The organism is Janthinobacterium sp. Bl 1, assembly GCF_058215535.1.
Window position 1 is genome coordinate 5,700,080 of sequence record NZ_CM177086.1, and the last position, 113,740, is coordinate 5,813,819.

Annotated in this window: 102 protein-coding genes and 1 pseudogene (2 of these 103 cut by a window edge); 40 read left to right on the plus strand and 63 right to left on the minus strand. The window is 63.8% G+C overall.

The annotated features are described in order from the left end of the window. From AC4BCN_RS25720 to AC4BCN_RS25740, 5 genes are all read right to left on the minus strand, one after another. Positions 1-1,087, minus strand: the start of a protein-coding gene (locus tag AC4BCN_RS25720; RefSeq protein WP_436479915.1) for a methyl-accepting chemotaxis protein. It extends 1,151 nt beyond the left edge of the window; only the first 1,087 of its 2,238 coding nucleotides appear in the window; it begins with the start codon at positions 1,085-1,087; the stop codon falls past the left edge of the window. After that, positions 1,087-1,704: a chemotaxis protein CheW gene (locus tag AC4BCN_RS25725; protein WP_490492064.1), complete on the minus strand. Its 618-nt coding sequence runs from the start codon at positions 1,702-1,704 to the stop codon at positions 1,087-1,089. The genes AC4BCN_RS25720 and AC4BCN_RS25725 overlap by 1 nt, the downstream gene beginning before the upstream one ends. 26 nt (positions 1,705-1,730) lie before the next feature. Continuing rightward, positions 1,731-2,096, minus strand: coding sequence for a response regulator (locus tag AC4BCN_RS25730; RefSeq protein WP_034780235.1), 366 nt, complete (start codon positions 2,094-2,096; stop codon positions 1,731-1,733). Between the two features lie 34 nt (positions 2,097-2,130). Beyond that, the gene (locus AC4BCN_RS25735) at positions 2,131-2,553 is read right to left on the minus strand and encodes a response regulator (RefSeq protein WP_128141932.1); all 423 of its coding nucleotides are present in this window, start codon (positions 2,551-2,553) and stop codon (positions 2,131-2,133) included. Between the two features lie 84 nt (positions 2,554-2,637). Then, on the minus strand, positions 2,638-2,790 hold the full coding sequence (locus AC4BCN_RS25740) for a rubredoxin (RefSeq protein ID WP_128143240.1): 153 nt from the start codon (positions 2,788-2,790) through the stop codon (positions 2,638-2,640). Between the two features lie 96 nt (positions 2,791-2,886). On the opposite strand from AC4BCN_RS25740, the gene thiD reads away from it, so the two are divergent. Beyond that, on the plus strand, positions 2,887-3,744 hold the full coding sequence (gene thiD, locus AC4BCN_RS25745; protein ID WP_139090761.1) for a bifunctional hydroxymethylpyrimidine kinase/phosphomethylpyrimidine kinase: 858 nt from the start codon (positions 2,887-2,889) through the stop codon (positions 3,742-3,744). Between the two features lie 45 nt (positions 3,745-3,789). After that, positions 3,790-5,079, plus strand: coding sequence for a glutamate-1-semialdehyde 2,1-aminomutase (gene hemL / locus AC4BCN_RS25750; RefSeq protein WP_490492065.1), 1,290 nt, complete (start codon positions 3,790-3,792; stop codon positions 5,077-5,079). A 6-nt stretch (positions 5,080-5,085) separates the two neighbouring features. On the opposite strand, the gene AC4BCN_RS25755 is transcribed toward hemL, so the two are convergent. The 9 genes from AC4BCN_RS25755 to mpl form a co-directional block, all read right to left on the minus strand. Next, entirely contained in the window at positions 5,086-5,802 is a 717-nt protein-coding gene (locus AC4BCN_RS25755; protein WP_128141929.1) for an HAD family hydrolase, read from the minus strand. A gap of 273 nt (positions 5,803-6,075) precedes the next feature. Further along, positions 6,076-7,041, minus strand: coding sequence for a magnesium/cobalt transporter CorA (corA, locus tag AC4BCN_RS25760; RefSeq protein WP_034746658.1), 966 nt, complete (start codon positions 7,039-7,041; stop codon positions 6,076-6,078). A 222-nt stretch (positions 7,042-7,263) separates the two neighbouring features. Further along, positions 7,264-7,989: a monofunctional biosynthetic peptidoglycan transglycosylase gene (gene mtgA / locus AC4BCN_RS25765; RefSeq protein ID WP_034746655.1), complete on the minus strand. Its 726-nt coding sequence runs from the start codon at positions 7,987-7,989 to the stop codon at positions 7,264-7,266. Continuing rightward, complete coding sequence (gene aroE / locus AC4BCN_RS25770) at positions 7,986-8,813, minus strand: shikimate dehydrogenase (RefSeq protein ID WP_490492066.1); 828 nt, start codon at positions 8,811-8,813, stop codon at positions 7,986-7,988. Before aroE ends, mtgA begins: the two co-directional genes overlap by 4 nt. An 11-nt stretch (positions 8,814-8,824) precedes the next feature. Beyond that, entirely contained in the window at positions 8,825-9,682 is an 858-nt protein-coding gene (locus AC4BCN_RS25775; RefSeq protein WP_034746649.1) for an energy transducer TonB family protein, read from the minus strand. 137 nt (positions 9,683-9,819) lie between these two features. After that, entirely contained in the window at positions 9,820-11,907 is a 2,088-nt protein-coding gene (locus AC4BCN_RS25780; protein ID WP_456147710.1) for a ribonuclease catalytic domain-containing protein, read from the minus strand. A gap of 2 nt (positions 11,908-11,909) precedes the next feature. Further along, the gene (locus tag AC4BCN_RS25785; protein WP_034746643.1) at positions 11,910-12,524 is read right to left on the minus strand and encodes a chorismate--pyruvate lyase family protein; all 615 of its coding nucleotides are present in this window, start codon (positions 12,522-12,524) and stop codon (positions 11,910-11,912) included. Beyond that, positions 12,521-13,105: a YqiA/YcfP family alpha/beta fold hydrolase gene (locus AC4BCN_RS25790; protein ID WP_058048308.1), complete on the minus strand. Its 585-nt coding sequence runs from the start codon at positions 13,103-13,105 to the stop codon at positions 12,521-12,523. The genes AC4BCN_RS25785 and AC4BCN_RS25790 overlap by 4 nt, the downstream gene beginning before the upstream one ends. Beyond that, positions 13,102-14,478, minus strand: a complete 1,377-nt coding sequence (mpl, locus tag AC4BCN_RS25795; protein WP_490492067.1) for a UDP-N-acetylmuramate:L-alanyl-gamma-D-glutamyl-meso-diaminopimelate ligase — start codon at positions 14,476-14,478, stop codon at positions 13,102-13,104. Before mpl ends, AC4BCN_RS25790 begins: the two co-directional genes overlap by 4 nt. A 115-nt stretch (positions 14,479-14,593) precedes the next feature. Here mpl and AC4BCN_RS25800 point away from each other — a divergent pair, with 115 nt between their 5' ends. From AC4BCN_RS25800 to AC4BCN_RS25835, 8 genes are all read left to right on the plus strand, one after another. Continuing rightward, complete coding sequence (locus AC4BCN_RS25800) at positions 14,594-15,232, plus strand: hypothetical protein (protein WP_490492068.1); 639 nt, start codon at positions 14,594-14,596, stop codon at positions 15,230-15,232. A 19-nt stretch (positions 15,233-15,251) separates the two neighbouring features. After that, positions 15,252-15,806, plus strand: coding sequence for a TlpA family protein disulfide reductase (locus tag AC4BCN_RS25805; protein WP_490492069.1), 555 nt, complete (start codon positions 15,252-15,254; stop codon positions 15,804-15,806). 82 nt (positions 15,807-15,888) lie between these two features. Beyond that, positions 15,889-16,326 carry a type II 3-dehydroquinate dehydratase gene (aroQ, locus tag AC4BCN_RS25810; RefSeq protein WP_034746628.1) on the plus strand — a complete coding sequence of 146 codons (438 nt, stop codon included), beginning with the start codon at positions 15,889-15,891 and terminating at the stop codon, positions 16,324-16,326. Between the two features lie 91 nt (positions 16,327-16,417). After that, positions 16,418-16,882: an acetyl-CoA carboxylase biotin carboxyl carrier protein gene (gene accB / locus AC4BCN_RS25815; protein WP_034746625.1), complete on the plus strand. Its 465-nt coding sequence runs from the start codon at positions 16,418-16,420 to the stop codon at positions 16,880-16,882. A gap of 101 nt (positions 16,883-16,983) precedes the next feature. Next, positions 16,984-18,399 (plus strand): acetyl-CoA carboxylase biotin carboxylase subunit, encoded by a 1,416-nt coding sequence (accC, locus tag AC4BCN_RS25820; RefSeq protein WP_034746622.1) that lies wholly within the window; start codon positions 16,984-16,986, stop codon positions 18,397-18,399. After that, on the plus strand, positions 18,396-19,340 hold the full coding sequence (gene prmA / locus AC4BCN_RS25825) for a 50S ribosomal protein L11 methyltransferase (RefSeq protein ID WP_490492070.1): 945 nt from the start codon (positions 18,396-18,398) through the stop codon (positions 19,338-19,340). Before accC ends, prmA begins: the two co-directional genes overlap by 4 nt. An 8-nt stretch (positions 19,341-19,348) precedes the next feature. After that, entirely contained in the window at positions 19,349-20,593 is a 1,245-nt protein-coding gene (locus AC4BCN_RS25830; protein WP_490492071.1) for a DUF3426 domain-containing protein, read from the plus strand. Between the two features lie 11 nt (positions 20,594-20,604). Next, positions 20,605-21,543 (plus strand): carbohydrate kinase family protein, encoded by a 939-nt coding sequence (locus AC4BCN_RS25835; RefSeq protein ID WP_490492072.1) that lies wholly within the window; start codon positions 20,605-20,607, stop codon positions 21,541-21,543. 107 nt (positions 21,544-21,650) lie between these two features. Here AC4BCN_RS25835 and AC4BCN_RS25840 read toward each other — a convergent pair whose 3' ends face one another. Further along, on the minus strand, positions 21,651-22,184 hold the full coding sequence (locus AC4BCN_RS25840) for a YggT family protein (protein WP_034780256.1): 534 nt from the start codon (positions 22,182-22,184) through the stop codon (positions 21,651-21,653). 253 nt (positions 22,185-22,437) lie between these two features. Between AC4BCN_RS25840 and AC4BCN_RS25845 the strand changes: the two genes are divergently transcribed. After that, complete coding sequence (locus AC4BCN_RS25845; protein WP_490492073.1) at positions 22,438-22,758, plus strand: hypothetical protein; 321 nt, start codon at positions 22,438-22,440, stop codon at positions 22,756-22,758. Between the two features lie 69 nt (positions 22,759-22,827). Beyond that, entirely contained in the window at positions 22,828-23,481 is a 654-nt protein-coding gene (locus AC4BCN_RS25850) for a hypothetical protein (RefSeq protein ID WP_490492074.1), read from the plus strand. A gap of 876 nt (positions 23,482-24,357) precedes the next feature. Here the strand turns inward: AC4BCN_RS25850 and AC4BCN_RS25855 are convergent. Beyond that, positions 24,358-25,278, minus strand: a complete 921-nt coding sequence (locus AC4BCN_RS25855) for a LysR family transcriptional regulator (RefSeq protein WP_490492075.1) — start codon at positions 25,276-25,278, stop codon at positions 24,358-24,360. Positions 25,279-25,400: 122 nt separating this feature from the next. Between AC4BCN_RS25855 and AC4BCN_RS25860 the strand changes: the two genes are divergently transcribed. Further along, positions 25,401-25,730, plus strand: a complete 330-nt coding sequence (locus AC4BCN_RS25860) for a nuclear transport factor 2 family protein (RefSeq protein ID WP_490492076.1) — start codon at positions 25,401-25,403, stop codon at positions 25,728-25,730. Between the two features lie 148 nt (positions 25,731-25,878). Here AC4BCN_RS25860 and AC4BCN_RS25865 read toward each other — a convergent pair whose 3' ends face one another. The 7 genes from AC4BCN_RS25865 to AC4BCN_RS25895 all read right to left on the minus strand — a co-directional run bounded on the left by AC4BCN_RS25865 (position 25,879) and on the right by AC4BCN_RS25895 (position 33,790). Continuing rightward, positions 25,879-27,030: a ribonucleotide-diphosphate reductase subunit beta gene (locus AC4BCN_RS25865; RefSeq protein ID WP_490492077.1), complete on the minus strand. Its 1,152-nt coding sequence runs from the start codon at positions 27,028-27,030 to the stop codon at positions 25,879-25,881. A gap of 224 nt (positions 27,031-27,254) precedes the next feature. Next, positions 27,255-30,206: a ribonucleoside-diphosphate reductase subunit alpha gene (locus AC4BCN_RS25870; protein WP_338679744.1), complete on the minus strand. Its 2,952-nt coding sequence runs from the start codon at positions 30,204-30,206 to the stop codon at positions 27,255-27,257. Between the two features lie 392 nt (positions 30,207-30,598). Then, the gene (ampD, locus tag AC4BCN_RS25875; protein ID WP_338682374.1) at positions 30,599-31,210 is read right to left on the minus strand and encodes a 1,6-anhydro-N-acetylmuramyl-L-alanine amidase AmpD; all 612 of its coding nucleotides are present in this window, start codon (positions 31,208-31,210) and stop codon (positions 30,599-30,601) included. Beyond that, entirely contained in the window at positions 31,188-32,276 is a 1,089-nt protein-coding gene (locus AC4BCN_RS25880; protein ID WP_338679745.1) for a sigma 54-interacting transcriptional regulator, read from the minus strand. The genes ampD and AC4BCN_RS25880 overlap by 23 nt, the downstream gene beginning before the upstream one ends. A 119-nt stretch (positions 32,277-32,395) precedes the next feature. Further along, positions 32,396-32,656: a PP0621 family protein gene (locus AC4BCN_RS25885; protein ID WP_034746591.1), complete on the minus strand. Its 261-nt coding sequence runs from the start codon at positions 32,654-32,656 to the stop codon at positions 32,396-32,398. Further along, complete coding sequence (locus AC4BCN_RS25890) at positions 32,653-33,456, minus strand: cytochrome C assembly family protein (protein ID WP_046684240.1); 804 nt, start codon at positions 33,454-33,456, stop codon at positions 32,653-32,655. The genes AC4BCN_RS25885 and AC4BCN_RS25890 overlap by 4 nt, the downstream gene beginning before the upstream one ends. Positions 33,457-33,490: 34 nt before the next feature. Beyond that, complete coding sequence (locus AC4BCN_RS25895; RefSeq protein WP_338679746.1) at positions 33,491-33,790, minus strand: hypothetical protein; 300 nt, start codon at positions 33,788-33,790, stop codon at positions 33,491-33,493. Between AC4BCN_RS25895 and AC4BCN_RS25900 the strand changes: the two genes are divergently transcribed. Beyond that, positions 33,789-34,328 carry a hypothetical protein gene (locus AC4BCN_RS25900; RefSeq protein ID WP_070301191.1) on the plus strand — a complete coding sequence of 180 codons (540 nt, stop codon included), beginning with the start codon at positions 33,789-33,791 and terminating at the stop codon, positions 34,326-34,328. The genes AC4BCN_RS25895 and AC4BCN_RS25900 overlap by 2 nt on opposite strands. Positions 34,329-34,396: 68 nt before the next feature. On the opposite strand, the gene AC4BCN_RS25905 is transcribed toward AC4BCN_RS25900, so the two are convergent. The 9 genes from AC4BCN_RS25905 to AC4BCN_RS25945 form a co-directional block, all read right to left on the minus strand. Continuing rightward, positions 34,397-35,380 (minus strand): ABC transporter substrate-binding protein, encoded by a 984-nt coding sequence (locus AC4BCN_RS25905; protein WP_034746579.1) that lies wholly within the window; start codon positions 35,378-35,380, stop codon positions 34,397-34,399. 146 nt (positions 35,381-35,526) lie between these two features. Further along, the gene (locus AC4BCN_RS25910; RefSeq protein ID WP_338679747.1) at positions 35,527-37,521 is read right to left on the minus strand and encodes a MacB family efflux pump subunit; all 1,995 of its coding nucleotides are present in this window, start codon (positions 37,519-37,521) and stop codon (positions 35,527-35,529) included. Between the two features lie 5 nt (positions 37,522-37,526). Then, positions 37,527-38,714, minus strand: a complete 1,188-nt coding sequence (locus AC4BCN_RS25915; RefSeq protein WP_338679748.1) for an efflux RND transporter periplasmic adaptor subunit — start codon at positions 38,712-38,714, stop codon at positions 37,527-37,529. Positions 38,715-38,805: 91 nt separating this feature from the next. Beyond that, positions 38,806-39,147 (minus strand): DUF3325 domain-containing protein, encoded by a 342-nt coding sequence (locus AC4BCN_RS25920; protein WP_338679749.1) that lies wholly within the window; start codon positions 39,145-39,147, stop codon positions 38,806-38,808. Beyond that, positions 39,144-40,847 carry a PepSY-associated TM helix domain-containing protein gene (locus AC4BCN_RS25925; protein ID WP_338679750.1) on the minus strand — a complete coding sequence of 568 codons (1,704 nt, stop codon included), beginning with the start codon at positions 40,845-40,847 and terminating at the stop codon, positions 39,144-39,146. The genes AC4BCN_RS25920 and AC4BCN_RS25925 overlap by 4 nt, the downstream gene beginning before the upstream one ends. Continuing rightward, the gene (locus AC4BCN_RS25930) at positions 40,844-41,125 is read right to left on the minus strand and encodes a hypothetical protein (RefSeq protein WP_080698408.1); all 282 of its coding nucleotides are present in this window, start codon (positions 41,123-41,125) and stop codon (positions 40,844-40,846) included. Before AC4BCN_RS25930 ends, AC4BCN_RS25925 begins: the two co-directional genes overlap by 4 nt. Positions 41,126-41,235: 110 nt before the next feature. After that, positions 41,236-43,434, minus strand: coding sequence for a TonB-dependent siderophore receptor (locus AC4BCN_RS25935; RefSeq protein WP_200872977.1), 2,199 nt, complete (start codon positions 43,432-43,434; stop codon positions 41,236-41,238). Between the two features lie 94 nt (positions 43,435-43,528). Further along, on the minus strand, positions 43,529-44,533 hold the full coding sequence (locus tag AC4BCN_RS25940) for a FecR domain-containing protein (RefSeq protein ID WP_338679751.1): 1,005 nt from the start codon (positions 44,531-44,533) through the stop codon (positions 43,529-43,531). After that, the gene (locus tag AC4BCN_RS25945) at positions 44,530-45,039 is read right to left on the minus strand and encodes a sigma-70 family RNA polymerase sigma factor (protein ID WP_072455039.1); all 510 of its coding nucleotides are present in this window, start codon (positions 45,037-45,039) and stop codon (positions 44,530-44,532) included. Before AC4BCN_RS25945 ends, AC4BCN_RS25940 begins: the two co-directional genes overlap by 4 nt. 239 nt (positions 45,040-45,278) lie before the next feature. Here AC4BCN_RS25945 and ffh point away from each other — a divergent pair, with 239 nt between their 5' ends. Together ffh and AC4BCN_RS25955 are read left to right on the plus strand one after the other, a co-directional pair. Continuing rightward, positions 45,279-46,646, plus strand: coding sequence for a signal recognition particle protein (gene ffh, locus AC4BCN_RS25950; protein WP_034746567.1), 1,368 nt, complete (start codon positions 45,279-45,281; stop codon positions 46,644-46,646). 344 nt (positions 46,647-46,990) lie between these two features. Then, the gene (locus AC4BCN_RS25955; protein WP_071650146.1) at positions 46,991-47,386 is read left to right on the plus strand and encodes an SWIB/MDM2 domain-containing protein; all 396 of its coding nucleotides are present in this window, start codon (positions 46,991-46,993) and stop codon (positions 47,384-47,386) included. A gap of 147 nt (positions 47,387-47,533) precedes the next feature. On the opposite strand, the gene AC4BCN_RS25960 is transcribed toward AC4BCN_RS25955, so the two are convergent. Continuing rightward, positions 47,534-48,151, minus strand: a complete 618-nt coding sequence (locus tag AC4BCN_RS25960) for a lytic transglycosylase domain-containing protein (RefSeq protein ID WP_219327924.1) — start codon at positions 48,149-48,151, stop codon at positions 47,534-47,536. Further along, entirely contained in the window at positions 48,148-49,887 is a 1,740-nt protein-coding gene (locus AC4BCN_RS25965) for a proline--tRNA ligase (RefSeq protein ID WP_219327925.1), read from the minus strand. The genes AC4BCN_RS25960 and AC4BCN_RS25965 overlap by 4 nt, the downstream gene beginning before the upstream one ends. Positions 49,888-50,091: 204 nt before the next feature. Between AC4BCN_RS25965 and AC4BCN_RS25970 the strand changes: the two genes are divergently transcribed. Next, positions 50,092-50,724, plus strand: coding sequence for an RNA pyrophosphohydrolase (locus AC4BCN_RS25970; RefSeq protein WP_034746553.1), 633 nt, complete (start codon positions 50,092-50,094; stop codon positions 50,722-50,724). A gap of 100 nt (positions 50,725-50,824) precedes the next feature. Here the strand turns inward: AC4BCN_RS25970 and mqo are convergent, their stop codons facing one another. Continuing rightward, the gene (gene mqo / locus AC4BCN_RS25975) at positions 50,825-52,423 is read right to left on the minus strand and encodes a malate dehydrogenase (quinone) (protein WP_338679755.1); all 1,599 of its coding nucleotides are present in this window, start codon (positions 52,421-52,423) and stop codon (positions 50,825-50,827) included. 441 nt (positions 52,424-52,864) lie between these two features. On the opposite strand from mqo, the gene AC4BCN_RS25980 reads away from it, so the two are divergent. The 4 genes from AC4BCN_RS25980 to AC4BCN_RS25995 are packed head-to-tail and all read left to right on the plus strand — an operon-like array spanning position 52,865 to position 55,299. Further along, a complete protein-coding gene (locus AC4BCN_RS25980) occupies positions 52,865-53,287 on the plus strand; it encodes a DUF1841 family protein (protein ID WP_338679756.1) in 423 nt (140 codons plus the stop codon). Between the two features lie 46 nt (positions 53,288-53,333). Further along, the gene (locus AC4BCN_RS25985; protein WP_338679757.1) at positions 53,334-54,452 is read left to right on the plus strand and encodes a saccharopine dehydrogenase family protein; all 1,119 of its coding nucleotides are present in this window, start codon (positions 53,334-53,336) and stop codon (positions 54,450-54,452) included. Beyond that, the gene (locus AC4BCN_RS25990; protein ID WP_338679758.1) at positions 54,449-54,919 is read left to right on the plus strand and encodes a DUF2269 family protein; all 471 of its coding nucleotides are present in this window, start codon (positions 54,449-54,451) and stop codon (positions 54,917-54,919) included. Before AC4BCN_RS25985 ends, AC4BCN_RS25990 begins: the two co-directional genes overlap by 4 nt. Then, positions 54,916-55,299 carry a DoxX-like family protein gene (locus tag AC4BCN_RS25995; RefSeq protein WP_051990782.1) on the plus strand — a complete coding sequence of 128 codons (384 nt, stop codon included), beginning with the start codon at positions 54,916-54,918 and terminating at the stop codon, positions 55,297-55,299. Before AC4BCN_RS25990 ends, AC4BCN_RS25995 begins: the two co-directional genes overlap by 4 nt. 48 nt (positions 55,300-55,347) lie before the next feature. Here AC4BCN_RS25995 and AC4BCN_RS26000 read toward each other — a convergent pair whose 3' ends face one another. From AC4BCN_RS26000 to nirK, 3 genes are read right to left on the minus strand one after another with little or no spacing between them, the layout of a single operon-like run. Then, positions 55,348-57,621, minus strand: a complete 2,274-nt coding sequence (locus AC4BCN_RS26000) for a nitric-oxide reductase large subunit (RefSeq protein WP_490492078.1) — start codon at positions 57,619-57,621, stop codon at positions 55,348-55,350. A 14-nt stretch (positions 57,622-57,635) separates the two neighbouring features. Further along, a complete protein-coding gene (gene ytfE, locus AC4BCN_RS26005) occupies positions 57,636-58,313 on the minus strand; it encodes an iron-sulfur cluster repair protein YtfE (protein WP_139090739.1) in 678 nt (225 codons plus the stop codon). Between the two features lie 26 nt (positions 58,314-58,339). Beyond that, positions 58,340-59,824 carry a copper-containing nitrite reductase gene (gene nirK / locus AC4BCN_RS26010; RefSeq protein WP_490492079.1) on the minus strand — a complete coding sequence of 495 codons (1,485 nt, stop codon included), beginning with the start codon at positions 59,822-59,824 and terminating at the stop codon, positions 58,340-58,342. Between the two features lie 150 nt (positions 59,825-59,974). Between nirK and norR the strand changes: the two genes are divergently transcribed. Continuing rightward, positions 59,975-61,531, plus strand: a complete 1,557-nt coding sequence (gene norR, locus AC4BCN_RS26015; RefSeq protein ID WP_490492080.1) for a nitric oxide reductase transcriptional regulator NorR — start codon at positions 59,975-59,977, stop codon at positions 61,529-61,531. A 14-nt stretch (positions 61,532-61,545) separates the two neighbouring features. Here norR and AC4BCN_RS26020 read toward each other — a convergent pair whose 3' ends face one another. Both AC4BCN_RS26020 and AC4BCN_RS26025 read right to left on the minus strand, forming a co-directional pair. After that, on the minus strand, positions 61,546-61,887 hold the full coding sequence (locus AC4BCN_RS26020) for a c-type cytochrome (protein WP_219327931.1): 342 nt from the start codon (positions 61,885-61,887) through the stop codon (positions 61,546-61,548). Positions 61,888-61,898: 11 nt separating this feature from the next. After that, positions 61,899-62,228 (minus strand): c-type cytochrome, encoded by a 330-nt coding sequence (locus AC4BCN_RS26025; RefSeq protein WP_034746524.1) that lies wholly within the window; start codon positions 62,226-62,228, stop codon positions 61,899-61,901. Positions 62,229-62,461: 233 nt separating this feature from the next. Between AC4BCN_RS26025 and AC4BCN_RS26030 the strand changes: the two genes are divergently transcribed. The 8 genes and pseudogenes from AC4BCN_RS26030 (at position 62,462) to AC4BCN_RS26065 (ending at position 71,926) form a co-directional block, all read left to right on the plus strand. Further along, positions 62,462-63,331, plus strand: a complete 870-nt coding sequence (locus tag AC4BCN_RS26030) for an AAA family ATPase (protein WP_219888207.1) — start codon at positions 62,462-62,464, stop codon at positions 63,329-63,331. Between the two features lie 9 nt (positions 63,332-63,340). Beyond that, positions 63,341-63,979: a GNAT family N-acetyltransferase gene (locus AC4BCN_RS26035; protein WP_139090735.1), complete on the plus strand. Its 639-nt coding sequence runs from the start codon at positions 63,341-63,343 to the stop codon at positions 63,977-63,979. After that, complete coding sequence (locus AC4BCN_RS26040; protein WP_034746518.1) at positions 63,973-65,142, plus strand: vWA domain-containing protein; 1,170 nt, start codon at positions 63,973-63,975, stop codon at positions 65,140-65,142. The genes AC4BCN_RS26035 and AC4BCN_RS26040 overlap by 7 nt, the downstream gene beginning before the upstream one ends. 313 nt (positions 65,143-65,455) lie before the next feature. Continuing rightward, positions 65,456-66,643, plus strand: coding sequence for a cation:proton antiporter (locus tag AC4BCN_RS26045; RefSeq protein WP_046684256.1), 1,188 nt, complete (start codon positions 65,456-65,458; stop codon positions 66,641-66,643). After that, complete coding sequence (locus tag AC4BCN_RS26050; RefSeq protein ID WP_034746510.1) at positions 66,644-67,774, plus strand: YbdK family carboxylate-amine ligase; 1,131 nt, start codon at positions 66,644-66,646, stop codon at positions 67,772-67,774. It begins immediately after the preceding gene. A 268-nt stretch (positions 67,775-68,042) separates the two neighbouring features. After that, positions 68,043-68,525: pseudogene (locus tag AC4BCN_RS26055) on the plus strand (sigma-70 family RNA polymerase sigma factor); the annotation flags it as partial. Positions 68,526-68,714: 189 nt separating this feature from the next. Continuing rightward, complete coding sequence (locus tag AC4BCN_RS26060) at positions 68,715-69,359, plus strand: FecR domain-containing protein (protein WP_235194167.1); 645 nt, start codon at positions 68,715-68,717, stop codon at positions 69,357-69,359. Between the two features lie 95 nt (positions 69,360-69,454). Beyond that, positions 69,455-71,926: a TonB-dependent siderophore receptor gene (locus AC4BCN_RS26065; protein WP_490492081.1), complete on the plus strand. Its 2,472-nt coding sequence runs from the start codon at positions 69,455-69,457 to the stop codon at positions 71,924-71,926. Here the strand turns inward: AC4BCN_RS26065 and AC4BCN_RS26070 are convergent, their stop codons facing one another. Together AC4BCN_RS26070 and AC4BCN_RS26075 are read right to left on the minus strand one after the other, a co-directional pair. Continuing rightward, complete coding sequence (locus tag AC4BCN_RS26070) at positions 71,927-73,006, minus strand: alginate lyase family protein (protein WP_490492082.1); 1,080 nt, start codon at positions 73,004-73,006, stop codon at positions 71,927-71,929. It abuts the gene before it with no gap. Beyond that, complete coding sequence (locus tag AC4BCN_RS26075) at positions 73,003-74,010, minus strand: gamma-glutamyl-gamma-aminobutyrate hydrolase family protein (RefSeq protein ID WP_490492083.1); 1,008 nt, start codon at positions 74,008-74,010, stop codon at positions 73,003-73,005. Before AC4BCN_RS26075 ends, AC4BCN_RS26070 begins: the two co-directional genes overlap by 4 nt. Positions 74,011-74,229: 219 nt before the next feature. Here AC4BCN_RS26075 and AC4BCN_RS26080 point away from each other — a divergent pair, with 219 nt between their 5' ends. From AC4BCN_RS26080 to AC4BCN_RS26090, 3 genes are read left to right on the plus strand one after another with little or no spacing between them, the layout of a single operon-like run. Further along, complete coding sequence (locus AC4BCN_RS26080) at positions 74,230-74,529, plus strand: hypothetical protein (protein ID WP_235194154.1); 300 nt, start codon at positions 74,230-74,232, stop codon at positions 74,527-74,529. Further along, entirely contained in the window at positions 74,526-75,563 is a 1,038-nt protein-coding gene (dapA, locus tag AC4BCN_RS26085; RefSeq protein WP_490492084.1) for a 4-hydroxy-tetrahydrodipicolinate synthase, read from the plus strand. Before AC4BCN_RS26080 ends, dapA begins: the two co-directional genes overlap by 4 nt. Further along, a complete protein-coding gene (locus AC4BCN_RS26090; protein ID WP_490492085.1) occupies positions 75,541-76,083 on the plus strand; it encodes an AAA family ATPase in 543 nt (180 codons plus the stop codon). Before dapA ends, AC4BCN_RS26090 begins: the two co-directional genes overlap by 23 nt. Positions 76,084-76,137: 54 nt before the next feature. Here the strand turns inward: AC4BCN_RS26090 and AC4BCN_RS26095 are convergent, their stop codons facing one another. The 7 genes from AC4BCN_RS26095 to kdpF all read right to left on the minus strand — a co-directional run bounded on the left by AC4BCN_RS26095 (position 76,138) and on the right by kdpF (position 85,229). Then, positions 76,138-76,887, minus strand: a complete 750-nt coding sequence (locus AC4BCN_RS26095) for a TorF family putative porin (RefSeq protein ID WP_490492086.1) — start codon at positions 76,885-76,887, stop codon at positions 76,138-76,140. A 145-nt stretch (positions 76,888-77,032) separates the two neighbouring features. Further along, positions 77,033-77,731, minus strand: coding sequence for a two-component system response regulator KdpE (kdpE, locus tag AC4BCN_RS26100; RefSeq protein WP_034746496.1), 699 nt, complete (start codon positions 77,729-77,731; stop codon positions 77,033-77,035). After that, positions 77,728-80,469 carry a DUF4118 domain-containing protein gene (locus AC4BCN_RS26105; protein WP_490492087.1) on the minus strand — a complete coding sequence of 914 codons (2,742 nt, stop codon included), beginning with the start codon at positions 80,467-80,469 and terminating at the stop codon, positions 77,728-77,730. Before AC4BCN_RS26105 ends, kdpE begins: the two co-directional genes overlap by 4 nt. 185 nt (positions 80,470-80,654) lie before the next feature. Then, positions 80,655-81,230, minus strand: coding sequence for a potassium-transporting ATPase subunit KdpC (gene kdpC / locus AC4BCN_RS26110; RefSeq protein WP_490492088.1), 576 nt, complete (start codon positions 81,228-81,230; stop codon positions 80,655-80,657). 10 nt (positions 81,231-81,240) lie between these two features. Next, positions 81,241-83,325 (minus strand): potassium-transporting ATPase subunit KdpB, encoded by a 2,085-nt coding sequence (gene kdpB / locus AC4BCN_RS26115; protein ID WP_485881519.1) that lies wholly within the window; start codon positions 83,323-83,325, stop codon positions 81,241-81,243. Between the two features lie 9 nt (positions 83,326-83,334). Next, positions 83,335-85,140, minus strand: a complete 1,806-nt coding sequence (gene kdpA, locus AC4BCN_RS26120; protein ID WP_139090724.1) for a potassium-transporting ATPase subunit KdpA — start codon at positions 85,138-85,140, stop codon at positions 83,335-83,337. Continuing rightward, the gene (gene kdpF, locus AC4BCN_RS26125; RefSeq protein ID WP_034746483.1) at positions 85,140-85,229 is read right to left on the minus strand and encodes a K(+)-transporting ATPase subunit F; all 90 of its coding nucleotides are present in this window, start codon (positions 85,227-85,229) and stop codon (positions 85,140-85,142) included. The genes kdpA and kdpF overlap by 1 nt, the downstream gene beginning before the upstream one ends. A gap of 462 nt (positions 85,230-85,691) precedes the next feature. Here kdpF and AC4BCN_RS26130 point away from each other — a divergent pair, with 462 nt between their 5' ends. From AC4BCN_RS26130 to AC4BCN_RS26150, 5 genes are all read left to right on the plus strand, one after another. Further along, entirely contained in the window at positions 85,692-87,689 is a 1,998-nt protein-coding gene (locus AC4BCN_RS26130; RefSeq protein ID WP_139090723.1) for a DNA topoisomerase IV subunit B, read from the plus strand. Beyond that, the gene (locus AC4BCN_RS26135; RefSeq protein ID WP_034746479.1) at positions 87,689-89,398 is read left to right on the plus strand and encodes a molecular chaperone HscC; all 1,710 of its coding nucleotides are present in this window, start codon (positions 87,689-87,691) and stop codon (positions 89,396-89,398) included. Before AC4BCN_RS26130 ends, AC4BCN_RS26135 begins: the two co-directional genes overlap by 1 nt. Positions 89,399-89,410: 12 nt before the next feature. After that, positions 89,411-91,210 carry a hypothetical protein gene (locus tag AC4BCN_RS26140; RefSeq protein WP_490492089.1) on the plus strand — a complete coding sequence of 600 codons (1,800 nt, stop codon included), beginning with the start codon at positions 89,411-89,413 and terminating at the stop codon, positions 91,208-91,210. Positions 91,211-91,258: 48 nt separating this feature from the next. Then, positions 91,259-93,613 carry a DNA topoisomerase IV subunit A gene (gene parC, locus AC4BCN_RS26145; RefSeq protein ID WP_139090721.1) on the plus strand — a complete coding sequence of 785 codons (2,355 nt, stop codon included), beginning with the start codon at positions 91,259-91,261 and terminating at the stop codon, positions 93,611-93,613. Positions 93,614-93,800: 187 nt separating this feature from the next. Continuing rightward, positions 93,801-93,989, plus strand: a complete 189-nt coding sequence (locus AC4BCN_RS26150; RefSeq protein ID WP_034746472.1) for a helix-turn-helix domain-containing protein — start codon at positions 93,801-93,803, stop codon at positions 93,987-93,989. On the opposite strand, the gene AC4BCN_RS26155 is transcribed toward AC4BCN_RS26150, so the two are convergent. The 13 genes from AC4BCN_RS26155 to AC4BCN_RS26215 all read right to left on the minus strand — a co-directional run bounded on the left by AC4BCN_RS26155 (position 93,986) and on the right by AC4BCN_RS26215 (position 111,714). Further along, positions 93,986-94,333, minus strand: coding sequence for a hypothetical protein (locus tag AC4BCN_RS26155; protein ID WP_034746469.1), 348 nt, complete (start codon positions 94,331-94,333; stop codon positions 93,986-93,988). The two genes, AC4BCN_RS26150 and AC4BCN_RS26155, sit on opposite strands and share 4 nt — an antisense overlap. Before the next feature lie 13 nt (positions 94,334-94,346). Beyond that, entirely contained in the window at positions 94,347-96,653 is a 2,307-nt protein-coding gene (locus AC4BCN_RS26160; RefSeq protein WP_490492090.1) for a DUF8189 domain-containing protein, read from the minus strand. A gap of 164 nt (positions 96,654-96,817) precedes the next feature. Continuing rightward, positions 96,818-97,294, minus strand: coding sequence for a hypothetical protein (locus tag AC4BCN_RS26165; protein WP_128141883.1), 477 nt, complete (start codon positions 97,292-97,294; stop codon positions 96,818-96,820). A 214-nt stretch (positions 97,295-97,508) separates the two neighbouring features. Next, on the minus strand, positions 97,509-98,726 hold the full coding sequence (locus tag AC4BCN_RS26170; protein ID WP_490492091.1) for an acetate/propionate family kinase: 1,218 nt from the start codon (positions 98,724-98,726) through the stop codon (positions 97,509-97,511). Then, a complete protein-coding gene (locus AC4BCN_RS26175; RefSeq protein ID WP_490492092.1) occupies positions 98,723-100,138 on the minus strand; it encodes a bifunctional enoyl-CoA hydratase/phosphate acetyltransferase in 1,416 nt (471 codons plus the stop codon). Before AC4BCN_RS26175 ends, AC4BCN_RS26170 begins: the two co-directional genes overlap by 4 nt. Before the next feature lie 9 nt (positions 100,139-100,147). Continuing rightward, positions 100,148-102,412 carry a DUF3141 domain-containing protein gene (locus AC4BCN_RS26180; protein WP_490492093.1) on the minus strand — a complete coding sequence of 755 codons (2,265 nt, stop codon included), beginning with the start codon at positions 102,410-102,412 and terminating at the stop codon, positions 100,148-100,150. 47 nt (positions 102,413-102,459) lie between these two features. After that, positions 102,460-103,584: an ABC transporter permease gene (locus tag AC4BCN_RS26185; protein ID WP_034746452.1), complete on the minus strand. Its 1,125-nt coding sequence runs from the start codon at positions 103,582-103,584 to the stop codon at positions 102,460-102,462. A 1-nt stretch (position 103,585) separates the two neighbouring features. Next, complete coding sequence (gene rbbA / locus AC4BCN_RS26190; RefSeq protein WP_490492094.1) at positions 103,586-106,330, minus strand: ribosome-associated ATPase/putative transporter RbbA; 2,745 nt, start codon at positions 106,328-106,330, stop codon at positions 103,586-103,588. 2 nt (positions 106,331-106,332) lie between these two features. Further along, positions 106,333-107,406: an HlyD family secretion protein gene (locus AC4BCN_RS26195; protein WP_490492095.1), complete on the minus strand. Its 1,074-nt coding sequence runs from the start codon at positions 107,404-107,406 to the stop codon at positions 106,333-106,335. 18 nt (positions 107,407-107,424) lie between these two features. Beyond that, positions 107,425-108,870: an efflux transporter outer membrane subunit gene (locus tag AC4BCN_RS26200; RefSeq protein WP_490493634.1), complete on the minus strand. Its 1,446-nt coding sequence runs from the start codon at positions 108,868-108,870 to the stop codon at positions 107,425-107,427. A gap of 10 nt (positions 108,871-108,880) precedes the next feature. Further along, the gene (fabI, locus tag AC4BCN_RS26205; protein WP_490493635.1) at positions 108,881-109,663 is read right to left on the minus strand and encodes an enoyl-ACP reductase FabI; all 783 of its coding nucleotides are present in this window, start codon (positions 109,661-109,663) and stop codon (positions 108,881-108,883) included. Next, positions 109,660-109,845: a hypothetical protein gene (locus AC4BCN_RS26210; RefSeq protein WP_139090717.1), complete on the minus strand. Its 186-nt coding sequence runs from the start codon at positions 109,843-109,845 to the stop codon at positions 109,660-109,662. The genes fabI and AC4BCN_RS26210 overlap by 4 nt, the downstream gene beginning before the upstream one ends. 426 nt (positions 109,846-110,271) lie before the next feature. Then, the gene (locus AC4BCN_RS26215; protein ID WP_490492096.1) at positions 110,272-111,714 is read right to left on the minus strand and encodes an IgA Peptidase M64; all 1,443 of its coding nucleotides are present in this window, start codon (positions 111,712-111,714) and stop codon (positions 110,272-110,274) included. A gap of 195 nt (positions 111,715-111,909) precedes the next feature. Between AC4BCN_RS26215 and AC4BCN_RS26220 the strand changes: the two genes are divergently transcribed. Further along, entirely contained in the window at positions 111,910-112,512 is a 603-nt protein-coding gene (locus AC4BCN_RS26220; RefSeq protein WP_490492097.1) for a TetR/AcrR family transcriptional regulator, read from the plus strand. Positions 112,513-112,520: 8 nt separating this feature from the next. Continuing rightward, complete coding sequence (locus AC4BCN_RS26225) at positions 112,521-113,717, plus strand: DUF418 domain-containing protein (RefSeq protein ID WP_490492098.1); 1,197 nt, start codon at positions 112,521-112,523, stop codon at positions 113,715-113,717. 8 nt (positions 113,718-113,725) lie between these two features. On the opposite strand, the gene AC4BCN_RS26230 is transcribed toward AC4BCN_RS26225, so the two are convergent. Further along, a protein-coding gene (locus tag AC4BCN_RS26230) for a cyanophycinase (protein WP_456147760.1) crosses the window boundary here: on the minus strand, positions 113,726-113,740 show its final stretch. Its footprint extends 1,239 nt past the window's final position; only the last 15 of its 1,254 coding nucleotides appear in the window; the start codon falls outside the window, past its right edge; the stop codon is at positions 113,726-113,728.

Genomic DNA, 113,740 nt, shown 5'->3' on the forward strand with positions numbered 1-113,740 from the left:
CGCCGACCATCATCCAGAAAGCGATGCCCAGGGTTTCCTGGTTCACGTGATACATCTGCTGCAGCAGGGTCAAACGCTGGCGCAGGTCTTCGTTCTCGTTGAAGATCAGCTGCTCGGCGCTTTTCGCCGAACTGAATTTGTCCAGGCGGTCGAGTATCGACGACACCAGCTTCTGGTACGTGTCGAAACTGGCTTTCAGCGCCACCATCCGGTCGCGCAGTTCGGCGTCGCGCGTGGGCGCCAGCTGCAGCGACACGCTGCCATTGAGCAGGCCTTCGACGGCGGTGCGGAAATACGTCGTGTCGCGCCCCAGCGAAAACGCCGTTTCCGAACTGATGCTGCCCGACGAGAGGAACTCGCTGGCGCTGCGGCTCATGCGCTGGCTAAGCATCATCAGGCGGCCAATGACGGCCAGGTCGCGCGCATTGCCGCCGCGCTGCACCTTCAGGGCCGCGATTTCCTCGGTCTGCGCCAGCAGCGCCGGCGACAGCGCGTTCAACTGCTGCAAGGTCTTGTCGAATTCGCCCAGCTCCGGTTTCAGGCGCAAGATGGTGCTGGCCGCGCGGTCGCTGCTGGCCCATTTTTTACGCGCGTCGGCCACCGCCGCCAGCAGGGCGGCACGCGACTCGCCGATATCGCGCCCGTGATACGTGCCGCCGCGCAGCATCAGGCGGAAATCCTGGTTCAGTTCATTGCGGCTTTCCTCGAGCTGGCGGAACGCTTCCGGATTGCCTTGCACGGCGTTCGGCGCGGCCTTGCCGATGCGCTGCGAATGCATCAGCGCATCGCTGGCCAGCTGGGTCTGCGCCGAGGCGATATTGCCGCTGCGCGTGTTCAGCCCCACGAACAGCAAGCTCGCGGCCAGGCTCAGGGCCATCACCGTCGACAGGATGCTCAATTGTTTTTGCAGCGGCAGATGGCCGATCAGCGGCAGCTTCAAGTCGCTGACCGGCGCGCTGGCCAGCGACTTGCGCCGCCCCAGCGCATCGCGCAGGCGCAGCGGCAGGTCGGCAGCCGATGCCGGCTCGCCGGGCGCGTGCTCCGCTTCGGGCATGCTGGCCGCCAGGATGGGAGAATTGGCGCCCATCAGCACATATCCTTGTGTACGGGTAGGCCGCCAAAGCCGGCATCGAGAAAGCGTTCCGATTGCGCCAGCTGCGCCAGGTCCAGGCGCAGCCACTGCTGCCCTTCGCTGTCGCGCAGCGCCTGCGCGGCCCACGATGGGAGCACACCGTGCTGCGTATCCGGCAAGGGCACCGATTGCATCGTGCGCAGCTGGCGCAAGCCCAGCACGCGCTCGACCAGCAAGGCGCAATTGAGGCCCAGACGCGGAGAAAACGTGATGATGCGGCAGTGATTGCCGGGCGCGCAAGCCGGTTCGCCCATGTAGCGGGCCAGGTCGACGACCCCCGTCAGGCGTCCGCGCATGGCCGCCAGGCCCAGGTACCAGTCCTGCGCCAGCGGCACGCCCTGGACCTGCACACCGGCGGCAATGACGATTTCACCGAGCTGCGTCAGGTCGAGCAGGCACGGGCGTCCACCGAGCATCACGCCCAGTTCCTTGCGCGCCGCCAGCGCGCCGCTGCGCGCAGCCTGTATCCGCTCGATCAATTGCAGCTGATACTGGCGCAAGCGCCCCTGCCGCGCGCCCGTCTCGAAAGATGGCATGGCGGCAGCGGCGGGCGGAAAGGCCGCTGTGGACACGCCGTGACCTGGCATCGTGTGCATGCTCAGGAAATCGCGGCGATCTTGGCCAGCAGCTCGGCTTCGACCACCGGCTTGACCAGGTAATCGCGCGCCCCCTGGCGCAAGCCCCAGATGCGGTCCGTTTCCTGGCTCTTGCTCGAACAGATAATCACCGGCACGTCCTGCAGTTCCGGATCGCGGGCGATGGCGCGCGTAATCTGGAAGCCATTCGCACCGGGCATCACCACGTCCATCAGGATCAGGTCGGGCCTGGCCTGCTTCAGCTGCGCCAGCGCGTCGGCGCCGTCCTGCGCCGTGAGGACGGCATAACCGGCACGCACCAGCATCTCGCTCAGGTAGTAGCGTTCTGTCGGCGAGTCATCGACGATCAGAATTGTGTGTATGGCCATCTGCTTCCTTGCTGCGTTGTCAATCAATAAACCACTACTCAAAATGCCCGGCCAGGTGCAGCCGCACGGCCTCCAGCAGCGCCTCGCGCGCCAGGGGCTTGACCAGGCAGGCGCTGGCGCCTGCCATGGCGCCGCGTGCGCGGTCGAACAAGCCTTCCTTCGACGACAGCATCAGCACCGGCGTGGCGTGATACGCGGCGCTGGCCTTGATCAGCGCACAGGTGCGGTAGCCGTCCAGCCGCGGCATCACGATGTCGCACACGATCAGCGCCGGCTGGCAGTCGGCGATCTTGGCCAGGGCCTCGAAGCCGTTTTCCGCCACCACCACGCGATAGCCGGCCTCGCCCAGGATCTTCGCGGCCGCGCTACGTATCGTCGCGCTGTCGTCGATGACGAGTATCGTGACGCTCGCGCACACGGCATCGGACGGCGCCTCGGGCAAGAACGATCGCGTCATGTGATTATTCGACAATTTTTCATACCATAGCACAGGCAGCCGCGATACCTGCGTGCGGCAGCGGCATCCCGTGGAGCTGATTGATTACAGCGCCACCATCTCGAAATCGTCCTTGCGCGCACCGCATTCAGGACAGGTCCAGTTCATCGGAACATCGGCCCAACGCGTACCGGGAGCGATGCCTTCGTCGGGCAAGCCGGCCGCTTCATCATAAACCCAGCCGCAAATAAGACACATCCACGTTTGGAATTGCTGCGTTGTTTCGTTGCTACTCACGTTCTGCCACCCTTCAATCAAGTAAAATGCTGAATTAGGTATCTTAATCTACCCGCCGTGCAAAACCAAACTTCTCCCCTCATATTAAGCTTCGGCGTGTCCGATCCGGTCGGCGCGATCGGCATCCAGGCCGACCTGGCCACCTTTTCAGCCTTCGGCTGCCATGGCCTGTCCGTCACCACGGGCCTGTTGATCAGCGATACGGCCCGCGTGGAAGACGTGCAGGCGGTCGACCCGGACTGGGTTTCCGACCAGGCGCGCGTGCTGCTGGAAGACATGTCCGTGGCCGCCATCAAGATCGGCGCGCTGGGCAGCGTGGAAAACGTCACGGCCATCGCCGAAATCGTCTCCGACTATCCGGACGTGCCGCTGATCCTCGATCCCTTCATTTCGGCGCTGCCGGAACAGGGCATGGACGACGAAGACATCCTGACGGCCGTGCGCCAGCTCCTGATTCCGCAAACGACCCTGCTGGTGCTCTCGCCGGTGGAACTCGAGCGCCTGGCCGAGACCTGGCGCGACGCCGATCCGGACGACACCCTGCAAAACGACGTCGACTACCTGGTGGCCCTGGGCTGCGAATACGTGCTCGTCACCGGCATGCCGGCCGACGCCAGCAAGTCCGGCACGGCCGAAGGCAAGCTGCGCGCCAATACCCTGTTCGGTGAAGACGGCGTGGTGCGCCACGACGAATGGCAGCACCTGCCCGGCATCTTCAACGGCGCCGGCAGCACCCTGTCGGCGGCCGCCACCGCCCTGCTGGCCCTGGCGGAAAACGAAGATGACGTGCCGCAGGTGGTCGTGGCGGCGCAGGAATTCACGGCCGGCGCGCTGGCCCACGCGCAGCGCCACGGCATGGGCAAGCTGGTGCCGAACCGGCTGTTCCTGCAGCAGCGCCAGCGCGGCGCACAATAAGACCAGACGACACAGACAACGATCCACTTTCAAGGCACGATTATCATGACGACGACTTCACAGAACGACATCCTGTTTGCCCGCGCACAAAAAACCACGCCAGGCGGCGTCAATTCGCCCGTGCGCGCCTTCCGCTCCGTGGGCGGCACGCCGCGCTTCATCACGCGCGCCGAAGGCCCGTATTTCTGGGACGCGGACGGCAAGCGCTATATCGACTACATCGGTTCCTGGGGCCCGGCCATCGTTGGCCACGCCCATCCGGAAGTGGTGAAAGCGGTGCAGGATGCTGCCGCGCTGGGCCTGTCGTTCGGCGCGCCGACGGAAGGCGAAGTGCTGATGGCCGAGGAAATCACGCGCCTGGTGCCGTCGATCGAGCAGGTACGCCTGGTGTCATCCGGCACGGAAGCGACCATGAGCGCCCTGCGCCTGGCGCGCGGCGCCACGGGACGCGACAAGATCGTCAAGTTCGAAGGCTGCTACCACGGCCACGCCGATTCGCTGCTGGTGAAAGCGGGCAGCGGCCTGCTCACCTTCGGCAACCCGACGTCGGCCGGCGTGCCGGAAGATTTCGTCAAGCACACGCTGGTGCTCGACTATAACAACGTCGAGCAGCTGAAAGACGCCTTCGACAGCTTCGGCGCGGAAATCGCCTGCGTCATCGTCGAACCGGTGGCCGGCAATATGAACCTGGTGAAAGCCACGCCGGAATTCCTGCAGGCGATGCGCGAACTGTGCACGCAGCACGGCGCACTGCTCATTTTCGATGAAGTCATGTGCGGCTTGCGCGTGGCCCTGGGCGGCGCGCAGGCGCTGTACGGCATCAAGCCCGATCTCACGGCGCTGGGCAAGGTGATCGGCGGCGGCATGCCGGTGGCGGCCTTCGGCGGCAGTGCGGCGCTGATGCACAACATGGCGCCGCTAGGCGCCGTCTACCAGGCCGGTACCTTGTCGGGCAACCCGGTCGCCGTGGCGGCCGGCATGGCCACCTTGAAACTGATCCAGCAGCCGGGCTTCTACGAGCAGCTGGGCGCCACGGCCAAGCGCCTGGCCGAAGGCCTGACCGCCGCCGCCCAAGAAGCGGGCGTGGTCTTCTGCGCCGACTACATCGGCGGCATGTTCGGCATTTATTTCAGCGCAACGCCGCCGACCAGCTACGCGGAAATGATGGCCGGCGACCGCAGCAAGTTCAACGCCTTCTTCCACGCCATGCTGGACGAAGGCGTGTACTTCGCGCCCGCCGCCTTCGAGGCGGGCTTCGTCTCGGCGCAGCACGATGACGCCGTCATCGACGCCACCATCGACGCCGCGCGCAAGGTGTTTGCTCGCTTCGCCTAAGCGCTTTTATACGGTCGCGGTGTCCATCACCGCAGCCACCAGCGCCGGCAAACTGGCCATGTCGTTGAACACGACATGCGCGCCGGCCGCCTTCAGGCGCGCTTCCTGGCCGGGCGCGATATGCCCGCCGCCGATGAATCCCAATACCGTCATGCCCGCCGCCACGGCGGCCGTCACGCCCGTGACGCTGTCTTCCAGCACCAAGCACTGGCTTGGCGGCACACCAAAGGCGGCTGCCGCCGCCAGGTAGACGCCCGGATGCGGCTTGGCGTGGCCGACCAGGTCGGGCGTAAACACGCGTTTGTCGAACAGCGGCGCCATGCCAGTGCGCTCGAGCGCCGACAGCACGCGCGCGCTGACGCTGTTCGAAGCGACGGCCTTGGGCAGGGGAATGGCGGCCAGCGCCTGCGCCACGCCGGGCACGGCGCGCAATTGCGCGTCGCAAGCCGCATCGACGGCGTTGCCGATGGCCATGATCTCGTCGGCCGGCAATTGCGGCAAACCCAGTTCCTTGTAGATATCCTGCATCAGCGGTACCAGGCGCTGGCCCAAGCGCGGCTCGATCAAGCCTTGCAGGGTAACGCCCTCGGGCAGGTTCGGCAGGCGCGGCCCCAGCAATTCCAGCAGCGCTTGCAGGGCCACGGCTTCGCTGTCGATCAGCACGCCATCGCAGTCGCTGATCAGATGGGTAAAGCGCGGTGGGGTGGTGGCGGTATCAGGCATGGACTCTCCAGAAAGCAATGGTGACGGGAAATGCGGCGGCCAGCCGGCCAAGGCCGGCATCGTAACGATCATAGGTGGAACAAGCGGACGCTACCACGCAGAAAATGTCTGAATGACGATACTTTTCTGCACAGCACGCGGCAGGCATGAATCGGCAAATACACAATACCAATTCAATACCACGCAATACCAGTGATTATCGCCGATTTTTGGAATTGCTGCGCTCGTGCTGAAACCGGGGCGCGGAGCGCCCCGGCGATGCTGCGATACGGCTTATTTCAGCCAGCCGCGGTGGCGGAAGTACAGGAAAGGCGCGATGGCGCTGGTGATCATCAAGCCCCAGGCCCAGGGATAGCCGAACGACCATTCCAGCTCCGGCATCAGCTTGAAGTTCATGCCGTACACGCTGGCGATCAGGGTCGGCGGCAGGAAGGCCACGCTGGCCACCGAGAAGATCTTGATGATCTTGTTCTGGTTGATGTTGATGAAACCGACGGTGGCATCCATCAGGAAGTTGATCTTGTCGAACAGGAAAGAGGTGTGGCCGTCCAGCGATTCGATGTCGCGCAAAATCTGACGCGCTTCCTCGAACTGCTCGGAATTGAGCAAGCGGCCGCGCATCAAAAAACTCACGGCGCGGCGCGTATCCATCATGTTGCGGCGGATACGGCCATTCAAATCTTCCTCGTGGGCAATCGCATTCAGCGCTTCGGCCGCGTGCGCATCGGTAAATTCCTTTTGCAGCACGCGCGTACTGACTTCTTCCAGGTTCTGGTAGATGCCTTCGAGCACGTCTGCCGAGTATTCGGCATCGGTGGCGTACAGGTCGAGCAGCACGTCCATGTAGTCGGCAATCGAGCCGGGCCGCGAACGGGCGCGCATGCGCACCAGGCGGAACACGGGCAAGTCGTCCGTATGCATGGAAAACAAAATCTTGCGGGCAAGGATGAAAGCCACGGTGATGACGCGCGACGGGCCGTCGTCCTCTTCGCGCAGGAAATCCGTGCGCAGGTGCAAGTCGCCGTTTTCCGCTTCGTAATAGCGGGCCGACGCTTCGATATCCTTGACTTCGTCTTCGCCCGGCAGGGTGACGTTGTAGATGGCCTTGACCCAGGCCCGTTCATCATCGGTAGGGTCGGTCAGGTCGACCCACACCGGTTCGGCATTTTCGAGGTCTGCGCGGCTGTCGATCGGCACCTGGTTGAGCCGGCCATTCTGTAATACAAAGACATTGATCATGCGCGCTCTCAGCCGGATGTGGGGTTATCGTGATGTGCTGGCGCTGGCGCCAAAAATGAAAACAGCGCAAGTGTACCCGCAAAGGCCTTTTCACGACCACCCCCGGCACCGCTTTTTCACGGAAAAAGTGCGGCGTTGCACCAAGGGGGGACGATTAAGATGCTGCGCCGCAATAGTGCCAATCAGGCAGCTTTAACTTTATGCAAAGAAAGCCTACTGCCATCAAGGCAATTCCGCTGCTCCCATGCGGCGCAGGATCACGCCCGTGCGCCGGTTCAGGTAGCCCGTATCGCGGTGACGGTCGTAAAAGCGGGGATTCGGCAGCATCACGGCCAGTTTCGCCGCCTGTCCCGCGCTCAGGCCCGCCGCGCTGACCCGGTAATAGTGGCGCGCGGCCGCTTCGGCGCCAAAGGTGCCCGTGCCAAACTCCACCACGTTCAGGTAAATCTCGAAAATGCGCTCCTTTTCCATCAGGTTTTCCAGCATGTACGTGATGATCAGTTCCTGGCCCTTGCGCACATAGCTGCGCGAACCGGACAGGAACAGATTCTTCGCCAGCTGCTGCGTGATGGTGGAGCCGCCCGCCACGACCTTCTGCTTCTTGCTGTTTTTTTCATACGCCTTTTGCAAGGCTTCCCAATCCACCCCTTCATGCTCGGAAAAATTCGCGTCTTCCGAAGCGATGATGGCGCGTTTCAGGTTGTTCGAGATGCGGTTGTACGGCACCCACGTGTGCTTGATCGTGGCCTTGGGATTTTTATCCTGCAAGACAGACAACTGTTCGCGCATGAAGGCCGTGCTGGATGGGTTATGGTCGACCCACCACCAGATTTGCAGGAAGAAATACAGTTGCACGACGATAAAGGCCAGCACGGGGACGATGAACAGCCACTTGATCCAGCCGTAGCGGCTGCCGCTTTTGCGGGCGCCCTTCTTGCCGGCGCTCACAGGGCACTGCGCAGCTGCGCCAGCAAGTCCTGCGTCTGCGGCCGCACGCCGCGCCACACGTAAAACGCTTCGGCCGCCTGCTCCACCAGCATGCCCAGGCCGTCGCGCACGTGCGCGCCATGCTGCGCGGCAAAGTCCATGAAGACGGTGGGCTGGGCGCCATACATCATGTCCAGCGCCAGGGTGTGGCTGCCGAAGATACCGGGCGGCACGGGCGGCAAGTCGCCCGCCAGGCTGGCCGAGGTGGCATTGATGACGATATCGAAAACGCCTTCGGGCTGCGTGAAGCCGCCGGCGCACAGCTGGCCGGGGTGGGCCAGCGCGTCGGCAAACTGCGCCACCAGCGCCTCGGCCGTGGCCACGGTGCGGTTGGCAATGAAGATTTCCTGCGGTCCCTGTTCCAGCAAGGGCAGCACGACGCCGCGCGCGGCCCCGCCCGCGCCCAGCAGCAGGACGCGCTTGCCGGCGACCTTCACGCCGGCGTTGCGCACGATGTCGGCCACCAGGCCCGCGCCATCGGTATTGTCGCCAAGAATCGTGCCGCCATCGAAACGCAGGGTGTTGACGGCGCCGGCCGCTTGCGCGCGCGGCGTCAGCTCGGTGGCCAGCGCGCACGCGTCCAGCTTGAAGGGCACCGTCACGTTCGCGCCCTTGCCGCCCTCGGCGGCAAACGTGCGGGCCGCCAGGGCAAAGCCGTCGAGCGGCGCCAGCCGGCGGTCATAGACGATGGGCTCGCCCGTCTGCAGGGCAAACGCGGCGTGGATCAGGGGGGACTTGCTGTGGGCGATGGGATTGCCGAAGACACAATATTGATCAGGATTCATTGCTTGCTTGTTCAATTGCTGCCGCCAGTCAGGTTAGCTTCCATTTTTTCTTCACGCGTAAATTTGAAGCGGGTAATCACCACCCACAGGTCATCCTTGTCACTCGACAACATGTTCGGTGGGAAACGGCCAAACGGCGCCGCGCGGCGCACGATGGCCAGGGCCGCCGCATCGAGGGCCGGATTGCCCGAGCTTTTTTCCACGCGGGCGCCGCCTTCCTTCTGGTAAATCGTGCCGTCCTGGAAGATGGGGATGTAGACGACCAGTTCGCCATACATCTTGCGGCCATTCTTTTGCGGGAAATTCAGGGTGCCGATTTCCTCGATGCGCTTTTGCAAGGTCTTGTAATACATGGCATAGCCGACCTCTTGCGTGCTGGGCGTGATGAAGGTCTTGCGCGGACGCTTGTTCTGGTCTTCCACGGTCTGGCTGATCTCGGCCGCCATGCGGGCGATGGCCTTGCTGCTTTCCATCAAGTCCGAGCCGGTGGCCAAGGGATTGGGCTTGTCCTTTTCCGTGACAGGCGCAGCGCTGTAAGGCGTCGGCCTGGCCGCCTGCGTCAGCAGTTCCTGCTGTTTCTGCTCGAGTTCGGCGATGCGCCGGGCGCTGGCCTTGACGCTGTCGCCCTCTTCCACCTTGCGCATGTCGGGCAAGGGCGACTTGGCGCGGCCCTTGTCGGCTTGCCCGCCACCGTCGAGGTTGGCTTGCGCCAGGGCATCGGCCTTCAGCGGCTTGTTCGCATGCTTGGCGTTGACCAGGATCACTTCCAGGCCGGGATCGGTGGCGACGGCCCGCTGCGGGGCCGGGGCGACAAAATGCATCGCCAGCAAGGCGCCGTGGGCCAGCAGCGATACCGCCACGGCTATCATCAGGAAACGATTCTCTCGGAAAGACTTCACGCGCAACCCAGTTCGCAACAAACACACCATACAAGATGGCTGAATTCTACGTCAAAGGCGGTGCCGGCAACAATTTTCAGCACCGCCTTTGCAGCCTGATTGGCGCCTTATTTGACCTCGGGCTCGCTGACCACGTCTTCGCTGGCCAGTTCCGCCACTTCCGCATCGGCGTCGCTGACCTGATTCGCCGCTTCCGGCGATGGCTCGGCCGCCACGTCGCCCTCGTCCGCAGCATCGTCGCCCGCCTCTTCCTCGTAGTCGAGCTCGGCATCGGCCGCCGCATCGGGCACGGCGGCGATTTCCAGCAGGCGCGCTTCGATGCTCAGGTCAACCTCATCCCAGCGCAGCAAGTCCAGTTTCACCTGGGCGCCGCGCGCCACCGACGGCATGCCCGGCAGCTTGATGACCAGCGGAATGTCGACCAGGCGCAGGATCTCGTCTTTCAGGACGACGGCATCGACCTGGCGCGCGTTTTCCTGGTGCAGCCAGCGCAAGCACCAGTAGCGTTCCATGTTCGACTGGAAATCGCCATACGCGGCATACGCGGCGTCAAACGCCGAAACGATGGCGAACAGATTCGCATCGCGCGGCTTGAACGGGGCCACCAGCGGCGCCGTCACGCCATGCTCGGCGCAGGCAATGATTTGCCACTGGTTCACCAGATCGGTATAGCGGCGCAGGGGCGAAGTACTCCATGCGTATTGATCAACGCCCAAGCCCTGGTGCGGCGCCGCATGGGTAACCATGCGCACCTGCATCTTTGCCGCCCAGCTATTGCCACTGCCGCCACCCTGGCTGCGGTAAATGCCGGGCACGCCATGGTCGTGCAGCATCTTGCCCCACGTACTGTTGGCAAAAATCATCAATTCGGCGACGATCTTGTCGAGCGGCGCGCCACGCTTGCGGCGCGCCACGGTAACGATGTCATTTTCCACATAGAAGTTGAAATCGACACGGTTATTCTGTTCCGGCTTCAGGCCAAACGCTTCGCGTTTCTTCATGCGGCCCTGTTCCAGCTGCTGCGCCCATTGCCACAGCACGGCAAAATCGGCCTTGTGCGGATACTCGCCTTCGCCGCTGGCCAGGGTTTCCTCGTTGACCAGGTCGTCGAGCTGGTTATGGCGCAAATTGCTGGCAATCGGCACCAGCTCGGCGCGCGTCTGCGTGCTGACTACGGCCCAGTCCGCTTTCGGATCCAGGGTCGCATACAACGACAGGGCCGGGCACGTCGTGCCTTCCGCCAAGGTAAACGCGTTGACGATTTCGTCCGGCAGCATGGTGATCTTGTCGCCCGGCATGTAGACGGTCGACATGCGCTGGCGCGCCATCTTGTCGATCACGTCTTCCGGACGGATGCCCAGGCCCGGCGCGGCGATGTGGATACCCACTTTCACGGTGCCATCGGGCAGCGGCTGCACGGAGAAGGCATCGTCGATCTCGGTCGTGGTCACGTCGTCGATCGAGAAGGCGGCCACGTCGGCCAGCGGCAGCTTGGCCGTCACGGAAGGCACGGGCACGCTCGGGAAACCTGCGCCTTTCGGGAAGTTTTCGAACAGGAATTTCGACAGGTGCAAGTCTTTTGGTGAAGCAATACCACCGACAGCCAGCATCAGCCGCGGCGGCGTCGTGTGCAATTCCGTGCACGCCGCTTCCAGCGCCTTGTATTCAATCGTATTCTTGTCCGGCTTGAACAGCAGTTGCAGCACCATGGGCTGCATCGAGGCGGGCAAGCGGTTCTGTTTCAGCTCTTCCACATAGCCCGCCTGCACCAGCGCCTGCTGCTTTTTCTTTTCGATACCGGCCAGGGCCGCCTTCAGCGATGCTTCCGGCGCCGCCTTGTAGCGGCCACGGCCCTTCTTGTAGAAATACACGGGCGCCGAATGCAGGGCCAGGATCAGGCCGGCCGCTTCCGGCGGCAACGGGGCATGGCCGAAATACTCGGCGCCCAGCTCGGCAAAGCCGAACTCGTCTTCGCCGGCCACTTCCCACAGGAAATCGAGATCGATCTCGGCGGCAACCGCCTTGGCTTGCTCGAGCAGCTCGGCCGGGGCCGGCTTTTCATACTGCAGCAGCACGTCCTTGACCTTGACCTTGGTGCGCTTGCCGCTGGCCATTTCGACCTGGTACGCTTCACCCGCTTGCGACAGGACCGTGCCGACCTTGAAATCGCCGGATTCTTCAAAAAATAGATTCATTGTTATGCTTTGTTTATTAATGTGTCGGTTGCAACGGTGCGAGTGACGGACATCAACTCCAGCACCGCCGGCAAAAATACTTCAGTTACCAGCAGCAATCCCTGGTGACGCTGATACAGGCAGCGGCGGGCAAAAAACAGCGCCTGAGCGTCGGCGCGCCGCCCTTCCCGCGCCAGCGCCGCCTGCGCCCGCTGCACCAGCGGATGCCCGGCGCGCAGACGGGCAAATTCCAGCTCACCGCGGCGTACCATGCGGTCGCCAAACAGGGTCGTGCCCAGCGAACGCTCGCCCAGCGCGGAAAACAAGGGCCAGTCCGTGGCCGTCGCCTGCATGGGCACGACGGTGTGACCAAACACGGCCGGTCTGTCATCACAACGCAACAGCACTTCACGTTCCCACACGCGGCCAGCGCGGTGCAAACCGATGATGGCAGCCTCGTCGCTCAGGCAACGTGCCGTTTCTTGATGCAAACATTGCACGCGAAATGCCTGGCTATGCGCTTTCAGCTTGGCCGTCAGCGAACCCCCGCCCGTCAGCCAGTGGCGCAAGGCCGGCGGCGCATTGACAGCGTTCACGTGCGCATGCCATTGCGCCTGCCGTAGCGAACCCGGCCTCACTGGGCAGCGTCCGCATCGATGCCGCAAAAGGCCAGCACGGGCGCCAGGTAGTCGGCAAATTCGCTGATGCCATGGTCGCTGCCATCGATGACCAACTGCCGCGCCCCCTGATAATGCGCCACCATGTCGCGGTAGTCGAGTACTTCATCGCCGGTGGCGGCAATCAGGAAATAGCGTTGCGGCTCAGTAATTTTCTCTACGGCAAACGTGCGCAGCTCGTCGATGTATTCGCGCTTGAACTCGAATGGCTTGTCCGAATGGAATTCCGTCGTCACGCCCACATGCTGCTCCAGGTCGATCAGGGGCACGATGGCAGGATTGAGCAATACGGCGCGGCAACCGAGCTGCTCGGCCAGCCAGGTGGCGTAATAGCCGCCCAGGGACGAACCAATAATCGTCAGCTCGGCCGGCGCCACATCCTTGACCAGCGACAGGGCCAGTGCGATGGCCAGTTTCGGCGAAGCCGGCAATTGCGGGCACAGCCACTGTGCTTCGCGGCCCAGCGCCTGCATCTGTGCGGCCAGCAAGCGCGACTTCATCGACAGGGGCGACGAGCGAAATCCATGCAGGTACAGAATCATCGGCCCAGGGCCTCCAGCAATTTCTGGTGCACGCCGCCAAAGCCGCCGTTGCTCATGACCACGATCTGGTCGCCGGGACGCGCGCTGGCCGCCACGGCCGCCACCAGGGTATCAATGTCTTCGTAGGCGCTGGCAATCTTGCCCAGCGGCGCCAGCGCATCGCCCAGGCTCCAGCCCAGCGCTTGCTGGCTGCCGAAACCGAAAACGAGGTCGGCATCCTTGAGGCTGCCCGGCAGCGCATCTTTCATGGCGCCCAGCTTCATCGTGTTCGAGCGCGGTTCCAGCACGGCCAGGATGCGGGCGCTGTTGCCTATCTTCTGGCGCAGGCCGCCCACGGTGGTGGCAATGGCCGTCGGGTGGTGCGCGAAATCGTCGTACACGGTGATGTCGTTGACGACGCCGCGCACTTCCATGCGGCGCTTGACGCTCTCGAACGTGGCCAGCGAGGCGCACGCCTGGGCAATGGGCACGCCCACGTGGCGCGCGGCGGCGATGGCCGCCAGCGCATTGCTGCGGTTGTGCTTGCCCGTCAGCGCCCACGCCACGTGGCCTTCCTGCTTGCCATTGAAGAACACGTCGAAGCTGCCATCGGCCTGCTCTTGCAGTTGCCAGTTTGCATCTTGGCCAAAACTTTCCTTTTCGCTCCAGCAACCGCGCGCCAGCACGCGCTGCAGCGACGCTTCGTCGCCGTTGAACACGAGGCGGCCGATGCCGGGCACGGTGCGCACCAGGTGGTGGAATTGCGTCTCGATCGCGTGCAGATCGGGGAAGATGTCGGCGTGATCATATTCCAGGTTATTCATGATGGCCGTCTTCGCGTGGTAATGCACGAACTTGCTGCGCTTGTCGAAGAAGGCCGTGTCGTATTCGTCCGCTTCGATGACGAAGAAGTCGGAATCGGCGCTCTTGCCGTCGATTGTGCCGCTGAGGCGGGCGGAAATGCCAAAGTTCATCGGCACGCCGCCGATCAGGAAGCCCGGCGCGTAGCCCGCGTCTTCGAGTATCCAGGCCAGCATGGCCGAGGTGGTCGTCTTGCCATGCGTGCCGGCCACGGCCAGTACCCACTTGTTGCGCAAGATGTGTTCGCCGATCCATTGCGGGCCGGACACATACGGCAGGCTGCGGTTAAGGATTTCTTCCACCAGCGGGTTGCCGCGCGAGACCACATTGCCAATCACATACAAGTCCGGGTTCAGCTTGGTCTGTTCCGGATCGAAACCCTGGATCAGTTCGATTCCCTGCGATTCCAGCTGGGTGCTCATCGGCGGATACACGTTGGCATCGCAACCGGTAACTTTATGGCCGGCTTCCTTGGCCAGGACAGCCAGGCCGCCCATGAAGGTACCGCAAATGCCGAGAATATGAATATGCATGTGATCAGTGCGAAAGGCGCACGCTTAAGTAAGTAAGACGGTGAGATAAAAAACAGCAAGTGCAGGATTTTACCTGACGCCATGACTTTTTCCGCTTCGGAGTATCATCTCGCTCATGACGAACGATGCATTTGACGATAGCGCGCAGTTGCGCCTGGAAATCGCCGCCGCTGCCGCGCGCCTCGTGGCGCAGGACGGCGCCGACTATGGCAGCGCCAAGCGCAAGGCGGCGCGGCAAGTCCTCGGCGAGGCGCCGAACCGCCCCAATATCCTGCCTGACAACGACATGATCGAGGAGCAGGTGCGGCAATACAATGCCCTGTTCCTGGCCGACAGCCAGCCGGCGCGGCTGTTCCAGCTGCGCACGATCGCGCTGCAGGTGATGGAAGCGTTGCAACAATTTCATCCCCTGCTCAGCGGTCCCGTGCTCAATGGCACGGCCGGCCCGCACGACGAGATCTATTTGCAGCTGTTTGCCGAGAGCGCCAAGGAAATCCACATCTTCCTGCTGAATAAAAATGTCGTGCTCGATATGTCGGAAAGCCCGCATTTCAAGGGAGCGCGTTATGATGCGGTCGAGACAGCCAGTTTCTTGTGGAAAAACGAAGGCGTGCACGCGGCCATGTATGAGCTCGACGATATGCGCGGCGCGCTGAAAGCCAAGGCGGACGGCAAGGTGCTGCGCACCGACATCGCCGGGCTGCGCAGCCTGCTGGCCGCCAGCCTCGCCGATGGCGTGCCGGCTGCCGACTAACATTGATATAGATAAAGTTATGACAAAAAAGAATTGGATCGCCTGCGCCATCGTGGCGCTGATGTTTGGCGGCATGGGCGCTTACGTCGGTTTGAGCAAGGAAAAAGCCAAAGCAGCGGGGCCGCTGACGAGCACCATCGCGCCTGGCGCGACGGGTCCCGTCAACGATCTGTATGCGCTGTCCCTTCCCGACGCGGCCGGCGCCACGCAAGCGTTGTCGCAATGGAAAGGCAAGAACTTGCTGGTCAATTTCTGGGCGCCGTGGTGCCCGCCATGCGTGGAAGAAATGCCGGAGTTATCCGAAGTGCAAGGCCACTATGCGGCGAAAAATCTGCAGGTGATCGGCATCGGCATCGATTCAGCCAGCAATATTGCCACCTTTGCCAGCAAGGTCAAGATCGCCTATCCCGTGTATGTCTCCGGCATGAGCGGCACCGACCTGTCGCGCCATTTTGGCAATGCCACGGGCGGTTTGCCCTTTACGGTGCTGATCGGCGCCGATGGCGAAGTCAAAAAGACCTATCTGGGCCGCTTGAAATTTGATCAGTTGCGCGCCGATCTGGATAAATTGTAAATTCGGAGCGTGCTTTTTTCTCTTGCCAATGCGTATCTTTGGCGGCAAAATGCGGAACTTTCGCTAAAACGGTCTTCCATACATGGCAAAAAACCTCCTTCTGCTCAACGGTCCCAACCTGAATTTGCTGGGAACGCGCGAGCCTGAGGTCTACGGCGCCAGCACCTTGGCCGATATCGAACAGGCAGCAATGGCGCAAGCCATGGCGGCCGGCGCCGACCTGGTCTGCTTTCAAAGCAACCACGAAGGCGCGCTGATCGACCGCATCCATGCCGCGCGAGCGGAAGGGATCGATGCCATCGTCATCAATCCGGGCGGCCTGACCCATACCAGCGTTGCCTTGCGCGATGCGCTGGCCGGGGTCGCCATCCCGTTCGTGGAAGTCCATATCTCGAATATTTATCAACGCGAGACGTTTCGACATCACTCATTTCTCAGCGCGATCGCGCAGGGGACGATCTGCGGGCTGGGTATCGATGGATATCGGTTTGCCATCGACTTTGCGCTTAAAAAACGTTAATCTACGCGATCTGCACGCATTTAGCGCGGCGATAGGTTCTTGGACATCACCGCATCACTCAAAAAACAAACTACATTCCTAGGGGTTTTACATGGATCTACGAAAACTCAAGACCTTGATCGACCTGGTCGCCGAATCGGATATCGCAGAGCTGGAAGTTACCGAAGGCGAAAGCAAGGTTCGCATCGTCAAATCGTCGGCCATGCCGCAAAACCAGATGGTCATGATGCAGCCGCAAGGCATGCAAGCCCAATACCAGCCAGCCGCGCCAGCCGCCGCTCCTGCTGCGGCAGCCGCCGTCGTGGTCGCCGCCGAGCCAACGGGCTATGTGGTCAAGTCGCCGATGGTCGGTACCTTCTACCGCTCGTCCGCTCCTGGCAGCGCCGCCTATGTTGAAGTGGGCGCTACCGTCAAGGAAGGTGATACCCTGTGCATCATCGAAGCGATGAAGCTCCTGAATGAAATCGACTCCGACAAAGCCGGTGTCGTGACCCAGATCCTGGTCGAAAACGGCCAACCGGTCGAATTCGGTCAACCCTTGTTTGTGATCGGCTAAAACCCAGTCCACACGGCCGGCAACGGCCGTTTGCAGTTTTAGCCCCTCACACTTGTTGTTTCGCCGGCTCGCCGGCTCTCACAGACATACGCGAACCTACCATGTTTGAAAAAATCCTGATTGCCAACCGTGGTGAAATTGCCCTCCGTATTCAGCGCGCCTGCCGCGAAATGGGCATTAAAACGGTTGTAGTCCACTCCGAAGCCGACAAGGACGCGAAATACGTCAAGCTGGCCGACGAATCCGTTTGTATCGGCCCGGCACAGTCGTCCCTGAGCTACCTGAACATGCCCGCCATCATCAGCGCCGCTGAAGTGACGGATGCGCAAGCGATTCACCCAGGCTATGGCTTCCTGTCGGAAAATGCCGACTTCGCCGAACGCGTCGAGAAATCGGGCTTCGTCTTCATCGGTCCCCGCTCCGAATCGATCCGTTTGATGGGCGATAAAGTATCGGCCAAGCAAACCATGATCAAGGCCGGCGTACCGTGCGTACCCGGCTCGGAAGGCGCGTTGCCCGACGATCCGAAAGCGATCGTGCAAATTGCCCGCAAGATCGGCTACCCGGTCATCATCAAGGCCGCCGGTGGCGGTGGCGGCCGCGGCATGCGCGTGGTGCACACGGAAGCGGCCCTGATCAACGCCGTGGCGATGACCAAGACGGAAGCCGGCACGGCTTTCGGCAACCCTGAAGTGTATATGGAGAAGTACCTGGAAAATCCGCGCCACGTGGAAATCCAGATCCTTGCCGACGAACACAAGAACGCCGTCTGGCTGGGCGAGCGCGACTGCTCCATGCAGCGCCGCCACCAGAAAGTGATCGAAGAAGCACCAGCGCCGGGCATCCCGCGCAAGCTGATCGAGAAAATCGGCGACCGTTGCGCCGAAGCTTGCCGCAAGATCGGCTACCGCGGCGCCGGCACGTTTGAATTCCTGTACGAAAACGGCGAGTTCTATTTCATTGAAATGAATACCCGCGTGCAAGTGGAACATCCGGTGACCGAGATGATCACCGGCATCGACATCGTGCAAGAACAGATCCGCATCGCCGCCGGCGAAAAACTGCGTTTCCGCCAGCGTGACGTCTTGCTGTCGGGCCACGCCATCGAGTGCCGCATCAACGCCGAAGACCCCTTCAAGTTCACGCCATCGCCAGGCAAGATCGTGTCGTGGCATGCACCGGGTGGCCCTGGCATCCGCGTTGACTCGCACGCCTACGCCGGCTACTACGTGCCGCCGCACTACGACTCGATGATCGGTAAAGTGATCGCTTACGGCGCCACGCGCGAGCAAGCGATCCGCCGCATGCAGATCGCCCTGTCCGAAATGGTGGTCGAAGGCATCAACACGAACATCGCCCTGCACCGCGAACTGATGATCGACGCGCGCTTCATCGAAGGCGGCACCAACATTCACTATCTGGAACAGAAACTGGCCGACATGCCGGATCTGGGCAAGAACCTGAATGGCGGCAGCCCCAGCATCGCCAAGAAGTCCGAAATCAAGGCGGGCGCATGAGCTGGACGGAAATCGTCATCGAAATCGCCCGTGACAACGCCGAGGCCATGTCCGACGCGTTGATGGAAGCGGGCGCCCTGTCGGTGTCGGTGGAAGACGCCGATGAAGGCACGGATGCCGAGCAGCCCCTGTTTGGCGAGCCCGGCATGGAACCGAAGGAAGCGGCGTGGGAACGCAGCCGCGTGGTGGCGCTGACCGACGTCGACGCCGACCAGGCCGCCATCGTGGCCGCCGCGGCCCAGGCTGTCGGCATGACGGAAGTGCCCGCCTTCACCATGCGCCCCGTGGAAGAGCAGGACTGGGTGCGCCTGACGCAGTCGCAATTCGCGCCGATTCACATCGGCAAGAATATCTGGGTCGTGCCCAGCTGGCACGAGGCACCGGATCCAGACGGCCTGATCCTGGAACTGGACCCTGGCCTGGCCTTCGGCACGGGCAGCCATCCGACCACGCGTCTGTGCATGGAATGGCTGGAAGCGAACCCCGCTCCAGGCAAGACCGTGCTCGACTACGGTTGCGGTTCCGGCATCCTGGCCATGGTGGCCAAGAAGCTGGGCGCGCAAACGGTGGCCGGCGTCGACATCGACCCGCAGGCGATCGAATCGGCGCGCGACAATGCCGAACGCAACCAGTGCGACATCGAATATTTCTTGCCAGACACGTTTGCCACATCGGCACACGCCACGGCCAAGTTTGACATCGTCGTCGCCAACATCCTGTCGAGCCCATTGAAGCTGATGGCGCCGATGCTGTCCGGCCGTGTCGCCGATGGCGGCGCGCTGATCCTGTCCGGCGTGCTGGCACGCCAGGCCGAAGAAGTGGCCGCTGCCTACGCACCGTTCATCCAACTGGGCGTGTGGGCCGAGCAAGACGGCTGGGTGGCGCTGCATGGCCGCCTGGGCTGCACGCAAGCGCCTGCGCCCCGCGCGGAAGGTGCATAAGCACAGCAATGGCCCTCGCCACCAAATGCCCCCATTGCAACACGATATTTCGGGTCGCTGCTGACCAATTGAAGTTACGTGGGGGCATCGTGCGCTGTGGCACGTGCAGAGAAGTGTTTGACGGCAATGCCGCGCTGGTCGATCCGGCCGCGGCATCGCCGTTTTTAACATCGGCCCCCGGCACTGCCGCCCCGCTGCCAGACAGTTACCCTGCCGACAACAGCCTGCCGTCCGCCACGGACGACGAACCCATTTATTCCCTCGACTTCGACACCTCGTTCGACCCGTTCGGCATCTTGCCGGAAACGGCGCAGCTCAAGGACGATGAAGATGATGGCGAGCACATCGAGCTGGACCTCGACGTGGCCCTGCCCGAAGAGGTACCGGCCGCCGCACCGCTCGACATACCGCTCGATAGACCTGAACCTGAAGAAACCCCGGCAAAGCTGCCCGAAGCACCGCTGCCTCAGCCGATGGCGCCCTTCAAGCGCCGCCAGATCGATGATGTGCCCGCCTTCGCCACGTATTTGCGCGACAGCCGCCGCGAACCGAACCTGGAAGCAGCGGCAGCCCCAGTAGTGCCCGCGACCGAAAAAGTCAGCCTGGACAAGCCCGCGCCCGCGCGCCGTGAACCGACGCTGGCCGACCACTCGTTCGAAGCGCTGCCCGCCGCACCCGTCGCGCCGGAACCAGCCGAAGAGCAGCAAGAACCTGTCCTGCCGCCAGCCGACGACGAGCCGGCCTTTGTAACCTTGGGACGGCGCCGCGAACAAAGCGGCAAGGCCTTGCGCATGGCCATGGCCGCCGGCTCGGCAGTACTGCTGCTGCTATTATTCCTGCAAGTGATGACCACCTTCCGCAACCCGCTGGCGGCGCAATTCCCGCATTGGAAGCCGACCCTGGTGGCGCTGTGCAAGCTCAGCGGCTGCCAGGTCGACTTGCCGGCGCAGATCGAGGCGCTGGCCATCGAGCAAGGCGAATTGCAAACCATCAAGGATCAAACCTTTTCCTACGTCTCGCTGCTGCGCAACCAGAGCCGCAGCGTGCAAGCCTGGCCCAGCATCGAACTGATCCTCAACGACGCCAACGACAAGCCCGTCTTGCGCCGCGTGATCGCGCCGCGCGACTATCTGCCGGCCAATATCGACGTGAGCAAGGGCTTTGCGCCGCGCTCGGAACAAACCATCAAACTGTATTTTGCATTAGACCAGCTCACGGCGTCTGGCTACCATATCGCCATCTTCTACCCTTAACAGACACTATCATGACCAAAACATCGCTGATCTGCGGCTCGCTTGCCACCGACACCATCATGCAATTCCCCGGCCGCTTCGGCGAATCGCTGCTGGCCGACCAGTTGCACAAGGTGAACGTGTCCTTCCTCGTGCCCACCATGCGCACGGAGTTCGGCGGCTGCTCGGGCAATATCGCCTACAGCCTGAAAATGCTGGGCGGCGACCCGCGCATCGTCGGCGTCATGGGGCAAGACAGCGCCGCCTACCTGGAGCGCCTGCAAAAGCTGGGCATTTCCACCGCCAACATCCTGATCAAGGCCGACAGCTACAACGCGCAGTGCTTCGTCACGGCCGACGCGGACAATAATCAGATCAACGCCTTCCACCCGGGCGCCATGTCGTTTGCGCATGAAAACCCGATCGCCAATGCTGGCCCGGCCAAGGTCGCCATCATTTCGCCGGACGGCGACCAGGGCATGCTCAAGCACGCCGCCGACCTGGCCGGGCTGGGCATCCCCTTCATGTTCGACCCGGGCCAGCAGTTGCCACGTTTCAATGGCGAACAGTTGATCGACTTCATCAACAAAGCCACGTATGTGTCGGCCAACGACTATGAAATGGAAATGTTGATGGAACGCACGGGCTTGACCCTGCCGGACATCGCCAGCCGCCTGGAAGCGCTGATCGTCACGCGCGGTGAAAAAGGGTCGGAAATCTATACGGACGGCAAGCGCATCGACATTCCTGTCGTGGCCGCCAAGGAAGTGCTGGACCCGACCGGCTGCGGCGACGCCTACCGTGCCGGCTTGCTGTTCGGCATCACCAACGACTTGGGCTGGGAAACCAGCGGCCGCCTGGCCAGCCTGCTGGGCGCCATCAAGATCGCCACCCAAGGCGCGCAAAACCACGTGTTTACGCCAGAGAGCATCGCCGACCAGTTCGAAGCGGCGTTCGGTTACCGCTATTAATATGCAGGTCGGATGAGCGCGGCTAAACCGCGCGTAATCCGACAACATCATTGGCATGGCAAGTGCTGATGTCGGGTTAAGCTACGTTAACCCGACCTACTCCACCATCATCGCACCACAATAATCATTCCCACCAGCACCTGCGCGATCTGCAGCAGGATCAGCGCGACCAGCAACGACAAATCCAGGCTGCCGACCAGCGGCACGACCTTGCGGATCGGGCGCAGCAGCGGCTCGTTCAAGGCCCTTACAAACGGCGCCAGCGGCGCATGCGGGTTGACCCAGCTGAAGATGGCTTCGATGATCAGCAAGGCCATGAAACCGTAGAGTATCCATTGCAGGAAGCGTTGCAGCGACTTGAGCAGCACCACTTCGACGGGATAGCCGGAAATAAACAGCACCGAGCTGGCCAGCAGCACGATCAGGAAAGCGCCGATCAGACTGGCCCAGTCATACCCGCCCACGCCCGGCACCACGCGGCGCAGGGGGCGCACCAGCCAGTCGGACAATTGAAACGTGAATTGCGCCACCGACGAGGGGGGCCGCACGCGCACCGCCTGCATCCAGAAGCGCAGCAGCAGCACGCCGCCCAGCAAGGTAGCGATGGTATCAACGATCAATGTAAGGATAACGATCAGCACGACTAATTCTCCAAAAAAAAACCGCTGTGTGATTGAGTCACACAGCGGCGTGTTGCCTCATCCAGGCACCCGTATCGTTGAAATTACGATGGGCGGGTGCTGGTTGGGAATGGCCAGGCTGCAGCCGGTGCCAACACGGTTTTTGCTACAGGTGCGATAGGTGCCGATGGCTTGGCGACAGGAGCTGCCTTCTTCGGTGCGGCCTTTTTAGGCGCGGCCTTCTTGGCGGCTGGCTTGGCGGCCACGGCGGCTGGTGCCGCTGGAGCTGCTGCCGGCGCTGCTGCTGGTGCGGCTGCCACGACTGGCGCTGCGGCTGGCTTGGCGGCTGGCTTGGCGGCAGGTTTCGCTGCTGCTTTCGCTGCCGGCTTTGCTGCGGCCTTGGCGGCTGGCTTCGCTGCAGCTTTTGCTGCTGGCTTGGCTGCCGGTTTTGCTGCGACCTTGGCAGCAGGTTTCGCTGCTGGCTTGGCTGCCACTTTGGCTGCTGGCTTCGCTGCTACCTTGGCTGCAGGCTTGGCTGCCGCTTTTGCTGCTGGCTTCGCTGCTACCTTGGCCGCTGGCTTGGCTGCCGCCTTAGTTGCTGGCTTGGCTGCTACCTTGGCCGCTGGCTTCGCTGCCACCTTGGCCGCTGGCTTGGCTACGGCTTTTGCTGCTGGCTTGGCTGCTGCCTTGGCCGCTGGCTTCGCTGCTGCTTTTGCTGCTGGCTTCGCTGCCGCTTTGGCTGCTGGCTTCGCTGCTGCCTTGGCGACGACTTTTTTCGCTGCTGGCTTGGCTGCCGCTTTGGCGGCCGGCTTCGCTGCTGCCTTGGCTGCAGGTTTTGCTGCGGCTTTTTTCACGGCTGGCTTGGCTGCAGCTTTTGCTGCTGGCTTCGCTGCTGCTTTGGCGGCCGGCTTGGCTACCGGTTTTGCTGCGGCTTTTTTCGCTGCTGGCTTGGCTGCCGCTTTGGCTGCCGGCTTCGCTGCTGCCTTGGCTGCAGGTTTCGCTGCGGCTTTTTTCACTGCTGGCTTGGCTGCTGCTTTTGCCGCTGGTTTGGCTGCGGCTTTTGCTGCTGGCTTGGCGGCCGGTTTGGCTGCGGCTTTTTTCGCGACAGGCTTGGCTGCTGCCTTGGCGGCCGGTTTCGCTGCGGCTTTCGCTGCTGGCTTGGCTGCCGGTTTGGCGGCCGGTTTCGCTGCTGCCTTGGCCGCTGGTTTCGCTGCGGCTTTCGCTACTGGCTTGGCAGCCACTTTTGCTGCAGGCTTGGCTGCGGCTTTGGCGGCTGGTTTCGCTGCTGGTTTCGCTGCGGCTTTGGCAGCTGGTTTAGCGGCAACCGTCTTCGCTGCGGCTGCCGGCTTCTTCGCGGCAGGAGCAGCCTTGGCGGCTGGTTTCTTTACTTCTGATTTCTTAGCGGCTGTTGCCATTTGTCTCTCCTTCATCTGAGATGAGAAATTTAAGCTACAAGATTTAAACCCGTCCGACCCACCACAGGGATAGGCCAGGCGAATTATTCATCGGCGCAAACGGTCGTTTGCGCTAATGAATTCGGCACCAGCTGAACTGCTGCAACTCCTCACGTTTGCAGCACTTCAGCCATCGTCGGTGCCACCCTGCTTTATCTCGCAGCTGGTGGCAAAGTCTGAATTCGGTCATTCGTTTTCGATGCCGTGCGTTTTTTCGCTCCTCGCATCGCGCTCGCCACAACACCGATGCGTCAAATAAAAAACCGCCATGCCTGAAAAAATTCGGGCACGGCGGCAGACGAAAACGGTGTGGTTTTGTGCATATCCGTGTAAATCTGTATCCCTGTTTTGCGAGGTTTTTTCGCTACCGCGCTGGTTAAAAAACCCCGCATTCTAACGCTCGCATTTGCAATCTCATAAAGTACACGAAAACCTTGTCAATGCGCAACCGGCACGACATGTTTTCGCCCGCTTTTTTGCACGATACGCGTGCTATCGCACAATCGCGCGGCAAATGCCGCCGCCAGCGCGTCCGGAAACGATATTTACACCCCGTCCCGCGCGCATTGGCGCCATCAAAAAAATGCGTCGCGGCGCGCGATGCGGCAAAAAAATGGCCGCACTTTTCTGCGCCGCCGCGCCACTGCACCTCATGAAAAAGCAGCGTCGAAAAAACGCGGCGTGCGATGCCGCAGCCGGCCCTCAGGATGATGGCGCCAGGCTGGAAAAAGCAGGCGAGGCTAGCGCGTATCGCCGGAAGACGCGGGCCGGGAGAGCGCCAGCGCCGTATCGATGAAGGCGCGCAGTTTGGGCTGGCTCTGGGTACGCGCTGGAAAATACAGGAACAATCCGCTCGTCGTCGGCACGTAGTTTTCCAGCACCCGCAGCAAGCTGCCGCTGGCCAGGTCAGCTTCGATTTCCACGTCCGGCATGTACGCCAGGCCCAGACCCGAGCGCGCGAAATCGGCGATCAGCGTGGTGTCGTTGACGACCAGGGGCGCGCCCGTCTCCACCAGAAATTCTTCGCCATCGCGCATGAAGCGCCAGCGGTGCAAGGCGCCGGAAGTGTGGAAGCGGTAGGCCAGCGTATCGTGGCGCATCAGGTCTTCCGGAATCAGCGGCCGCCCTTTCCGCTCGAAGTAGCCGGGCGCGCCAACCACGGACCAGCGCAAGTCGCCCGTCAGGCGCACGGCCACCATCTCCTGCTCCACGGACTGCCCCAGGCGGATGCCGGCATCGTAACCGTGCGCCAGCAGATCGACGGCGCCATCGTCAAGCGACAGGTCGATGGTCACGTCAGGATAGCTGCCGCGAAAACGCGGTATCAATGCGCGCATGACCAGCGCGCCCAGCGCGCGCGGCACCGTCAGCCGCAAATGGCCGGCGGGCCGGTCGCGAAACATGGTCAGCGCGGCGAAGGCGTCATCGATCTGCCGGGTGGCGCCGGCCAGGCTGGCGTACAGGCCCGCGCCGGCTTCGGTGAAGGCGACATTGCGCGTATTGCGCTTGAAGAGCAGCACGCCATGCTGGCGCTCCATCACCTTGACCGCCTTGCTGACGGCCGTCACCGTCACGCCAAGCTGCAGTGCCGCGGCGCTGAAACTTTTGCGCTCGGCGACCGCAAGAAAGGTACGGATGCCATCGAGAGAGTTATTTTTCATGCGCGATCACGCCGCCAATAATGAACCTGAAGTGTAAAGCCTATCACCCCTACGCTACTTTTTCTCTGCAATTGAACGCCATATGATGGTTGCTCCCTACCTCTCCATCGAAAGGAAGCACCATGTCTCTCCTCATGCCGGCCATCGTCGGCGATTACTTTAGCGCCGACAACCATCACGATAGCAAGGCCGTGGCGCAATGCTTCGCCGCCGATGGCGTCGTGCACGACGAAGGCCGGGCTCACGCGGGCCATGCCGCCATCCAGGCCTGGAAAGAAGCTGGCAGCAAGCAATACGGCGCCACCGTCAGCCCCATCTCGGCCGACATCCAGGGCGCACGCTGCGTGGTCACCGGCAGCGTCAGCGGCAGTTTCCCCGGCAGCCCGCTGGCGCTGCGCTTTGCCTTCACGCTCGCCGACAACCGCATCCAGACCCTGGAGATCAGCGCATGAATACCGATTTCAAGGACAAGCGTGTGCTGATCACGGGCGGCACCATCCCGACCGTGCGAGCTAGGTGCAGTCAGCTCTCCAGATAGCAAAAGGCCCCGCATCCGCGAGGCCTTTGTTACATACATGACTTGTGACGCTATCGGCTGGCTTATTCCCAGTTCAGCGCGCCGCCGGTCTGGTATTCCGTCACGCGCGTCTCGAAGAAGTTGCGTTCCTTCTTCATGTCGATCATTTCGCTCATCCACGGGAATGGATTTTCTTCCTGGGCGAACAGCGGCTCGATGCCGATCTGCTGCGCGCGGCGGTTGGCGATGAAGCGCAAATAGCCCTTGAACATCGGCGCGTTCAGACCCAGTACGCCGCGCGGCATGGTGTCTTCCGCGTATGCGTATTCCAGTTCCACGGCCTGCATGAACAGATCCTTGATCTCTTCGCGGAATTCGGCCGTCCACAGCTGCGGGTTTTCCATCTTGATCGTGTTGATCAAGTCGATGCCGAAGTTGCAGTGCATCGATTCGTCGCGCAGGATGTACTGGTACTGTTCCGCCGCGCCCATCATCTTGTTCTGGCGGCCCAGCGCCAGGATCTGCGTGAAGCCGACGTAGAAGAACAGGCCTTCCATCAGGCAGGCAAACACGATCAGCGATTTGAGCAGCTTCTGATCGTTTTCCACCGTGCCGGTGACGAATGCCGGGTCGGTCAGGGTGTTGATGAACGGGATCAGGAATTCATCCTTGTCGCGGATCGACTTGACTTCGTTGTAGGCGTTGAAGATCTCGCCTTCGTCCAGGCCCAGCGATTCGACGATGTACTGGTAAGCGTGCGTGTGGATCGCTTCCTCGAACGCCTGGCGCAGCAGGTACTGGCGGCACTCGGGCGCCGTGATGTGGCGGTAGGTACCCAGCACGATGTTGTTGGCAGCCAGCGAATCGGCCGTCACGAAGAAGCCCAGGTTGCGCTTGACCAGGCGGCGCTCGTCGTCCGTCAGGCCGTTCGGGTTTTTCCACAGCTCGATATCGCGCTGCATGTTCACTTCCTGCGGCATCCAGTGGTTGGCGCAGCCGGCCAGGTATTTGTCCCACGCCCATTTGTACTTGAACGGCACCAGCTGGTTGACGTCCGTCTTGCCATTGATGATGCGCTTGTCGTCCGCATTCACGCGGCGCGCCACTTGCTCGGCGTTCGCTTCGGACGGCTCGGCACCTGCCGGCAGGTTCAATTCGGTATTTCCCAATGGCGCTTGCTGCGCCGGACGCGGCACAGCTGCCGACGTGGTTTCATCATCCCATGACAACGACATATTCTTCTTCCTTTCCATGCCGGCGAGCCGGCGATCCGCAACAGGCCCGTTGAATCGGACAATGCGGACATTGACAACATTGAATCAGCCCAGACGCTCCGGGCTGACAACTTTAAATTTTTTAAAAACCGTCGCGAGCAAGCCCGATATCGGGTCGAGTAGCGCAGCCGTACTTTAGTACGGTGAGCAACACAGAACCCGAGAGGGGGCTGCGCAGCAGGTTTTTACTGGCAGGCTTCGCACTCTTCGAAACCGTCATCACCCGGACGCAGGTAGCACGCTTCGCCATCGGCGTCGTCCGCTGCCGCTGCCACCACTGGCGCCACGGCCACCGCTGCTGCCGCCACGGCCGCTGCCTGGGCGCTTTGCGCGCTGGCCGACATGCCGCCGTCGACTGCCACGGCGTTCAGGGCGCCCGTCTTGGAGGTCGATTTCTCCATGTGGGTAGCGGCGATGGTACGCAGGTAGTAGGTGGTTTTCAGGCCACGCAGCCATGCCAGCTTGTAGGTCTCGTCCAGTTTCTTGCCCGATGCACCAGCCATGTAGATGTTCAGCGACTGAGCCTGGTCGATCCACTTCTGGCGACGCGAAGCCGCTTCCACCAGCCAGCTTGGCGACACTTCAAAGGCGGTGGCGTAGATATCGCGCAGGTCTTGCGGGATGCGGTCGATCTTCACCAGCGAGCCGTCGAAGTACTTCAGGTCGGAGATCATGACTTCATCCCACAGGTCGCGTGCCTTCAGGTCGCGCACCAGGTAGCCGTTGATCTCGGTGAATTCGCCCGACAGGTTCGATTTCACGTACAGGTTCTGGAACGTCGGCTCGATACAGGCCGACACGCCGATGATGTTCGAAATCGTCGCCGTCGGGGCGATCGCCACGCAGTTCGAATTGCGCATGCCGAACTTGGCGATGCGTTCGCGCACCGGAGTCCAGTCCATGGCCGACGAGGAATCGACTTCCAGGTAGCCGCCGCGCTCTTCGGCCAGCAGTTTGACCGAATCCTGCGGCAGGATGCCGCGGTCCCACAGCGAGCCGGCGTACGACTCATAGCGGCCGCGCTCTTCGGCCAGTTCCGTCGACGCCAGGTAGGCGTAGTAGCAGACGGCTTCCATCGAGGTGTCGGCAAACGATACGGCGGCGTCCGAGGCGAACGGCACGCGCATCATGTGCAGGCAGTCCTGGAAGCCCATCACGCCCATGCCGACCGGACGGTGGCGCATGTTCGAATTGCGCGCCTTGTCGACGGCGTAGTAGTTGATGTCGATGACGTTGTCGAGCATGCGCATGGCGGTGCGGATGGTCTTGGCCAGCTTGACGTGATCGAGCTTGCCTTCCTTCATGTGCGCCGGCATGTTGACGGAACCGAGGTTGCAGACGGCGATTTCGTCAGGGCCCGTGTTCAGCGTGATTTCCGTGCACAGGTTCGAGCTGTGGACGACGCCGACGTGCGACTGCGGGCTGCGGATGTTGCAAGGATCCTTGAACGTGATCCATGGGTGGCCCGTTTCAAACAGCATCGACAGCATCTTGCGCCACAGGTCCAGCGCGGCGATCTTCTTGAAGACGCGGATTTCGCCGGCGGCGGCCTTGGCTTCATAGCCCAGGTAAGCCTGTTCAAAAGCCTTGCCGACCTTGTCGTGCAGGTCTGGCGTGTCCGATGGCGAGAACAGGGTCCAGTCGCCTTTTTCCATGACGCGCTTCATGAACATGTCGGGAATCCAGTTCGCCGTGTTCATGTCGTGCGTGCGGCGGCGGTCGTCGCCCGTGTTCTTGCGCAGGTCGAGGAATTCCTCGATGTCCATGTGCCAGGTTTCCAGGTAGGCGCAGACAGCGCCCTTGCGTTTGCCGCCCTGGTTGACTGCCACGGCAGTGTCGTTGACCACTTTCAGGAACGGTACCACGCCTTGCGACTTGCCGTTGGTGCCCTTGATGTGGGCGCCCAGGGCGCGCACTGGCGTCCAGTCGTTGCCCAGGCCGCCGGCAAACTTGGCCAGCAGCGCATTGTCCTTGATGGCGTCGTAGATGCCTTCCAGGTCATCGGAGACGGTGCTCAGGTAGCACGACGACAGCTGCGAGCGCAGGGTGCCCGAATTGAACAGGGTCGGCGTCGAGCTCATGAAGTCGAACGAGGACAGCAGACTGTAGAACTCGATGGCGCGTGCTTCGCGGTCCGCTTCGTTCAGCGCAAGGCCCATGGCCACGCGCATGTAGAACGCTTGCGGCATTTCGATGCGCACGTCCTGGATGTGCAGGAAGTAGCGGTCATACAGGGTTTGCAGGCCGATGTAGCCGAACTGCAAGTCGCGGTCGGCGACGATGGCTTTGGCCAGGCGCTCCAGGTCGAAACTGGCGAGTACCGGGTTCAGCAGCTCAGCGGCGATACCCTTGGCAATGTATTGCGGGAAATACGTCAGGTATTCAGCGGCAGCGGCCGCTTGCGGCACTTCCTTGCCGAACACTTCCTTGCGCACCGTGTGCAGCAGGATGCGGGCCGTGACCTGGCTGTAGGCCGGATCTTTTTCCATCAGTGCGCGCGCCGCCAGGATGGCCGACTTGTGCAGCTCTTCGACAGGCACGCCGTCGTACAGGTTTTTCACGGTTTCAGCCAGGATGGCGTCGGCATCGACGTGCTTTTCCAGGCCGGCGCAGGCGGCGTTGATCAGGTCGCGCACTTCCTGCATGTCCAGCAGGCGGCGCACGCCGTTGTCGGTGACGTTCAGCTGGGGCGCGGTCACTTGCGCGGACGCGCCTTGCGCTTCCTTCTGCAGGCGGCGCTCTTCCATGTGCTTGGCGCGGTACAGCACGTAGGCACGCGCCACGTCGTGCTCGCCCGAACGCATCAGCGACAGTTCCACCTGGTCTTGCACATCTTCGATATGGAAGGTGCCGCCGCCCGGATGGCGGCGCACCAGCGCGGCAACGACGCCGTCCGTCAGCTGTTCCACCAGTTCGCGGATGCGTGCCGAGGCTGCGCCCTGGCCGCCGTTAACGGCCAAAAACGCCTTGGTCATGGCGATCGCGATCTTCGAAGGCTCAAATGCCACCACCGCACCGTTGCGGCGGATGATGCGATAGTCGCCCAATGCCGCGCCCGTGCTCGCCACGCTGTTGGCCGCGCCTGGCGCTGGCGATACTGGCGTTGGATGGATGGAAATATCTTGTGGTGATTGCATTGAAGCTCCCGTTGTCAGCTAAAGTCAGCCTGCAGTTTTGCTGCCGCGTGTGTTGTTGAATAGAACGCCCGATGGTCAGGGTTTCTTCAGGTATTTGTTGCTAAATAGTAAATTATTAATGCATAAAACAGAGTCAGAAGCCATATCGCCACACCGTACTGCCCGGCTGGCGCGAAACACGATCAAGGGTGATAAACCGCCAGTTCCAGTGCTTTATCAGCAATCCGGGTAGCTTTGACAATAATTCTGAAAACGTCTGTGATGGCACTAGATATAGTCTTTACATCCAACTTCTGCACTAATTGTAGTACCCATCGGAGGGTGATGCAATAGTTTTCCGGCATCCGCCGGCGTAATTTTTTGTATTTTCATATACGATTTCGGTTGACTTTTCAGGGTATGGATGGAAAGCCCAATCCCCGCGAAGTAAGCGCTAACGCAGGCTGCCCGCGCAAGATTTCCAGCCAGCATTTTTGATAAAAATGCCAGTCAAAAAACGGCCCCGGATCCGTCTTCCTCCCCGGCGCGATATGCTCGTGCCCGCGCACCTGCGACAGCCCGTAGCGCGCCACCAGCGCCGCCGTCAGCGCCGCCAGCACATGGTATTGCCGCCGCTGGAAGGGCACGTCGTCCGCGCCTTCCATTTCGATACCGATGGAATAGCCATTGCACTGCGGGCGTCCTTCAAACATGGACGCGCCCGCATGCCAGGCACGTTGATCAGTAGAAACATATTGCAGCAGCGCACCATCGCGCCGCACAAAAAAGTGCGCCGACACCTGCAAGCCACGCAGGTCGGCGAAAGAAGGATCGGCATTATAATCTACCCGGCCCGTAAACAAGTCCGACACATGCGGCCCGCCAAAGTGGCCACCCGGCAAGCTGATGTTATGGATCACCAGCAAGTCGACTTGCGTACCGTCCGGGCGCGCATCGTGGTGCGGCGAGTCATAGCGCAGCGCGCCAGCGCACCAGCCATCTTCATCTATCGTCCATACGCTCATCAAGTAAAGCTTCCTGTATCGTCAATTTCTGCATGCGGTAACGCAACTGGCGCACGCTCAAGCCCAGCTGGCGCGCCGCCCTTGCGCGGTGGTAGCGCGCCTGTGCCAGCGCCAGCATGATCATGTCGCGCTCGGCCTGGCGCAAATACACGTCGAGCGGCAGGACGGGGGCCACGCCATGCGCGGCCATGCCGGGCAGGCACAGTTGCCGCTCCGGCAAGTCCGGCAGTGCCGGCAGTGCCGGCGCCGCCCGCAAGGGCATAGTGCCCGCCGTGGATGGCAAGGCCAGCCCGTCGAGCGCGATCACGCCGCCGTCGGCAAACGCCAGCGCCCGCTCCAGCACGTTTTCCAGTTCACGCACATTGCCGGGAAACGCATACGCACCCAGGGCCGCCAGCACCGGCGGCGCCAGGCTCACGGTCCGGCGTGGCGACAGGCGCGCGAGGATCACCTCACATAATACCTGCAGATCGCCGCGCCGCTCGCGCAACGGCGGCAGCGCCAGCTCGATCACGTTGAGCCGGTAAAACAGGTCCTGGCGGAATGTGCCGGCGGCCACGCCGCGCGCCAGGCCATGCTGGCTCGCGCACAGGATGCGCACGTCGACGGCTTCGTCGCTGCTGCCGCCCAGCTTGCGCACGCGGCGCTCCTGCAGCACGCGCAACAGTTTTACCTGCATGGCCAGCGGCAGATCGTCGACTTCATCGAGCAGCAAACTGCCGCCATGGGCCGCCTGGAACAAACCCTGGCGTTCGTGCAGCGCGCCCGTATAGGCGCCCGGGCGGCAGCCGAAGAATTCCGCTTCCATCAGCGCTTCGGGAATAGCGCCGCAGTTGACGGCGATAAACGGGAAGCTGGCGCGCGCGCCCTGCGCATGGATGGCGCGCGCCGCCAGTTCCTTGCCCGTGCCCGATTCGCCGCGGATGGCCACCGGCGCGCCACAGCGGGCGATGCGGCCGATCTGCGCGCGCAGCGCCTGCATGGGCAGCGAGTTGCCGCTCAGTTGCGGCGCCGGCGGCATGCCGGTGGCGGTCACGGTATCCGGACCAGGATTGGGACGGGACATGGAAGCGCGCCTTTCCGCAATGGCGGCGGCGAACCGCCTCATGCAGATGCTACGCCGGACGGAGGCCGGAGGACGTTACGATACGGATGAGCAACGCGAGCGCACCTGCGGGCCTGCCCTTACAAGGTGGCGTGCGCGTGGCTGCAGTAATCGTGGCCCTTGGCCTGCACGTTTTCGGAGGCCGGGTAGTACACGCCGCAGTGGGCGCAGCACAGCATCAGCTCGGCATCAGGCAATTCCTGCGGCCGGCCGGGCGGCGCAAACGGGTTCGGCTGCTGTTGTTGCTGCGCGCGGGCCCGTTGCTGCATGCCACGGATCTTGCTGCGGATCGCAAACAGCACCAGGAACACCAGCGCCAGCCAGAATAAAACACGTGTCATGCGAATCCTCGGTGTAAAACCACTTCCAGTACAAAACGGCTGCCGACATAGGCCAGCAGCAAGGTGGCGAAACCGGCCAGGGTAAAGCTCAGGGCCGTCTTGCCGCGCCAGCCGCGAAAGCGCCGGCCTGCCAGCAGCGAGGCAAACAGCAGCCACGACAGCATGGTAAACACGGATTTGTGATCCCAGTTGAGCGCCTTGCCAAACAGTTGTTCGGAAAACACGATGCCCGACAGTACGGTCAGGCTGAGCAAAATAAATCCCAGGCCGATCATGCGGAACAGCAGCTTTTCCATCGTCAGCAGGGCTGGCAGCTGGTCCAGCGCCGTGCCGATGAAGCCGCGGCTTTCGCTGCGCGTATGCAAACGCGATTCCTGCAGCGCCATCAGCACGGCGTGAAAAGCGGCAATCGTCAGGGTGCTGTAGGCGAGCACGGCCACGGCAATATGCCAGCCGAAGACGGCCGACTTGCCTTCCATGCTGACCTGGCTGCCAGGAAAGGCCCAGGCCAGGCCAATGGCGAGGACGGCGCTGGGCATGACCATGCGGCGCAGTCCGTCCAGGCTGAAATTGCGGTTCTCTATCCAGTAGGCGCCCACCGACACCCACAGCGCGGCCGACAGCATGGCGGAAAAACCGAAGCGCAAGGTGCCCGGCGCCATCAGGTCGAACCACAGGGTGGCGGCGTGCGCCAGCCAGGCGACGCCGGTCAGGCCGGCAATGAGCCGGGCACGGGACGAGGGAAGCACCGCGCACGCCGCATACAACAGGGCGGCGATGAAAAAGAAATAGATCTGCATAGTTTAAGTTTACACCATAGCCGGCAAGCGCGATTCAAGCGACAGTATGGGCTGCAGGCAATTCGCCGCCAGCCGACACCGCAAGCCTGCCATGATATCGCGCCTCGGGCGCGGCGGGGTAGCGCACCCTCAAGATTTTGGCAATCTTTCCTGCGGCGCACTGCCGCCGCGTCACGGCCACGTTGCCATCTGGATGAGCCAGCCCTATAATTATGTCCATAGAGCAACAATCTTTCACTTTTCGCCACTCGCCCACCACCGCCATGTTTTCTTTCAAAAAAATTTCCTGGACCTGTCTCCTGCTGGCCGCCTGCACCGTATTAAGCGGTTGCATGAAAGATGCGCCTTCCCAATCCACATACGAGGAGTATTTCCGCACGTCCATCCAAAGCTATGACCTGTACAAGGAGTACTTCGACATTGCAAAGCTGGAAAAGCTGAACGGCTGGAAAGAGAACGAACAGTACGAAATCAAGGGCTCGGCCGTGCTGCGCGCCAAGGTGGGCTACCTGGAATTGCTGGCCGACGTGGCCGACAAGCTCGAAACGCAGGCAAAGACGGACGGCTCCGTGGGCATGACCATGGGCCTGGGCCTGATGGCGCGCGGCATGGGCGGAGAGAACAAGGTCTTCCGCGAATTCTGGGTGCAGCAGCAGGAAAAGAAGGCGATTCCCGCGCCGCTGCTGGCGCGCCAGGCGGCGATGACGGCCGAGCGTTTCGATAACCTGATGCAATGGTCGGACCAGCTCGTGCAAGACAATTACGGCGCCATCATCAGCCGCCAGCTGAAGAAAGGCGATGAGCTGACCCGCATCTACACGCTGAGCTTCCGCCAAACGGAGAAGGGCTGGATGGGTTTTAACGCCCGCTAAGGCCACCCTTCCATAAAAAAACCTCCGCGCCATCGCTGGTGCGGAGGTTTTTTTCATGGCTGCCTGATTTACTTCACGTTCAGGCTCTTTTTCGCCTGCTCCAGCAAGTCCGTCTTGACCCAGTCCTTGGCCACGGGCGGCTTCGTCATGCGGCCCACGCCCGTTTTCACCATCACGTCCGTGGTGATCTGGATATGCTCGGGCGAGATATCGTACGAATACGGCGAATTGCTGATCGCGTCGTCGAAGTCATCCTTCGTGATCTGGCCGCGGAACACGACTTCGCGCACATATTTTTCCGCCGTCGCCTTGTTGTCGATAAAGGTCTTGGTCGCTTCGACGAAGCAGCGCATGAATTTTTCCGCCACGGGACGGCGTTCCTTGTAGAACTTTTCCGTCATCACCATGGTCCGCACGGGCTCGCCGATCGGCGTGTCGTACGGTTTGATGACCTCAGTGCCGAAACCCTTGTTGATCGCCTGCGACGATTGCGGCTCGGACTGCATCATCGCGTCGATATTCTTGCCCATCAGCGCCTGGTTCAAGTCGGCGTAGGCGAGAAATACCAGCTGCACATCCTTGCCCTTGGTTTCCGAGTACGTCAGGCCCGCCTGCGACAGCTCGGCCAGCAGCAGCACTTCCTGGATGCCGCCGCGCGTCACGCCCACGCGCTTGCCCTTCAACTCCTTGACGCTGGTGATCTTTTGCCCCGCCCCGCCCACCAGGCGCGCGCCGCCCTTGGCAAAACCGGCGACCACATAGATCGGGGCACCGCCGGCGCGGCCGGAAATGGCCGCTTCGGACGCCGTCGCGCCAACGTCCAGCTCGCCCGCGATAATCGCCTGCATCACGTCGAGGCCCTTGGCAAAGATATGCTCTTCGACCTTGATGCCGCACTTGGGCGCGATTTCCTTGATGTACGACACGGCGCCGTAATGGGCGAATTTCAAATTGCCCAGGCGCACGACTTCCTGCGCCTGCACGGCGCCCATGCCGAAGGCCAGCATGAGGGCGGCGGCGATACCGGTCTTCAGGGTTGATTTTTTCTGCATCGGGTTCTCCTGTGGTGGTTGGTGTGTGCCCGCAAGGGCACGCGAAACACTGCTTTTATTATCAGGAGATAGTACCGCGTGTTAGAGCCAGGGCAACATTTTTTTGCCGGCAGCCACGCTGCCGGCGTTGTTATTACTGCCTGTTATTACTGTCCAGCCAGCGCCACGACCGGATCGAGTCCCGACGCCTTGCGCGCCGGCATGAAGCCAAATACCAGCCCCGTCACCACGGCGCAGGCAAACGCGCCGGCAATGGCGCTCAGGGAAAAGATCACCGGCACGTCCCACACCAGCAGCAAGCCGGCCACCGTCACGCCGACCACGATGCCGGCCACGCCGCCCACCACCGACACCAGCACGGCTTCGGTGAGGAACTGGCGCAGGATGTCCCGCCGGCGCGCGCCCGTCGCCATGCGGATGCCGATTTCGCGCGTGCGCTCGCGCACCGTCATCAGCATCACGTTCATGACGCCGATGCCGCCCACCACCAGCGAGACGACCGCAATCAGGCTGAGCATCATGGTCATGTTGTCCTGCGTCTTGGCTTCGGCGGCGATCGAGGCGGCCGCGTTGCTGATGCCGTAGTCGCGGATGCGGTGGCGCTCGAACATGGTGGCGTCGACCGCCGCCTCCACCTCCGTCACGCGCTTGACGTCGTCCACCGCCATCACCGTGTAGGTGGGCTCGCGCTGGCCGAAGACGCGGATGCCGGCCGTGGAAAACGGCAGCAGCAGCACGTCGTCTTCATCCTTCTCGCCCGTCAGCGCGCCCTTCGCGCTCATCACGCCGATCACCTGGAACGGCACGTTGCCGATCAGGATGCTCTGCCCCACGGGGTTGGGTACGTCGGGCATCAGCTTTTCCGCCAGGTGCGCGCCCAGCACAGCCACGGTCGCCATCTCGCGCTCGTCTTCCTCGGTAAAGAAGCCGCCCTTGGCCACGGGCCAGGTCTGGATCTGCGGCAGGGCCGGCCCCGTGCCGCGCACATAGGTCTGCACGTCGAGGTTGCCGTGGCGTATCACCTTGTTGCCCGTGACGTTAGGCAGCACGTGGGAAATGCCCGGCACGTCCTTGAGCGCATCGAGGTCGGCCAGGGTAATGCTGCGCCCGGGGATGCGCGAGCTTTCGCCGCGCGACGCCATGTACAGCAGATTCGAGCCGAACGCGCCCAGTTGCGCCATCACCTGCTGGCGCGTGCCCAGGCCGATGGCCAGCATGACGATCACGGAAGCGACGCCGATGACGATGCCGAGCAAGGTCAATCCCGTGCGGAAGCGGTTGATCCACAGCACGCGCCAGGCCGCGCGGGCCGCGTCGAGCAATTCCGTGCCCAGCGACGCGCCAGTGTCGTGGGCGGCGCGCGACATGTCAAGCGGTGGCAGGGCCGTCGACGTGGCGGGAATGGCGATGGCGCCCAAGTCTTCGACGATTTCGCCATCGCTGATCTCGATCACCCGGCGCGCCTGGGCCGCCACCTTGCGGTCATGCGTAATGAGGATGATGGTGTGGCCCGCATCGGCCAGTTCGCCCAGCAGGGCCATGACTTCGGCGCCGCTGCTGCTATCTAACGCCCCCGTCGGCTCATCGGCGAGAATGATGCGCCCGCCATTCATCAGGGCGCGCGCGATCGACACACGCTGCTGCTGCCCGCCCGACAACTGGTTCGGCCGGTGATCCAAACGTTCACCGAGGCCCAGGCGCTTGAGCAGCGCTTCCGAGCGCGCATGGCGGGCCGCCGCCGGCATGCCCGCGTACAGGGCCGGCACTTCCACGTTTTCGCGCGCCGATTCCGTGGCGATCAGGTGATACCCCTGGAAGACGAAACCGAACGCTTCGCGCCGCAGCCACGCCAGTTCATCGGGGTTCAGGCTGGCCACGTCATGGCCGGCGAAGCGGTACGTGCCGTCGCTGGGGCGGTCCAGGCACCCCAGCAAATGCATCAGGGTCGACTTGCCGGAACCGGAGGCGCCGACGATGGCAACGAATTCGCCGGCGCCAATCGACAAGGTCAGGCCGCGCAGCACTTCCACGGCCGGCGCGCCATCGTGGCCGCCGTAGCGCTTGCGGATGCCAGCAAGTTCAATCAATGGCGCCGGCTGGCCAGGTTCTCCTGCTTGTCCCAGCGACCTGGCCTCGCTCATCGCGCTCACAGCTGGAACCTGCTGGCGCCGCTGTTCGATGGCTGCTCGCCTGTGACCAGCAATTCGCCTTCGCGCAAGCCTTGCAGCACTTCCGCGCTGAGGCGGTTGCGCACGCCGACGGTGACGGCGCGCGTATCGACCTTGCCGTCCGCACCCATCACGCGGGCCGTGAACTGCCCCGGCTTGGCGCCTTCTTCCGTCGACGGTTTCAGGGCCGGCAAGGGCACGGCCAGCACATTGTTCGCCGCCGCCGTGACGAACACCACTTGCGCCGTCATCTGCGGCATCAGTTCGCCGTCCGCGTTATCGACGTCGAACAGCACTGTATACAAGATCACCTTGCTGGTCGACGGCGCCAGGGCCGTGCCGGCGGCGGAACCGCCGGGCACTGGCGGCGCAGGCAGGACTTGGCGCACCTTGCCGCTCCAGCGCCGCTGGTCGCCGCCCAGGGTGGTGAAATACACGGGCATGTCCGGGCGCACGCGGCGCACGTCCGCTTCCGACACTTCCGTCCATACCGTCATGGCCGACAGGTCGGCGATGCGCAGGATGTTCGGCGTCTGGTACGTGGCGTTCAGGGTTTGCCCTTCCTTCGCGTCCAGGCCCACCACCTTGCCGGCCATCGGCGCGTAGATGCGCGTGTAACCGAGGCGCGCCTCGTCCGCCTTCAGGCTGGCCTGGGTCTGGTCGATCTGCGCCTTCAGGTGGTCGATCTTGGCGCCGGCCGAGGCCAGCGTGGCTTCGGCCGTTTCCAGGTCGGCCAAGGGGGTCGAATCGAACTTGGCCATCTGCTTCTGGCGCACGTGCTGCTGGCCCGCCAGCCGGTGCTGCGCCTGCTGGTCGGCCAGCTGCGCGCGCAAGCCCGCCAGCGCGGCGCGGCCCGCATCGACCGTGGCTTGCTGCACGCTGGGGTCGATCTCGGCCAGCAGCTGGCCTTTATCGACGTCGCTGCCCGGCTGCACGTGCAAACGCGTGATCTGGCCCGACACCTGCGCGCCCACGTCGACATAGGTTTGCGGCTGCAAGGTGCCGATGGCCGTGACGCTCGCTTCGATGTTGCCGCGCTTGACGGGCGCCGTGTCGAACACGGTGCTCGGGCCGCGCGTGGCCCACAGGGCGCCGGCGCCGAACAGCACCAGCAAGACCACGCCGCCCAGGATGCGGGCGCGGCGGGAAGGCAGGCGGGCCCCCATCAGGCGGCCGCTTTCAATATAGTCACAACATCGGTCGGTGTCGCCAAACGTGAAAAGTGCATCGGTCTATCCTTGAAAATGGCGGTGAATATCACCGCAGGAACGTCACAAGACCTGCCAGCGCGGCGACGGCTGCCAGCAGGGAACTACGAAACAGCAAGCTGGGCGCATACGGCAGCAACAGGGCCACCAGCAGCGCGCCGGCCGATATGAAACCAAGCCAGGCGACGACGCCGACGGTCGCGCTCCAGCCGGCCACGCAGGGCCAGATGGCCAGCGCCAGCAGGACCGCGCCCGCCAGTTGCAGCGCGCGCCGCACGTTCGGCGCCGCATCCCTGCCCCAGACCTGGCCATGGTGGCGGTCCATCGCCAAGGAGAGGCTGGCCATGCCCGCATACGACAGGCCCAGCGCGCACAGGATGGTAGGGATCATGACTGTCCTTCCGTATTAATTTGCAGGCTGGCCGTGGGCGCGGCGCTTTCCCTGGCGGCGGCCTTGCTGGCCGGTTTTTCCTTGCGCTTGTGGACTTTCCACGCGCCCCAGGCGGCCAGCAGGCCGAAGGCCATGCTGCCCAGTTCCACGCCGGCACTTTCCCAGTCGCCGCGCGCGATCTGCGCCGCCAGATTGTCGCCCGTGCTCAGTACATTGAGCACCGGTAGCAGCAGGCACAGAGCCGCCAGCAAGCCCAGTTGCTCGATCCACGCGCGCTTTTCCGCGCGCAGGCAGGCGTGCACCAGCATCACAAACCACACGCCGAAGAAGGCGCGCAATTCCCAGCCGGCGCGGTGTTCGACGCCGACGGGAATCAGGCGGTTGGCCCACAGGAAGCCCACGCAGGCGATGGACAGGCCGGCAATCGCCGCCACGTTCAGGCAGGCGACGGTGCGGTACACGCGCTGCGTGTAGGTGCCGAACTCGCCGCCGGACTTCTGGCGGCGCTTGACCATGAACAGGATGGCGCCCGTGCCCATCATGGCTGTGCCGGCCAGGCCGCAGAAGAAGTACAGCCAGCGCATCGGCGTACCGCCAAAGCCCACCATGTGCAGGTTCGACATGACGGCGCGCGTCAGGCCCGCGCCGCCCGTATCCGACTCGCCGGGACGGCGCAAGGCGACCTGCTCACCGGTGGCCAGCGCATAGCAAGCCCTGCCCGTGTTGGCGCTGATGCGTTCCATCGTGTCCGTCTCTTCATTCCAGCCGTACATGCACACGCGCATGGAGGCGTCGTTCGGGTTGTCCAGCACCACGGCGCGGATTTCCTGGCCGATAGCCTGCTCGGCGCGCAGCGCGTACGGTTCCAGCGCGGGAATGGCCAGCGGCTGGCCTGTCTTCGCGGGCTTGCCCACATCGTTCCAGTCGGCCAGGAAAGCCTTCTTGGCGTTGTCCATGCCGTATTGCGCCACCACGGGGGCCGGCACATAGTCATCGCTGAAGAAGGCCAGCCCCGTGTAGGCGATCATGAACTGGAACGGCAAGGTCAGCACGGCCACCGCGTTGTGCGCGTCGAGCCACGAACGCTGGCCCTTGGCCGGGCGGAAGGTGAAGAAATCCTTGAAGATGCGCTTGTGCGTGATGACGCCGCTCACCAGCGCCACCAGCATGATCATGGTGGTGATGGCGACGATCCACACGCCGATGCGTCCCGCGTGCAGCTCGTAGTGAAAATCGACGAAATGGTGGCCGCCGATGGTGTCGCGCTCCGTTGCCTCGCGCGCATGTTCGATGACGGCGCCCGTCAGCGGATCGAGGTCCGCCGAGCCATAGCCGCCGGCGGGCTGGAACCAGTAGGCGGACAGGCCGTGGCTGGGACGCTGCACGGGCCAGATTTCCCACATGTCCGCCTTCGGATGTTCCTTCGCCATGAAGTCGAGCGCCAGTTCCAGGCGGTGCCCACGGTCCGTGACCTTCGGCAGCGGCGGATCGTTTGCATGCGCCGCCTCTTCCAGTGCATGCTCGGGCGTCATCCAGTGGGTGATCGGCTCGTCGAAGACGGCCAGGGTGCCGGTGAGGAAAATGGCGAACAGCAGCCAGGAAATCCACAGGCCACTCCATGTATGCAGCCAGGCCATGGCCTGGCGCAAGCCGCCCTGCTGCGGCGTCTTGGCCACTTTGTCTACCTTGACGGCGTTCATGCGGCACCCCGCGACAGCAGCAGGCCGATGCCGCCGCAGGCGATGGCCGGCAGCAGCATGCCGAGCCAGGCGCGGCGCAGGTCCTGCACGGCAAAGACCCAGATCACGGCGCAGGTATAGACGACGAAGGCGCTCAGGGTAGCCGTCAGCACGGCTTCGGCACGCGACAGCGGCAGCACGGCCGCCAGCAGCACGGCCACGCCGGACGTCAGTGCATAGCCGCCAAAGATGGCGGCGAGCACGCGCGAGAACAACATCATGTGGGCCGATTTCATCATCGCGGCGCTCCCTGTGGCATACGCTGGCTCACACCGTCGCGGGCCCGATTCAACTGCACTTCCATAAGCCATGCATCCTTCATCAAGATAGATCATTCAAAAGCGGTTATTTACAGTTTGTAGTTCAAGGTCAGCATCAGGTTGCGCGGCGCTCCCACCATGTTGCCGAAGACATCGGAATAGATGCTCTGGTAGTAGTGCTTGTCGAGCGCATTGTTCACGTTCAGGCGCAGCTCGGCGCGGCTGTCGATCTGCCACGCCGCGTTCAGGCCCACGATCGCGTAGCGGCCCTGGCGCAGATGGTAGGTGCCGTCATTCGATTCGGTCGCGCCCTGGCCGTACAAGGAAGCGCCGACGCGCCAGCCCTGCGCCGCGCCGGACAGGCGGTAGCTGGTGGCCAGCTTGAGCTGCTGGCGCGGATAGCGGCTGTTGAAATCCTTGCCGATATTGGCCGGATCGCTGTCGCGCTTGAATTGCGCCTTCACATAGGTAAAACCGGCCGACAGCTGCCAGTCGGGCGTCAGCGCGCCCGCCACGTCCAGCTCCACGCCTTCGCTGCGCACTTCGCCCGACGCGCGCTGGCAATAGCCCCACGTGCTGCCAGGACAGGGGTTCGGGCCGGCCAGGTCGTCCACGCCGCGGTTTTGCTGGCGGATCTGGAACACGGCCGCGCTGGCATTGAGAGCGCCGCCGAAGTATTCGCCCTTCACGCCCGCTTCATAGTTGGTGCCGCTGATCGGCTTCAATGGCTGCGCATGGGCGTCGGTGGCCGCCTGCGGCTGGAAGATCTCGGTCCAGCTGGCGTACACGGAATGCTGCTTGTCGAGGTCATACACGACACCGGCGTACGGCGTGAATTCGCGCGCCACCGAGTAGCCGGCATCGTCCTTGTACCAGCTCACGCGCCCGCCCAGCACCAGCGACAGCGGGTCGGCCAGGCGCATGCGCGTGCCCGCATACACGCCGCTTTGCTCGGTGATGCTGGCCGTGCGCCACTGCGCGTAGTTGATGACGGGACGCGCCACGCTGCCCGCATCCCAGTGGAACGGGTCGAGCACCGGCGCCGCCGCGCCCCAGCTGTACGGTGCCCAGCCGCCATAGCTGTTTTTCGACGAGCGGCGGTGGCTGGCGCCGACGGTCAGCTCGTGCTCGCGGCCGAACAGGCTGTAGCTGCCGCTCGCATACGCGTCGTAGCTGGTGTTGGCCAGTTCGGCGCGGTAGCTTTGCGAATTGAAGCGCAGGGTGTCGCCGCGGCGGTTGATGCCGGAAAACGTCGTGTCGATCTCGGGCGTCTTGCGCGTGGCTGCCAGCATGGCTTTCCAGCCATTGGCAAAGCGGTGTTCCAGTTCGGCGAAGATGGTTTTATCCGTCTGGCGCCAGTCATCGAATTCGCTGCCCAGGTAAGTGGAGCGGGGCAAATTCAAAAAGCGGCCGTCGGCAGCCGTCACCACGCCCGTCGAGACGCCGTCGTTGTCCGTCTTGCGGTAGTGGGCGCCCACCGTCAAGGTGGTGTCGGGGCGCAGGTCCGCTTCGATGATGCCGTACAGCTGGTGGTTGCGGCCATGCAGCACGTCGACAAAATCCTTCTTGTCCTGCACCGTCACGACGATGCGCCCGCGCAGGGTCTTCGCTTCATTGAGCGCGTTGGCCGCATCGGCTTCCAGGCGGTAGTTGCTCCAGCTGCCCACGCTGGCCGAGAATGACGCTTGCGGCGTGGCCGTCGGGCGCTTGCGCACCATGTTGATGGCCGCGCTGGGCGTGCCGCTGCCCGTCATCAAGCCCGTGGCGCCGCGCACCACTTCGATGCGGTCGTAGATGGCCAGGTCGTCATTGTCGCCATTGAAGGTGCCGTTCGCGCCCAGGCTGGTAGGCAAGCCATCGAACAAGATGTTATCGATTGGAAAGCCGCGTGCGCTGAAACTGCCCGAATCGCCCGTAAAGTTGCCCTTTTGCATAACCAGCCCCGTGATCGACTGCACGGCGTCGTCCAGGGTCGTGATGCCCAGGTCGTCGATCTGCTGGCGCGTCAGCACGCTGACCGACTGCGGCGTTTCGCGCAGCGACAGGTTCAGCTTGGTTGCCGTGTTGCTCACGCCTGTCGTGTACGAGCCGCTGCCTTCCGTTGTCGCATCGCGCCCCGCCGTGACGGACACGCCGAGCATGGTCTGTTCGGTCGCGGGAGTAGCTGGCGCCTGCTGCGCGATGGCCGGCAGGCTGGCGGCCAGGCACAGGGCCGCAGCCGCTTGCGCCAGCGGACGCAATGCAGAGTGAGGAGACGGCAAACTGACAAAATTCAAAGCGTGAGACATGCAAGTTCCTGATAGTAGTGGCGTCATCAGACGGTGAAAAACAGGCGCCCTACTCTGTAGGTGCCGCGAAAACGAAAAACGGGCAGCCGGATGGCTAAATATTTTTTAATGACATGGCCGGTTCGACCGTCACCCAGTAGCGCGTGCGGCTGCGCACCTGCACGGGCAGGGAATTGGGCAGCATGTTCAAAATGCGCTGCGTGTCGGCCAGCGGGAACACGCCCGACAGGCGCAGCTGGGCCACCGCCGGTGCGCAGTCGATCACGCCGGGGCGGTAGCGGGCCAGGTCGGCCAGGAAATCGCCCAAGGTCACGTCGTCGACGATCAGCTGCCCGTGCGACCAGGCGTCCGCATACGCACCGAGGGCGTGCGGCGCGTCCAGCGCGTGGCGGGAAAATGCCACGCCGTGCCCGGCCGCCAGCAGCAAGGGTGCGCCGCCGTCGCGGGGACGGATTTCAACAGCGCTGTCAAACACGTCCACGGTGCTGTAGTCATCCTGCTGGCGCACGGCAAAGCGCGTGCCCAGCGTGCGCACCAGGCCTTCGCGCGTGGCCACCACCAAAGGCGCGCCGCTGCCGGCGCCATGGCCGCTGGTGACGAGGATTTCGCCGGCCAGCAGCTCGATCAGGCGGCGGCTGGCATCGAAACGCACGTTCACGGCCGATCCCGTATTCAGGCTGAGCACACTGCCATCGTCCAGCGCCACCTCGCGCCGCTCGCCCGTGGCCGTGCGGTAGTCGGCGCGCAGGATGCGCACGCCATCCCAGGCATCCGTCTGCGCGGCCAGCATGCCGCCGCCGGCCGCCACGCCCAGCCACGCCAGCAACTGGCGCCGCTTGCCGTTGACGGTTTTCTGCTGCGTGCCGGCCAGCGCCTGCGCAGCCGCACCGCGGTGCAAGCCGTTGAAGCGCTGCGACACGGCTTCGATATGCCGCCAGGCCCGCTCATGTTCCGGGTCCGCCTCGCGCCAGCGCTGCCAGGCGGCCTGTTGCGCCGCGTCCATCTCGCCCGACATCAGCATGGTCAGCCATTCGGCCGCCTGCTGCTGCACGTCCTCGCGGATGGCCGCCGGGGCCGCAGCATTGCCCACCTTGCTCATGCCGGCAGCGAGAAAAACACCTGGCGGTTGGCGCGCGTCAGGTATTGCTTGACCGAGCTGGCCGACACGTTCAGGCGCGCGGCGATCTCGGCATAGCTGAGCCCTTCCAGTTGCGCCAGCAGGAACGCCGTGCGCACGGGCGCGGGCAAGCCAGCCAGGGCCTGGTCGATTTCCTGCAAGGCTTCCAGCGCCAGCAGCCGCTCTTCCGGCGCGGGCGCCACTTCGGGCGGCAGGCAAGCCAGCGCTTCCAGATAGGCGTCTTCCAGCACTTGCCGGCGGTGGCGATGCGCCACCAGGCGGCGCGCGATGGTGGCCAGAAAAGGCCGCGCTTCACGGATCTGCGGCGCGGCATCGGCCGTCAGCACGCTGACGAAGGTGTCTTGCGCCAGGTCCGCCGCCTCGCCCGCATTGCCCAGCTTATGCCGCAGCCAGCCCTGCAGCCAGCCGTGATGGCTGCTGTAGAGCGCGTGCAGGTCTTGTTGCTGTGCAAAATCGGCGGCCGACATGGCATCCCTTTCCGCCCGGACGTGCGGCGCCCGAGAATGTAAATAAGAATTATTCTCATTCTAACCGCGTTCCTGCCATTCATGCAATCGCGGCATTGCCAGAAATACCAAGTAATTCAAACGCCGGCCAACCGCCAGGCGGTGCAGCGCGGGACCGCCAGCCACCCGCGATGGGGTAAAATGGCGGCCATCGTCCGGCTTGCGCCGCCCACTCCCAAGCTTTTCATTGCAGGTTCATCATGCTAGATAATCTCACCCAACGGCTTGCCAAAGTCGTCAAGACCATGCGCGGCGAGGCGCGCCTGACCGAAGCGAACACCGCCGACATGCTGCGCGAAGTGCGCCTGGCGCTGCTCGAAGCCGACGTCGCCCTGCCCGCCGTGCGCGAATTCATCGCCAAAGTCAAAGAAAAAGCCATGGGCGAGGATGTCATTTCCTCGCTCACGCCAGGCCAGGCCCTGGTGGGCGTGGTGCAGCGCGAGCTGGCCGCCCTGATGGGCGCCGACCTGGGACCGGAAGCGTCGCAGATCAGCTTTGCGCAGCAGCCGCCCGCCATCATCCTGATGGCCGGTCTGCAGGGTGTGGGTAAAACCACCACCGTCGGCAAGCTGGCGAAATACCTGAAGGAAGAAAAGAAGAAGAAAGTGCTGACCGTCTCGGCCGACGTGTACCGTCCCGCCGCGATCGCCCAGCTGCAATCGGTCACCGCCCAGGTGGGCGCCGACTTCTTCCCGTCCACCAGCACGGACAAGCCGGTCGATATCGCGCTGGCCGCGCTGGACTGGGCGAAAAAGCATTACCACGACGTGCTGATCATCGATACGGCGGGCCGTCTCGGTATCGACGAAGAGATGATGCGCGAAATCGCCGCCGTCCACGGCGCCGTGAAACCGATCGAAACCCTGTTTGTCGTCGACGCCATGCTGGGCCAGGACGCCATCAACACGGCGAAAGCCTTCAATGATGCCCTGCCGCTGACCGGTATCGTGCTGACCAAGCTCGATGGCGATGCGCGCGGCGGTGCGGCCCTGTCCGTGCGCCACATCACGGGCAAACCGATCAAGTTTGCCGGTGTCTCGGAAAAACTCGACGGCCTGGAAGCGTTCGACCCGACCCGCATGGCCAACCGCATCCTGGGCATGGGCGACATCCTCGCCCTGGTGGAAGAAGCGCGCAAGGGCGTCGACAGCAAGGCGGCGGCCGATCTGGCGCAGAAGATCAAGGTTGGCGGCAAGTTCGACATGAACGACTTCAAGGCGCAACTGGGCCAGATGAAGAAAATGGGCGGCATGGCCAACCTGATGGACAAGCTGCCGGCCCAGTTCCAGCAGGCGGCAGGCGGCAAGAACATGGATCAAGCCGACAAACAGGTGCGCCGCATGTGCGGCATCATCGATTCGATGACGCCGCAGGAACGCGCCAAGCCTGAACTGATCAAGGCCACGCGCAAGCGCCGTATCGCCGCCGGCGCCGGCGTGCAGGTGCAGGAAGTGAACCGCATGCTGACGCAATTCGAGCAAATGCAGACGATGATGAAGAAATTGTCGGGCGGCGGCATGATGAAGATGATGCGCTCCATGAAGGGCATGATGCCTGGGATGAGGTAAGGCGTCGAAGTCCCCGCTCGCGGGGACTTCGACGGCATTCATTACGCCGCACACCCAAGTAAAAACATCGTTCTAAATAATGCCGGATTGCATTTTCATGTGTCCGGCATCACTGTTCCCTCCCTCAGCAGCCCCCCTCCCCGCATAGCAAGCAACCATGCCATTTACGGGCAAAAACGCCGTTCTGCGCTCCCAAGCGGTGCGCCCGGGCGACAGCATTGCCATTTCCCTGCTTTTTCCTCGTGAAAACGTGAAAAACACTTGCATACTAGGTAAATCCACACCAATATTAGCCGTGCGATTAATTGCGCAATTTCCCATGTGTTTGTTAAGGAGGCTCGAAGATGGCAACAGCCAAAAAAACCCCAGTAGCAGCGCCAGCCAAAGCAGCAGCAGCCAAGCCTGCAGCCGCCAAGAAAGCAGCACCCGCAGCCAAGGCAGCAGCTAAACCAGCAGCGGCGAAGAAAGCGGCAGCACCGGCAACACCACGCAAGCCAAACGCAGCATTCATGAAAGCAATGACGCCATCGAAAGATCTGGCCGCCGTTGTTGGCGCAGCACCACTGCCGCGCACGGAAGTGACCAAAAAGGTATGGGATTACATCAAAAAACTCGATCTGCAAGATCCGGCCAACCGCCGCATGATCAATGCGGACGACAAGCTGAAAGCAGTTTTCGGCGGCAAAGCCCAAGTCTCCATGTTTGAAATGACCAAACTGATCTCCGATCATTTGAAATAATCAGATACGCACAGGGCGTCTACGCCGTGTGAGTGCCCCGCCGCTTTACTGCGAGCGGGGCATTTTTTTGGGCATTTTGGGGTCAGACCCTCAACACCGTTAACACAGAGCTCTGCGCCAACGCTGCCGGGGGTCTGACCCCAGCCTTCATTTGAATTCCCACTGCTTCCAAGCCGCCCGCACGGCATTCGGATACTCGGCCCTGCCCCGGCTGCCGTTGTACCGCCCCAGCGCCAGGTATAAATCACCCTTTTCCATATCCAGGTACATGCGCAGGATCGCGCAGCCGTAGCGCAGATTCGTCTGCATATGAAACAGCTTGCTGCGGTCATGGTCGCCGATGACGCCCGTCCAGAATGGCATCACTTGCATGTAGCCGCGCGCGCCAGCTAGCGAGACGGCGTATTTGCGGTAGGCCGACTCCACCTGGATCAGGCCCAGCACGAGGGCCGGCTCCAGGCCCGCGCGGCGCGATTCGTACCATACGGTTTCCAGGAATTCCGTGCGCAGCTGGGCGTCCGGCAGCTTGCGCTGCAGGCGCGACGACATCTGCGCCAGCCATTGCTGGTAGCGCTGCAAGTCGGCGGGCGTGGCAAATTTGGGTTGCGGCGGGCGTTCGTCGCGGATCGCGTGCGACAGGGCCAAACGGACGGAGTCGGCCAGCGCCTCTTCCTTCTGGTTGCCGGCCTGCGCCGGAGAGACGCAGGCCAGACAGGCGGCCAGCGCGAGCGCGCCAGCCGTCTTGCTTACGGATAGACGCTTCACTGCGCCATTTGGCCCTGGATGAAGGCGACGATCTCTTCCGGCGCCACGCCAGTTGCTTCCGCGTCGCGGCGGCCCTGGTATTCCAGCTTGCCTTCTTTCAGGCCGCGCTCGCCGATGACGATGCGGTGCGGCACGCCGATCAGCTCCCAGTCGGCGAACATGGCGCCTGGACGCAAGCCGCGGTCGTCGACGATGACGTCCACGCCAGCGCCTTGCAGGGCCGCGTACAGCTTCTCCGTCTCTTCCTTGACCAGTTCGCTGCGGTCCATGCCCATCGGGCACAGCACGACCTCGAATGGCGCGATCGACGCGGGCCAGATGATACCCTTGTCGTCGAAGTTCTGTTCGATGGCGGCGCCCAGGATGCGCGTCACGCCGATGCCGTAGCAACCCATCTGCAGCGGCGCAGGTTTGCCGTTTTCATCGAGGAAGGTGGCTTTCATGCTTTCCGAGTACGCCGTACCCAACTGGAACACGTGGCCCACTTCGATGCCGCGCTCAATCGCCAGTGCGCCCTGGCCGTCCGGCGAAGCGTCGCCGGCGACGACATTGCGCAAGTCGGCCACGATGGCAGGCTCGGCCACGTCGCGGCCCCAGTTGGCGCCCGTGTAGTGGAAACCGGCGTCATTCGCGCCGCACACGAAGTCGCTCATGTGGGCGACCGTGCGGTCCGCCACCACGGTGACGGGCGCTTTGGTGCCGATCGGGCCCAGGTAGCCGGGAATCGTGCCGTAGACTTCCAGGATTTCCGCTTCCGTCGAGAAACGGTGACCGGCCAGGCCGGCAACCTTGCCCACCTTGATCTCGTTCAATTCATGGTCGCCGCGCAGCAGCAGCATGAAATGCTGTTTCGTGACTTTCTCGTCCTTGCCCGTCGTTTCCACGGTCAGGGCGATCGTTTTCACGGTGCGCGACAGCTCGATACCCAGCAGGGTAGCCACGGTTTCGCACTTGACGGTGTCCGGCGTGGCCGTTTTCGTCAGTGCCTGGGCGGCGGCCGGGCGCTCGCCCGCTGGCGGCAGCGCTTCGGCCGCTTCCATGTTGGCCGCGTAGTCGGACGTCGGGCAGTACACGAGCGCGTCTTCGCCCGTGTGGGCGATGACGTGGAATTCGTGCGAACCGGAACCGCCGATGGCGCCGTTATCGGCTGCCACGGCGCGGAATTTCAGGCCGAAACGCGTGAAGATGCGCGTGTAGGCGTCAAACATGACCTTGTACGACGCTTGCATGCCGGCCAGGTCGCGGTCGAACGAGTACGCGTCCTTCATCGTGAATTCGCGGCCGCGCATCAGGCCGAAGCGTGGGCGGCGCTCGTCGCGGAACTTGGTCTGGATATGATAAAAATTCAACGGCAACTGGCGGTAGGACTTGATTTCCGTGCGCACGACGTCGGTGATGACTTCTTCCGACGTCGGCTGGATCGCGTATTCGCGGCCGTGGCGGTCTTTCACGCGCATCAGTTCGTCGCCCATCTTGGTCCAGCGGCCCGTCTCTTGCCACAGTTCGGCCGGCTGCACGAGCGGCATCAGCAGTTCGATACCGGCGGCTTTGTTCATCTCGTCACGGATGATGGCTTCCACCTTGCGGATCACGCGCAAGCCCATCGGCATGTAGGTATAGATGCCGGAACCGAGGCGTTTGATCATGCCTGCACGCATCATCAATTGGTGGCTGACGATTTCCGCGTCAGAAGGTGCATCTTTAAGTGTGGAAATAAAAAAACGGGAGGCGCGCATAACGGTGAATTCTTTTTAAAAAGAGAGGGTTATAATCAACCTAATTTTAAAGGATTAGCTGGCTGATGCGTCCATACTTTACACAAATGCGCTCAATTGGTGCGATTCCGGCGCTTTTCGCACCCCGAAAAGGTCACCGGCTTGCGAAGTTGTGGGTAATTATGTAAAAAAGGACGCTCTGTCGCAGAAAGTTTGAGGTGCATTATGCTCGACCGTGAAGGGTTTCGGCCCAACGTCGGCATCATCCTGCTAAACGCCCAGAACGAGGTGTGGTGGGGCAAGCGGGTGCGCGAGCACTCATGGCAGTTTCCGCAAGGCGGTATCAAATATGGCGAAACACCGGAACAAGCCATGTTTCGCGAACTTGAAGAGGAAATCGGACTCAGACAGGAACACGTCAAAATTGTCGGCCGCACCCGCGACTGGCTGCGCTATGAAGTGCCAGACCACTTCATCAAGCGCGAGATTCGCGGCCATTACCGTGGCCAGAAGCAGATTTGGTTTCTGCTGAGAATGTGCGCGCGCGATAACGACGTCAATCTGCGCTTGACCGACCATCCCGAGTTCGACGCCTGGCGCTGGCATGAATACTGGGTCCCGCTCGATGTCGTCATTGAATTTAAACGCGATGTGTACCAGCGCGCCTTGCAGGAGCTGTCCCGCTTCCTGACCTGGCCCGTGCATGGCAACGCACAGCAAGCGCACCGCCACACGTCGCGCTACCTGCGCCAGCCCCATGCGCCACGGGCACAGGACGGTACGGCTGTGGCCAAGCCTTGCGACGGCATTGCCGCCGAAGGGTGTACGCCGGAGCTGATTCTGCCAGGCAAGGAGTAGTCCGCCGCAATGAACGCACTCTCCCACGCAAAAGGGGCAGCCTGAACAGGCTGCCCCTTTTTTCATGCCGGCAGGAAACTCCCCTGCCGGTCAGGCTGGCTTAGTTTGCTGCAGTAACTGGCGCAGCGGCGGGAACATCCAGCGTGATGGCTTTGAGGCCCAGGATATTGCTGCTGTAGTGGCGGATCTTGTTGGCCAGGGCCGGGTCGTTGTTCAGCTTTTGACCGTACGACGGCACCATTTCCACCATCTTCGCTTGCCATTCCGGTGTTGCCAGGCGGCTCTTGAATGCCGTTTGCAGCACCTTGATCATGATCGGCGGCGCGGTCGAGGCGCCTGGCGATGCACCCAGCAGGGCGACGATGCTGCCATCGGCGGCGCCGACGACTTCCGTGCCGAACTGCAGCAAGCCGCCTTTGACAGGGTCATCCTTGACGATCTGCACGCGCTGACCGGCGTTTTGCAGGGTCCAGTCTTCCATCTTGGCGTTCGGCAGGTATTCGCGCAGGGTCTTCAAACGGTCTTCCGGCGAGTTCATGACCTGTTCCACCAGGTATTTCGTCAGCGGAATATTGTCGTAGCCGGCTTGCAGCATCGGTTTTACATTGCCCGTGCCGATCGAGGCAGGCAAATCGATCCACGAACCGTTTTTCAGGAACTTGGTCGAGAAAGTGGCAAACGGACCAAACAGCAGGGCTTTCTTGCCATCGATGATGCGCGTGTCCAGATGCGGTACGGACATCGGCGGCGAACCGACGGATGCCTTGCCGTAGACCTTGGCCGCATGCGCCGCCACCAGTTCAGGATTGGTCGTCACCAGCCATTGGCCGCCGACCGGCACGCCGCCGTAGCCCTTGGCTTCAGGAATGCCCGATTTTTCCAGCAGCGGCAGCGAACCGCCGCCGGCGCCGATGAAGACAAACTTGGCGCGCATGGTCTTTTCCTTGCCAGCGTTCAAGTCTTTCACCGTCACATTCCACACGCCATCGGCGCCGCGCTGGATGTCTTCCACCTGGTGGCGCAGGTGCAGGACCATGCCGTGGCTGTCCGTCAGGTATTTCACGAGACCGCGCGTGAGGTTGCCGAAATTGACGTCGGTACCGATTTCCATGCGCGTCGCCGCCACTTTCTGGCCCTTGTCACGGCCTTGCATGACGAGCGGCGCCCACTGCTCGATCTGCGCCAGGTCTTCCGAGAACAGCATGCCCTTGAACAGGTTTTCCTTTTGCAGCGCGGCATAGCGCTTCTTCAAAAAGGAAATATTGTCGTCACCCCACACAAAGGCCATGTGCGGCACATTGTTGATGAAGGTTTGCGGCGCGCCCAGGTGCTTGTTGGCGACCTGATAGGCCCAGAACTGCTTGGAAATTTCGAATTGCTCGTTGATGGCAACGGCTTTCTTGGTCTCGATGCTGCCATCGGCCGCTTCCGGCGTGTAGTTCAGTTCGGCAAACGCCGAGTGGCCCGTGCCCGCGTTGTTCATCGCGTCCGAGCTTTCGGCGGCCACGGAATCGAGGCGCTCGACCATTTCCATCGTCAGCGACGGATCGAGTTCCTTGAGCATGCTGCCCAGGGTGGCGCTCATGGTGCCGGCGCCGATCAGCAGCACGTCGACCGGTTTTTCGGACGAGGCCGGAGGGGTCTTGTTACATGCCGCCAGGATCAGGCACGACATCAAAAGTAATAGCGATTTACGCATACGTAACTCCGTTTATGAATACTGAAGGATGATTCTTGCGCGCCACCGTGGCGGCACCATCGCTGCATGGAATGCAAACAGCCCGCCAGCCGGAACGCCAGGGCGGCCGGACAGGTCAAGTCGATGGTGATAGGCATGCTGCCGCGCTCCGGGATAAACCAGGAGCAAGATCTGGTGGCAAAGGTGCGGGCAATGGAAGCACGGAATGACAACAAAATCGTCATCGTGTCCAGAGCAAATATCAAGAGCGGCGATTTTATCACCGTTATTTGGCGCCACCGGGCCGTGGCGGTAGTGGATAATACTTACTGCAGGGTATTAAATTTCGGTGACTATCGGGTCATGAAAGCGGGCGCCAGACGGAAAAAAGGGCATCCTCGATGCCCTTCGTTGACGTACGCGGTACAATGCCGGCTGCCCTTTAGCCATAGCCATTCAGCCATGTTCAACCCCTCTTCCGACGACGTGCGCCGCTTCTTTTGCGACACCTTGCGCAAGCACCGCGCCCATGAAATCCTCACGCCGATGGAAGCCATCGCGCTCGACTGGATACTCGAACACCCCGAGTATGAAAACGAGCTCTCCGACGTCGAAGCGGCGCTGGCGCGCGACTACTCCGTCGAAGGGGGCCATGCCAACCCGTTCCTGCACCTGTCCATGCATCTGTCGATCACGGAGCAGGTGCAGGTGGACCAGCCGCGCGGCATCCGCCCGGCCGTCCAGCAGCTGACCCAGCGCCTCGATTCGGCCCATGCCGCCCAGCACGAAGTGATGGAATGCCTGGGCCAGATGATCTGGGCTTCGCAGCGCTCGGGTTTGCCGCCGGATACGGACGCGTATATCGACTGCGTGCGGCGCCGCTGATCAGGTAGTATCATGTTGCCAAGAAACTCAGCCACTGAAGGATATCTTGGCCCATCACACCATTCTCGTACTCGGCGGTTACGGTTTTTTCGGCACGCGCATTTGCCAGACGCTAGCCGGCAATCAGAATATCCATCTACTGGTGGCCGGGCGCGACGCCGCCAGGGCCAAGGCACTGGCGGCGCAATTGGGCTTGCCACCGCGGCAAGCACTGGCGCTCGATGCCGATGCACCTGATCTGGCGCGGCGCCTGACCGAACTGGGCGTCGATACGCTGATCCATACCGCAGGCCCGTTCCAGGGCCAGGATTACCGCGTCGCCCGTGCGGCGATCGAGGCCGGCGCCAACTATATCGACCTGGCCGACGGCCGCGATTTTGTCGCCGGCATCGCCAGCCTCGACGACCTGGCGCGCCAGCGCGGCGTGTTCATCACCAGCGGCGCCAGCTCGCTGCCAGCGCTGTCCTCGGCCGTGGTGGACCGCTACCTGCCGCGCTTTCGCCAGCTCACATCGATCCGCCACGGCATCGCCTCCGGCGCCCGCGCGCCGGGCATCGCTACCATGGCAGGCATCTTCTCGTACTGTGGCAAACCGTTCCAGCGCCTGGTTGCCGGCAGCCAGCAGACCACGCACGGCTGGCTCGACCTGAAACGCCACCGCTTTGCCGCGCCCGTGGGACGGCGCTTGCTGGGCAGCTGCGACGTGCCCGACCTGGCACTGTTCCCGCAACGCTATCCGGGCCTCGACACCGTCACTTTTCACGCCGGTTTTGCCGGTGCGCCCGGCCATCTGTTCGTCTGGGCCGCCGCGCAACTGGTGCGCCTGGGCCTGTTGCGCAGCCTGCTGCCGCTGGTCAGGCCATTGCACGCCATCAGCCAATGGGTGGAACCGCTGGTCAGCGACAAAGGCGCGATGTTCGTGACGCTGCAAGGCACGGGACTCGATGGCCTGCCGCTGACGCTGACCTGGCAATTGCTGGCGGCGCAAAACCACGGCCCGCATATCCCGTGCGGCGCGTCGATCGCGCTGGCGCACCGGTTGGCCAGCGCCAGCAGCGGTGGTGCGCCGCTACCGCGCGGCGCGATGCCCTGCGTCGGCCTGCTCACGGTGGAAAATTACCTGGCCGCGCTGCAAGGCCATGACGTGACCGAGGTACCGGCATGAGCTGGTACCTGTTCGTCAAATGGCTGCACATCCTCAGCGCCACCATCCTGTTTGGCACGGGCATCGGCATCGCTTTCTTCAAGTGGATCAACGACCGGAGTGGCGAGGTGCGTGCGATCCGCCTGTCGGCCGAAAAGACCGTGCTGGCCGATTGGCTGTTCACCGCGCCGGCCGTCATTGTCCAGCCGCTGTCCGGACTGGCCCTGGCGCACCTGGCCGGCTATCCGATCCTGTCCGGCTGGGTCCTCGCCTCGATGCTGCTGTATGCGGTGGCCGGCGCCTGCTGGCTACCCGTGGTATGGCTGCAGATCCGCATGCGCAGCCTGGCCCGCCTGGCTGACGACACGGGCACACCGCTGCCGCGCCTGTACTGGGTCTATGCGCGCTGCTGGTTCTGGCTTGGCGTGCCCGCATTTGCCGCGCTCATGCTGGTCTACTGGCTGATGGTTGCCAAGCCCGCGCCATGACGCCAGCCAAGCTGCAAGGGCTGTACTGGGCCATGCGCCTCGGCATGGCTTTTATCTGGCTATGGACGGCGTTTGTGTCCTGGTATCTGTATCCGCATGCCGAATCGCTCGCATGGCTGCGCCGCAGCGGCATCACGCTGCATACGGAACACGTGTTTGCCGCCTCATGCCTGGCCGACCTGGCCATGGGCATCGCCTCGCTGTTCCATGCCAGGCCGTTGCTATGGTGGACGCAGTGCGCGCTGGTGGCCGGCTATACACTGGTGATCGCCGTCTTCCTGCCGGAATTCCTGATACACCCTTTCGGGCCGCTGACGAAAAATATCCCGCTGGCCGCCGGCCTCGTCTTCCTGGCCCTGTATGAAAAAAGCCGTGGCTAGCACGGCTTCGGGAGAGCGATCAACAACACTCGGCGGCGCAGCAACCGATCAGGCTGGCCGTACCGCCTGTGGCAGCGCGGGTGCCTTCGCCTTGCCCATCAATCCCAGCACCACCTGCAGCGCCATGGCGATGGCGCCGCCGATGAAGACCACGTCGCCGAAGGTGCGTATCCAGCGCAGGTTTTGCAGCAGCGGCTGCTGCATGAATGCCTCGCTGCGCGCATACCACAGGCCTTCCGTCACGCTGGCGTGGAACTGGATGATGCCTATCGGCAGCAAGCTGGTAAAGATCATCAGGACCAGGCCCACATTCAAGCCCCAGAACGCCGTCTTCATCAAGGCAGGGCTGAAGCGGTAGTCGGGACGCAGATAGCGCAGCACCAGCAAGGTAAAGCCCAGCGCCAGGAAACCGTACACGCCGAACAGCGCCGCATGCGCATGCACGGGGGTCGTGTTAAGGCCCTGGATGTAGTACAGGGCGACGGGCGGATTGATCATGAAGCCCAGCACGCCAGCGCCCAACATGTTCCAGAAGGCGACGGCGACAAAGCACATCAGCGGCCAGCGCAGGTTTTCCATCCATGGCGCGCGCTCCTTCAGACGCCAGTTTTCCCACGCTTCATGTCCCAGCACGATCAGCGGCACCACTTCCAGCGCACTGAAGCTCGCGCCGATGGCCATCACGGGCGTGGTGGTGCCGGCGAAGTACAGGTGGTGGAAAGTACCTGGTATCCCGCCCAGCATGAACAGCGAGGCAGAGGCCAGGCTGGCCGCCGTGGCCATGCGCACCGACACCAGGCCCAGGGTCGAGAAGATGAAGGCCAGCGCCGTCGTGGCGAAGACTTCAAAGAAACCTTCCACCCACAGGTGCACCACCCACCAGCGCCAGTATTCCATCACCGACAAGTGCGTGCGCTCGCCGTAGAACAGGCCGGCGCCGTAGAACAGGCCGATGGCGCCCACGGATGCGGTCAACAGCGCCAGCAGGTTCTTGTCGCCGCCCGGCTTGCGCAGTGCCGGCACGACGCCGCGCAGCATCAAGACGAGCCACAGCAGGATGCCGATATATTTACCGATCTGCCACAAACGTCCCAGGTCCACATATTCATAACCCTGGTGGCCCAGCCAGAAATTCCACTCGGGCGGCATCACTTGCGCGATGGCCAGGTAGTTGCCGATAAACGAGCCGACGACCACGGCGACGAGGGCCCAGAACAGCACGTCGACACCGAGGCGCTGCCACTTGGGGTCCTTGCCGCCATTGATCAGGGGCGCGAGGAACAGGCCGGCGGCCAGGAAGCCCGTGGCGATCCAGAACAGCGCGGCCTGGATATGCCAGGTGCGCGTAAGCGCATACGGGAACCAGCGCGACACGTCGATGCCGTAGAACTGCTGCCCTTCCACCGTGTAGTGCGCCGTGAAGCCGCCGATGAAGACCTGGAAGATGAACAGCGCCACCACGAGGAACAGGTACTTGCCGAGTCCCCGCTGCGAAGGCGTCAGCGCGAACGTGGTGAGCGGGTCGCGCGGACCGGCCGCCGGCAGCGCCTCGTCATGGTCGCGCAAGAATGCCCAGCCCCAGACGAGGAAGCCCACGCCGGCCAGCAGCACCACCACGCTGGCAACCGACCAGACGAGGTTTTCGCCGCTGGGCTGGTTGCCGATCAGCGGTTCATGCGGCCAGTTGTTCGTATAGGTCACTTTCTGGCCAGGACGCTCGGTCGCGGCGGCCCATGCCGTCCAGAAGAAGAACTGCGTCATCTGCGTGCGCCGCTCGGCGCTGGGCAGGGTGTTTTCCTTCATGGCGAAGTGTTCACGGCTTTTTTGCAGCGCCGGCGCATCGGAGAACAGCTGGTCGTAATAGTGCGCCGTGTTGGCGATCGCTTGCACGCGGCGCGGCGACAGGCGCAGCACTTGCGCATCATCGGTGCGGTTGCCGCGGTATTCGATTTTAAGCGCTTCGCGCAGCGCCGCCTGCGTGGGGCCGTCGAGCGCCGCATAGGCCTTGCCATGCTGCTCTTGCGCGGCCAGTTCAAGCCAGGCCGTCAGTTCGCGGTGCAGCCAGTCGGCCGTCCAGTCGGGCGCCTGGTAGGCGCCGTGGCCCCAGATGGAGCCCAGCTGCATGCCGCCGACCGATTGCCAGGCCGTTTGGCCATCGAGGATGCCCTCGCGGTCGAACAGTTGCCGGCCATCCTGTGCCAGCACCTGCGCGGGGATGGGCGGCGCCTGCCGGTACACTTCGGCGCCGTAGTAGCCGAGCAGCGAAAACGTCACGATCAGCACACCGATCAGAGTGAACCAGAGTTTTTTGTAGGGACCCATGGGTCTTTCCTTTGTCAGTGCACCACGGCCGGCGCAAAGCGCTCGAACAGGATATTGTTTTCAGTATGGATGTGCGCCATCAGGTCTTCGCGGAAGGTGCGCAAGCCCGTGTACAGCGCGCGCCAGGTGGTGCAGGCGCCGGCCGGCGCGGTGATGTCGTTCGTCATTTCCTCCATCGCGCGCAAGGCCACGCCATGGTCGTCGTGCTCCATGCGCATCACGTTGATGGGCGCGCCGGCCCGGGGGCCCTGGCCACGCACGATCATGGGGAACAGCACGTCTTCTTCCTTGCGCATATGGCTTTCCAGCTCCTGCGCCATGGCCGACAGGTGTTCCGCCAGCCCGTGCGGACAGTCGGCGCGGTCGCCATGTACCTGCTCGACCTTGCGTGCCAGGCGTATCAGCTCGGGCAGCTGTTCGCGGTGCACGGCGTGGTAGCGGGACAGGATATGTTCCACCAGCTCGGTGGCCGAGGCTTCCTGCCAGTCACGCTCGCCGCTGGCGTCAGTCCGTCCTGCCAGCACTTGCAGTTCCTTGACGATGGACGCCGTGTCCACGCCGGCCGCTTCGGCCGCCGCGCGCAGGGTCTTGTTGCCGCCGCAGCAGAAATCCAGGCGGTGCGCATCGAACAGGCGCGTGGCGCCAGGGATGCGGCGGGCCAGCTGGCCCAGGGATTGGTCGATCATTTCCATAATGCTTCCTTGATGATGAATGGGGTTTATTGACGGGCGCCGGCGTGGTAGACGCCGGGCACGGGTTCGCCAGTCACTTCCAGCACGCCCACGGCGCCCTTGCCGGCGCGCGACAGCGCATGGTCGACCAGCAGATAGCTGCCAGGATGCTGTACCTTGAGTTCGACGATGGTCGCGCCGCCCGGTGCCACAAGCGTCGTTTGCACGTCGTGTTTCGGGCTGCTGATCGAGCCTTCGCTGTACACCTTGTCGAAGATCTCGCCGATGATGTGGAACGATGAAATCTTGTTCGGGCCGCCGACGCCGAAATAGATGCGCACCGTTTCGCCGACTTTCGCCTGCAGTTTGTGCGTCTTGCTCAGGGCGCCCACTTCGCCGTTGAAGACGTAGTAGTCCGGCAGCTCATTGGCCATTTTTTCCAGGTTCGGTTCCTGGTGCACGGGGGCGCCGTGCGGACGGCCCGTGTACATCTCGCCCTGCATGACGTAGTACTCGCGGTCGACTTTTGACAGGCCGCCTTCCGGTTCGACCAGGATCATGCCGTACATGCCGGCCGCGATATGCTGCGGCACCAGCGGCGTGGCGCAGTGGTACACATACAGGCCCGGATTGAGCGCCTTGAAAGTGACGGTTTTTTCCTGCCCTGGCGCCACCTGCGTGTGCTGTCCGCCGCCATGGCCGCCCGTCACGGCGTGCAGGTCGATCGAGTGGATCATCTTGCTGTCCTTGGCGTTGAACAGGGTCAGTTCCACCGTGTCGCCCACCTTCGCGCGCAGCATCGGGCCGGGCACCTGGCGGTTGAAGGTCCAGTAGGTAAAACTGGTGCCGTCATCGAGCTTGCCCGGCAGTTCTACCGTCTCCATCCGGTATTTCAGGGTTTGCGGCGCGCGCGCGCCGATGGCGGTCGGCACGGAGGCGGGATTGGCCGCCACGCTGACGGCCGAGGGATCGGGGCCGCGCATCGGCGACGGCGCGGGCGTGTACAGGGCCAGCGCGGCGGCCTGGCTCGATTCGCTGGCAGCGCTGCCGGCGCCAGCGGCCTTCGGTGTTGCCGGCTCGGCCAGTGAGGTGCCGGTCACTTCCAGCTTGCCTTCCATGCCGATCTGGCGGTGGCCGGGGATCGAGCAGTAATAGGTGAACGTGCCGGCGCGCGTGACCTTGAAGCGCACGGTGGTGCTGCCGCTGTTGGCGCTGAACTTGGCCGAGGCCACATTCAGTTCCGGGATCAGCAGATCGTGCTCGGCGCCTTCGCCGCTTTTCAGCACCAGTTCCACCGTGTCGCCCACCTTGGCCGCCAGCACGGGGTTGACCTGGCCCTTGGCGTCGATGAACACCATCTTGCCGTCGACGATATTGGTTTGCAGTTCATAGCGCTTGACTGCGGCGGTAGCGGGTTTGGCGGCGGTAGCGGCGGCGCTGGCAGGGAGGCTCACCTGGGCTTGCACGGACAGGGGCATGGCCAGTACGCAGACGGCGGCGGCAATGGCGCGGAGGGAGGGAGTCGTTTTCATCAAGCTTTCCTTGGTCTTGTATGCCGGTTCGGCACCCTTACCTAGGCAATCCGTGTGCCAGGAAAAACTTGTTTTAAATCAACGATTTGAAAAATGCAGGGTCGATATGACCCTGCTCAAGCATGGTCCGTTGTACCCTGCATGGTACTTATGACCACCACTGCCATCCACCTGCTGCTACTCACCGACCTGGTCGCCGACCTGCCCGTGGCCGTGCGCCTGCAGCGCCTCGTCGGCAGCCTGCGCGCCCACTTCGGCTGCGAGGCCGTGGCCTTGCTCAAGCTCGATGGCGAGCATTTGCGCCCCGTGGCGATGGCCGGCCTGGCCAACGATGCGCTGGGACGCCGCTTCGCCGTCGCCGACCATCCGCGCCTGGCCGCCATCCTGCAGCGACGCGGCGTGCTGTGCTTCCATCACGACAGTTCCCTGCCCGATCCCTACGATGGCCTGATCGCCGAGCGGGCCGGCGAGCCGCTGCCCGTGCACGACTGCATGGGCATGGCGCTGGACCTGGAAGGCGAACGCTGGGGCGTGATCACGCTCGACGCGCTGCAGGTGGGCACCTTCGATATGCAGGCGCAGCGCGACCTGGGCGAACTGGCCTGCGCCATCGAGGCGGCCGTGCGCGTGACGCGCCTGGAAACGGAAATCCGCGCCCTGCGCCTGTCGGGCGGCGCCATGCTGGCCGATGCGCAAGCGCCGCGCGAGGAACACGATTTCGTGGGCCAGAGCAGCGCCATCACGCACTTGCTGCACGAATTGCAGGTGGTGGCCGATTCCGAGCTGCCCGTGCTGCTGCTGGGAGAGACGGGCGTGGGCAAGGAATTGTGCGCGCACCGCCTGCACCGGCTGTCGCGCCGCGCGGGCAAGCCTTTGATCCACGTCAATTGCGCGGCCTTGCCCGAGTCCCTGGCCGAAAGCGAATTGTTTGGCCATGTGCGCGGTGCGTTTTCCGGCGCCGTCAGCGACCGGCCCGGGCGTTTCGAGGCGGCCGAAGGGGGCACCCTGTTTCTCGATGAAGTGGGCGAATTGCCATTGTCGATACAGGCCAAGCTGCTGCGCACCTTGCAAAATGGCGAAATCCAGCGCCTGGGCGCGGACCGGCCGCGCCGGGTCAACGTGCGCGTGATCGCCGCCACCAACCGCAGCCTGCGCGAACATGTGCGCGACGGCTCGTTCCGCGCCGATCTGTATCACCGTTTATCCGTGTATCCCGTGCCGATTCCGCCGCTGCGCGAGCGGGGCAATGACGTGCTGCTGCTGGCCGGGGGATTCCTGGAACTGAACCGCGCGCGCCTGGGCTTGCGCAGCCTGCGCCTGTCCGCCGCGGCGGAAAACGCCTTGTGCCACTACCGCTGGCCGGGCAATGTGCGCGAACTGGAACATGTGATCAGCCGGGCCGCGCTGAAAGCCGTGATACGCGGCGCGGACCGCAAGGACATCGTGACCCTGGAAACGGATATGCTCGACCTCGATGCGCTGGAAGCGCCGGCCGGCACGGACGCGCTGCCGCTGGCGCCAGCCGCGTGCGGCATGCCGGCGGCACCGCTGCTATCGATGCATCAGATCGTGGAAGCGAGCCAGCGCCAGGCCATCCGGCAAGCGCTGGTGCTGCATCAGGATAACTGGGCCGCTGCGGCGCGGCAGCTGGGACTCGACGCCAGCAATCTGCATAAACTTGCTCGCCGGGTGGGGCTGAAAGCCTGAGCCGGCGTTACCGCTCAGCGGTGAGTGACCAGGCTGCTCGGCAAGCTGTGCAGGTAAGCGGCCAGGTCCTTGATGTCCTGGTTGCTCAGCGGTTTTACCTGGCCCGTCATGATGGCGTTGTTGCGGCCGTTGGCCTTGTCGCCCCGTTTATACGCGATCAGCGCATGTTCCAGGTAATCCTTGTGCTGGCCCGCCAGTTTGGGGTACGACGGGTCGATGGGCGAACTGTAATCCTTGCCGTGGCAGGTGGCGCAGCTGTATTTTTCGGCCAGGGCCTTGCCTGTGTTGATATTGCCGGCGGCGCTGGCGGAAAACGAGACGGTGGCGCAAACGAGGGCGGCGAGTAGTTTTTTCATCGGGCTGGTCCTCAGTTCGTCTTGGCTTGTTGCGCATAATACGCGGCGACATCGGCGATATCCTGGTCCGACAGGCTGCTGGCGATGCCCTTCATGCTGGGGTGCTTGCGGTCGCCCTTCTTGTAGGCTTGCAGCGCATTCTCGATATATTTTGCCGGCTGGCCGCCGATCATCGGCACCTGGAATACTTCAGGGAAGGTTGCCTTGTAACCGGGAATGCCGTGGCAGCCGATACACATTTCCACCTTGGCAGGGGCTGCCTTGGCGTTTCCTACAATGTCAGCCGCTGTGACGGCATTTGCTATGCCGGCAAGCACGAGAAGTGCAAATATTTTTTTCATAGTGGCAATGTGAACAAAGGTAATCGGAGAAACGCCAGAGCTGGTTTTTTTTGATTTTATGTGTTGACAATTAAGGTTGCCAATTAATCTGCTGCTTGCCGATTCTAGCCAAGATATTCTTGCAAGTCCACCTATAAAACCCGCATTGTAGGCACGCAGGCACAGGCCGTCCGCGTGACGCTGGGCCACAGTTCTGTTTATACTCACCATTTCCCTACTTTGGCAGACCGCTCATGCAAGCACAGCACCCCCAGCAAGGCCAACGCTTCGAAGGTTCCGACAGCTATGTCGCCACCGCCGACCTGAAACTGGCCGTGAATGCGGCGCTGACCCTGCAACGCCCGCTGCTGATCAAGGGCGAACCGGGCACGGGCAAGACCATGCTGGCCGAGGAAGTGGCCGCCGCGCTGAACATGCCGCTGATGCAATGGCATATCAAATCGACCACCAAGGCGCAGCAGGGCCTGTACGAATACGACGCCGTCTCGCGCCTGCGCGATTCGCAATTGGGCGACGAGCGCGTGCGCGACATCCAGAACTACATCGTCAAGGGCGTGCTGTGGCAGGCGTTCACGGCGCCCGAACCGGTGGTGCTGCTGATCGATGAAATCGACAAGGCCGACATCGAATTCCCGAACGACTTGCTGCGCGAACTGGACCGCATGGAATTCTATGTGTATGAAACGCGCGAAATGGTCACGGCGCGCCACCGTCCGCTCGTCATCATCACCTCGAACAACGAGAAGGAATTGCCGGACGCCTTTTTGCGCCGCTGCTTCTTCCACTACATCAAATTCCCGGACAAGGACACGATGGAGCAGATCGTCGCCGTCCACTACCCGCACCTGAAACAGGAATTGCTGGCGCAGGCGCTGCAAACCTTCTATGAAGTGCGCGACGTGCCGGGCCTGAAGAAAAAACCGTCGACGTCGGAATTCCTCGACTGGCTGAAACTCCTGCTGGCCGAGGACATCCCGGCCGAAGCCTTGCGCAGCAAGGACAACAAGGCCGTCGTGCCGCCGCTGCACGGGGCGCTGCTGAAAAACGAGCAGGACGTGCACCTGTTCGAGCGCCTGATGTTCATGTCGCGCACCAACCGCTAAGGAGCGCCGGTGAACGACATCAGCCCCGACAAGGTCTTCGTCCCCCTGGAACTGCACGGCATCCGCCTCGAAGCGCTGGCGCCTCACCATGCGGCCGGCCTGCGCGCGGCGGCCATGGATGGCGAACTGTGGAATCTGCGCGTCACCTCCGTGCCCGAACCGGACCAGGTGGACCAGTACATTTTCAAGGGCATCGAGATGCGCCCTTCGCGCTTCGCCTTTGCCGTCGTCGACGCGGCCAGCGGCGAGGTGCTCGGCACCACCAGCTACCACGACGTGGTGCCGGCCATCGGGCGCCTGGAAATCGGCTACACCTGGTATGCGAAGCGCTGTCAGCGCAGCCACGTCAACACCACCTGCAAATTGCTGTTGCTGACGCACGCCTTCGACACGCTCGGCTGCGCGCTGGTGGGCCTGCGCACCGACAATTTCAACCACGCCTCGCAGGCGGCCATCGAACGCCTGGGCGCGAAAAAGGATGGCGTGCTGCGCCACCATGCGCTGCGCCGCGACGGCACCGTGCGCGACACCGTCATGTACAGCATCACGCGCGGCGAGTGGCCCGAGATTGCCGCCCATTTGCGCTACAAGCTGGCGCAGCGCCCCATCGCCGCCCTGCCCCGCGCGGGAGAGCGGTCGCCATGCTGATCGATTTCTTCTTCACGCTCAAGGACGCGAAGATTCCCGTCTCGATCAAGGAATTTTTGACCTTGCTTGAGGCGCTGCAAAAGAACGTCATCGACGCTTCGATGGATGATTTTTACTATCTGTCGCGCCTGACCCTGGTCAAGGATGAAGCCCATTTCGACAAGTTCGACCGCGCGTTTGCCCAGTACTTCAAGGGCGTCAACGCGGCCTTCGACACGAACGCGGCGATTCCGCTCGACTGGTTGCTGAAACGCATGCAGCGCGAACTGTCCGAGGAGCAGAAGGCGCAGCTGGAAAAATTCGGCTACGACAAGCTGATGGACCGCCTGAACGAACTGCTGAAGGAGCAGAAGGAGCGCCACGAAGGCGGCAGCAAGTGGATAGGCACGGGCGGCACGTCGCCGTTCGGCAATGGCGGCACGAACCCGGAAGGCATCCGCATCGGCGGCAAGGGCGGCAACCGCACGGCCGTGAAAGTGTGGGAAGCGCGCAGCTACAAGGATTACGACGGCGAGCGCGAACTGGGCACGCGCAACATCAAGGTGGCCTTGCGCCGCCTGCGCAAGTTCGCGCGCGAAGGGGCGGAAGATGAACTGGCGCTGGACGCCACCATCGCAGCCACGGCCAACAACGCGGGCTACCTCGACATCAGGATGCGGCCCGAGCGCAAGAACCGCATCAAGGTGCTGATGCTGCTCGACGTGGGCGGCAGCATGGATGACCATATCGAGCGCACCGAGGAACTGTTTTCGGCGGCGAAGACGGAATTCAAGAACATGGAGTTCTTTTACTTCCATAACTGCGTCTACGACTACCTGTGGAAGAACAACCGGCGCCGCAACGCCGAGCGTTTTCCCACCTGGGACGTGCTGCGCAAATACCCGCCCGACACCAAGCTGATCTTCGTCGGCGACGCCACCATGAGCCCCTATGAAATCCTGCAGCCGGGCGGCAGCGTCGAGTACAACAACGAGGAAGCGGGATCGACGTGGCTGGCGCGCTTTACCCAGGCGTTCCCGAAATTCATCTGGCTCAATCCCGAGTCCGAGGGATTGTGGCAGTACCGCCAGTCGATCGGCGTGATGCGGCAGTTGATGAACAACCGCATGTTCCCCTTGTCGATCGACGGGCTGGAGCGGGGCATGCGTCTGCTCAGTAAATAAAAGCGCCTAACAAAAAGTCCATGGCGGCAGGGGGCCGCCATGCCGTACACTGCGACACGGCACTACCGTGCGGAGCATCTCCGCTGCGGGCGGGTACCATACGCTGATACCAGCCCTGCCCAACCCTGCTGCATCCTGTGCGCGGCCGCCATGGCCGCGACACTGTTCGATTGCGCACATCGTGCGCGCCTTCTGCTCCGGTAGAATCGGCGCATCGCTCTGCGCAAACAATGCACCATCGCTGCACCACGACATTGCCGCGCCAGCCCCCGTGCTGCCGGCCGGTGCCAGCGCCATTTTCAAAGGAATGAGCATGCAAAGTCTGATCTCGATCGCCGCCGACCTGTCCTGGCCGTTCGCCATTACCCTGGCCTGGGTGGTGGGCGAATTCGGCCACCGCTGGACGGGCCTGCCGCGCATCAGTTTTTACGGCGTGATCGGATTCGTCCTCGCGCAGACACAGGTGGGCATCCTGCCGCAGACGGACGCCGGCCCCATGCTGGTGCTGGCCGACGTGGCCTTCGGCCTGATCCTGTTCGAGGTGGGCTACCGCATCAACCTGCGCTGGCTGAAGAACAACCCGTGGATCGCCGTCACGGGCCTGGTGGAGTCTCTGCTGACCTTTGCCGTCGTCTACTTCATCGGCATCGAATTCGGCAGCACTTCGATGACGGCGCTGCTGCTGGCATCGCTGGCCATGTCCACCTCGCCGGCCACCATCATGCGCGTCATCAACGAGGAGCGCAGCTCGGGCCAGGTCACGGAACGCATCGTCCACCTCACGGCCTTGAATTGCGTGCTGGCCGTCTTCACGTTCAACATCATCGTCGGCTTCTGGATGTTCCAAAGCTCCACCGACCTGATCGAGGCGAGCAGCAGCAGCGCCGCCGTGCTGGCCGCCTCGGTGGCCGCCGGCACCGTCTTCGGCATCGTCGTGCCGGCCATGCTGCGCCGCCTTGGCAACATGGCGCAGGACGCCACCGTGGCGTTCGCGCTGTCGGTGATGCTGCTCGTCGCCCTGACCTACACCACCAGCCTGTCGCCGCTGCTGGCCACGCTCACCTTCGGCCTGGTGGCGCGCCACCGCCGTGTCGCCTTCAGCCAGGCGCAGCGCAATTTCGGCGCCATGGGCGAGCTGCTGACGGTGCTGCTGTTCGTGTATGCCGCCTCGACCCTGGAATGGGCCAGCGTGACGGCCGGCGCGGGCCTGGCCCTGGCCGTCGTCGGCGGACGCTTGCTGACGAAGGTCGCCGGCGTGGCCGCGTTTTCGCACGTGAGCGGCATTTCCTGGCGCAAGGGCGTGCTGACGGGCGTGGCGCTGACGCCCGTTTCCGTCTTCATCATCCTGCTGCTGGAACACGCGCGCCAGCACGGCGTGAACTTCGGCGACGAATTGAACGCCCTGGCCGCCATCACCCTGGGCCTGGAACTGGTCGGCCCCGTGCTGGTGCAGCGCGTGCTGATGCTGGCCAAAGAAACCCATGAAATCAAGGAGCGCTAAATGCCGCTGGAACCCTTTGGCCAATCGGCCGCGCTGACCTTCGGCGTCGAACTCGAACTGCAACTGGTGAACCTGTCGGACTATGACTTGACGGCCGCCAGCCCCGACCTGCTGCATCTGCTGAATAAAAAGCCGTTCCCCGGCAACGTCACCCCGGAAATCACCGAGAGCATGATCGAGATCAACTCGAGCGTGCACACGCATCACGGCCCCCTGCTGGCGCAGTTGCAGGAAATCCGCGACACCTTGATCACGGCCGGCGACAAGCTCAATATCGGCATCGCGGGCGGCGGCACGCACCCGTTCCAGCAATGGTCGTCGCAAAAGATCTTTTCCAAGCCCCGCTTCCAGGAGATTTCGGAGCTGTACGGCTACCTGGCCAAGCAGTTCACCATCTTCGGCCAGCACGTGCACATCGGCTGCGCCTCGGGCGACGACGCCATGTTTTTGCTGCATTCGCTGAACCGCTACATCCCCCATTTCATCGCCCTGTCGGCTTCCTCGCCCTACGTGCAGGGCCGCGACACCCTGTTCGATTCGGCCCGCCTGAACTCCGTGTTCGCGTTCCCCATGAGCGGGCGCGCGCCGTTCACCCTGAGCTGGGACCAGTTCTCCAACGAGTATTTCGCCAAGATGGAGAACACGGGCATCATCAAGAGCATGAAGGATTTTTACTGGGATATCCGTCCCAAGCCGGAATTCGGCACCATCGAACTGCGCGTGTGCGACACGCCGCTGACGGTGGAACGGGCCGCCGCGCTGGCCGCCTACCTGCAGGCCCTGTGCCGCTACCTGCTCGAACGCAAGGAGGTGCCGCCGGTCGAAGACGATTACCTCGTGTATAACTACAACCGCTTCCAGGCTTGCCGCTTCGGCCTCGATGGCGCCATCACGCATCCGAAAACCTACGAAACGATGTCGCTGCGCGAAGACATCATGACGACGCTGCGCAAGATGGAACCGCACGCCGAGGCGCTGGGCAGCACGCCGGCCCTGAAACACCTGTCGGACGTGGCCAAGCAATGGAGCGACGCCCAATACCTGCGCAAGCAGCACAGCTTGCAGGGCAGCGCCGAGGGCATGGTCGATTCGGCGATCAGATGCTTCCGTGGTGAACCGATGAACTACTAAGGCTGCTCTGCATGGTAACGTAGGTCGGATTAGCCCGTAGGGCGTAATCCGACAACATTGTTAGCGCCAGTGGTTGGCGTCGGATTACGGTCCTTGGGGTCTGACCCGCCGGGCCAGACCCCAGCACTCAATAACGTCAACCAAAAAACCACACCGCGCCTCCCCGTTATTTACAGCGCCATCCCCCGCTTGTTACAATAAGTGAGAATGATTCTTATTATTGTTTAAAAACGCCAGCCCACCGGGCCGGTCATGCAAGGGGAATGCGATGCCGCTGGCAAAGCCGTTACAACGCCAGGACATCACGACACTGTATGCCGACCACCACGGCTGGCTGCAGGGCTGGCTGCGCAAGAAGCTGGGCAGCACGGCGTGCGCGGCCGATGTGGCGCAGGACACCTTCATGCGCCTGCTCGACCGCGAAGACGCCGTCGCCGCGCGCGAACCGCGCGCCTTTCTCGCCACCGTCGCCCAGCGCGTGCTGTTCAACCATTACCGCCGCCAGAAACTGGAACAGGCTTATCTCGACGTGCTGGCGCAGCTGCCGCCCCTGCATGCGCCGTCGCCCGAGGATCGGGCGCTACTGCTGGCCACCGTGTTTGAACTCGACCGCATGCTCGACGGCTTGCCGCCTCCCGTGAAACGGGCTTTTTTACTCCGCCAGCTCGACGAACTGCCGCAGGAAGACATCGCGCGCCAGCTCGGCATCTCGCTGGCCACCGTGAAACGCCATCTGCAGCGCGCCGGCAGCGCCACGCAAGCGTGGCAGCAGCTGCAAACGCAGCACGAACACCTGCCGTCCGCCGTGCACGCGACCCTGCTGCGCGCCTGCGTGCAAGCGAACGCGCCGCGCCGCCACGCCGTCAAGACCCTGGCACTGCTGCTGGCCTGCGGTGCCTCGCTGTATGCGTTCGAACGCCGCAGCCCATGGCGCGGCTGGATGGCCGACTACCGCACGGCCGTCAACCAGCGCCGCGTGGTGACCCTCGATGATGGCACGCAGCTCACGCTCAATACCAATAGCGCCGTGAATATCGCTTACGACGGCGCATGGCGCCGCATCGAACTGCTGGCCGGTGAAATCTTTATCGCCACCGGCAAGGATGCGGCGCAGCGCCCCTTCTTCGTCGACACGCCGCATGGCAGCCTGCAGGCGCTGGGCACGCGTTTCACCGTGCGCCTGCACGAGCAATACGCCAGCGCCGGCGTGCTCGAAGGGGCCGTCGCCGTGCTGGCCGATGATGGCGCGCAGCGCCTGGTGCTGCGTCCCGGCGAAGGCGCCCATTTCGACGGCACGGGCGTGCACCGCCAGGCCCTGGCGCCGTATGGCGGCGCGTGGCTCAATGGCATGCTGGTGGCGCGCGACATGCGCCTGGCCGATTTCCTCGCCGAGCTGTCGCGCTACAGCGACCATCCATTGAGCTGCGCGCCCGCCATCGCCGGCCTGCGCGTCTCCGGCTCCTACCCGCTGGCCGATGTCGATGCCATCCTCGACGCCGTCGGCGCCAGCCTGCAGCTGCGGCGCCATACCGTCACGCGCTTCTGGGGTCATCAAGTCGTCAGGATAGAACTGGCGGCCCGCTGAAAAATATTTTCTGCAAAGTGAGCTGTTTCGCCGTGCTTGCGTGACCTGGAAGATAGGCAGTCTCCATCTTGCGCATCCACGAAAGGTTTTATTCCATGCACCACGCTTCGCGTTCCCTCCTTACCCGCACCGTCCTCGCCTGCGCCCTGTCGCAGATCGGCATGGCCCTGGCCCTGCCGGCATCGGCCCAGGCGCAAACCCGGCAAGTGCGCACCTACAGCATTCCCGCCGGTGCGCTGGGCGACGTGCTGACGCGCTTCGGCAGCGACAGCGCCATTTTATTGTCGTTCTCCAGCGATGCCACGCAGGGCTTGCGCAGCGCCGGCCTGCAAGGCAGCTATGGCGTACACGATGGTTTCCGCGTGCTGCTGGCCGGCAGCGGCCTGCAAGCCGTGCCGCAGGCGAATGGCGGCTACCTGCTGCAGAAAATCCCCGCCAGCGCCGGCGCCCCTTCGGCGGACAGCCGCGGCATGGCCGTCATGGGCGGCGTCACCGTGGTGGCGGCAGCCGAACGCAGCGCCGTCACCAGCGGCACGGGCAGCTATACGGGCGGCCCCGCCAGCGGCGCCACAGGCCTGGCCCTGACGCAGCGCGAAACGCCGCAATCGCTGACCATCGTCACGCGCCAGCAGATGGATGACCAGAACAGCAATGCCGTCTCCGACGTCATGAAGAACGTCAATGGCGTCAACGTGCAAAACTATGACAGCGACCGCTGGAGCTTCTGGGCGCGCGGCTTTGCCGTCACCAATTTCCAGTATGACGGCGTGTCGGCCATCTATGACGGCGTCTACGACTGGGGCACGACGAACAGCGACATGGCCATCTACGACCGCATCGAAGTGCTCAAGGGTGCAACGGGCTTGATGAGCGGCTCGGGCGACCCGTCGGCCACCGTGAACATGGTGCGCAAGCGCCCCACCGCAGTCTTCGAAGGCTCGGCCACCCTGGGTGCGGGATCGTGGGACAACTACCGCGGCGAAGCCGATGTTTCCGGCCCGCTCAACGACAGCCGCACGGTGCGCGGCCGCCTGGTGGGCGCCTACCAGGACAAGCATTCCCACCTGGACCGCTACACGCAGCAGAAATCCGTCGCCTACGGCATCATCGAGGCGGACCTGACACCCGTCACCCTGCTGACGGCCGGCTTCACGCACCAGGACTACAAGCCGCGCGGCTCGACGTGGACCGGTTTCCCCGTGCTGCTGGCCGACGGCTCGCGCACGGATTTCCCCACCTCGTGGAACCCGGCCACGGACTGGAGCCGCCGCGACATGCAGAACACCACGCTGTTCTCGTCGCTCGAACATACGTTCGCCAACGAGTGGAAACTGAAATTGAGCGCCAACCAGCTGCGCAGCAGGCATGACAGCGTGCTCGGTTCGGCCAGCGGCGGCAATCCCGATCCCGTCACGGGCGAAGGCACCTACTTCTTCATGGGCAAATACAAGGGCGACCGCCGCCAGACCACCGTCAACGTCGACGCCAGCGGACCATTCACGGCCTTCGGCCGCCGCCACGAAGCGATGATCGGCTATTCCTCATCCAGCGCGAAGCAGGACGGTCCCGTCTACGAATCCGTCTACCCGCCCGTGGAAGGCAGCTACTTCGACTGGCGCGGCCAGTACGCGGAACCGGCGTTCACGCGCCTGGGTAACGACAACGACACGACACGCCAGAGTGGCCTGTATGGCGCACTGCGCCTGCGTCCCCTGGATGCGCTGTCCGTCATCGTCGGCGCGCGCGTCAGCAACTACAAGCAGAACCAGGACCGCAGCTTCTTCGACAGCGGCACGGCGCGCATCACCTCGCGTATCGACGAAAGCAATGTCATCACGCCGTATGCGGGCGTCGTGTATGACCTGGACAAAACCTATTCCCTCTTCGGCAGCTACACGAGCATCTTCGCGCCGCAAAGCAACCGCGACATGAACCGCAACTTCCTCGCCCCCGTGCGCGGCAAGGGTTTCGAGGCGGGCGTGAAAGCCGAATTTCTGGAAGGTAAAGTCAACGCCAGCGCCTCGCTGTACCAGATCCGCCAGAGCAACGTGGCCAACTATGTGGGCGAGGTCAATGGCGAGGAAGCATATGAAGGCATCGACGGCGTCACCAGCCGCGGCCTGGAAATGGAAGTGACCGGCGAAGTGCTGAACGATGTGAAACTGAGCGCCGGCTATACCTATACGCGTATCCGCGACAAGGATGGACAGGAAGTGTTTTCCACCATGCTGCAAACGACGCAGCCGCCGCACCTGCTGCGCGTGCAGGGGACATGGCGCCTGCCGGCCAGCCTGAATAAAATCACCGTGGGTGGTGGCGTCAACTGGCAAAGCGGCTTCTACGGCCATATCTGGAACCCGGCCGCCAATGACTATGCGCGCATTGAACAAGGCGGCTTTGCCCTGGTCAACCTGTTGGCCCGCTACGAAATCAGCAAGAACACGACGGCCAGCCTGAACGTGAACAACCTGACGGGTAAAAAGTACTTCACGGGCCTGGGCCTGTTCCAGACGGGCTTTTACGGCGAACCGCGCAATGTCATGCTGACCTTGCGCACAAAGTTTTAATCAGTTGCCGTACAGCGCCAGCGCCCAGGCTGGCGGGCGCAATTCCAGCGCAAGGGACAGGTAAGCGGGATCGAAGCACGCCGCCAGCAAATACACATTGGCGGCGCCCTTCGGTTCCCAATTCCCCGTAAAACCCTTTTCGCCGGCCGCCACGCGCTTGCGGTCGAAGGGCACGGCGCTTTTCGCGAATTCCTCGTGCGTTTTTTTGCCCTGCGCATACGGTGACAGCCAGGCCAGCGCCTCGGCAAGGCGCTTCGCTTCCGGCGCGCCATACCAGTCGTCGCCATGCGCCTGCGCCATCAGCGCCGTCGTCAGCAGCGGCTCCAGGCTGTAGGTGGTGTAATGGAGGGCGTCGCGCTGCTCGAAGTCGAAGGGCACGCCGCCGGCGCCGATATTGCGCGGCACGTGCGCCAGGAAGCGCTCCTTCGCGCGCGCGATCAGCAAGGCGTCGCCCGTGACATACGCGGCGGCCGTGCCGATCTTGATGCGGTGGCTGTGCCAGTTATTACGCGCCGTGGACGGGCCGCCCACCTTGATGGGGTCACTCAGATACCCGTTCGCCAGGGTGCGGCAAAACGCCTGCACCTGCTCGCGCTCGACGCCGTTCAAGCGCTCCTGCACCAGGTCAAATCCCATCAGCAAGCTGGCCAGCTCCGTCTCGTCGACGGGACTGAACGAAGGCTGATAACTACCGCTCCAGGCCAGCAGCAGCTGGCGCGCCGCCTCGAAATGCGCCATCTCGCCAGACAGCCGCCAGGCCAGGGCCTGCAAGCGCGCCTGGCGCCAGTCTTCCTGCGCCTGCTGGCTGGTCTCGCGACCGCCCTCTCCCTTCAGCAAGCCGCCCGTGCGCACTTCGGCCATCAGATGCACGGGCCGCGCCGCATCCTTGCGCGCCGCCTTGAGCACCTGTTCCGCGATGGCCGGCGCCACCTTCGCCTTGAGCATGCGGGCCCGCGCGGCGGACGTCAGCGCAAACGGCAGCGGGCCGTCATGCGGGCGCGGTGCCGCGCGCAAGCCCGTCAGGGGCAATGCCAGCAGGCCGGCCAGCACCATGCGCCGGCGCATCAGGTGCGTACTCAAAACCGCGTCTCCCGCGCTGCGCGCAAGAAATTATCGAGGATGGGCGTGCAATCAAGCAGCTCGACGCCGCCCGCCGAATGGAATTCCGGGTGCCACTGCAAGCCCATGACAAAACGCGCCCGCTGGTAGCGGATGGCTTCAACGATGTTGTCCCCTTGCGAATACGCTTCCACGGTGACGTCGCGCCCCAGATCCTTGACCGACTGGTGGTGGATGGAATTGACGAGCGCCTCGCCCGCCTTCGGGAACATGCCGGCCAGCGACGAGCCTTTCGGGAAGACGATGGTGTGGCGGTGACGGTCATACAGGTCGTTGACGTGCGAGGCGGCGCCTTCCACGTCCGAAGCGATGTCCTGGTACAGGGTGCCGCCAAAGCCCACGTTGATCAGTTGGCAGCCGCGGCATATGCCCAGCACGGGTTTGCCCGCATCGACGAATTCGTGCAGCAGTTCCAGTTCGTACAGGTCGCGCGCGCGGTCGCCGTTCCATTCGGGCCGCGTGGCCGCCTCGGAATACGTCTGCGGCGAGACGTCGGCGCCGCCCTGCAGCACCAGGCCGTCGAGGTGGCGCGCATAGTGGCGCAGGGTGATGTTACTCGGGTGTAGCTGACCGTTGGTATTGACCGTCGGGATCATGAACACCAGCACGTCGCGCGACATGACCCACTGCGCGATCGACTCTTCCAGGTATTGCAGGTTCTTGCTGCGCAGGCCAGTGGCGCCCGGCTCGGGGTGGAAAATGCGCGCAGAGATACCGATGCGCAGGGTGCGCCGCATGAAATCGCGGCTGGCCTTGTCGCGCATGGAGCGGTAGCGCGACGAGATCACCCGCCAGGCCAGCGCCAGCGGCGTATCGTTATCCTTCAGGTAGCGGGGGGCGGCGTCGCGCGCGCGGTGCTCGTCATCGGGTGCCCGGCGGCCGACCCTGTCGGGCCGCGCCGGTGCTGGCTCTGGCGGCGCTGGGTCTGTGGACGGGGACTGCTGGGGATCTTTTTCGTCTGACATGGCGGGGCTGACTGAAAGCGGAGAACGGTTTCAATATAAACCCCTGCCTTCAAAAGCACGATTCAATTTTGTAACAAAAGCATACCTGCGGGGCATCCACGCAACACGCCGGCGGCAAACGCATACGCCCCGTTTACGCTGGCGGCCCCGCTTTTTAGAGAATCTTTACGCCTCCGCTGCTAATCTTGAACGTACCTTAACCACCGCTGCAAAGCCACCATGGAACCCCATTCACGCCTGTCCGCACGTCAAGCCCTGCCCCACCGCCACCCGCGCCTGCCCACTTTCCTCATGCATATCACGGTCGACAAAGCCTGCCTGGCCGAGCTGCGCCAGCTGGTCGTCAGGACGTGCGGCGGCATGCTGTCGTTCATGCGCGTCGAGGCGGTCGACCACGCCGAGCGCATGAAAGTCTGGCTGTGCGTGACGGAACCGGCCCTGCGCCTGACGATGGACGCCGTCATGCGCCTGCTGCCGGCGGCCGAATTTGGCCGCATCAGCCAGGGGAAATCGCTATGAACCAGTATTCCTGCGAGCAGGCGATGTCCTCGATGCGCATCACCGCGCACTTCCAGGGCATCTGGGTGCCGATGGTCACGCCCTTCCGCGATGGCGACGGCGACATCGACTTCGACGCGGCCCAGCAGCTCGCGTGCGAACTGGCCGCCAGCGGCATCGATGGCCTCGTGGTGTGCGGCACCACGGGCGAAGCGGCCATGCTGAGCGCCGCCGAACAGACCATGCTGTTAGACAGCGTGCTCGAAGCCGTCGGCCCCCGCTTACCCGTCGTGATGGGGATAGGCGGCAGCGATACGCGCAGCGTCGTCGCCACGGTGCAGCGCTACAACGACCATCCGCTGGCGGGCCTGCTGGTCTCCGCCCCCGCCTATGTGCGCCCGTCGCAGGACGGCATCGTGCGCCACTTCCAGGCCATCGCCGCCGCCACCGACCAGTCCATCGTGCTGTACAACGTGCCGGCCCGCACCGGCGTCAATATCGAACCGCAGACGGCCGCCCTGCTGGCGCGCGACTCGCACTTCGTCGCCATCAAGGAAGCGGGCGGCAAGCTGCAGCAGCTGGGCGAACTGCTGCTCGACACGCGCCTGGACGTCTTGTGCGGCGACGATGCGCTGCTGCTGGCCAGCCTGTCCATGGGTGGCCATGGCGCCATGTCGGCCGCCGCCCAGGTGCGCCCCGACCTGTACGCGCAGCTGTACCACCTCGTCAGGCAGGGCCGCCACGGCGCCGCCGGCGCCCTGTTCAAGACCATGCTGCCCGTCATCCGCCTGCTGTTTGCCGAACCGAATCCCGCTCCCGTCAAAGCAGCGCTGGCCATGCAGGGCAAGGTGCGCAACGCCTTGCGCCTGCCGATGACGCCCATGTCGGCCGCCGGCCAGGCCGCCCTGGCCGCGGCCCTCGAGCCCCTGCTGGAACTGCCCGCATGGACGGCCAGCGACAGGGACGAGCCGCGCGAAGGCTGCCTGCTGCAGCTGGTTTCCCCTGCCAACATCATGCCAGCCGTGCGCCAAGATGATCATCGCCATCACGGATGAACGCGGAGGGATGGAGAAATCCATCCTGGCCGGGCGGCTGGCCGCTTCGCGCGCGCTGGCCGGACGCAAGGTATTGCTGCTCGATGCCGATCCGCGCCAGGGCGCCATGACGCAGGCGAGGAATATGCACGACGGCGCCATGCACGGCAGCCTGACGCGGCCGCGCCTGATGGCACGCACCATCAGCGCCAAGGGCTTGCAGCCGGAGCTGGAACACCTGGTGCACTGCTACCACGACATCGTCATCGACAGCGAAGGCCGCGACTCCATGGGCAGCCGTTCGGCCCTGGTCGCCGCGCGCGTGCTGGTGGTGCCGCTCGACGGTGTCGTCAACGCCGCCGCGCAATCAGGCCTGGCGCGCCGCATCGCACATGCGCGCAGCATCAATCCGGACCTGCGCGTGCTGCTGGCAACGGACACGCAAGCGGCGCCCGCCCATGCGCTGGCCGCGCAGATCCCGGCCGCCCGCGTGGTCAGCCTGGGACAGCTGTACTGCGCCGTTTTCAACCTGCCCGCCTAGCCGGGCCGGGCACGCAAAAAAAGGCGGCGCATGCGCCGCCTTCTTCTCTGTCAATTAAAACGTCTTGCTGACCGTCAGCTGCAGCGCCGTCTTGCCCATGAATTTGCCATTCACGGGCGAGGCATAGGCCGATTTGCCCGCGTTCGTGCCGATCACGGCCAGCGCGCCCGAAACAATACCGAAGTCGCGCGTGACGCCCACTTTCCAGTCCGTATAGCTCGATGCATCGTTGTTCTTGACCTTCTGATGGCCCGCATGCAGGTTGCCGGTCCAGCCGTTCGTCAGGTCGATATTCACGCCGATGTCCAGGTAGCCGCTGTTCTTGCTGTTGACGATGCCGAACAGGTTCGAGACGGCGTGCGAATACTTGATATAGGCGGGGCCATACGACAGCTGGCCGTAGACTTCCTGCGTGTCCGCGTCGGCCAGGCCGGCGACGTGCTTCAAGCCGTTGTTCGCATACACATAGGCGAGCACGCCCACGTCATAGCCAACATCGCTGCCCAACTGGCCACGCTTGCCCGCATACAGGTCCACTTCCACGTCGCCGCTGCCGCCCGCGTCCTTGGTCCACTTGATGGTGGAGGCCCAGGCGCCCGCGTACAGGCCAGTCGGATTGTTGACATAGTCGACGCCGCCCTGCAGCGCCGGTTTCAAGCGTGTCTGCGAGATGCCGCGGTAGCGATAGTCGGATACGCCGGCCACGTTGAAGCTCACTTCATTATCGGGCTTGGCCTCGTCCGCGTGGGCCAGGCTGCCCGTCAAGGCTGTGGCGACGGCAAGTGCAAGTAGCATTTTGTTCATGGTTGTTCTTCTTCATCGGTGGTATGGGCCTTTGCCAACATGGCGCAGCTGGCCCGCCGCTGCAAAAAATCGCTGCAAAAATTTTAAGTAAAGCGTCCCCCTGGCGCGCGCGGCGCCTGTTTTCAAACAGGGGACACAAAGGTGTCTAGAGCGGCAGCAGCAGCCGGTAGCCGACGGCCGTTTCCGTCAGCAGGTACTGCGGCTGGGCCGGATCGGCTTCCAGCTTCTGGCGCAGATGGCCCATGTAGATGCGCAGGTAATGGCCGTTTTCGCTGTTCGACGGCCCCCACACTTCACGCAGCAGCTGCGGATTGGTGACCACCCTGCCCGCGTTTTTCACGAGCACGGACAGCAAACGGAATTCCGTCGGCGTCATGTGCACCAGCTGCTTGTTGCGCGTGACCAGGCGGTCCTTCAGGTCGACGCGCACGTCGCCAAACTGCACCACGCCATCGTCGCTGGCGGCGGGCTGGCGCTGGCGGCGCAAGGTGGCGCGCACGCGGGCCAGCAATTCGCCCACGCCGAACGGCTTGGTCAAGTAGTCATCGGCGCCCGCGTCGAGCGCGCGGATCTTGTCCTGCTCGTCAACGCGCGCCGACAGCACGATGATGGGCACGGCCGACCATTTGCGGATGTCGGCGATGAAATCGATGCCATCACCATCGGGCAGTCCCAGGTCCAGCACGATCAGGTCGGGCCGCCGCGTGCCCGCATCGATCAAGCCCCGCTGCATGGTGGCCGATTCGAAAATCTGCCAGCCCTCGTCTTCCAGCGCGGCGCGCACGAAGCGGCGGATTTGCGGTTCATCCTCGACCAGCAAGGCGGTGGCGGAAGGTTCGTTCATATTGATTTTCCTGTTTCATGGTCGTTGGCGTCATCGAGCTCAAGCTCCGGCGGCGCCGGGGGCGTGCCCAGCGGCAGGCTGAAGACGATGGCGGCCCCCTGTCCCGGCACATGCGGCTGCGCGTGGATGGTGCCACCGTGGGCTTCGACGATGGCGCGGCAAATGGCCAACCCCAGGCCGACACCCGGCTTGTTCGATTCCCGCTCGCCGCGCGTGAATTTTTCAAAGATGGCTTCTTCGCGGCCCGGCGGCAAGCCCGGGCCATCGTCAAACACCGTCACCTGCAGGAACTGGCCGTGTACGCCGGCCGCGACCGTGATAGTGCTGCCGGGCGGCGTATACTTGGCCGCGTTTTCCAGCAGGTTGCACAGCACGCGTTCGACCAGCACGGCGTCGTAGCGCACCAGCGGCAAATCCGGCGCCAGCTGCGTCTGCACGGCATGCTGCTGCAATTGCGGGCCGCTGGCGCGCAGCGCGCTGCCCACCACTTCTTCCAGCGCCTGCCATTGCAGGTTCAGCCGCACCTGGCCGCTCTCGATGCGCGCCATGTCCAGCAAGTTCGCCACCAGGGCGCTCATGCGCACGGTTTCGGACTGCAGCGAGCGCGCCATGTCCAGCTGCGCGGGCGACAGCGCGGGCCGGGACAAAGCCAGCGATTCGGCCAGGCCCACCAGCGACGTCAAAGGGGTGCGCAAATCGTGCGACAGGGCCGCCAGCAGCGAATTGCGCAGCCGCTCGGACTCCATCTGCAGCAGCGCGCCCTGGGCCACGTCGATGTAGTGCACGCGCTCGAGGGCGATGGCTGCCAGCGCGGCAAAGGTATCGAGGTGCTGGCGCTGTTCCGGTACCAGCAGCCAGCGCCCGCGCTGCGCACCCTCGAGCGGCAGCAGCGCCAGCACGCCGCGCGTGCGCATCGGTGCGATCAGCGGCAGGTAGAAAATGGGCGACGCCGGCAAGGTGTCGGTGCCCGTTCCCGCCGCCTGCGCATGGTCGAAGGCCCACTGGGCGATGCCGATATCGAGCGCCTCGCCGCCGTTAGGGACTTGCAAGCTGCCTTCGTCATCGGGCAACAGCAAGGTTGCGCGTGCGCGGAAAGCCCGCTCGATGGCGCTTTTCGTGATGTCGAAAATCTGCTCCGTCTGCAGCACGCCGGACAGCTCGCGCGAAAATTCGTACAGGGCGCGGGCGCGCGCCTCGCGGTGCGATGCCACGCGGGCCTGGAAGCGCAGGCCGGCCGTCAGGTGGCCCGTGATCAGGCCCACGGCCAGCATCACGCCAAACGTGATCACATACTGGAAATCGCCCACGGCAAACGAGAAACGGGGCGGCACGAAGATGAAATCGAAGCTGGCCACGCCCACCAGGCTGGCCAGCGCCGCCGGTCCGCGCCCCAGGCGCACGGCCACCAGCACCACCGTCAGCAGGGACAGCATGGCGATATTGGCCAGGTCCAGGTACGGTTGCAATGGAACCGAGGCGAGGGCCGTGGCCAGGCTGACGCCGGCGGCCACGATGTAGCGCCAATGGCGCGAGGACCGGCGCGGCGCTTCCGCATCGTCGCCGCTTGCGCGCCGGGGCGCCGCATCGGCTGGCGGCAAGCCCACTTCGATCAGATCGATATCGGGTGCCAGGCTGGCCATGCGCGCGGCCGGCGGCGCCTGCCACAGGCGCGCCAGCGCGTTGGTGCGGCCTCGGCCCACGATGACTTTCGAGATATTCGCGCTGCGCGCATACTCGACCACGGCGCCGGCGATGTCGGCCGACGGCACAATGGCCGTGCGCGCGCCCAGGTCCTGCGCCAGTTTCAGGGTTTTCAGGATGCGTTCGCGCTGGCCCGCCGGCAGGCGCTGCAAACGCGGCGTTTCCACGTACAGCGCATGCCATTCCGCATTCAGCTGGCTGGCCAGTCGCGCCGTGCTGCGGATTACGTGTTCGCCCCCCGCGTGCGGTCCCACGCAGGCCAGCAGCGCGGCGCCCGTCTTCCATACGGGGTTGATCGATTTCTCGACGCGGTAAGCCTGCACATCGTCCTGTACCCGGTCCGCCGTGCGGCGCAAGGCCAGTTCGCGCAGGGCGATCAGATTGCCCTTGCGGAAAAAATGCTGCGACGCCCGCTCGGCCTGCAGCGGCTGATACACCTTGCCCTGCTTCAGGCGGCGCAGCAGTTCATCGGCGGGGATATCGACGAGCACCACTTCATCGGCGCGGTCGAATACCGTGTCGGGCAAGGTTTCGGCCACGCGTACGCCCGTGATCCCCCCCACCACGTCATTGAGGCTTTCCAGGTGCTGCACATTGACGGTCGACAGCACGTCGATGCCGGCGGCCAGCAATTCCTCGACATCCTGCCAGCGCTTCGGATGGCGCGAGCCGGCCACGTTCGAGTGGGCCAGTTCATCCATCAGTATCAAAGGCGGCGCGCGGCGAAGCGCTTCGTCGAGGTCGAACTCGTACAGGGTCTTGCCCCGGTACTCGATGGCCTTCAGGGGCAGCACGGGCAGCCCGTCAAGCTGGGCCGCCGTATCCTGGCGCCCATGCGTCTCCACCACGCCCACCAGCAAGTCCTGGCCATCGGCCAGCAATTTGCGCGCGGCCGCCAGCATCGCATAGGTCTTGCCGACGCCGGCCGAGGCGCCAAAATAGATGCGCAGCCGGCCGCGCGCGGCTTTCTTTTCCTGCGCCTGCACTTGCGCCAGCAGGGCATCAGGGTCGGGGCGTTGGCTGTCGTTGGGGAGCATGTTGTATTTTAATCTTCTTGCGTAATGCTATCTTGTTATTTTGCCGTGGCGCCAAGCGGCGACGTAAGCACGTAGGTCGGATTAGCGCTTGCGCGTAATCCGACGACATTGTTGGCCTGGCTGGTGGTGGTGTCGGCTTACGCTGCGCTAAGCCGACCTACGCCGGCCTGCGCATCTTCGCCAGCTTACTTCGCCATCGCATCGAGCGCCAGGTTCAGTTCCAGCACATTCACGCGCGGTTCGCCGAAAAAGCCGATATATGCGGTTTTCTGCACCTTGGCGATGGCGTTTTCCACCTGCGCCAGCGGCATGGCGCGCACGCGGGCCACGCGCGGCGCCTGATACAAGGCACCGGCCAGACTGATTTCCGGATCCAGGCCGCTGCCCGACGCCGTTACCAGGTCGACGGGAATGGCGCGCGTGTTGCCGGGATCCGCTTCCTTCAGAGCGGCGATGCGCGCCCTGACGGCGTCTACCAGGGCCGGATTGGTCGGTCCCTGGTTCGAGCCGCCCGAACCGGCGCCGTTATTGGCCATCGGCGCGGTGGCCGATGGCCGGCCCCAGAAGTACTTGGGCGACGTGAAGGACTGGCCGATCAGGGTCGAGCCGACGGGTTTTCCGCCACGCTCGACGATGCTGCCGTTGACTTCATCGCTGAAGGCCAGCTGGCCGATGCCGGCCGTGGCGAATGGATAGACGACGCCGCAGATCACGGTCAGCGCGGCAAACAGGACCAGGGCGGGACGTACGATGGTGCTCATGATGGTTCCTTTAGACTAAATTGAGTGCGGACAGCAGCATGTCGATCAGCTTGATGCCGATGAAGGGCAGGACGATGCCGCCCAGGCCATAGATCAGCAGATTGCGGCGCAACAGGCTCGCCGCGCCGATGGCCCGGTATTGCACGCCTTTCAGGGCCAGCGGAATGAGCACGACGATGATCAGGGCATTGAAGATCACGGCCGACATGATGGCCGACGCAGGGCTGGCCAGGTGCATGATGTCCAGCGCTTTGAGCTGTGGATAGGTGCCCACGAAGGCGGCCGGGATGATGGCGAAGTACTTGGCGATGTCGTTCGAAATCGAGAACGTCGTCAGCGAGCCGCGCGTCATCAGCATCTGCTTGCCGATTTCAACGATTTCCAGCAGCTTGGTCGGGTTCGAATCGAGATCGACCATATTGCCCGCTTCCTTGGCCGCCTGCGTGCCCGAATTCATGGCCACGGCCACGTCGGCCTGTGCCAGCGCCGGCGCGTCGTTGGTGCCGTCGCCCGTCATCGCCACCAGGCGGCCTTCGGACTGGTAGCTGCGAATGAGTTTCAGCTTGTCTTCCGGCGTCGCTTCGGCGAGGAAATCGTCCACGCCCGCCTCGGCCGCAATCGCGGCAGCCGTCAGCTTGTTGTCGCCCGTGATCATGACGGTCTTGATGCCCATGCGGCGCAATTCCGCGAAGCGCTCCTTGATGCCGCCCTTGACGATATCTTTCAGCTCCACAGCGCCCATGACACGGCCATCGTCGACCACCACCAGTGGCGTGCTGCCGCGGCGCGCGATGTCGTCGACGGCACGCGCCACTTCATCGGGATACGGCTGGCCCAGCGCTTCCACATACTTTTTCATGGAATCGGCCGCGCCCTTGCGCAACTGGCGCACCTGCTGTTCGCCCGCGATATCGACGCCGCTCATGCGCGTTTGCGCCGTGAACGGTACGAAGGTAGCGTGCAGGCTGGCCATCTCGCGTTCGCGGATGTTGAACTTCTGCTTGGCCAGCACGACGATGCTGCGCCCTTCCGGCGTTTCATCGGCCAGCGAGGCCAGCTGCGCCGCGTCGGCCAGCTGCTGCTCCGTCACGCCGGGCGCAGGCACGAAGCTCGACGCCTGGCGGTTGCCCAGGGTGATGGTGCCCGTTTTATCGAGCAGCAGCACGTCCACGTCGCCGGCCGCTTCCACGGCGCGGCCCGACGTGGCGATCACATTGGCCTGCATCATGCGGCTCATGCCGGCCACGCCGATGGCGGACAGCAAACCGCCGATGGTGGTCGGAATCAGGCAGACGAGCAGCGCGATCAGCACCGTGATCGTCACGGGCGTGCCACTGCCGGCCGCCGCCACGGAAAACAGCGAGTACGGCAGCAAGGTCACGGTGACGATCAGGAAGACGATCGACAGGGCCACGAGCAGAATCGTCAGGGCGATCTCGTTCGGTGTCTTCTGGCGCTTGGCGCCTTCGACCATGGCGATCATGCGGTCGATGAAGGCTTCGCCAGGGTTGACGGAAACGCGTACCAGCAGCCAGTCGGACAGCACGCGGGTGCCGCCCGTCACGGCGGAAAAGTCGCCGCCCGATTCGCGGATGACGGGCGCCGATTCGCCCGTGATGGCGCTTTCATCGACGGAAGCCACGCCGGCCGTCACTTCGCCGTCGGCGGGAATCACGTCGCCCGCCTCGACCAGCACCGTCATGCCCTTGCGCAGGTCGGTGGCCGGCGTGGGCAGCCAGGAAGTGCCGTATTTCGGCGTTTGCATTTTCTTTGCCATCACCGTCTGCTTCAGGGCGCGCAGCGAGGCCGCCTGCGCCTTGCTGCGGCCTTCGGCCAGCGCTTCGGCGAAGTTCGCGAACAGCACGGTAAACCACAGCCACACGGCGACGGCGACGATGAAGCCGAATGGCGCTTCACCCTGGCCGCCGCTGATCCCGGCCTGGGTCGCCAGCAGGCTCGTGATGATGCTGCCCACGTAGACGACGAACATCACGGGGCTGCGCCACTGCGTGCGGGGGTCGAGTTTTTTGAACGCATCGACGACGGCGGGGCCGATCAGTGCGGAATCGAACAAAGTCAGGCTTGTGCGTGACATGGTAGCCTCTTATTTGATGAAAAGTTGCAGGTGTTCGACGATCGGGCCCAGGGCCAGCGCGGGAACGTAATTGAGCACGCCGACGAGCACGACGACGCCGATCAGCAGGCCGATGAACATGGGGCCGTGCGTGGGCATGGTGCCGGCATTGGCCGACAGGCGCTGCTTGGCCGCCAGCGAACCGGCCACCGCCAGCACGGGCACGATCACGCCGAAGCGGCCGAACCACATGGCGATCGCCAGCATCACGTTGTAGAACGGCGTGTTGGCGGACAGGCCGGCAAACGCGCTGCCGTTGTTGTTGGCGGCCGATGTGAACGCGTACAATATTTCGGAGAAACCATGCGCGCCCGGGTTGGCCACGCCGATCTTGCCCGGTTCGACCATCACGGCGATCGCCGTGCCCGTCAAGACCAGGGCTGGCGTGATCAGGATGGCCAGCGAGACCATCTTCATTTCATAGGCCTGGATTTTCTTGCCCAGGTATTCAGGCGTGCGGCCTATCATCAGGCCGGCGATGAAGACGGCCAGGATGGCGAACATCAGCATGCCGTACAGGCCCGTGCCCACGCCGCCGAAAATCACTTCGCCGAACTGCATCAGCAGCAGCGGCACCATGCCGCCCAAAGGCATGTACGAGTCGTGCATGGAATTGACGGCGCCGCACGATGCGGCCGTCGTCACGGCAGCGAACAGGGTCGAGGAGCTGATGCCGAAGCGCGTTTCCTTGCCTTCCATATTGCCGCCCGATTGCAGGCTGCTGGCCTGCTGATCCACGCCCAGCGCTTGCAAGGATGGATTGGCTTGCTGCTCGGCGCTCATCACGCCGGCCGTCATGAGGACAAAGATCAGGGTCATGGCGGCCAGCACTGCCCAGCCCTGGCGCAGGTCGCCCACCATGCGGCCGAAGGTGAAGCACAGGCCGGCGGGAATGAGGAAGATGGCCAGCATCTGCAGGAAGTTCGACAGGACGGTCGGGTTTTCATACGGGTGCGAGGAATTGGCGTTGAAGAAGCCGCCGCCATTCGTGCCCAGCAGCTTGATCGATTCCTGCGACGCGACGGGGCCCATGGCGATCGTCTGCGTCGCCGCCACTTGCGCTTCCATCACGGGCTTGCCGGCCGCATCCAGCACGGGCTGGCCGTCGGCTGTCACCTTCGGCGTTTCATACGCCACGTGGTCGAGCAGGGTCACTTCCTTGTAGGCGGAAAAATTCTGGATCATGCCTTCGCCCATGAAGACGACGGACAGGGCCAGCGACAGCGGCAGCAGGATGTACAGGGTCGAGCGCACGAGGTCGACCCAGAAATTGCCGATCGATTTGCCCGAGCGCGAGGCGAAGCCGCGCACCAGCGCGAAGATCACGGCGATGCCGGTGGCAGCCGAAAAGAAGTTCTGGCATGCCATGCCCAGCATCTGGGTCAGGTAGCTCATGGTCTGTTCGCCGCCGTAGCCCTGCCAGTTGGTATTGGCGACGAAGCTGACGGTGGTATTGAACGAGGAATCGGGGCTGACGGCGCCCAGGCCCTGTGGATTCAACGGTAAAAAGCCCTGCAGGCGCTGCAAGCCGTAGACGAAGACGGCGCCCACGGTATTGAAGACGATCAGGGCGATGGCATAGCTTTTCCAGCCCATGGCCTTGTCGGCAGGCAGGCCGGACCAGCGGTACAGCAGGTTTTCCAGCTTTTGCAGCCAGCCCAGGCCGCGCACGGGCGCATCGCCGGCCACCTTGGCCATGTACAGGCCCAGCGGATAGCCGGCGGCCAGCAGCACGGCCAGGAAGGCCACCAATAACAGTATCGATTGCGTCGTCATCACAGTTCCTCCGCCTTCAGCAGCGCCACCAGCAAGTAGACGAGCAAACCAGCCGAGACGACGGCGCCCAGCACATAAAACGCGTTCATTTGACGCTCCCTAATTTGTCGCAGGCGACGGCAAAGCCGGCCGCCAGGACGAAAAACACGGCAATCAAGCCGAGATACACGAGATCCATTCCCACCCTCATTCAGGTTTGTTTTGATAGTGAGCAGATTAGCCAAAAGGGTCTAAAAAATTCGTAAAGACTGGGGAGGCGCATGTAAACAAGATGTAAAAACGGGGGCTTTACCGCATAAAATCCAGCACAATTGGCGCAAAACCACGCCTGAGGCGCACTGTTGTTGCCCTGGAGTAGCGCTATTGCTCGCGGGACAAGATAGAATGCGCGAGCGTCCGCACAAGGACGCCTGGCCTGCCGCACTGCCCTCCCCCAGTGACGCTGGACGGGATATACTGTATATTCATACAGTTATCGCCGCCGCTGTCATTGCGCCCGCAGTGCCCTGGCCTGGCGTTCCAACCACTGTCTTTACTTAGCTTGAACACGTATGGCCACTAAAAAACCAGCATCCGACTACAGCGAATCATCCATCCGTGTCCTGAAAGGACTGGAACCCGTCAAGCAGCGCCCGGGGATGTACACCCGCACTGAAAATCCGCTGCACATCATTCAGGAAGTGATCGACAATGCCTCCGACGAGGCGCTGGGCGGTCATTGCACGCACATCGCCGTCACGCAAAACACGGATGGCAGCATCACCGTGGAAGACAATGGCCGCGGCATTCCCGTCGGCCTGCACCCGGAAGAAGGCGTGCCGACCGTGGAAATCGTGTTTACAAGGCTGCACGCGGGCGGCAAGTTCGACAAGGGTTCGGGCGGCGCCTACGCGTTCTCGGGCGGCTTGCACGGTGTCGGCGTGTCCGTCACCAATGCGCTGTCGACGCGCCTGGAAATCACCGTCTGGCGCAAGGAAAGCGACGGCAACGGCTTGCACCACATGGTGTTTGCGAATGGCGACGTGATCGAGCCATTGAATTCCCGCCCCGCCCCGCGCGACGGCAAGAAGTCGGGCACGCGCGTCACGGCCTGGCCCGATGCAAAATATTTTGATTCGCCGAACATCTCGCAAACGGAGCTGCAACGCCTGCTGCGCTCGAAAGCCGTGCTGCTGCCGGGCGTCACCGTCACCCTCACCAACGCGAAAACGGGCGACACGCAAACGTGGCAGTACGCGGAAGGCTTGCGCGGCTACCTGACCGAAACGCTGGCGCAGGTATCGAATGGCGAAACCCTGATTCCCCTGTTCGAAGGCGCGCAATACGCGGGTCCGGATTCGGAAGGCTTTGCCGAAGGCGAAGGCGCGGCCTGGGTGGTGGCGTGGACGGAAGAAGGCGCCATCGTGCGTGAATCGTACGTCAACCTCATCCCCACCTCGAATGGCGGCACGCACGAATCGGGCTTGCGCGACGGCCTGTTCGGCGCCGTGAAAAACTTCGTCGAGATGCACTCGCTGCTGCCGAAAGGCGTGAAGCTGCTGCCGGAAGACGTGTTCGCGCGCGCCTCGTTCGTGTTGTCGGCGAAAGTGCTGGACCCGCAATTCCAGGGCCAGATCAAGGAGCGCCTGAACTCGCGCGACGCCGTGCGCCTCGTCTCGACCTTCACCAAGCCGCCGCTGGAACTGTGGCTGAACCAGCACGTCGACTACGGCAAGAAGCTGGCCGAGCTGGTGATCAAGCAGGCGCAGTCGCGCCAGCGCTCGCTGCAAAAAGTGGAAAAGAAAAAATCGTCGGGCGTCGCCGTCTTGCCGGGCAAGCTGACCGACTGCGAATCGTCGGACATCGCGCGCAATGAACTGTTCCTCGTCGAGGGCGACTCGGCGGGCGGTTCGGCCAAGATGGGCCGCGACAAGGAATTCCAGGCTATTCTGCCCCTGCGCGGCAAAGTTTTGAACTCGTGGGAGACGGACCGCGACCGCCTGTTCGCCAATAACGAGATCCACGATATCGCCGTGGCCATCGGCGTCGACCCGCACAACGTGGGCGATACACCCGACCTGTCCGGTCTGCGCTACGGCAAGATCTGCATCCTGTCCGATGCGGACGTGGATGGCTCGCACATCCAGGTATTGCTGCTGACCTTGTTCTTCAAGCACTTCCCGGTCCTGATCAACAAGGGCCACATCTGCATCGCCCGCCCGCCTTTGTACCGGGTCGACGCGCCCGCGCGCGGCAAGAAGCCGATCCAGAAAATCTACGCGCTCGACGACGGCGAACTGGTGGCCATCGAAGACAAGCTGCGCAAGGAAGGCGTGAAACAGGGCGCCTGGTCGATCTCGCGCTTCAAGGGCCTGGGCGAGATGAACGCCGAGCAGCTGTGGGAAACGACGATGAACCCGGACACGCGCCGTTTGCTGCCCGTGACGCTCGGTGAAGTCGATCACATGGCTTCGGCCTTGCGCTTCAATATGTTGATGGGCAAGGGCGAAGCGGCAGGACGCCGCGCCTGGATCGAAGAACACGGCAATGAGGCGGAGGCGGATATCTGATGATCATCGGCATCGACCTGGGCACCACCAACAGCCTGGTCGCCATCTGGCGCGACGGCAAGGCTTCCATCATCCCGAATGCGCTCGGCGAGCACCTGACGCCATCATGCGTGAGCATCGATGACGACGGCACCGTGCTCGTAGGCCGCGCCGCGCGCGAGCGCCTGCAGACGCACCCGCAGCTGACGGCGGCGGTCTTCAAGCGCTACATGGGCAGCGAAAAGAAGATCACCCTCGGCACGCAGCAATTCCGTCCGGAAGAACTGTCGTCGATGGTGCTGCGCGCGCTGAAGGAAGATGCCGAAGCCTTCCTCGGCCACAAGGTCGAGGAAGCCATCATCACCGTGCCCGCGTATTTCAGCGATGCGCAGCGCAAAGCCACCCGCATCGCCGGCCAGCTGGCGGGCTTGCGCGTGGAGCGCCTGCTCAACGAGCCGACGGCCGCCGCGCTGGCCTACGGCATCCGCGACAAGGAACAGGAAAGCAAATTTCTCGTCTTCGACCTGGGCGGCGGCACGTTCGACGTGTCGATCCTGGAGCTGTTCGAAGGCGTGATGGAGGTGCGCGCATCAGCCGGTGACAATTTCCTCGGCGGCGAAGACTTCGTTACCGTGCTGGTCGACGCCTTCCTGGAAGGCAGCGGCCTGCGCGACGCCGTCGGCAGCCGCCTGCTCGACCCGCGCCAGCAGCAGCTGCTGCGCGATGAGGCCGAGCGCGTCAAGCGCCTGCTGTCGGACCAGCCGTCCGTTCGCATGGCTACGCGCTACCAGGACAAGGAATACAGCTGGGAGATCGGCGAAGACAAGCTGGCGCAATTGTGCGAGCCCCTGCTGGCCCGCCTGCGCCTGCCAGTGGAACGGGCGCTGCGCGACGCCACCATCCGCGCCGCAGAATTGAATGAAGTGGTACTGGCCGGCGGCGCCACGCGCATGCCGCTGGTGCGCAAACTCGTCTCGCGCATGTTCGGCCGCTTCCCCGCCATCCACCTGGACCCGGACGAAGCCGTGGCGCTGGGCGCCGCCGTGCAGGCGGGCCTCAAGATGCGCGACGCGGCCCTCGACGAAGTGGTCATGACGGACGTGGCGCCATACTCGCTGGGCATTTCCATTTCGCGCCAGGTCGGCGCGAACCAGTATGAAGGCGGCCATTACCTGCCTATCATCGAGCGCAATTCCGTGGTGCCCGTCTCGCGAACGGAAAACATCACCACCATCTACGACAACCAGAAGGAAATCAACGTGGCGATCTTCCAGGGCGAATCGCGCCTGGTGGCCGACAACGTCTTCCTCGGCAAGATCAGCTTCCCGATACCCGCGAAAAAAGCCGGCGAGATCGGCATCGACGTGCGCTTCACCTATGACATCAGCGGCGTGCTGGAAGCGGAAGTGACGGTGCTGGCCACACAGGAACGCCACAAGATGATCATCAGCGACAACGCGGGCGTGATGACGCCGGAACAGATCGAGCAGCGCTTTGCGGAACTGGCCGACCTGAAGATCCACCCGCGCGAGCAGCTGGAAAACCGCACCCTGGTCACGCGCGCCGACCGCCTGTACGAACAGTCGCTGGGCGACGTGCGCCAGTACCTGGCTGCGCACACGGCCAATTTCCAGGCCGCGCTGGAAACGCAGGACCCGAACACCATCCGCAAGGCGCGCCAGGCACTCGACGAGGTGCTGCGCCAGGTCGAGAGCGAGAGCTTCCTGTAAATGGACGGCGGCATGGACAACGGACAGCGCAGCCTGTGGGCAATCCTGGGCACGGAGCCGACGGGCGACGAGCGCGCCCTCAAGCGCGCGTATGCAAAGCGCCTGAAGGTGACGCGTCCCGAAGACGATCCTGCCGCCTTCCAGGAGCTGCGCGACGCGTATGAATACGCGCTGCGCCATGCGCACCTGTTTGCCGAGGAGTTCCCGGAAGCGCAAGCGGCCGARGCGCCAGAAGCGCCGCCCTTGGAAGCGGCCGAGCTGTGGGGCGTGATCGACGAACCCGCGCAGGAAGCGCAGGAGCCGCCTGCGGAACTGTGGGGCGTCATTGCCCGGGAGCCCGCACCGCCGCCGGAACTATGGGGCGTGGTCGCCATCGATCCGGCACAGGAAGCGGCCAGCCTGTGGCAGGCATTCCTGGAGCAGTCGCGGCATGCGGATGCCAGCGAGGTACTGGCCGTCATCCTGCAGGACGACGCCATGCTCAACCTCGACGTGCGCGAGGAATTCGAGCTGTGCGCGCTGCGCTACTGCGCCAGCGCCGGCTATGACCTGGTGCTGCGCCAGGCCCTGTTCGAGCAGCTGGGCTGGGACCGCGATTTTTCCTACCTGGCGCGCAGCCATGGGGATCTGGTGCGCACTGCCGTGCAGCGCTACCGGGCCGACCGCTCGTTCGCCCATTTCAGCGACAACCGCGACAGCTACCCGGGCCTGGACTGCATCATGTCGCAGCAGCCGCCATCGGCCTACGCGCGCCAGCTGTTCGACCAAAAATTCACGCTGCAGCTGCGCGAACTGCTGCACACGATACGCTGGCAGCACGGCGAGATGCTCGCTTACAAACTCGATACGGACCTGTTCGAACGGTGGGAACACGCCGTCCATGCGAAGCGCTACTTCAAGCAGACGGCACTGGCCTCGGGCGGCCTCGGTTTCGTGCTGCACTTCATGCTCGCGGGCGTGCTCGATGCGGCCGGCTTCAAGCTCGGCGACACGGCGGCCTATGCCAGCCTGCTGGGCTTCCAGGCGCTGGCCTTTTCCCTGCTGGCCATGCATGCCTTGCGCTGGCCGGCGTCCCTGTTCACGCGGCTCGACTCGCTGCAGGAAGCGCTGCAGGAACGCCTGCCCATGCTGTGGCAGCGGCCCGGCTTGCGGCAACTGGGCTGGATCGCGCCCTACCTTGTACTGGCCTTGCTGCTGTTCCTGCCCGAGCGCAGCGAGACCATGCGCCTAGTCACTGCGGCAGGCTTGTGCGCGTCGGCCCTGCTCGCGTATGCGATGAACCGCCAGCTGCTGCATGGCATGCTGCTGCTCCTGTGTCTGGGCCTGTCGCTGTTCGCGGCCATGTTCATGAGCGGCAAAGGCCCGTCGGCACTGGCCATCGGCGATGCCATGCCGATGATGTTCTGCCTGGCGGCGCTGGCCCTGCGCTGCGCCACCGGCCTGTATGGCGATTGCGGCTGGCGCGAATCGCTCTTGCCCCGCCTGCGCGCCGCATGGCTGATTGGCTGTGCGGGCTTGCTGTTGCAACTGTATTTGCAATTGCTGCCGGCCGCCCTCGTCGGTGCCGCGCTGTATGCCTGGTCGTGCGCCGGCCTGCTGTTTTCTCCCACCGATTTCAAATGGAAGACGATCTGGCCGGTGGTGCTGGTGCCGTCCCTCGCCAGCGTCGTGCTGGCCGGCCACGCCCCGGCCATCCGCGCCATGCCGATGATGCATCACAGCGTCGAACTGGCCCTGGCCGTGCTGTATCTGACCTTGCGCTATATGTATCTGACGTACGGCAAGTCCTTTTCCAAATCCCGGCTGTCATAATCAGCCCCACGAATTCAACCGCAACCACTCAACACCGAAACAAGCGCCATGTCCACACAAACGAATTTATTTGACGATGCCCAGCCTGAGCCGATCGAGCCGGATGAACCGGTATTCGACGGCGAAGCGCTGACCCTGTCCACCTTTGCCGAGCGCGCCTATCTCGATTACGCCATCTCCGTCGTCAAGGGCCGCGCCCTGCCCGACGTCTGCGACGGCCAGAAGCCCGTGCAGCGCCGCATCCTGTATGCGATGAACGAGCTGGGCCTGAACTCCACGGCGAAGCCGCGCAAATCGGCAGCCGTGGTCGGCGACGTGCTCGGTAAATTGCATCCGCACGGCGACCAGTCCGTGTACGACGCGCTGGTGCGCATGGCGCAGGATTTCTCGCTGCGCTACCCGCTGATCGATGGCCAGGGCAACTTCGGCTCGCGCGATGGCGATGGCGCGGCGGCCATGCGTTACACGGAAGCGCGTCTGACGCCGATCGCCAAGCTGCTGATGGATGAAATCGGCATGGGCACGGTGGACTTCCAGCCCAACTACGACGGTTCGACGGAAGAACCGAAGCTGCTGCCGGCGCGCCTGCCGATGGTGCTGCTGAACGGCGCCTCCGGCATCGCCGTGGGCCTGGCGACGGAAATCCCGTCGCACAATCTGGCGGAAGTGGCGAAAGCGGCTGTCGCCATGATTCGCGATCCGAAGATCACGCACGCCGAGCTGATGGCCATCATTCCCGGTCCGGACTTCCCCGGCGGGGGCCAGATCATCACGCCACCATCGCAAATCCAGGACATGTATGCGAGCGGCCGTGGCAGCATGAAGGTGCGCGCGCGCTGGAAGATCGAAGAGCTGGCGCGCGGCCAGTGGCAGGCCGTCGTGACGGAACTGCCGCCCGGTACTTCCTCGCAAAAGGTGCTGGAAGAAATCGAGGAGTTGACGAATCCGAAGATCAAACTGGGCAAGAAGGCGCTGTCGCCGGACCAGGTGGCCCTGAAGGCGCTGATCCTCAATTCGCTCGACACCATCCGCGACGAATCGGGCCGCGCCGCGCCCGTGCGCCTCGTGTTCGAGCCGAAGTCGAAGAACCAGGACCAGACGGAATTCATGCTGATGCTGCTGGCGCATACGTCGCTGGAATCGTCGACCTCGATCAACCTGGTGATGATAGGCGGCGACGGCCGTCCACGCCAGAAAGGCCTGGGCGACATCCTGCGCGAGTGGATCGACTTCCGCTTCGAGACCGTCACGCGCCGCACCGGCTACAAACTGGGCAAGGTCAAGGACCGCATCCATATCCTGGAAGGACGCGAAGCGATCCTGCTCAATATCGACAAGGTGATCCAGATCATCCGCAATTCGGATGAACCGAAAGCGGCCCTGATCGACGCGTTCAAACTGTCCGAACGCCAGGCCGACGACATCCTGGAAATCCGCTTGCGCCAGCTGGCGCGCCTGGAAACGATCAAGATCCAGCAGGAGCTGGCCGAGCTGCGCAAGGAAGAAAAGTCTCTGCAAGACCTGCTCGACAATCCGGGCTCGATGAAGCGCGCCATCATCCGCGAAATCGAAGCGGATGCCAAGCAGTTCGGCGACGCGCGCCGCACCCTGATCGAAGAAGCGCAAAAAGCCGTGGCGGAACAGAAGGTGGTCGATGAACCGGTCACCGTCATCATTTCGGAAAAAGGCTGGGTGCGCGCGCGTACCGGCATCGGCCACGATGCGGCACAATTCACGTTCAAGGCCGGTGACAGCCTGCATGGCGCCTTCGAATGCCGCACGGTCGACACCCTGCTGGGCTTTGGCAACAACGGCAAGATTTACTCGGTTCCCGTCTCGGCGCTGCCCAACGCGCGCGGCGACGGCGTGCCGATCACGACCTTGTGCGACCTGAGCGGCGGCACCCCGGGCAACGCCGTGCGCATCTTGCACTACTTTGCGGGCAATGGCGCCACCAATTTGCTGCTGGCGTCGAGCGCCGGCTACGGCTTCATCGCCAAGGCGGGCGACATGGTCAGCCGCCTGAAAGGCGGCAAGGCCTTCATCACCCTCGATGACGGCGACGTGCCGCTCGAACCGAAAGTCATCGCCGAAGCGGCCAGCGCCCTGGCCTGCCTGACGGAAGGCGCGCGCTTGCTCGTATTCGGCCTCGATGAAATGAAAACCCTGTCCAAGGGCGGCACCGGCGTCAAGCTGATCGACCTCGATGCCAAGGACAAGCTGCTGGCCGTGCAGCCGATCACGCAGCGCGGCGTGGTCGTCTCCGGCATCGGCCGGGCCTCGAAACCGCAGGATGCGTCGCTGGGCGCCACGGCCCTGGCCGACCACTTCGGCAAGCGCGCCAAGAAGGGCAAGGCGCTGGCAGCCAAGCTGAAACCGGTGTCGATGGCGGCCATCGGCTGACCGGCATCGCGCCATACAAAAAGACAGGTTCGCCTGTCTTTTTTTTCGCCTATCACAGCGTATCGAAGCAGGAAAAATAGTTTTACAAATACGCGCCGCGTTTTCGTTATCCCTGCAGGCATGCCACCGGCATGCCGTCCACGGAGAGGAGAACAGCGATGAGAAACAACGTTTCAGGCAGGTCGCCATGCAGCGTTTGACCCCGGCCGAGCGGCTGGTCGCGGCCATGGCGGCCGAAGGCTTGCCCTACAAAAGCATCGCCAGGGAACTGGGCAAGTCGCCGGCCACCGTGCGCAACCAGCTGCACGCGATCTATCAGAAGCTGGACGTGGGTAACCGCACGGCGCTTGCGCACAAGCTGCGCGGCCAGCCTTAGCGCCGCGACAGGCGCAGCACGTCGGGCGTCGCTTCGACGATATCGATCACGTCTTGCGCCCCGGCGCCATCACCGAGCGCATAACGGCCCATGCCCAGGGGTACGAGCCGGGTCACGGGGCCGGCGCGGGGCCGGTCGTCGGGGCCGGGCGCCATCGGCGTCAAGGTCGCCGCCCCTTGCGCCATGGCGCCGGCGGGCGCGCCGAATTCCAGCACCTTGCGCCCCTTGCGGCTGGGAGGAAAGACAAACGTGGCCGTGGGCCGGTACACCTCGATGCCGTCCGCATCCTCCTCGAACGAGTGCGTCCAACTGCCGCTGGGCAGTGCCGTTGTCATGCCATGCATGGCGATCCCTCCCTCAGAAGCACGATACCACGCCGCCCAGGTTTTCATAGCCGCTCACGGAGGGCGACCAGGCCGTGCCGTTCCAAGCCTTGTGGAACAGCGCGCCATTCGTGCCCGTGACAAACACGTCGAGGCGGTCCGGTGCCCAGGCCGTGGCGCGAGGACGCGAAGTACACACGCCACCCAGGTTGTCAAAGCCGGTCAGGGAAGGCGACCAGGCCGTGCCGTTCCAGGCCTTGTGATACAGGGCGCTGTCCGTGCCGATGACGAACAGGTCGAGCCGGTCCGGTGCCCACGACACGGCTTCCACCTCGCCCACGCAAATACCGCCCAGCCGTTCGAAACCATCGTTGGAAGGCCCCCATTTCGACCCATCCCACCACTTGTGGTACAGCGCGCCATCGGTGCCCGTAACGAAGACGTCGAGGCGGTCCGGCCCCCATGCCACGGCCTTCGGCGACGAGGTGCAGATGCCGCCCAGGCGTTCATAGCCCGTCAGCGACGGTCCCCAGGCAGTGCCGTCCCACCACTTGTGGTACAGGGCACGGTCCGTGCCGACGACGAAGACATCGAGGCGGTTCGGCCCCCATGCCACGGCTTCCGGCTGGCCCAGGCAAATGCCGCCCATGGCTTCGTACCCGGTCAGCGACGGCCCCCAGGCGGACCCGTTCCACCACTTGTGATACAGGCCACGGTCCGTGCCGACGACAAATACGTCGAGGCGGTTCGGCCCCCAGGCCACGGCGCGCGGGTCGCCCACGCACAGGCCGCCCATCGCTTCATAGCCGGTCAGCGACGGCCCCCAGGCCGTGCCGTTCCACCATTTATGGAACAAGCCGCTGTCGGTGCCCGTAACGAACACGTCGAGCCGGTTCGGCCCCCATGACACCACCTGCGGCGCACTGGTACAGATGCCGCCCTGGGCTTCATATCCGGTGACGGACGGCGCCCAGGCCGTGCCATTCCAGGCCTTGTGGTACAGGGCGCGGTCGGTGCCCACCACGAACACGTCGAGCCGGTTCGCGCCCCAGGCCACGACGGGCGAGGAACTCTGGCGCGGCGTGGCGCCCGTACCTGCGCCCCCCGTGCCGATGCTGGCGCGCGGGCCATCGAGGCAAGCCTGCATGCGCGCCACCTGGCCTGCCGTGAACATGAACATGGCGGGATCGTCGACGTAATCCATGTAGTTCATGAACATGTCGCCATTCGGCCCGTTACTGCACGACACCTGGGGAAACGAAGGCTGGCCCATGTTCGGCCCGCCCTGGTTCGGCGTATCGGCCACGTTGTCCGTGCCCGAGCAGCCGGTGCCGTCGTCGCCCCAGATATGATTCAAATTCAGCCAGTGGCCGATTTCATGCGTGGCCGTGCGCCCCAGGTGGAACGGCGGCGCCGCCGTGCCGGTCGTGCCAAAGGCCGATTGCAAAATCACCACGCCATCGGTGGCGGCCGGGCCGCCGGGAAACTGCGCGTAACCGAGCAAGCCGCCGCCCAACTGGCACACCCAGATATTCAGGTAGCTGTCGGCCGGCCAGGCATCCATGCCGCCCGTCGCCTGCGACTTGACCGCATCGTCCGCGCCAAACGAGGCCACCGTCGTCTGGCGCCGCTCGATGCCGCTGGTGGCCGCGCCATGCGGATCGGTCGTGGCCAGCGCGAACTCCACGCGCGCATCGGCCGTCAACGGCAGGAATGGCGCCGGCGTGCTGTTGACATCGGGATTGACGCGCCGGAAGTCGCGATTGAGCACATCGATCTGGCTGGCGATCTGCGCATCCGAAATATTCTGCTCGGCCGTATTCCACACCACGTGCACGACCACCGGAATGTGCGTCACGCCGGAACGCCCGGCAATGCTGGCGTCGCCCTCGTAGAGCCCCGCCAGATTCTCGATATCGGCGCGCACGTTCGCGTACGACGGATCTTCGGTGAGCAGGCGGCGATGCACGTCCATCGTGGCGCAGGTGCGCTTCTGCGGGGTGCCGCCCCCCTGCCCGCCGCCCTGCCCTCCATCACCGCCCATGCCGCCACTGCCGCCACCATCGCCTCCCATGCCACCGCCAACGCCCACCTGCATGCAACTGGCGCCCGCCATGCCCTGCGGCGCCTGCTGCATGCCGCCGCCCGGCATGTCGCCGGCATTCACGGCGGCCGCGCCCTGGGTGAGCGCCGCCTGGTCCGCGTACGACACGCCCAGGCGCGGCCCCGGCATGGCATCCGCCGCCCGGGCATCGGCCTGCACATCGCCCTCGACCGGCATGGCAGGCATGTCTTCGGCCGAGCTGGTGGCCGGCGATTTTTTCGTTTTAGCGGTGCTCATGATGTCTCCTTCGTCTATATGCCAATTCACTATGGCACGGCAAAAAGAGGAGCACTTGCGCGAGATCAAGACTGGCAAGCGGTGCCAGGGAAAAGTGGCGGACGAAAAAAAAGACAGCCGAAGCTGTCTTGTGGGCCTGCGGGCCGAAGCCCGCAAACGGTGTATTACTTGGCGGCGGCGGCCTTGACTTCAGCGTCGGCCTTGGCCTTGGCTTCTTCCGTTTTGGTGGCGGCGATGGCTTTATCCTGGTTCGCTTCCACTTTTTCCTTGGCCACTTTGGCGTCCGCATTCACGCTGGCCTTGTGCGCTTTCGCATCGGCCTTGGCGGCAGCTTTGTCAGCCTTGGCTTGCGCCTTCATCTTGTCTTCCGGATCGGCGTCGACCACTTTGTCGTGGGCCTTGGCCTTGGTTTTATTTGCCTTGTGCTGGGCGTCGGCTTTCTTTTCGTCGGCCTTCATTTCGGCCTTGGCGACGTTGGCGTCAGCCTTGGCATCGACTTTGGCTTCCTTGTTGGCGGCCTTGTTGATGTCATGCTGCGCAGACGCCTGGGCGCTGGCAACGGCTGGGGTAGCTGGCGCCGTTTGCGCGATGGCAGCGGTGGCAAACAGGGTAGCGATCAGGGTGGCGAGTAATTTGTTCATGATGAGACCTTTCAATATGGTTTAATTTTATTCTTACTAAAGGCGGGCAAAATGTTCAAAATTTGCCAGGCATCGCGCTGTTTCTTGATGTAGCGCAATGGCATGACTTCATAGTAAAGATATCTGGCAAACCACACAGTGCGTTAGCGCACTCAACGGAAAATATGTGCAAATCAGCAAATTTCCCATTGGGTGCGATGCAGGTCTCATAGCCTCATGCGCCCACGGCCAGCGCCGCGTGGCGGGCAGCCACCCATTCCTCGTTGGCCGGCTCCACGCCCACGACGATGCGGCTGGCATCGGTGGAAATGCGGCTGGCGTTGCGCGCATTCGCCTCCCCGTCAAGCACCGGGCCGATAAACCCCAGCTCGTCACAGATGCGCTGGCGCAGCTCGGCGCTGTGCTCGCCGATACCGGCTGTAAACACCAGCATGTCCAGCCCACCGAGCACGGCCGTCAGGGCGCCGATCTCGCGCACGATGCGGCGGATATACAAGGCCAGCGCGGCGCGGATGCGCTCGCCCGTGGCATCCTGCCGGTCCTGCTGCGCCAGCAAGACCGGCGGGTCGGCCGACACGCCCGATACGCCCAGCAAGCCCGACTCGTGGTACAGCACGTGCGCCACTTTTTCCAGCGACAGTTTTTCGATCTCCATCAGGTAGATCACGGCGCCCGGATCGAGCGAACCGCAGCGCGTGCCCATCATCAGGCCATCGAGCGCCGAAAAGCCCATGGTGGTGGCCACGCTGTGCAAATTCTCCATCGCGCACAGGCTGGCGCCGCTGCCCAGGTGGGCCACGATGACCTTGCCGCGCGCGACAGCGCCAAAACGCTGCTCCAGCACCAGCGACTGGTATTCGTATGACAGGCCGTGGAAACCGTAGCGGCGCAAGCCCCGCTCCCACGCATCGTAAGGCAGGGCCAGCATCTGCTCGACCTGCGGCACCGTGTGGTGAAAGGCCGTGTCGAAGCACGCCACCTGGGCGATGTCGGGCCGCGATTCGAGCAGCACCTCGATGGCTTCCAGCGCAAACGGCTGGTGCAGGGGCGCGAGCGGCACATAACTTTTCAGGTCGGCCAGCACGGCAAAATCGATGCGCACGGGGGCGAAATATTTGCTGCCGCCATGCACCACGCGGTGCGCCACGGCGCGCAGCGGACGCCCGTCCAGCTGCGCCACCACTTGCGCGCGGATGTATTCGAGCGCCGCGTGATGCGGCTGCTGCGGATCGAGCTGCAGGGCGACGGCCGGCAGGCCGCCGGCGCGGTAGGTGGCGTTTTCGCGGCCGATGCCTTCGACCTTGCCGCTCCATTGCGCCTGCTGCGGCAGCACGCCGCCCGTCTGCTCGAACAGGGCAAACTTGATGCTCGACGAACCGCAATTGAGCACGAGGATCAGGGTGCCATCGGCATGTTGGACTGCTGCGTTCATGGCGGCGTGCTCCGGTAATGGTTGGCCAGCATCACGGCGATGGCGCACGAGGCGATGCGGCTGGCGCGCGAGTCGGCGCGGCTGGTGAGGATGACGGGGATTTTCGCGCCCAGCACGATGCCGGCGCTGTCCGCGTCGCCCATGTATTCGAGCTGCTTGGCCAGCATGTTGCCGCTTTCCAGGTCGGGCACCAGCAGGATATCGGCGCGGCCCGCCACCTCGGAGACGATGCCCTTGACGGTGGCGGCGGCGATCGACACGGCGTTGTCGAAAGCCAGCGGTCCGTCGAGGATGGCGCCCGTGATCTGGCCACGGTCGGCCATCTTGCACAGGGCGGCCGCGTCCAGGGTGGCGGGCATGTCCGCGTTCACGGTTTCCACGGCAGCCAGGATGGCCACGCGCGGGCAGGCCACACCGATCACGTGGGCCAGGTCGATGGCGTTGCGCACGATGTCGGCCTTCATGGCCAGGTTCGGTGCGATATTGATGGCCGCATCCGTGATGATGAAGGGGCGCGGATACGCGGGTGTCTGCATCAGGAAGCAGTGGCTGATGCGGCGCTTGGTGCGCAGGCCGGCGCTGGCCGACAGCACGGCCGACATCAGTTCATCCGTGTGCAGGCTGCCCTTCATCAAGGCTTCCACTTCGCCCTTGCCCGCCAGTTCGGCGCCGCGCGCGGCGGCCGCATGGCTATGCTCGACGTCGTCGATGGCGATGCCTTCCAGGCTCAGGCCAGCCTCCAACGCCACCGCTTCCAGGCGCGCGCGCGGCGCCACCAGCACGGGGGTGATCAGGCCGGCCGCATGCGCGTCGAGCGCGCCGGACAGGCTCAATTCATCGCAAGGATGGATCACGGCTACCCTGATCGGCCCCAGGGTGCGCGCGTGCTCGAGCAGGCGCCGCGTGCCGTCGCCGTTATGCAGACGCACTTCGGGCAAGGTGGCGCGCGTCCGTTCGATCTGCTCGGCGGGCGCGATCACCTGCGCCTCGCCTTCTAGCACCACAGCGCCATGCTGGTTGACGCAGCGGCAAGCCAGGGTCACGTGGCGGCTGCGCGGTTCCAGCGCCGTGACGGTGACGCTGATAGCCAGCGTATCGCCCACGCGCACGGGTTGCAAAAAGCGCAGGGTCTGGCCCGTGTAGACGGTGCCGGCGCCGGGCAGGCGCGTGCCCAGCACGGCGGAAATGAGAGACGCGCCCCACATGCCGTGGGCGATCACGCCCTGGTAGCGGGTGGCGGCGGCAAATTCCGTATCGAGGTGCTGCGGGTTGTCATCGCCCGACATCACCGCGAACAGGGCGATATCGTCCATGCTCAGGGTGCGCGTGATGCTGGCCGTGTCGCCGATGGCGATCTGGTCGAAGGTACGGTTGCGTACGATATTCAAATCATCGTCTAGGGGAGTAGTCATCGTGGTCTTCTATACAGGGGTAATGTGTTTGGCCGGTTTGGCTTTCGGTTCAGTCTTGGATGCGCGCACGGCCGGCGGTTGCGCCTTCGTTTGATCCTTGACCGCGCGGTCGAAGACGTCCAGCATCTGCTGCAGGCTCGCTTCCTCGTCCGGCGTCGGCGCCTCGGGCACTTGCAGCACTTGCTGCAGCCACCCGGCCAGTGCACCGATGTCGTCAGGGTCGGCGCGCGACAGCAAGGCCGGCAAGGCGGCGATGGCCGCATCGAAATCATGCAGCATCAGGCGCGCCTGCTGGCGCACGATACCGCGGAACTCCTCCATGCCAACGTCCTGCCGGTATTGCGGCTTGATCAGTTTGAGGGCCAGGTTGACCCTGCGTTCGTCGGCAATCATGCGGAAGCGGTAGATATAGAACAGCGCGCGCACGGCCGCTTCCACCAGGCCACCCCGCTGCATGTCCTCGTCCATCTTGCGCGTTTCGCAGCGCACGTATTCGCAATGCTCGGGCGAGATGCCGGGATGCGGGCGCGGCGGCGTCGTATCGCCGATGGCTTGTCCCGTCAGCGCCTGCACCAGCGGCGAACCGTACACCAGGTCGAAGGTCGTTTCCTGCACCGTGTCGCGCCAGTCGCGCCAGCCGTTCAAGCCGGCCGTGATGGCGCCGGAGATCGCTTCCTGCATGGCCAGCAGCGGATTGTCGGGCGCTACCGGCTGGCGGTGGGCGCGCACTTTTTCCGCCTCCCTGGCCACCAGCCTGGCCAGCGGATTGTGGTCGGTCCAGCGCTCGTACGACACGCGCAGCGGGTGCGCCAGCTGCAGGAAGCGCGCCGTCTGCGGCGTGACCATGGCGCGCACCCATGGCTGCGCAAACGTGCGGTACAGGGCCAGGTTCACCTCGGACACGCGCGCGGCGGCGGCGAACTTGCGGTCGTTTTCCACGCTCGGCTGCACGATGGCGCGCACGTCGTCGATGCCGCGGTGCTCGACCTGCAGCACGTAGTCGCCGCTGGCCAGGTCGGCGTTCGGCGTGTCGGGCGTCTTGTCGACGATCCGCGCTTCGTAGATACCGGCCGGCAGCAGGTTGATCAGGTCGATATTGCTGGCGAATTTCTGGTGTTCCTTGTGCCCCACCTTGGCCGACACGAAGATGCCCAGGTGGCCGATGCTGTCATGCACGGCGTAGACGATGGTCTGGTCGTGCATCAGCACGTCCTTGTCGTCGCGGTACAGGTCCGTGATCCAGCCCAGCGCCTGCGGCGGCGGCGTGATGTTGTCGCCATTCGAGCAGAACACGACGATGGGCGAACGGATATTGCGCAAGTCCAGGCGCACGCCGTCGGAGGTGATCAATTCGGCCGTGGCCAGGCGGTTGCCGATGAACAGATTGTCGACGATGTATTGCATCTCGACGTCGTTGAGGAAGACGTGGCCGCCCCAGTATTTTTCAAATTCCAGGTAACGGGGCGCTTCCGTATCAATGTTCGCGTACAAGTTGTACTGCTTGCTCCACAGCGTGTTGGCCGGGTTCAGTTTTTCGAAATTCTGCACCAGGCTGGCGCCGTCGAAGCGGCCGTTACCCAGGTCGCCCGCCAGGGCCGTGGCCCAGCTGCCGCCCATCAGGCCGCCCGCGTAGCGCATCGGATTGCGGCCATGCCAGCCGGCCCAGTACGAGACGGGCGCGCCTGCCACGATGATGGGACCGAACAATTCCGGGCGCATGGCCGCCGTCATGAGGATTTGCCAGCCCGCCTGGCAATTGCCGATGACGACGGGTTTCCCCTCGCTGTGCGGATGCAGGGCGATGACTTTTTCCAGGAAGGCCGCCTCGGCGTGCATCACGTCTTCCACCGTCTGTCCCGGCACGGGATCGGGCAGGAAGCCGATGAAGTAGCATGGATGGCCGGCGCGCAGGGCCACGCCGATCTCGCTCTCGGCCTTGAAGCCGCCGATGCCGGGACCATGGCCGGCGCGCGGATCGACGACGACGAACGGGCGTTTCGATGGATCAGGTTCGGGCGCATCGGGCGTCAGGATGCGCGCCAGGCCGTAGTTGACGGGACGCGCCAGCTCCAGGCCCGACATCACCAGTTCGGCGGGGAAGTCCAGCACGTTCGGCACTTCCTCGGCCATGTGTTCCTGATACTGGTTACCGCGCCGGCGCATCACGTCCGCGTACAGCACGATGCGCTGCCACGAATCGCGCGCATAGTCGCCCAGCACGCCCAGCGACGGCAAGCCGCCGGTGGAGAAAAATGGTGCAGCTTCGGTTTTCATGGCTATCCTTTTCATGCAAAAAACGCCGGACCATTCCGGCGCGGGAGCTACGCCATCTGGCTGATGGTCTTGCGAAAACGGGCGAGGGCAAACGTGAACAGGGCCGTGCCGATGGCCAGCAGGGCCAGAAACGGTTTCCACACCACGTCGATGCCGGCGCCCCGGTACAGGATCGCCTGGCTCAATTCGACGAAATGCGTGGTCGGGGCGATCAGCATGATGTTTTGCACCAGTTCAGGCATGCTTTCGCGCGGCGTGCTGCCGCCCGAGAGCATCTGCAGCGGCAGCAGCACGAGGATCAGGAGCATGCCGAACTGCGGCATGCTGCGCGCCACGGTGGCGAGGAAAATACCCATCGACGTGGTGGCGAACAGGTGCAGGGCCGCGCCGCACAGGAACAGCGCGATCGAGCCTTCGATCGGCACGTGCAGCATGCCGCGCACCACGAGGTTCAGCGACAAGGCGGCGGCCAGCAGCACCACGAGACCCATGGACCATACCTTGCCCAGCATGATTTCGGCAGGCGTCACGGGCATCACCAGCAAATGCTCGATGGTGCCGTGTTCGCGTTCGCGTATCAGGGCCGCGCCCGTCAAAATGATCGACAGCATCGTCACCTGGTTGATGAGCTCCATCAGCGAGCCAAACCAGGCCTGGCTCAGCGACGGGTTGAAGCGCGCGCGCATCACCAGCTCCACGGGCGAGACGGTTGCGCCCCGGTAGCGCTTGGCGAATTCCGATATCTCGCCGGCGACGATCTGCTGGATGTAGCCGCTGCCGCTGAAGGCCTGGCTCATGCGCGTGGCGTCCACGTTCAGCTGCAGTTCCGCCTGGCGTCCGCCCAGCACGTCGGCCTGCAGCTTGGGCGGGATCGTCAGCACGAAGGTGTACTGGCCCGCGTCCAGGCCTGCGTCGACCTGGCTCTGGTTGATCATTGCCGGCGGCGTGAACTGGGGCGGGAAGAAGGCCGAGGCGATGCGCCCGGACAGGGGCGAGCCATCCTCGTCGACGATGGCGATCGACGCCATGTGCAGGGTTTCCGGCTTGGCCGTGGCGGCCACGTAGATGGCCAGCGTGAACGTGTAGAGGATCAGGATCAGCATCATCGGATCGCGGATCAGGCTCCAGATTTCCTTCACGCCCAGGCGGTAGATGTTTTCAAGGTGGCGCATATCAGCTCTCCTGCTTCTTCAGCAGCGCCACGGTCACGCCGAGGATCACGGGGATCGCCACGATCAACGGCCAGAACGAGGCGTGCAGGTCGCCCAGCCCCAGCGCCTTGTTGAACACGCCCCGGCTGATGTTGAGCATGTGCGTGGCCGGGTACATCAGGCCGATGGCCTTGCCCACGCCTTCCATCGACGAGACGGGATTGAGCAGGCCGGAAAACTGGATGGCCGGGATCATGGTGCCGATCATGGTCACGAACAGGGCCGCGATCTGGCTGCGCGTAAAGGTCGAGGCGAACAGGCCGATGCCGGTAGCGCAGATATTGAAGATGAAGGTGGCGCCGATCAGGGTCGCCAGGCTGCCCTTGACCGGCACGCCAAAGGCGGTGACAGCCAGCAGCGCCATGAGAAGGAAGTTGAACATGGCCAGCACGACGTAGGGCACCTGCTTGCCGAGCAAGAATTCCAGGCGCGTGACGGGCGTCACGTACAGGTTGATGATGGAACCGAGTTCCTTTTCGCGCACGACGGACAGCGCCGCCAGCATGGCCGGCAGCATCAGCAGCAGCAAGGGAATCACGGCCGGCACCATGGCCGGCAGGCTTTTCACGTCCGGGTTGTAGCGGTAGCGCGTCTGGATGGCGACGGGGTTGCTCATCGTGACGCCATAGCGGTGCAAGGCCTGGTCGGCCAGCCACAGCTGGTGCATGCCCTGCACGTAGCCTTGCACGGTTTCCGCGCGCATCGGCATGGCGCCGTCGATCCACGCGCCCACCTGGGCCGGCGCGCCGCGCTGCACGTCGCGCGCGAAGCCGGGCGGGATCTCGATGGCCAGCGACAGTTCTCCGCTGCGCATGCGCTTGTCGATATCGGCATAGTCGCGCAACGGCGCTCGCTCGATGAAATAGCGCGAGCCGGCCAGGTTGTTCGTGTAATTCTGGCTCAACGTGGTCTGGTCGTGGTCGAGCACCGCGTAACTCAAGTCTTCCACATCGAGGCTGATGCCGAAGCCGATGACGAACAGCAGCAGCACGGAGCCGCCCAGCGCCAGGGTCAGACGCACGGGGTCGCGGCGCAGTTCCAAGGTTTCGCGCCACATATAGCTGAGCATGCGGCCCAGGCTGAAACGGTTGCGCCTACGCTTCTGGTGCGGTGCGACCGCTTCCGCCTTTTGCACGGGCGCCTCGCTTTCCTGCGCCGCCGGCGCCGTGCCGCCGCCCGCCTCTTCCAGGTAGGCGATGAAAGCCGCTTCCAGCGAAGGCGCACCCTTCTTGCGCACCAGTTCGGCCGGCGCATCGCTGACCAGTACTTTCCCCGCATGCATCAGCGAGATGCGGTCGCAGCGCTCGGCCTCGTTCATGAAGTGGGTGGAAATGAAAATGGTGACGTGGTCGCGCCGCGCCAGCTCGATCATCAGGCGCCAGAAATTGTCGCGCGCGATGGGGTCGACGCCGGACGTCGGTTCGTCGAGGATCAGCATTTCCGGCTTGTGCACCATGGCCACGGCCAAGGACAGCCGCTGGCGTATGCCCAGCGGCAGGCTGTCGGGCAAGTCGTCCATCACCGCGCCCAGGTCGAAGCGCTGCGCCATCTCGTCGATGCGCGCAGGTATCTCGCCCTCTGGCACGTGGAACAGGCGCGCGTGCAGCACGAGGTTCTGGCGCACCGTCAGTTCGCTGTACAGCGAGAACGCCTGCGACATGTAGCCGACCCGGCGGCGCGTGTCGATATCGCTGGAATCGACCTGCTTGCCGAACAGCCAGGCCTTGCCTTCCGTGGCCGGCAGCAAGCCCGTGAGCATCTTCATGGTGGTCGACTTGCCGCAGCCGTTCGAGCCCAGGAAGCCGAAGATTTCGCCGCGGCCGATGCGGAAATTCACATGGTCGACGGCCGTGAAATCGCCGAAGCGCATGGTCAGGTCCTGCGCCTCGATGGCGACGTCCTGCGCGCTGGCAGCATCGAGCGGCGTGATGACGACGGGCTGGTGGCCCGCGCGCTTCGCTTCCGGCAGCAGCTTGATAAAGGCCGCTTCCAGGTTGCCGCTGTCCGTGCGCGCCAGCAGTTCGGCCGGCGTACCCGTATCGAGCACCTTGCCGTCATCCATGGCGACCAGCCAATCGAAGCGCTGCGCCTCGTCCATGTAGGCGGTGGCCACCATCACGCTCATTTGCGGGCGCTGCACGCGGATGCCGGCGATCAGGTCCCAGAACTGGGCGCGCGCCAGCGGATCGACGCCGGTAGTCGGCTCGTCGAGAATCAGCAGGTCGGGATCGTGGATCAGCGCGCAGCACAGGCCCAGCTTCTGCTTCATGCCGCCCGACAGCTTGCCGGCCGGGCGCGCGAGGAACGATTGCAAACCCGTACTGCGGGTCAGCTGGTCGATGCGGCGGCGGCGCTCGGCCGCGTCGTGGCCGAACAGGCGCGCGAAAAACTGCAGGTTTTCCTCGACCGACAGGGTCGGATACAGATTCTTGCCCAGGCCTTGCGGCATGTAGGCGATGCGCGGACAAACGTCGTCGCGGTGGCGCGCATCGCGCATGTCGCCGCCGAGCGCCATCACGCTGCCCTGCTGCACGGCGCGCGCGCCCGCCACCAGCGACAGCAAACTCGATTTGCCCACGCCATCGGGACCGATCAAGCCCACCATGCGGCCGGCCGGCACGTCGAGGTCGATGCCGTCCAGCGCCACCGTCTTGCCGTAATGCTGGCTGACGCCGCGAATGCTGACGACAGGGGAATTGTTAGCCATGGTCACTCCGGAACCTTCGCCGTCAGTTCAGCGGGCCAGGCCTGCTTGGTATCGAGACGCACCCAGGCCACGCCGGGCAAGCCCACTTTCACCAGCGCCAGATGCTTTTGCAGCAGTTCGCGGCTGATCTGCGCTTTCACGCGGAACATCAGCTTCTGGCGTTCGCTGGCCGTTTCCACGGTCTTCGGCGTGAACTGCGCGCTGGCGGCAACAAACGAGATCGTCGCCGGTATCACGTACTGGGGCGCCGCGTCGAGGATGATGCGCACTTCGCCGCCCAGCGCCACCTTGCCGGCCGCCGTTTCGGGCAGGAAGAAAGTCATGTAGACGTCGGACAGGTCGACCAGGTTGAGCACCTTGCCGCCGCCGGCCAGCACTTCGCCCTGCTGCGCCACCAGGTATTGCACACGGCCGTCGCGCGGCGCCGCCAGCTGGCCATCGGCCAGGTCGGCATCGATGCGTGCCGTCGTCGCCTCGGCCGCCACGACGGCGGAACGCGAACCGACCACCTGCGCCTTGGCCGCGTCGATGGCCGCCTGCGCCGCCGTCACCTGCGCCCTGGCCGCATTCAGGGCGGCGGCCACGCTGCGCACGCGGGCGCGGTCGTCGTCGAGTTCCTGCACCGAGGACGCGCCCTCTTTCGACAGGGTCTCGGAGCGGGCCAGGCGGCGCTTGGCCGCATCGAGTTCGCTTTCGCGCTGCGCCACCATGGCCAGCGCGGCCGCCTTGTCGCTCTCGCGCACGGCCACCTGCGCCTGCGCGCCGACCACCGCATCGGATGCCTGCTGCTGGCGCGCGCGCGCCTCGTCGCGCTGGGCCGCCAGCGAGTCCACCTGCATGGTGGCCAGCGGCTGGCCCGCCTTGACGAAGTCGCCCTCGCGCACGAGGATCTCCTTGACCCTGCCGGCCAGCTTGGTGGCAACGTCGATTTCCGTCGCTTCGATGCGGCCATTGCCGCTGACAAAACCTTCGCCAGGACCCGTGGGACGCATTTTTTGCCAGGCCACATAGCCGAGCACGAGAACGGCCACGACGAGCGCCGCGGGGATGAGTTTTTTCTTCAGTTGAGCATTCATGGTATCGGGGCGATCAAATTAGTGGGTGGAAGCGGCGGCAGAGGCGACGGGCGCGCCGCCGCCCAGGGCTGCATACAGGCTGACCTGGCTCGACAGCAGCGCGCGGCGCGTCTGCACCAGCTGCTGCTCCACCGTCAGCAAGTCGCGCTGCGCATCGAGCACTTCCAGGTAGGGCGCGGCGCCATTGTCGTAGCGCAGCTTGGCCAGGCGCGCCCGTTCGCTCTGCGCCGCCAACGTCGTCTTGCCGATGTCGACCTGCAGCGCCAGCCAGCGCCGGTTCGACAGCGCGTCGGCCACTTCGCGGAAGGCGCCCTGCACGCTTTTTTCATAATTGGCCACGGCCACGTCGCGGCGCACCTCGGCAAGGTCCATATTGGCGCGCAAACGGCCCGCGTCAAAGATCGGCAGCACCAGGCGCGGCGCGAGATTCCAGGCGCCGCTGCCCGAGTCGAACAAACCGTTCAATTCCGCGCTGGCCGTGCCGTAGGCAGCCGTCAGTGAAATCGTCGGGAAGAAGGCAGCGCGCGCGGCGCCGATATTGGCTTGCGCGGCACGCAACTGGTGTTCGGCCGCGATCAGGTCGGGACGCTGCGTGAGCAAGGCCGATGGCAGGCCCGCATGCAGCGGCTGCAGCACGCTGGCGTCGTCGAAGCGGCGCACCTCAGCCACCGGCGCCAGGTCGACGGGGCCGCCCACCAGCTGGGCCAGCGCGTGCGCCTGCACGGCGCGCGCCTGTTCCAGCTGGGCCGACAGCGAGAGGGCCTGGCTGAGCAGGGTTTCCACCTGCGTCAGGTCCAGCTTGGAAATCGAGCCTACCTCAAAGCGGCGGGTGAAGATGCACAGCGATTCGGCGCGGCTGTCGACCGTGGCGCGCGCCAGTTCCACCCTTTCGTCGAGTTCACGCAAGCCCAGGTAGCCATTGGCCACCTGCGCCACGAGGGCCACGCCGACGGCGCGGCGCGCCTCGTCGCTGGCCAGCAGGGTTTGCAGCGCGCTGTCTTTCAGGCTGCGCACCCTGCCCCAGAAATCGAGTTCCCAGGCGCTCACGTTCAAGCCCGCCTGGTACTGCGCGCTGGTCATGGCGCGGCCCGTCGGACTCAGATCATCTGGCACGCGTGCGCGGCTGCCGGAGGCGCCCAGCGCGATGGTGGGAAATTGCTCCGCGCGCTGGATGCCATACGCGGCGCGCGCCTCTTCCACGCGCAACGCGGCGATGCGGATGTCGCGGTTGCTGGCCAGCGCCTGCGCAATGTGCGCCTGCAGGCGCGGGTCGGCAAAGTAGCTTTGCCAGGCGACGTCGGGTGCGTGCGCGCCGGCCGGATCGGTTTCCGGATACTGCGCCGCCACGGGCAGCGGCGGTGGCGCATACGGCGGCGCCATCGAGGCGCAGCCGGCCAGGGCCAGCGTGGCTGCCAGGGCGGCCAGCATGGCGCGGTGTGGCAAGGTAAAAACAGCCATGGTCATCATCTTCCAGTCAATTCAGAATGTTGTAGCCGCCATCGACGTACAGGGTGCCGCCCGTGATGGCACGCGCGCCGTCGCCGGCGAGGAAGGCGCACAGCGCGCCCACGTCCTCGATGGTGGCCAGGCGGCGCATGGGCGAACGTTCGATGGCGTCGGCCATCAGGCGGTCGAAATGGGCAATGCCGGAAGCGGCCCGCGTTTCCAGTGGCCCCGGCGAAATGGCGTTGACTCTGATGCCTTGCGGGCCCAGTTCGGCGGCCAGGTAACGCACGGACGCTTCCAGCGCCGCCTTCACGGGCCCCATCAGGCCATAATCGGCGATGACTTCCTCGGCGCCCAGGTAACTCATGGTCATCAAGCTGCCGCCGTCCGGCATCAGCGGTTCGGCCAGTTTCGCCATGCGCATGAAGGAGTGGCAGGAGACATCCATCGCCTGCGCAAAGCCGTCGGCCGAGCTGTCCGTCACGCGGCCATGCAAATCGTGTTTCGGCGCATAGGCGATGGAGTGAACAAGGAAATCGAGCCGCCCCCACTGCCGTTCGATCTGCGCGAACATCGCCTCCAATTGCCCCGGCACGGCCACGTCGAGCGGCGCCATGATGGACGCCTGCACTTGCTGCGCCAGCGGTTCCACGTGCGTTCTCGCCTTGTCATTGAGCCAGGTGACGGCCAGTTCCGCGCCGGCCGCACGCAGGGCGCTGGCGCAGCCCCAGGCGATGCTTTGCGCGTTGGCGATGCCCACCACCAGCCCCTGCTTGCCCTGCAAAGGCAGGTGGGGCAAGCCGGCCGTCATGCCGGGACTGGACGCAGGGCGGGCCACGGCGTGGCCGCATGCACGCTACGCACGGCGCCGGCGCGCATGGCGGCGGCGCACATGGCCAGGGTAACGCCGCCAGCACGCGCATACGGCAAGGCAATCGGAGTGTGGGGATGGAGGGTACTGCACGCGTCAGGCGTGGGGGTCTGCATCTTCATGAATCGGCTTCCGTCACTGAAATTCGAGGCCGGCACCAGTGCATTCTCGGGGAACTGGTACAGGGCGAAAATTACTCTACAGCATTTAGATACGTGATTCGCGATGAGTCCGGTCCGCATGCTTATCGTTTTGAGCTAGGTCAACTATAAGTGCGATTGCGGCAATGCAACATTGATATACATCAAATTCTACATCAATATTATTTAAATGAACTAATTGACAAGCAAGCGAATCGCGGTGCCTTTTTGATAACTCCGTGGGGCTGGCGCACAGAAAGGCAGCCGTGCAAAAAGAAAGGGGATTGCCTGAAAAACAAGCGGTGGGGCGACTTGGCGCGCGGCGCCAGGCGGGGAGCGGGAAAAATCGGGGCCATGCTATTGCGATGCAACATGGCCCCATGCACTACTGGAATGACAGGAGCGGCCTTATTTGCCTGGCGCCGGGGCCGGACGCGAATACAAATCGATGATGGTGCTGATGCCATCCTGGCAAACGGAGCAGAACGTCTCGCTGCGGTCGAACATGATGCACTGCATCTCGGGCCGGTAGTAGCCTGACGACTCGTAGTGCGCGCCTTCGAAGGCGCCTACCGCATGGCGCTGCGGCGCTTTCGAGAACAGCTGCTGCGTGTACGCCAGGTCGGCCTTGAACAAGGTGCTCATTTCGCTTTCCGGGCGGTTGGCCGCGCGCAGGGCCGCGCGCTGCTTCTGGTATTCGCGCGCATGGCTGTCGTACGCCTCCTTCGGCCATGGCGTCGGCAGCGGTGTGCCCGCCTTCACATGGTTTTTCCATTTCAGCTTGGCCGGATCGCGCAGCGCCGTGGCGTTCGGCTCCCACGGTTCCTGGCGTTCGCCATTCGACTGATAGGCCACGGGCGAAGTGTAGTACTCGTCGGCCAGGCCGGCGAAATGGTGGCCGAATTCATGCACGAACAGGTAATTGGCCCAGTCATTGTTGGCCGCCGCCGTGCTGAACTGGCCGAAGATGCCGCCGCCGCCGTAGGTATCGTTATTGACGAGGATTTCGATGAATTCATACGGCGCATACTGCGCCAGGTCGCGCAGTGCGCGGTTGTCCGTCGTCAGCACATAACGCTCGCTGCCGAAGATGTCGTAGCGCGTGCCCAAGGGCGACGCATGGTGCATGCCCGTCGAGGGACGCGACACGCCCGACTCCGGCGTCGGCGCGGCCATGGCCCACACATTGAAGTCATTGGCCCGCTCGCGAAATGGCGACACGGTAAACAGATGCTCGGCCAGCTTGCGCGCCGTCGCTTCGAACTTGCCCATTTCAGCGGCCGTATAGCCGTCGCCCATGATCAAGAGGTCGACCTTGTCGCTGGATGGACCACTGATGCGGATCGGGATCGGCTTGACGGGCGCCGGCGGCTGCTTGCGGATCACGTCCTGCGCGGCAGGATCGACATCGGTGCTCCACGCAATGGAAAACAGGCCGCGCTCGTCGCGCTTGAGGATGCGCACGCGCACGGACTGCTCGGGCTGCGGGAAGCGCACGGATTCCTGGAACGCGCGCGTGGTGGTTTTCGCTTCGTCCGTGCTGGCCCACTCGCCGAAGATGGTGGAAAAGCCGCGCGAATACAGCACCTTGCCCGACTTGATGTCGACCACTTCCAGCATATTGTTACCGCGGTTGCTGTCATCGATGGGCCGCGCCAGATTGCCCGCCCATGGCAGGGGCTCGACCAGCACGCGCTCAACCGCATAATGCTCGCCCAGCGCATTGCCGCTGTGCTGGTAATCGAGACGCATGGTGGCCGGCTGGGCGGCACTGGCTGCCTGCGCGGCAGGGGCAATGCCGGCGGCCAGCGCCAGCGCGCAAAGAAAGGATCGAATCGGGGTCTGCTGCATGTCATTCCTAAAACGGTAGAAAAACAGGTGAAGGGATCGGTTTTCCAAACAATCGGCGGGCTTGCCGGCAGGCGCGGGAAAAACCGCTGCGGCACATTGTAGCGACCGGAAGGGGACGTGCAAAGCGCCCAGCTTGACCTGGCAAGGCAATCGGCTTATATTAGATTGACTAGTCTATTAATTAAAGGTAAAGCCATGCGCACCATCGATCCCGATAAACACGCGGCGCGCCGCGACGCCATTCTCGCCGCCGCGCGCAGCTGCTTTGCGCGCAAGGGCTTTCACCAGACCAGCACCGCCGCCATCTGCGCGCAGGCGGGCATGAGTCCCGGTAACCTGTTCCATTACTTCCCCACCAAGCAAGCGATCATCGCCGCCATCGTCGACCAGGAAGGCAGCGAGACGGCCGCCTATTTCGCCGGCGTGCAAGGCAGCGCCGATGCCTACGGCGCCCTGCTCGATTTCATGGATGTGGTGCTGGCACTGGCGGCCGACGCGGACTTTGCGGGACTGGCGCTGGACATTGCCGCCGAGGCGATGCGCGACACGGACATCGCGGCCAGGGTAGCGCGCAACGACGCCAGCCTGCGCGGCGGCCTGCAAGCCTTGCTGGAAGAGGCGGCCGCGCAGGGCCAGGCCGACGCCGCGCTGGACGCCGCGCAAACGGCCAGCTGGATCGCCGCGCTAATCGATGGCATCTTCAACCGGGTTGCCGTCGATCCCGATTACGCGCCGCTGGCGCAGCGGGCCAGCCTGCATCTGCTATTGGCGCGCTTCCTGCGCCCTGCCCTGGCATGAGCGCCGCCATGAACCGCTCACCGAGTACGCAGCCCGCGCGCATCGCCGACGTCGACGCCCTGCGCGGCTGCGCCCTGTTCGGCATTTTGGTCGTCAATATCGGCGCCTTCGCCACGCCCTGGTTCGGCCTGGGCTTGACCGATCCCGCCTTTCACGGCGGCGTGGACCGCGCCACGCATTTTCTCGTCGCCCTGCTGTTCGAGACCAAGTTCTACCTGCTGTTTTCCTTTTTGTTCGGCTACAGCTTCACCCTGCAGATGCAGGCGGCCGCGCGCGCTGGCGCACCGTTCGTGCCGCGCATGCTGCGCCGGCAAGCGGGCCTGTGGCTGATCGGCGCTCTGCACGCCATATTCCTGTTTCATGGCGACATACTGACCACCTACGCTCTGCTGGGCATCGTGCTGCTGGCGCTGCACCGCTGCGGCGAACGCCAGGCATTGTCCCTGGCGTTGACGCTCGTCGCCGTCTGCGTGGCGTTCTGGGCAGGCATGGCCTGGCTGCAAAGCCTGCAGCCGGCGAGCAACGACGCGCAGCTGGCCGTGGACATGGCGCAAAAAGCGGCAAGCGCACTGGCCGCCTACCGCGCCACGCCGGCTGCCGTCATCCATCAGCATCTGCGCGAACTCAGTGACATCTGGCTCGTCCTGCTGCTGGTGCAGGCCCCGTGCGCGCTGGCCATGTTCCTGTGCGGCCTGGCCGCCGGCAAGCGCGAGATGCTGCTGCATGCGAGCGACTATCTGCCGCTGCGCCGTCGCCTGCTGTGGACCGGCACGCTGGCGGGATTACCCGGCGCCGCCTTCTATGCGTGGACTTCCGTGTATGGCGACAGCCAGGCATGGCAGGTAGCGGGACTGGCTGTGGGCCTGGCCACCGCACCGCTGCTGGCGGGCGCCTATCTGGCATTGGCGCTATCTCTGTTCGAGCGCCTGCGCGACGGCACGCTGTTTGCGCTGCTGGCCGACACGGGCCGCATGGCCCTGTCGAACTACCTGCTGCAGTCGGCCATCTGCGCCGTGCTGTTCCTCGCGTATGGCATGCGGCTGATGGGCAGCGTCTCGCCGCTCGGCGCGCTGGCGCTGGCCGCCATCATCTTTGGCGTGCAGCTGCCATTGAGCCGCTGGTGGCTGCGCGGCCACGCCTATGGCCCCGTCGAGTGGCTGCTGCGGGCATTGACGGTCGCCGCGTGGCCGCGCTGGCGGAGGTAGCGCTCCGCTTACTTGTAGCGGTA

Excerpts from the sequence above, each read along its gene's own strand:
- AC4BCN_RS25730 (WP_034780235.1), bottom strand. The coding sequence starts at position 2,096 with ATGGCCATACACACAATTCTGATCGTCGATGACTCGCCGACAGAACGC.
- AC4BCN_RS25735 (WP_128141932.1), bottom strand. The coding sequence starts at position 2,553 with ATGACGCGATCGTTCTTGCCCGAGGCGCCGTCCGATGCCGTGTGCGCG.
- AC4BCN_RS25740 (WP_128143240.1), bottom strand. The coding sequence starts at position 2,790 with ATGTGTCTTATTTGCGGCTGGGTTTATGATGAAGCGGCCGGCTTGCCC.
- hemL (WP_490492065.1), top strand. The coding sequence starts at position 3,790 with ATGACGACGACTTCACAGAACGACATCCTGTTTGCCCGCGCACAAAAA.
- AC4BCN_RS25755 (WP_128141929.1), bottom strand. The coding sequence starts at position 5,802 with ATGCCTGATACCGCCACCACCCCACCGCGCTTTACCCATCTGATCAGC.
- corA (WP_034746658.1), bottom strand. The coding sequence starts at position 7,041 with ATGATCAATGTCTTTGTATTACAGAATGGCCGGCTCAACCAGGTGCCG.
- aroE (WP_490492066.1), bottom strand. The coding sequence starts at position 8,813 with ATGAATCCTGATCAATATTGTGTCTTCGGCAATCCCATCGCCCACAGC.
- AC4BCN_RS25775 (WP_034746649.1), bottom strand. The coding sequence starts at position 9,682 with ATGATAGCCGTGGCGGTATCGCTGCTGGCCCACGGCGCCTTGCTGGCG.
- AC4BCN_RS25780 (WP_456147710.1), bottom strand. The coding sequence starts at position 11,907 with ATGAATCTATTTTTTGAAGAATCCGGCGATTTCAAGGTCGGCACGGTC.
- AC4BCN_RS25790 (WP_058048308.1), bottom strand. The coding sequence starts at position 13,105 with ATGATTCTGTACCTGCATGGATTTCGCTCGTCGCCCCTGTCGATGAAG.
- mpl (WP_490492067.1), bottom strand. The coding sequence starts at position 14,478 with ATGCATATTCATATTCTCGGCATTTGCGGTACCTTCATGGGCGGCCTG.
- AC4BCN_RS25800 (WP_490492068.1), top strand. The coding sequence starts at position 14,594 with ATGACGAACGATGCATTTGACGATAGCGCGCAGTTGCGCCTGGAAATC.
- AC4BCN_RS25805 (WP_490492069.1), top strand. The coding sequence starts at position 15,252 with ATGACAAAAAAGAATTGGATCGCCTGCGCCATCGTGGCGCTGATGTTT.
- aroQ (WP_034746628.1), top strand. The coding sequence starts at position 15,889 with ATGGCAAAAAACCTCCTTCTGCTCAACGGTCCCAACCTGAATTTGCTG.
- accB (WP_034746625.1), top strand. The coding sequence starts at position 16,418 with ATGGATCTACGAAAACTCAAGACCTTGATCGACCTGGTCGCCGAATCG.
- accC (WP_034746622.1), top strand. The coding sequence starts at position 16,984 with ATGTTTGAAAAAATCCTGATTGCCAACCGTGGTGAAATTGCCCTCCGT.
- prmA (WP_490492070.1), top strand. The coding sequence starts at position 18,396 with ATGAGCTGGACGGAAATCGTCATCGAAATCGCCCGTGACAACGCCGAG.
- AC4BCN_RS25830 (WP_490492071.1), top strand. The coding sequence starts at position 19,349 with ATGGCCCTCGCCACCAAATGCCCCCATTGCAACACGATATTTCGGGTC.
- AC4BCN_RS25835 (WP_490492072.1), top strand. The coding sequence starts at position 20,605 with ATGACCAAAACATCGCTGATCTGCGGCTCGCTTGCCACCGACACCATC.
- AC4BCN_RS25855 (WP_490492075.1), bottom strand. The coding sequence starts at position 25,278 with ATGAAAAATAACTCTCTCGATGGCATCCGTACCTTTCTTGCGGTCGCC.
- AC4BCN_RS25860 (WP_490492076.1), top strand. The coding sequence starts at position 25,401 with ATGTCTCTCCTCATGCCGGCCATCGTCGGCGATTACTTTAGCGCCGAC.
- AC4BCN_RS25865 (WP_490492077.1), bottom strand. The coding sequence starts at position 27,030 with ATGTCGTTGTCATGGGATGATGAAACCACGTCGGCAGCTGTGCCGCGT.
- AC4BCN_RS25870 (WP_338679744.1), bottom strand. The coding sequence starts at position 30,206 with ATGCAATCACCACAAGATATTTCCATCCATCCAACGCCAGTATCGCCA.
- ampD (WP_338682374.1), bottom strand. The coding sequence starts at position 31,210 with ATGAGCGTATGGACGATAGATGAAGATGGCTGGTGCGCTGGCGCGCTG.
- AC4BCN_RS25880 (WP_338679745.1), bottom strand. The coding sequence starts at position 32,276 with ATGTCCCGTCCCAATCCTGGTCCGGATACCGTGACCGCCACCGGCATG.
- AC4BCN_RS25885 (WP_034746591.1), bottom strand. The coding sequence starts at position 32,656 with ATGACACGTGTTTTATTCTGGCTGGCGCTGGTGTTCCTGGTGCTGTTT.
- AC4BCN_RS25890 (WP_046684240.1), bottom strand. The coding sequence starts at position 33,456 with ATGCAGATCTATTTCTTTTTCATCGCCGCCCTGTTGTATGCGGCGTGC.
- AC4BCN_RS25900 (WP_070301191.1), top strand. The coding sequence starts at position 33,789 with ATGAAAGATGCGCCTTCCCAATCCACATACGAGGAGTATTTCCGCACG.
- AC4BCN_RS25895 (WP_338679746.1), bottom strand. The coding sequence starts at position 33,790 with ATGCAACCGCTTAATACGGTGCAGGCGGCCAGCAGGAGACAGGTCCAG.
- AC4BCN_RS25905 (WP_034746579.1), bottom strand. The coding sequence starts at position 35,380 with ATGCAGAAAAAATCAACCCTGAAGACCGGTATCGCCGCCGCCCTCATG.
- AC4BCN_RS25910 (WP_338679747.1), bottom strand. The coding sequence starts at position 37,521 with ATGAGCGAGGCCAGGTCGCTGGGACAAGCAGGAGAACCTGGCCAGCCG.
- AC4BCN_RS25915 (WP_338679748.1), bottom strand. The coding sequence starts at position 38,714 with ATGGGGGCCCGCCTGCCTTCCCGCCGCGCCCGCATCCTGGGCGGCGTG.
- AC4BCN_RS25920 (WP_338679749.1), bottom strand. The coding sequence starts at position 39,147 with ATGATCCCTACCATCCTGTGCGCGCTGGGCCTGTCGTATGCGGGCATG.
- AC4BCN_RS25925 (WP_338679750.1), bottom strand. The coding sequence starts at position 40,847 with ATGAACGCCGTCAAGGTAGACAAAGTGGCCAAGACGCCGCAGCAGGGC.
- AC4BCN_RS25930 (WP_080698408.1), bottom strand. The coding sequence starts at position 41,125 with ATGATGAAATCGGCCCACATGATGTTGTTCTCGCGCGTGCTCGCCGCC.
- AC4BCN_RS25935 (WP_200872977.1), bottom strand. The coding sequence starts at position 43,434 with ATGTCTCACGCTTTGAATTTTGTCAGTTTGCCGTCTCCTCACTCTGCA.
- AC4BCN_RS25940 (WP_338679751.1), bottom strand. The coding sequence starts at position 44,533 with ATGAGCAAGGTGGGCAATGCTGCGGCCCCGGCGGCCATCCGCGAGGAC.
- AC4BCN_RS25945 (WP_072455039.1), bottom strand. The coding sequence starts at position 45,039 with ATGTCGGCCGCCGATTTTGCACAGCAACAAGACCTGCACGCGCTCTAC.
- ffh (WP_034746567.1), top strand. The coding sequence starts at position 45,279 with ATGCTAGATAATCTCACCCAACGGCTTGCCAAAGTCGTCAAGACCATG.
- AC4BCN_RS25955 (WP_071650146.1), top strand. The coding sequence starts at position 46,991 with ATGGCAACAGCCAAAAAAACCCCAGTAGCAGCGCCAGCCAAAGCAGCA.
- AC4BCN_RS25965 (WP_219327925.1), bottom strand. The coding sequence starts at position 49,887 with ATGCGCGCCTCCCGTTTTTTTATTTCCACACTTAAAGATGCACCTTCT.
- AC4BCN_RS25970 (WP_034746553.1), top strand. The coding sequence starts at position 50,092 with ATGCTCGACCGTGAAGGGTTTCGGCCCAACGTCGGCATCATCCTGCTA.
- mqo (WP_338679755.1), bottom strand. The coding sequence starts at position 52,423 with ATGCGTAAATCGCTATTACTTTTGATGTCGTGCCTGATCCTGGCGGCA.
- AC4BCN_RS25980 (WP_338679756.1), top strand. The coding sequence starts at position 52,865 with ATGTTCAACCCCTCTTCCGACGACGTGCGCCGCTTCTTTTGCGACACC.
- AC4BCN_RS25990 (WP_338679758.1), top strand. The coding sequence starts at position 54,449 with ATGAGCTGGTACCTGTTCGTCAAATGGCTGCACATCCTCAGCGCCACC.
- AC4BCN_RS25995 (WP_051990782.1), top strand. The coding sequence starts at position 54,916 with ATGACGCCAGCCAAGCTGCAAGGGCTGTACTGGGCCATGCGCCTCGGC.
- AC4BCN_RS26000 (WP_490492078.1), bottom strand. The coding sequence starts at position 57,621 with ATGGGTCCCTACAAAAAACTCTGGTTCACTCTGATCGGTGTGCTGATC.
- ytfE (WP_139090739.1), bottom strand. The coding sequence starts at position 58,313 with ATGGAAATGATCGACCAATCCCTGGGCCAGCTGGCCCGCCGCATCCCT.
- nirK (WP_490492079.1), bottom strand. The coding sequence starts at position 59,824 with ATGAAAACGACTCCCTCCCTCCGCGCCATTGCCGCCGCCGTCTGCGTA.
- norR (WP_490492080.1), top strand. The coding sequence starts at position 59,975 with ATGACCACCACTGCCATCCACCTGCTGCTACTCACCGACCTGGTCGCC.
- AC4BCN_RS26020 (WP_219327931.1), bottom strand. The coding sequence starts at position 61,887 with ATGAAAAAACTACTCGCCGCCCTCGTTTGCGCCACCGTCTCGTTTTCC.
- AC4BCN_RS26025 (WP_034746524.1), bottom strand. The coding sequence starts at position 62,228 with ATGAAAAAAATATTTGCACTTCTCGTGCTTGCCGGCATAGCAAATGCC.
- AC4BCN_RS26030 (WP_219888207.1), top strand. The coding sequence starts at position 62,462 with ATGCAAGCACAGCACCCCCAGCAAGGCCAACGCTTCGAAGGTTCCGAC.
- AC4BCN_RS26040 (WP_034746518.1), top strand. The coding sequence starts at position 63,973 with ATGCTGATCGATTTCTTCTTCACGCTCAAGGACGCGAAGATTCCCGTC.
- AC4BCN_RS26045 (WP_046684256.1), top strand. The coding sequence starts at position 65,456 with ATGCAAAGTCTGATCTCGATCGCCGCCGACCTGTCCTGGCCGTTCGCC.
- AC4BCN_RS26050 (WP_034746510.1), top strand. The coding sequence starts at position 66,644 with ATGCCGCTGGAACCCTTTGGCCAATCGGCCGCGCTGACCTTCGGCGTC.
- AC4BCN_RS26060 (WP_235194167.1), top strand. The coding sequence starts at position 68,715 with ATGGCCGACTACCGCACGGCCGTCAACCAGCGCCGCGTGGTGACCCTC.
- AC4BCN_RS26065 (WP_490492081.1), top strand. The coding sequence starts at position 69,455 with ATGCACCACGCTTCGCGTTCCCTCCTTACCCGCACCGTCCTCGCCTGC.
- AC4BCN_RS26075 (WP_490492083.1), bottom strand. The coding sequence starts at position 74,010 with ATGTCAGACGAAAAAGATCCCCAGCAGTCCCCGTCCACAGACCCAGCG.
- AC4BCN_RS26080 (WP_235194154.1), top strand. The coding sequence starts at position 74,230 with ATGGAACCCCATTCACGCCTGTCCGCACGTCAAGCCCTGCCCCACCGC.
- dapA (WP_490492084.1), top strand. The coding sequence starts at position 74,526 with ATGAACCAGTATTCCTGCGAGCAGGCGATGTCCTCGATGCGCATCACC.
- AC4BCN_RS26090 (WP_490492085.1), top strand. The coding sequence starts at position 75,541 with ATGATCATCGCCATCACGGATGAACGCGGAGGGATGGAGAAATCCATC.
- AC4BCN_RS26095 (WP_490492086.1), bottom strand. The coding sequence starts at position 76,887 with ATGAACAAAATGCTACTTGCACTTGCCGTCGCCACAGCCTTGACGGGC.
- kdpE (WP_034746496.1), bottom strand. The coding sequence starts at position 77,731 with ATGAACGAACCTTCCGCCACCGCCTTGCTGGTCGAGGATGAACCGCAA.
- AC4BCN_RS26105 (WP_490492087.1), bottom strand. The coding sequence starts at position 80,469 with ATGCTCCCCAACGACAGCCAACGCCCCGACCCTGATGCCCTGCTGGCG.
- kdpC (WP_490492088.1), bottom strand. The coding sequence starts at position 81,230 with ATGAGCACCATCGTACGTCCCGCCCTGGTCCTGTTTGCCGCGCTGACC.
- kdpB (WP_485881519.1), bottom strand. The coding sequence starts at position 83,325 with ATGTCACGCACAAGCCTGACTTTGTTCGATTCCGCACTGATCGGCCCC.
- kdpA (WP_139090724.1), bottom strand. The coding sequence starts at position 85,140 with ATGACGACGCAATCGATACTGTTATTGGTGGCCTTCCTGGCCGTGCTG.
- kdpF (WP_034746483.1), bottom strand. The coding sequence starts at position 85,229 with ATGAACGCGTTTTATGTGCTGGGCGCCGTCGTCTCGGCTGGTTTGCTC.
- AC4BCN_RS26130 (WP_139090723.1), top strand. The coding sequence starts at position 85,692 with ATGGCCACTAAAAAACCAGCATCCGACTACAGCGAATCATCCATCCGT.
- AC4BCN_RS26135 (WP_034746479.1), top strand. The coding sequence starts at position 87,689 with ATGATCATCGGCATCGACCTGGGCACCACCAACAGCCTGGTCGCCATC.
- parC (WP_139090721.1), top strand. The coding sequence starts at position 91,259 with ATGTCCACACAAACGAATTTATTTGACGATGCCCAGCCTGAGCCGATC.
- AC4BCN_RS26150 (WP_034746472.1), top strand. The coding sequence starts at position 93,801 with ATGCAGCGTTTGACCCCGGCCGAGCGGCTGGTCGCGGCCATGGCGGCC.
- AC4BCN_RS26155 (WP_034746469.1), bottom strand. The coding sequence starts at position 94,333 with ATGCATGGCATGACAACGGCACTGCCCAGCGGCAGTTGGACGCACTCG.
- AC4BCN_RS26160 (WP_490492090.1), bottom strand. The coding sequence starts at position 96,653 with ATGAGCACCGCTAAAACGAAAAAATCGCCGGCCACCAGCTCGGCCGAA.
- AC4BCN_RS26165 (WP_128141883.1), bottom strand. The coding sequence starts at position 97,294 with ATGAACAAATTACTCGCCACCCTGATCGCTACCCTGTTTGCCACCGCT.
- AC4BCN_RS26170 (WP_490492091.1), bottom strand. The coding sequence starts at position 98,726 with ATGAACGCAGCAGTCCAACATGCCGATGGCACCCTGATCCTCGTGCTC.
- AC4BCN_RS26175 (WP_490492092.1), bottom strand. The coding sequence starts at position 100,138 with ATGACTACTCCCCTAGACGATGATTTGAATATCGTACGCAACCGTACC.
- AC4BCN_RS26180 (WP_490492093.1), bottom strand. The coding sequence starts at position 102,412 with ATGAAAACCGAAGCTGCACCATTTTTCTCCACCGGCGGCTTGCCGTCG.
- AC4BCN_RS26185 (WP_034746452.1), bottom strand. The coding sequence starts at position 103,584 with ATGCGCCACCTTGAAAACATCTACCGCCTGGGCGTGAAGGAAATCTGG.
- rbbA (WP_490492094.1), bottom strand. The coding sequence starts at position 106,330 with ATGGCTAACAATTCCCCTGTCGTCAGCATTCGCGGCGTCAGCCAGCAT.
- AC4BCN_RS26195 (WP_490492095.1), bottom strand. The coding sequence starts at position 107,406 with ATGAATGCTCAACTGAAGAAAAAACTCATCCCCGCGGCGCTCGTCGTG.
- AC4BCN_RS26200 (WP_490493634.1), bottom strand. The coding sequence starts at position 108,870 with ATGACCATGGCTGTTTTTACCTTGCCACACCGCGCCATGCTGGCCGCC.
- fabI (WP_490493635.1), bottom strand. The coding sequence starts at position 109,663 with ATGACGGCCGGCTTGCCCCACCTGCCTTTGCAGGGCAAGCAGGGGCTG.
- AC4BCN_RS26210 (WP_139090717.1), bottom strand. The coding sequence starts at position 109,845 with ATGAAGATGCAGACCCCCACGCCTGACGCGTGCAGTACCCTCCATCCC.
- AC4BCN_RS26215 (WP_490492096.1), bottom strand. The coding sequence starts at position 111,714 with ATGCAGCAGACCCCGATTCGATCCTTTCTTTGCGCGCTGGCGCTGGCC.
- AC4BCN_RS26220 (WP_490492097.1), top strand. The coding sequence starts at position 111,910 with ATGCGCACCATCGATCCCGATAAACACGCGGCGCGCCGCGACGCCATT.
- AC4BCN_RS26225 (WP_490492098.1), top strand. The coding sequence starts at position 112,521 with ATGAACCGCTCACCGAGTACGCAGCCCGCGCGCATCGCCGACGTCGAC.